The 112256-nt window shown below is 60.3% G+C and carries 111 protein-coding genes, 1 tRNA gene and 1 pseudogene (1 of these 113 running past the window's edge); 49 read left to right on the top strand and 64 right to left on the bottom strand.

Going from position 1 to position 112256, the window contains the following annotated elements; genetic code table 11:
• Window positions 1-120 carry the start of a CaiB/BaiF CoA transferase family protein gene (locus K1W69_RS19560; RefSeq protein WP_220230135.1) on the bottom strand. The gene continues 1065 nt to the left of window position 1, outside the view, so the window shows 120 of its 1185 coding nt (coding positions 1-120); its start codon is at window positions 118-120; its stop codon lies off the left edge, out of view.
• Between the two features lie 95 nt (window positions 121-215).
• On the opposite strand from K1W69_RS19560, the gene K1W69_RS19555 reads away from it, so the two are divergent.
• Entirely contained in the window at window positions 216-1148 is a 933-nt protein-coding gene (locus K1W69_RS19555) for a LysR family transcriptional regulator (RefSeq protein ID WP_220230134.1), read from the top strand.
• 14 nt (window positions 1149-1162) lie between these two features.
• Here K1W69_RS19555 and K1W69_RS19550 read toward each other — a convergent pair whose 3' ends face one another.
• The 5 genes from K1W69_RS19550 to K1W69_RS19530 all read right to left on the bottom strand — a co-directional run bounded on the left by K1W69_RS19550 (window position 1163) and on the right by K1W69_RS19530 (window position 4621).
• Window positions 1163-1744: a Fic/DOC family protein gene (locus tag K1W69_RS19550; protein WP_220230133.1), complete on the bottom strand. Its 582-nt coding sequence runs from the start codon at window positions 1742-1744 to the stop codon at window positions 1163-1165.
• 3 nt (window positions 1745-1747) lie between these two features.
• Window positions 1748-1942, bottom strand: coding sequence for a hypothetical protein (locus K1W69_RS19545; protein ID WP_220230132.1), 195 nt, complete (start codon window positions 1940-1942; stop codon window positions 1748-1750).
• Between the two features lie 184 nt (window positions 1943-2126).
• Complete coding sequence (locus K1W69_RS19540; RefSeq protein WP_220230131.1) at window positions 2127-3431, bottom strand: YopA family protein; 1305 nt, start codon at window positions 3429-3431, stop codon at window positions 2127-2129.
• Window positions 3432-3641: 210 nt separating this feature from the next.
• Window positions 3642-3884 carry a hypothetical protein gene (locus tag K1W69_RS19535; RefSeq protein WP_220230130.1) on the bottom strand — a complete coding sequence of 81 codons (243 nt, stop codon included), beginning with the start codon at window positions 3882-3884 and terminating at the stop codon, window positions 3642-3644.
• Window positions 3885-3895: 11 nt separating this feature from the next.
• The gene (locus tag K1W69_RS19530) at window positions 3896-4621 is read right to left on the bottom strand and encodes a DUF1428 domain-containing protein (protein WP_220230129.1); all 726 of its coding nucleotides are present in this window, start codon (window positions 4619-4621) and stop codon (window positions 3896-3898) included.
• A gap of 97 nt (window positions 4622-4718) precedes the next feature.
• Here K1W69_RS19530 and K1W69_RS19525 point away from each other — a divergent pair, with 97 nt between their 5' ends.
• Window positions 4719-5375, top strand: coding sequence for a winged helix-turn-helix transcriptional regulator (locus K1W69_RS19525; protein ID WP_220230128.1), 657 nt, complete (start codon window positions 4719-4721; stop codon window positions 5373-5375).
• 114 nt (window positions 5376-5489) lie between these two features.
• Here K1W69_RS19525 and K1W69_RS19520 read toward each other — a convergent pair whose 3' ends face one another.
• The 3 genes from K1W69_RS19520 to K1W69_RS19510 form a co-directional block, all read right to left on the bottom strand.
• On the bottom strand, window positions 5490-7421 hold the full coding sequence (locus K1W69_RS19520; protein WP_220230127.1) for a DUF3604 domain-containing protein: 1932 nt from the start codon (window positions 7419-7421) through the stop codon (window positions 5490-5492).
• Between the two features lie 215 nt (window positions 7422-7636).
• On the bottom strand, window positions 7637-8239 hold the full coding sequence (locus K1W69_RS19515; protein WP_220230126.1) for a superoxide dismutase: 603 nt from the start codon (window positions 8237-8239) through the stop codon (window positions 7637-7639).
• Window positions 8240-8358: 119 nt separating this feature from the next.
• Window positions 8359-9237: a branched-chain amino acid aminotransferase gene (locus K1W69_RS19510; RefSeq protein WP_220230125.1), complete on the bottom strand. Its 879-nt coding sequence runs from the start codon at window positions 9235-9237 to the stop codon at window positions 8359-8361.
• Window positions 9238-9387: 150 nt separating this feature from the next.
• On the opposite strand from K1W69_RS19510, the gene K1W69_RS19505 reads away from it, so the two are divergent.
• A complete protein-coding gene (locus K1W69_RS19505) occupies window positions 9388-10050 on the top strand; it encodes a haloacid dehalogenase type II (protein ID WP_220230124.1) in 663 nt (220 codons plus the stop codon).
• A gap of 13 nt (window positions 10051-10063) precedes the next feature.
• A complete protein-coding gene (locus K1W69_RS19500) occupies window positions 10064-10879 on the top strand; it encodes a class I SAM-dependent methyltransferase (protein ID WP_220230123.1) in 816 nt (271 codons plus the stop codon).
• Window positions 10880-10913: 34 nt separating this feature from the next.
• Here K1W69_RS19500 and K1W69_RS19495 read toward each other — a convergent pair whose 3' ends face one another.
• The 5 genes from K1W69_RS19495 to K1W69_RS19475 form a co-directional block, all read right to left on the bottom strand.
• Entirely contained in the window at window positions 10914-11771 is an 858-nt protein-coding gene (locus K1W69_RS19495) for a 2-keto-4-pentenoate hydratase (protein ID WP_220230122.1), read from the bottom strand.
• Between the two features lie 577 nt (window positions 11772-12348).
• Window positions 12349-13932 carry a helicase HerA-like C-terminal domain-containing protein gene (locus tag K1W69_RS19490; protein ID WP_220230121.1) on the bottom strand — a complete coding sequence of 528 codons (1584 nt, stop codon included), beginning with the start codon at window positions 13930-13932 and terminating at the stop codon, window positions 12349-12351.
• A gap of 135 nt (window positions 13933-14067) precedes the next feature.
• A complete protein-coding gene (locus K1W69_RS19485) occupies window positions 14068-14667 on the bottom strand; it encodes a hypothetical protein (RefSeq protein WP_220230120.1) in 600 nt (199 codons plus the stop codon).
• A 113-nt stretch (window positions 14668-14780) separates the two neighbouring features.
• Window positions 14781-15458, bottom strand: a complete 678-nt coding sequence (locus K1W69_RS19480) for a zinc metallopeptidase (RefSeq protein WP_220230119.1) — start codon at window positions 15456-15458, stop codon at window positions 14781-14783.
• A gap of 174 nt (window positions 15459-15632) precedes the next feature.
• On the bottom strand, window positions 15633-16004 hold the full coding sequence (locus K1W69_RS19475) for a VOC family protein (protein WP_220230118.1): 372 nt from the start codon (window positions 16002-16004) through the stop codon (window positions 15633-15635).
• Window positions 16005-16254: 250 nt separating this feature from the next.
• Between K1W69_RS19475 and K1W69_RS19470 the strand changes: the two genes are divergently transcribed.
• The 4 genes from K1W69_RS19470 (at window position 16255) to K1W69_RS19455 (ending at window position 23079) form a co-directional block, all read left to right on the top strand.
• Window positions 16255-17553: a SulP family inorganic anion transporter gene (locus K1W69_RS19470; RefSeq protein ID WP_258571221.1), complete on the top strand. Its 1299-nt coding sequence runs from the start codon at window positions 16255-16257 to the stop codon at window positions 17551-17553.
• 105 nt (window positions 17554-17658) lie between these two features.
• Window positions 17659-19026 carry a methylmalonyl-CoA mutase family protein gene (locus K1W69_RS19465; protein WP_220230117.1) on the top strand — a complete coding sequence of 456 codons (1368 nt, stop codon included), beginning with the start codon at window positions 17659-17661 and terminating at the stop codon, window positions 19024-19026.
• The gene (gene scpA, locus K1W69_RS19460) at window positions 19023-21170 is read left to right on the top strand and encodes a methylmalonyl-CoA mutase (protein WP_220230116.1); all 2148 of its coding nucleotides are present in this window, start codon (window positions 19023-19025) and stop codon (window positions 21168-21170) included. The genes K1W69_RS19465 and scpA overlap by 4 nt, the downstream gene beginning before the upstream one ends.
• 631 nt (window positions 21171-21801) lie before the next feature.
• Complete coding sequence (locus K1W69_RS19455; protein ID WP_220230115.1) at window positions 21802-23079, top strand: MFS transporter; 1278 nt, start codon at window positions 21802-21804, stop codon at window positions 23077-23079.
• A gap of 102 nt (window positions 23080-23181) precedes the next feature.
• Here the strand turns inward: K1W69_RS19455 and K1W69_RS19450 are convergent, their stop codons facing one another.
• The gene (locus K1W69_RS19450; RefSeq protein ID WP_220230114.1) at window positions 23182-23703 is read right to left on the bottom strand and encodes a hypothetical protein; all 522 of its coding nucleotides are present in this window, start codon (window positions 23701-23703) and stop codon (window positions 23182-23184) included.
• Between the two features lie 152 nt (window positions 23704-23855).
• Here K1W69_RS19450 and K1W69_RS19445 point away from each other — a divergent pair, with 152 nt between their 5' ends.
• From K1W69_RS19445 to K1W69_RS19425, 5 genes are all read left to right on the top strand, one after another.
• The gene (locus K1W69_RS19445; protein ID WP_220230113.1) at window positions 23856-25103 is read left to right on the top strand and encodes a branched-chain amino acid ABC transporter substrate-binding protein; all 1248 of its coding nucleotides are present in this window, start codon (window positions 23856-23858) and stop codon (window positions 25101-25103) included.
• A gap of 123 nt (window positions 25104-25226) precedes the next feature.
• Complete coding sequence (locus tag K1W69_RS19440) at window positions 25227-26183, top strand: branched-chain amino acid ABC transporter permease (RefSeq protein ID WP_370688277.1); 957 nt, start codon at window positions 25227-25229, stop codon at window positions 26181-26183.
• A complete protein-coding gene (locus tag K1W69_RS19435) occupies window positions 26180-27478 on the top strand; it encodes a branched-chain amino acid ABC transporter permease (protein WP_220230112.1) in 1299 nt (432 codons plus the stop codon). Before K1W69_RS19440 ends, K1W69_RS19435 begins: the two co-directional genes overlap by 4 nt.
• Window positions 27475-28236 (top strand): ABC transporter ATP-binding protein, encoded by a 762-nt coding sequence (locus K1W69_RS19430; protein WP_220230111.1) that lies wholly within the window; start codon window positions 27475-27477, stop codon window positions 28234-28236. Before K1W69_RS19435 ends, K1W69_RS19430 begins: the two co-directional genes overlap by 4 nt.
• A complete protein-coding gene (locus tag K1W69_RS19425; protein ID WP_220230110.1) occupies window positions 28236-28937 on the top strand; it encodes an ABC transporter ATP-binding protein in 702 nt (233 codons plus the stop codon). Before K1W69_RS19430 ends, K1W69_RS19425 begins: the two co-directional genes overlap by 1 nt.
• A gap of 151 nt (window positions 28938-29088) precedes the next feature.
• Here the strand turns inward: K1W69_RS19425 and K1W69_RS19420 are convergent, their stop codons facing one another.
• From K1W69_RS19420 to K1W69_RS27130, 6 genes and pseudogenes are all read right to left on the bottom strand, one after another.
• A complete protein-coding gene (locus K1W69_RS19420) occupies window positions 29089-30225 on the bottom strand; it encodes an MFS transporter (protein WP_220230109.1) in 1137 nt (378 codons plus the stop codon).
• Complete coding sequence (locus K1W69_RS19415; protein ID WP_258571220.1) at window positions 30222-30740, bottom strand: TetR/AcrR family transcriptional regulator; 519 nt, start codon at window positions 30738-30740, stop codon at window positions 30222-30224. The genes K1W69_RS19420 and K1W69_RS19415 overlap by 4 nt, the downstream gene beginning before the upstream one ends.
• A 161-nt stretch (window positions 30741-30901) precedes the next feature.
• Complete coding sequence (locus K1W69_RS19410) at window positions 30902-31732, bottom strand: NHL repeat-containing protein (protein WP_220230107.1); 831 nt, start codon at window positions 31730-31732, stop codon at window positions 30902-30904.
• Entirely contained in the window at window positions 31729-32148 is a 420-nt protein-coding gene (locus K1W69_RS19405; RefSeq protein WP_220230106.1) for a carboxymuconolactone decarboxylase family protein, read from the bottom strand. Before K1W69_RS19405 ends, K1W69_RS19410 begins: the two co-directional genes overlap by 4 nt.
• On the bottom strand, window positions 32084-32512 hold the full coding sequence (locus K1W69_RS19400; protein ID WP_220230105.1) for a MerR family transcriptional regulator: 429 nt from the start codon (window positions 32510-32512) through the stop codon (window positions 32084-32086). Before K1W69_RS19400 ends, K1W69_RS19405 begins: the two co-directional genes overlap by 65 nt.
• Window positions 32513-32612: 100 nt before the next feature.
• A pseudogene (locus K1W69_RS27130) lies at window positions 32613-32888 on the bottom strand (IS3 family transposase); the annotation flags it as partial.
• A 242-nt stretch (window positions 32889-33130) separates the two neighbouring features.
• On the opposite strand from K1W69_RS27130, the gene K1W69_RS19390 reads away from it, so the two are divergent.
• Window positions 33131-34360, top strand: coding sequence for an OmpA family protein (locus K1W69_RS19390; RefSeq protein WP_220230103.1), 1230 nt, complete (start codon window positions 33131-33133; stop codon window positions 34358-34360).
• A 107-nt stretch (window positions 34361-34467) separates the two neighbouring features.
• On the opposite strand, the gene K1W69_RS19385 is transcribed toward K1W69_RS19390, so the two are convergent.
• Window positions 34468-34866 carry a hypothetical protein gene (locus tag K1W69_RS19385; RefSeq protein WP_220230102.1) on the bottom strand — a complete coding sequence of 133 codons (399 nt, stop codon included), beginning with the start codon at window positions 34864-34866 and terminating at the stop codon, window positions 34468-34470.
• Window positions 34867-34903: 37 nt separating this feature from the next.
• Here K1W69_RS19385 and K1W69_RS19380 point away from each other — a divergent pair, with 37 nt between their 5' ends.
• On the top strand, window positions 34904-35263 hold the full coding sequence (locus K1W69_RS19380) for a hypothetical protein (protein ID WP_220230101.1): 360 nt from the start codon (window positions 34904-34906) through the stop codon (window positions 35261-35263).
• Window positions 35264-35495: 232 nt separating this feature from the next.
• Window positions 35496-36107 (top strand): LysE family translocator, encoded by a 612-nt coding sequence (locus K1W69_RS19375; RefSeq protein ID WP_220230100.1) that lies wholly within the window; start codon window positions 35496-35498, stop codon window positions 36105-36107.
• A 304-nt stretch (window positions 36108-36411) separates the two neighbouring features.
• Here the strand turns inward: K1W69_RS19375 and K1W69_RS19370 are convergent, their stop codons facing one another.
• From K1W69_RS19370 to K1W69_RS19350, 5 genes are all read right to left on the bottom strand, one after another.
• On the bottom strand, window positions 36412-36879 hold the full coding sequence (locus tag K1W69_RS19370; RefSeq protein ID WP_220230099.1) for a hypothetical protein: 468 nt from the start codon (window positions 36877-36879) through the stop codon (window positions 36412-36414).
• A gap of 189 nt (window positions 36880-37068) precedes the next feature.
• Window positions 37069-38709 carry a hypothetical protein gene (locus K1W69_RS19365; RefSeq protein ID WP_220230098.1) on the bottom strand — a complete coding sequence of 547 codons (1641 nt, stop codon included), beginning with the start codon at window positions 38707-38709 and terminating at the stop codon, window positions 37069-37071.
• Between the two features lie 239 nt (window positions 38710-38948).
• The gene (locus K1W69_RS19360; protein WP_220230097.1) at window positions 38949-39227 is read right to left on the bottom strand and encodes a hypothetical protein; all 279 of its coding nucleotides are present in this window, start codon (window positions 39225-39227) and stop codon (window positions 38949-38951) included.
• 46 nt (window positions 39228-39273) lie between these two features.
• Entirely contained in the window at window positions 39274-39684 is a 411-nt protein-coding gene (locus K1W69_RS19355) for a hypothetical protein (protein WP_220230096.1), read from the bottom strand.
• A 174-nt stretch (window positions 39685-39858) separates the two neighbouring features.
• A complete protein-coding gene (locus tag K1W69_RS19350; RefSeq protein WP_220230095.1) occupies window positions 39859-41673 on the bottom strand; it encodes a sensor histidine kinase in 1815 nt (604 codons plus the stop codon).
• Window positions 41674-42017: 344 nt separating this feature from the next.
• Between K1W69_RS19350 and K1W69_RS19345 the strand changes: the two genes are divergently transcribed.
• Entirely contained in the window at window positions 42018-42707 is a 690-nt protein-coding gene (locus K1W69_RS19345; protein ID WP_220230094.1) for a hypothetical protein, read from the top strand.
• Between the two features lie 20 nt (window positions 42708-42727).
• Window positions 42728-43171: a hypothetical protein gene (locus tag K1W69_RS19340; RefSeq protein ID WP_220230093.1), complete on the top strand. Its 444-nt coding sequence runs from the start codon at window positions 42728-42730 to the stop codon at window positions 43169-43171.
• 52 nt (window positions 43172-43223) lie between these two features.
• Here K1W69_RS19340 and K1W69_RS19335 read toward each other — a convergent pair whose 3' ends face one another.
• Window positions 43224-43727, bottom strand: coding sequence for a hypothetical protein (locus tag K1W69_RS19335; protein ID WP_220230092.1), 504 nt, complete (start codon window positions 43725-43727; stop codon window positions 43224-43226).
• 219 nt (window positions 43728-43946) lie between these two features.
• Here K1W69_RS19335 and K1W69_RS19330 point away from each other — a divergent pair, with 219 nt between their 5' ends.
• Window positions 43947-44516 carry a hypothetical protein gene (locus K1W69_RS19330; protein WP_220230091.1) on the top strand — a complete coding sequence of 190 codons (570 nt, stop codon included), beginning with the start codon at window positions 43947-43949 and terminating at the stop codon, window positions 44514-44516.
• An 8-nt stretch (window positions 44517-44524) separates the two neighbouring features.
• Here K1W69_RS19330 and K1W69_RS19325 read toward each other — a convergent pair whose 3' ends face one another.
• Both K1W69_RS19325 and K1W69_RS27125 read right to left on the bottom strand, forming a co-directional pair.
• Window positions 44525-45184, bottom strand: a complete 660-nt coding sequence (locus tag K1W69_RS19325; protein ID WP_220230090.1) for a response regulator transcription factor — start codon at window positions 45182-45184, stop codon at window positions 44525-44527.
• Between the two features lie 774 nt (window positions 45185-45958).
• Window positions 45959-46084: a hypothetical protein gene (locus K1W69_RS27125; RefSeq protein ID WP_258571219.1), complete on the bottom strand. Its 126-nt coding sequence runs from the start codon at window positions 46082-46084 to the stop codon at window positions 45959-45961.
• 580 nt (window positions 46085-46664) lie between these two features.
• Here K1W69_RS27125 and K1W69_RS19320 point away from each other — a divergent pair.
• Window positions 46665-47087 carry a RidA family protein gene (locus K1W69_RS19320; protein WP_220230089.1) on the top strand — a complete coding sequence of 141 codons (423 nt, stop codon included), beginning with the start codon at window positions 46665-46667 and terminating at the stop codon, window positions 47085-47087.
• Window positions 47084-47479 carry an ACT domain-containing protein gene (locus tag K1W69_RS19315; RefSeq protein ID WP_220230088.1) on the top strand — a complete coding sequence of 132 codons (396 nt, stop codon included), beginning with the start codon at window positions 47084-47086 and terminating at the stop codon, window positions 47477-47479. The genes K1W69_RS19320 and K1W69_RS19315 overlap by 4 nt, the downstream gene beginning before the upstream one ends.
• 107 nt (window positions 47480-47586) lie before the next feature.
• Here the strand turns inward: K1W69_RS19315 and K1W69_RS19310 are convergent, their stop codons facing one another.
• Entirely contained in the window at window positions 47587-48843 is a 1257-nt protein-coding gene (locus tag K1W69_RS19310; protein WP_220230087.1) for an MFS transporter, read from the bottom strand.
• 172 nt (window positions 48844-49015) lie between these two features.
• Here K1W69_RS19310 and K1W69_RS19305 point away from each other — a divergent pair, with 172 nt between their 5' ends.
• Both K1W69_RS19305 and K1W69_RS19300 read left to right on the top strand, forming a co-directional pair.
• Window positions 49016-50551, top strand: a complete 1536-nt coding sequence (locus K1W69_RS19305) for a catalase (RefSeq protein WP_220230086.1) — start codon at window positions 49016-49018, stop codon at window positions 50549-50551.
• A gap of 79 nt (window positions 50552-50630) precedes the next feature.
• On the top strand, window positions 50631-51206 hold the full coding sequence (locus K1W69_RS19300; protein ID WP_220230085.1) for a cysteine hydrolase family protein: 576 nt from the start codon (window positions 50631-50633) through the stop codon (window positions 51204-51206).
• A gap of 83 nt (window positions 51207-51289) precedes the next feature.
• Here the strand turns inward: K1W69_RS19300 and K1W69_RS19295 are convergent, their stop codons facing one another.
• From K1W69_RS19295 to K1W69_RS19285, 3 genes are all read right to left on the bottom strand, one after another.
• On the bottom strand, window positions 51290-52432 hold the full coding sequence (locus tag K1W69_RS19295; RefSeq protein WP_220230084.1) for a glycine cleavage T C-terminal barrel domain-containing protein: 1143 nt from the start codon (window positions 52430-52432) through the stop codon (window positions 51290-51292).
• 157 nt (window positions 52433-52589) lie between these two features.
• On the bottom strand, window positions 52590-53033 hold the full coding sequence (locus K1W69_RS19290) for a VOC family protein (RefSeq protein WP_220230083.1): 444 nt from the start codon (window positions 53031-53033) through the stop codon (window positions 52590-52592).
• Window positions 53034-53349: 316 nt separating this feature from the next.
• A complete protein-coding gene (locus K1W69_RS19285) occupies window positions 53350-54000 on the bottom strand; it encodes a hypothetical protein (RefSeq protein ID WP_220230082.1) in 651 nt (216 codons plus the stop codon).
• 78 nt (window positions 54001-54078) lie between these two features.
• On the opposite strand from K1W69_RS19285, the gene K1W69_RS19280 reads away from it, so the two are divergent.
• Complete coding sequence (locus K1W69_RS19280; protein ID WP_220230081.1) at window positions 54079-54633, top strand: hypothetical protein; 555 nt, start codon at window positions 54079-54081, stop codon at window positions 54631-54633.
• A gap of 367 nt (window positions 54634-55000) precedes the next feature.
• Here the strand turns inward: K1W69_RS19280 and K1W69_RS19275 are convergent, their stop codons facing one another.
• Window positions 55001-55675: a transposase gene (locus K1W69_RS19275; RefSeq protein ID WP_258571218.1), complete on the bottom strand. Its 675-nt coding sequence runs from the start codon at window positions 55673-55675 to the stop codon at window positions 55001-55003.
• Window positions 55676-56377: 702 nt separating this feature from the next.
• On the opposite strand from K1W69_RS19275, the gene K1W69_RS19270 reads away from it, so the two are divergent.
• Window positions 56378-57100: a hypothetical protein gene (locus K1W69_RS19270; RefSeq protein WP_220230080.1), complete on the top strand. Its 723-nt coding sequence runs from the start codon at window positions 56378-56380 to the stop codon at window positions 57098-57100.
• On the opposite strand, the gene K1W69_RS19265 is transcribed toward K1W69_RS19270, so the two are convergent.
• Both K1W69_RS19265 and K1W69_RS19260 read right to left on the bottom strand, forming a co-directional pair.
• Window positions 57079-57690, bottom strand: a complete 612-nt coding sequence (locus K1W69_RS19265) for a hypothetical protein (protein ID WP_220230079.1) — start codon at window positions 57688-57690, stop codon at window positions 57079-57081. The genes K1W69_RS19270 and K1W69_RS19265 overlap by 22 nt on opposite strands.
• A gap of 67 nt (window positions 57691-57757) precedes the next feature.
• Entirely contained in the window at window positions 57758-59935 is a 2178-nt protein-coding gene (locus K1W69_RS19260; protein ID WP_220230078.1) for a cation:dicarboxylate symporter family transporter, read from the bottom strand.
• Window positions 59936-60297: 362 nt separating this feature from the next.
• Between K1W69_RS19260 and K1W69_RS19255 the strand changes: the two genes are divergently transcribed.
• Entirely contained in the window at window positions 60298-60861 is a 564-nt protein-coding gene (locus K1W69_RS19255) for a cytochrome P460 family protein (RefSeq protein ID WP_220230077.1), read from the top strand.
• On the opposite strand, the gene phnX is transcribed toward K1W69_RS19255, so the two are convergent.
• Complete coding sequence (gene phnX, locus K1W69_RS19250) at window positions 60858-61634, bottom strand: phosphonoacetaldehyde hydrolase (RefSeq protein WP_220230076.1); 777 nt, start codon at window positions 61632-61634, stop codon at window positions 60858-60860. The two genes, K1W69_RS19255 and phnX, sit on opposite strands and share 4 nt — an antisense overlap.
• Before the next feature lie 48 nt (window positions 61635-61682).
• Here phnX and K1W69_RS19245 point away from each other — a divergent pair, with 48 nt between their 5' ends.
• A complete protein-coding gene (locus K1W69_RS19245; RefSeq protein WP_258571217.1) occupies window positions 61683-63134 on the top strand; it encodes a TIGR03808 family TAT-translocated repetitive protein in 1452 nt (483 codons plus the stop codon).
• On the opposite strand, the gene K1W69_RS19240 is transcribed toward K1W69_RS19245, so the two are convergent.
• The gene (locus K1W69_RS19240; RefSeq protein WP_220230075.1) at window positions 63129-64130 is read right to left on the bottom strand and encodes an asparaginase; all 1002 of its coding nucleotides are present in this window, start codon (window positions 64128-64130) and stop codon (window positions 63129-63131) included. The genes K1W69_RS19245 and K1W69_RS19240 overlap by 6 nt on opposite strands.
• A 215-nt stretch (window positions 64131-64345) precedes the next feature.
• On the opposite strand from K1W69_RS19240, the gene K1W69_RS19235 reads away from it, so the two are divergent.
• Window positions 64346-65233, top strand: coding sequence for a hypothetical protein (locus K1W69_RS19235; RefSeq protein ID WP_220230074.1), 888 nt, complete (start codon window positions 64346-64348; stop codon window positions 65231-65233).
• 56 nt (window positions 65234-65289) lie between these two features.
• Here K1W69_RS19235 and galE read toward each other — a convergent pair whose 3' ends face one another.
• From galE to K1W69_RS19220, 3 genes are all read right to left on the bottom strand, one after another.
• Entirely contained in the window at window positions 65290-66282 is a 993-nt protein-coding gene (gene galE / locus K1W69_RS19230; RefSeq protein WP_220230073.1) for a UDP-glucose 4-epimerase GalE, read from the bottom strand.
• Between the two features lie 87 nt (window positions 66283-66369).
• Complete coding sequence (locus K1W69_RS19225) at window positions 66370-67536, bottom strand: acetyl-CoA acetyltransferase (RefSeq protein WP_220230072.1); 1167 nt, start codon at window positions 67534-67536, stop codon at window positions 66370-66372.
• A 97-nt stretch (window positions 67537-67633) separates the two neighbouring features.
• Complete coding sequence (locus tag K1W69_RS19220; protein ID WP_220230071.1) at window positions 67634-69061, bottom strand: aldehyde dehydrogenase family protein; 1428 nt, start codon at window positions 69059-69061, stop codon at window positions 67634-67636.
• A 209-nt stretch (window positions 69062-69270) separates the two neighbouring features.
• On the opposite strand from K1W69_RS19220, the gene betB reads away from it, so the two are divergent.
• The 7 genes from betB to sigJ all read left to right on the top strand — a co-directional run bounded on the left by betB (window position 69271) and on the right by sigJ (window position 75937).
• Window positions 69271-70734, top strand: coding sequence for a betaine-aldehyde dehydrogenase (gene betB / locus K1W69_RS19215; RefSeq protein ID WP_220230070.1), 1464 nt, complete (start codon window positions 69271-69273; stop codon window positions 70732-70734).
• A gap of 30 nt (window positions 70735-70764) precedes the next feature.
• Window positions 70765-72414, top strand: a complete 1650-nt coding sequence (gene betA, locus K1W69_RS19210) for a choline dehydrogenase (RefSeq protein ID WP_220230069.1) — start codon at window positions 70765-70767, stop codon at window positions 72412-72414.
• Window positions 72415-72505: 91 nt separating this feature from the next.
• Window positions 72506-73825, top strand: coding sequence for an O-antigen ligase family protein (locus K1W69_RS19205; protein ID WP_220230068.1), 1320 nt, complete (start codon window positions 72506-72508; stop codon window positions 73823-73825).
• Between the two features lie 76 nt (window positions 73826-73901).
• Window positions 73902-73976, top strand: a tRNA-Gln gene (locus tag K1W69_RS19200).
• Between the two features lie 152 nt (window positions 73977-74128).
• Entirely contained in the window at window positions 74129-74512 is a 384-nt protein-coding gene (locus K1W69_RS19195) for a hypothetical protein (protein WP_220230067.1), read from the top strand.
• The gene (locus K1W69_RS19190) at window positions 74509-75060 is read left to right on the top strand and encodes a hypothetical protein (RefSeq protein ID WP_220230066.1); all 552 of its coding nucleotides are present in this window, start codon (window positions 74509-74511) and stop codon (window positions 75058-75060) included. Before K1W69_RS19195 ends, K1W69_RS19190 begins: the two co-directional genes overlap by 4 nt.
• The gene (gene sigJ, locus K1W69_RS19185; RefSeq protein WP_220230065.1) at window positions 75047-75937 is read left to right on the top strand and encodes an RNA polymerase sigma factor SigJ; all 891 of its coding nucleotides are present in this window, start codon (window positions 75047-75049) and stop codon (window positions 75935-75937) included. The genes K1W69_RS19190 and sigJ overlap by 14 nt, the downstream gene beginning before the upstream one ends.
• A gap of 3 nt (window positions 75938-75940) precedes the next feature.
• Here the strand turns inward: sigJ and K1W69_RS19180 are convergent, their stop codons facing one another.
• From K1W69_RS19180 to K1W69_RS19165, 4 genes are all read right to left on the bottom strand, one after another.
• Window positions 75941-76588, bottom strand: coding sequence for a nuclear transport factor 2 family protein (locus K1W69_RS19180; RefSeq protein WP_220230064.1), 648 nt, complete (start codon window positions 76586-76588; stop codon window positions 75941-75943).
• Window positions 76589-76639: 51 nt separating this feature from the next.
• A complete protein-coding gene (locus tag K1W69_RS19175; protein WP_220230063.1) occupies window positions 76640-77449 on the bottom strand; it encodes an IclR family transcriptional regulator in 810 nt (269 codons plus the stop codon).
• A gap of 43 nt (window positions 77450-77492) precedes the next feature.
• Complete coding sequence (locus K1W69_RS19170; RefSeq protein WP_220230062.1) at window positions 77493-78038, bottom strand: NADPH-dependent FMN reductase; 546 nt, start codon at window positions 78036-78038, stop codon at window positions 77493-77495.
• Window positions 78039-78101: 63 nt separating this feature from the next.
• Window positions 78102-79076: a Bug family tripartite tricarboxylate transporter substrate binding protein gene (locus K1W69_RS19165; RefSeq protein WP_258571215.1), complete on the bottom strand. Its 975-nt coding sequence runs from the start codon at window positions 79074-79076 to the stop codon at window positions 78102-78104.
• 181 nt (window positions 79077-79257) lie between these two features.
• Here K1W69_RS19165 and K1W69_RS19160 point away from each other — a divergent pair, with 181 nt between their 5' ends.
• Window positions 79258-79722, top strand: coding sequence for a tripartite tricarboxylate transporter TctB family protein (locus tag K1W69_RS19160; protein WP_220230061.1), 465 nt, complete (start codon window positions 79258-79260; stop codon window positions 79720-79722).
• Window positions 79723-79726: 4 nt separating this feature from the next.
• On the top strand, window positions 79727-81226 hold the full coding sequence (locus K1W69_RS19155; protein ID WP_220230060.1) for a tripartite tricarboxylate transporter permease: 1500 nt from the start codon (window positions 79727-79729) through the stop codon (window positions 81224-81226).
• A 10-nt stretch (window positions 81227-81236) separates the two neighbouring features.
• Here the strand turns inward: K1W69_RS19155 and K1W69_RS19150 are convergent, their stop codons facing one another.
• From K1W69_RS19150 to K1W69_RS19140, 3 genes are all read right to left on the bottom strand, one after another.
• On the bottom strand, window positions 81237-82247 hold the full coding sequence (locus K1W69_RS19150) for a hypothetical protein (RefSeq protein WP_220230059.1): 1011 nt from the start codon (window positions 82245-82247) through the stop codon (window positions 81237-81239).
• A gap of 184 nt (window positions 82248-82431) precedes the next feature.
• Window positions 82432-83766 carry a FecR family protein gene (locus tag K1W69_RS19145; protein ID WP_220230058.1) on the bottom strand — a complete coding sequence of 445 codons (1335 nt, stop codon included), beginning with the start codon at window positions 83764-83766 and terminating at the stop codon, window positions 82432-82434.
• Window positions 83767-83794: 28 nt separating this feature from the next.
• A complete protein-coding gene (locus K1W69_RS19140; protein WP_220230057.1) occupies window positions 83795-85099 on the bottom strand; it encodes a hypothetical protein in 1305 nt (434 codons plus the stop codon).
• Window positions 85100-85271: 172 nt separating this feature from the next.
• Between K1W69_RS19140 and K1W69_RS19135 the strand changes: the two genes are divergently transcribed.
• The 4 genes from K1W69_RS19135 (at window position 85272) to K1W69_RS19120 (ending at window position 90346) form a co-directional block, all read left to right on the top strand.
• On the top strand, window positions 85272-87470 hold the full coding sequence (locus K1W69_RS19135; RefSeq protein ID WP_220230056.1) for a CHASE2 domain-containing protein: 2199 nt from the start codon (window positions 85272-85274) through the stop codon (window positions 87468-87470).
• A 140-nt stretch (window positions 87471-87610) separates the two neighbouring features.
• Window positions 87611-88393, top strand: a complete 783-nt coding sequence (locus K1W69_RS19130) for a crotonase/enoyl-CoA hydratase family protein (protein ID WP_220230055.1) — start codon at window positions 87611-87613, stop codon at window positions 88391-88393.
• 127 nt (window positions 88394-88520) lie between these two features.
• The gene (locus K1W69_RS19125; RefSeq protein ID WP_220230054.1) at window positions 88521-89027 is read left to right on the top strand and encodes a TRAP transporter small permease; all 507 of its coding nucleotides are present in this window, start codon (window positions 88521-88523) and stop codon (window positions 89025-89027) included.
• Entirely contained in the window at window positions 89024-90346 is a 1323-nt protein-coding gene (locus K1W69_RS19120; protein WP_220230053.1) for a TRAP transporter large permease, read from the top strand. Before K1W69_RS19125 ends, K1W69_RS19120 begins: the two co-directional genes overlap by 4 nt.
• A 16-nt stretch (window positions 90347-90362) precedes the next feature.
• Here the strand turns inward: K1W69_RS19120 and K1W69_RS19115 are convergent, their stop codons facing one another.
• The 3 genes from K1W69_RS19115 to K1W69_RS19105 form a co-directional block, all read right to left on the bottom strand.
• Window positions 90363-92204 carry a feruloyl-CoA synthase gene (locus K1W69_RS19115; RefSeq protein WP_258571214.1) on the bottom strand — a complete coding sequence of 614 codons (1842 nt, stop codon included), beginning with the start codon at window positions 92202-92204 and terminating at the stop codon, window positions 90363-90365.
• Between the two features lie 212 nt (window positions 92205-92416).
• On the bottom strand, window positions 92417-93184 hold the full coding sequence (locus tag K1W69_RS19110) for an SDR family NAD(P)-dependent oxidoreductase (RefSeq protein WP_220230051.1): 768 nt from the start codon (window positions 93182-93184) through the stop codon (window positions 92417-92419).
• Window positions 93174-93671, bottom strand: a complete 498-nt coding sequence (locus K1W69_RS19105; protein ID WP_220230050.1) for a MarR family winged helix-turn-helix transcriptional regulator — start codon at window positions 93669-93671, stop codon at window positions 93174-93176. Before K1W69_RS19105 ends, K1W69_RS19110 begins: the two co-directional genes overlap by 11 nt.
• A gap of 153 nt (window positions 93672-93824) precedes the next feature.
• On the opposite strand from K1W69_RS19105, the gene K1W69_RS19100 reads away from it, so the two are divergent.
• Together K1W69_RS19100 and K1W69_RS19095 are read left to right on the top strand one after the other, a co-directional pair.
• Window positions 93825-94817, top strand: coding sequence for an isopenicillin N synthase family dioxygenase (locus K1W69_RS19100; protein WP_220230049.1), 993 nt, complete (start codon window positions 93825-93827; stop codon window positions 94815-94817).
• A 149-nt stretch (window positions 94818-94966) separates the two neighbouring features.
• A complete protein-coding gene (locus tag K1W69_RS19095; protein WP_220230048.1) occupies window positions 94967-96151 on the top strand; it encodes an alpha-hydroxy acid oxidase in 1185 nt (394 codons plus the stop codon).
• A 6-nt stretch (window positions 96152-96157) separates the two neighbouring features.
• Here K1W69_RS19095 and K1W69_RS19090 read toward each other — a convergent pair whose 3' ends face one another.
• A complete protein-coding gene (locus K1W69_RS19090) occupies window positions 96158-97621 on the bottom strand; it encodes an ArnT family glycosyltransferase (RefSeq protein WP_220230047.1) in 1464 nt (487 codons plus the stop codon).
• Between the two features lie 291 nt (window positions 97622-97912).
• Here K1W69_RS19090 and K1W69_RS19085 point away from each other — a divergent pair, with 291 nt between their 5' ends.
• Window positions 97913-99181, top strand: a complete 1269-nt coding sequence (locus K1W69_RS19085; RefSeq protein ID WP_220230046.1) for an outer membrane protein — start codon at window positions 97913-97915, stop codon at window positions 99179-99181.
• Window positions 99182-99255: 74 nt separating this feature from the next.
• Here the strand turns inward: K1W69_RS19085 and bfr are convergent, their stop codons facing one another.
• From bfr to K1W69_RS19030, 11 genes are all read right to left on the bottom strand, one after another.
• Complete coding sequence (gene bfr / locus K1W69_RS19080; protein ID WP_220230045.1) at window positions 99256-99741, bottom strand: bacterioferritin; 486 nt, start codon at window positions 99739-99741, stop codon at window positions 99256-99258.
• On the bottom strand, window positions 99707-100018 hold the full coding sequence (locus tag K1W69_RS27120) for a (2Fe-2S)-binding protein (RefSeq protein ID WP_258571260.1): 312 nt from the start codon (window positions 100016-100018) through the stop codon (window positions 99707-99709). The genes bfr and K1W69_RS27120 overlap by 35 nt, the downstream gene beginning before the upstream one ends.
• 529 nt (window positions 100019-100547) lie before the next feature.
• Window positions 100548-100955 (bottom strand): adenylate/guanylate cyclase domain-containing protein, encoded by a 408-nt coding sequence (locus K1W69_RS19070; protein WP_220230043.1) that lies wholly within the window; start codon window positions 100953-100955, stop codon window positions 100548-100550.
• 36 nt (window positions 100956-100991) lie between these two features.
• Window positions 100992-101459: a hypothetical protein gene (locus tag K1W69_RS19065; RefSeq protein WP_220230042.1), complete on the bottom strand. Its 468-nt coding sequence runs from the start codon at window positions 101457-101459 to the stop codon at window positions 100992-100994.
• A gap of 90 nt (window positions 101460-101549) precedes the next feature.
• Window positions 101550-101897, bottom strand: a complete 348-nt coding sequence (gene hmuQ / locus K1W69_RS19060; protein WP_220230041.1) for a heme-degrading protein HmuQ — start codon at window positions 101895-101897, stop codon at window positions 101550-101552.
• Between the two features lie 23 nt (window positions 101898-101920).
• Complete coding sequence (locus tag K1W69_RS19055; protein WP_220230040.1) at window positions 101921-103300, bottom strand: TonB family protein; 1380 nt, start codon at window positions 103298-103300, stop codon at window positions 101921-101923.
• A complete protein-coding gene (locus tag K1W69_RS19050) occupies window positions 103297-103704 on the bottom strand; it encodes an ExbD/TolR family protein (protein WP_220230039.1) in 408 nt (135 codons plus the stop codon). The genes K1W69_RS19055 and K1W69_RS19050 overlap by 4 nt, the downstream gene beginning before the upstream one ends.
• Before the next feature lie 4 nt (window positions 103705-103708).
• Window positions 103709-104098, bottom strand: coding sequence for an ExbD/TolR family protein (locus K1W69_RS19045; RefSeq protein ID WP_220230038.1), 390 nt, complete (start codon window positions 104096-104098; stop codon window positions 103709-103711).
• Window positions 104088-104804, bottom strand: coding sequence for a MotA/TolQ/ExbB proton channel family protein (locus tag K1W69_RS19040; RefSeq protein ID WP_220230037.1), 717 nt, complete (start codon window positions 104802-104804; stop codon window positions 104088-104090). Before K1W69_RS19040 ends, K1W69_RS19045 begins: the two co-directional genes overlap by 11 nt.
• 85 nt (window positions 104805-104889) lie before the next feature.
• The gene (locus K1W69_RS19035; protein WP_220230036.1) at window positions 104890-105339 is read right to left on the bottom strand and encodes a hypothetical protein; all 450 of its coding nucleotides are present in this window, start codon (window positions 105337-105339) and stop codon (window positions 104890-104892) included.
• 206 nt (window positions 105340-105545) lie between these two features.
• On the bottom strand, window positions 105546-107660 hold the full coding sequence (locus K1W69_RS19030) for a TonB-dependent receptor domain-containing protein (RefSeq protein WP_258571213.1): 2115 nt from the start codon (window positions 107658-107660) through the stop codon (window positions 105546-105548).
• A gap of 244 nt (window positions 107661-107904) precedes the next feature.
• Here K1W69_RS19030 and hemP point away from each other — a divergent pair, with 244 nt between their 5' ends.
• The 5 genes from hemP to K1W69_RS19005 are packed head-to-tail and all read left to right on the top strand — an operon-like array spanning window position 107905 to window position 111967.
• Entirely contained in the window at window positions 107905-108081 is a 177-nt protein-coding gene (gene hemP, locus K1W69_RS19025; RefSeq protein ID WP_258571212.1) for a hemin uptake protein HemP, read from the top strand.
• A 10-nt stretch (window positions 108082-108091) separates the two neighbouring features.
• Window positions 108092-109156 carry a hemin-degrading factor gene (locus K1W69_RS19020; RefSeq protein WP_220230034.1) on the top strand — a complete coding sequence of 355 codons (1065 nt, stop codon included), beginning with the start codon at window positions 108092-108094 and terminating at the stop codon, window positions 109154-109156.
• 42 nt (window positions 109157-109198) lie between these two features.
• Entirely contained in the window at window positions 109199-110062 is an 864-nt protein-coding gene (locus tag K1W69_RS19015; protein WP_220230033.1) for a heme/hemin ABC transporter substrate-binding protein, read from the top strand.
• Entirely contained in the window at window positions 110062-111165 is a 1104-nt protein-coding gene (locus K1W69_RS19010) for a FecCD family ABC transporter permease (protein WP_220230032.1), read from the top strand. The genes K1W69_RS19015 and K1W69_RS19010 overlap by 1 nt, the downstream gene beginning before the upstream one ends.
• 13 nt (window positions 111166-111178) lie before the next feature.
• On the top strand, window positions 111179-111967 hold the full coding sequence (locus tag K1W69_RS19005) for a heme ABC transporter ATP-binding protein (RefSeq protein ID WP_220230031.1): 789 nt from the start codon (window positions 111179-111181) through the stop codon (window positions 111965-111967).
• The last annotated feature ends 289 nt before the right edge of the window (window positions 111968-112256 follow it).

Genomic DNA, 112256 nt, shown 5'->3' with positions numbered 1-112256 from the left:
CTCGACCTTGATCACCTCGGCGCCGAGAAACGCCAGGAACATGCCGCAGGACGGACCCATGATCATGTGGCTCATCTCGACGACGCGGATGCCTTCAAGCGGTTCTTCCGATCGGTCCATTGTCCTGCTCCCGGGGCTCGCTCAAGGGCGTAGCATTGATCGCCGGTTTCTAAAATTATAAAGAATTCAAGTTTGCTTTCGAAAATCTGGAAATCATGAACTCGAAACAGCTGCACTACTTCGCGACCATATACGAATCGGGAACCCTCTCGAAAGCCTCGATTCAACTCAATGTTGCGGTTTCGGCGTTAAGCCATCACCTTTCCAATCTCGAGGCGGAGCTGGACACGCGTCTGTTCGATCGCAAGTCGCGCGGCCTGCGTCCAACGGCGTCCGGAGAACGGCTGTATGACCATGCGCGCAGTATTCTGCGCGCGATCGACGCTGCGCGGGAAGACCTGCGGATCAGCGGCCGGGAAGTCTCCGGCGACGTCGCCATCGGCATGGCGCATTCAGGCGTCAAGGCGATCGGCGTGCCGCTGATCGAGCGGATGCTGTCCGAACATCCGAAGTTGAGATTGTCGATCTCGGAAAGTCTGTCAGGGGCGACGCTGAAACACCTCCTGTCGACGGAGGTGGATCTGGCGCTCATTTACAATCCGCCCTCCGATACGCGGCTGCGAACCTGGCCGGTGCTGGAGGAAAGCATGGTCTGCGTCGGCAAGCGCGCGATCATCGGCGACACGGAGGCGCCGATCCGCTTTCGCGAAATGCTGGAGCTGCCGGTCATCATGCTGCGGCATGGCGTTTTCGCGCGGGCGCAGCTCGACGACGCGGTCCTGCTGAAGCAGCTCGAGGCGCGCGCGCGTCTGCAGATGAATTCGGTCTACGCCATAGCGGGCGCGATCCGCGCCGGCCTCGGCTGCGTCATCGGCACCCGCCTCTTCATGGGCGACCTGATCGCCGAAGCCGACATTCACGCCCGCCCGATCATCGAACCGGAGCTCAAACGCACCCTCTATGTCTGCGAGCTCACCCAACGCCGCGCCAGCTTCGCCATCGAAACAGTCCGCGACACGGTCATCGAGATGATCCACGAGTCCATCCGAAGCGGCGTATGGGACGCCGAGGCGATCGGGGAAAAATGAGCGGAGTAAATCCGCTAAAGCAGACCTTCGATTTGGTCAGTGAGCGGACCGCAATCGCCCGTGAAGCTGAGGATCATTGCGGTGAGGAATGGTCCCGGTTTGACCATTTCCTCTATTAGATCGTATCCAGCGTTGCGCGCCAGCATCGTCAAGAAAACCATTTGAATACGACCGTTGCCTTCACGAAACGGATGGATGGCGTTGACTTCGGACAAAAACCAGGCTGCTTCTACAGCGAATTTTCTTTTGGTCCCCGTGTCGGCTGTGAGATGCTTCTTGTCGGCAAGCTGAGCGAACAGGTCGCTGGCCTGCCTATTGATATGCTCTGGATAGCAGAACCAATTGTTTCCTTTGCCAGTTCTGATCGTTCGGATTTCGCCCGCCCAATCATACACGTCCTGAAAAAAGTGATGGTGAATGGCGCAGTAATGTTCGAAATCGAGTTTTCCGCTGGGCAACTCTTCTTCAGCCCGGGAACCAAACATCAATTGCTCGAATTGCTCCAGCTCATCCTGAGTCCTGATTCCGGACTTGTTTCGCAGAACTTGCGTGCCAGGATAACAGAGTGGATCTTCTGTCGCGTTGTACCGCACCACATGCTAGCTTTTGGTGAAGGCCTTTTTGATCTCTGCGCGGTAAGCATCGCCGCGCAGACCAGCAGAAGCAGCTTTCTGCGATATCTCGTAAGAGCGCTGGTTGACAGTGACGCCCTCAATTGCAGCAAACTTTGCGGCTTTGCTCCGGCCAATCGGCTTCGTGATCGCGGAACGCTGAATTTTCGGGTTTGTTGTCATAGTTGCACTATACCACTTTATCCGAACGGTTGCCTATATCTTTAACCGAATTTGCATCGGAAGCGCGTGAAGAGAATATGCAGATTAGAGGACACTGCATTGCCAAATTCCATCTCAACAGGAAACTTTCACTAAGTTCTGACAGCAGTCATTTGCCGAAAAAGGCGTGTAATGTAGTGAGGTACTACGGAAACCGCTGCACCTCACCAACCCACTTGGCCCTCAAACGGTGAGAATAGCTTCCTTTGTACTCACAAAGCCTAAGCAAAATGACCTCAATGTACCACTGTGCAAGCTGCCACGCTTCAGGGAATGCCGATGGTAGTTTCCCAGCAAGCCGTCGTTCCGGATGAACAAGCTCGTTGCGCAGTTTCGTTACTGCTTCCGGTCCATCCGAAAACGCACCTTGCCGCTGCCATTTTCCTAATCTCTTACTGGAACTCGGGATGGCCGTCTTAATCTTTAAATTGTTGCAGGCAGCTCGAATTTTTCCAGCCGCTTTTGATTTTTTAGGAAGAATAATGCCTGCGTTACTTAAAACAGAGGCAGATAAACCTTCGAGCGCTGCTTGGGAAAGTATTAGTCCACCGTCAACTCCAACACCGTCACCCGCTCGATTGCTTCGGAGGTACCAGTAAAGAGCAGCATGGCAGGCATTCGAAAGTTTTGGATGGCGCATAAGCCTTACGAAACCGGGAAATGCCACTGCAAGCGTTTCTCCGTGATGGACATCGAACCAACTTTGACACGATGTCCAAGGAGATGAAATGCGTTGACTCCAGTCCAAGTAGGTCTCCGTGCCGTTTCGATCATAACCAATCACACCGAAAACCGGCGTCCAAGCGCCTCGTGCAAACGACAAAAACCTATATAAATCATGAACTATCGTATCGAGCTCTTTGCAGCTAAATGTACTATTGTCAGCCCGTGTCACACTGGCTATGTGGGTAATCGCATTACCGCCACTCTCTTTAAGTTCTTTAATGACTGTGTTCGTCGAAGGAAGCGCCTGTAGTTCGACAACCCACTGCAAGCTTTTCAAAAAAACTCGTCCTAGTCGCCGTCCTTGATGGCGAAGATCGCTGCTTGTTTCACCGACGCAAAAAAACTCTGGAAAATTGAGGACGTGAAGAGTTGCTGATGTTAAACGCTTACGGCCGTCACGACCCAGTGTGAAAGTCGTTCCCTTCGCCATCACACGAAGCGACACACCATTGTTGTTAATTTTTGTTTCAAAACATATTACTGGGATGAACTGGCCATGTAATCCAAACTTCAATTGAAGCTTTGGATTATTACTCATTATGAGACCTTCTACACTGGTCTCCACTTCGACAACGACGCGCTCCTTGTCAGTCATTTCGAGGCGGGCCCTGCCTGAACCGAAAACAATCTTGGAAGCAACTCGAAGTTCTACTGCAGCTGATCCCAAATCGATCGTCGTATTCGCTGCTTCTGTGGCGTATTTGGGTGTGATGGATCTAATCATCGGCTGTCCGATATCATAGTCTATATTTGCTTCTGCTTTGAGTAATTTACTCGCGACGATCCTTCAAGAATGCGTACATGCGTTCGCATCCAATATGGAATTCAACGGACAGCCGACCTCCGCAAGCTGGCAGGCGCAGCATTAGGAATCCATCAGACGCACCCTCAACACCAACAATCACAATTGCAAGAAACGTTGCCGCCTCCGACCCTAACAGCGCTTCACCCGCTGCAACTGCTTGAGTTGGTCGACTTCACGCTGATTCTTGTCGATCTGCGCCTTCCGATCCTCGTCGATTTCAATCGCAACGACCGGAGCCACGTAGAGTGCGCCGAGATATCCGCCGACCTGGTTCCGCGTCCTGTTCGAATTGATGACCTCTTCGGCCTTCCGGTTGCGCGCCTCCAGGTCGGCTTCCCGTTTGGTTATCTGCACACAGTTAAGATTGCGCATCAGCGCCTGTCTCAGCCAGCCGTCGCTGAATCGAACAGAGGCTCGAATCCCGCCCACATCATCCGCATGCCGTCGAAGGGCATCCGGGACATGTCCATATCGCCCATTTCGGCTTCCATCGCTTTGGAGGCCTTGTCGCAGGTGGCGCGATCGGGCCAGGCCACCCAACTGAACATCGCGACCTCGCCCGGTTCGGCTCTGGTCGCGCGGTAGAAGTCCGTGACCTTTCCGCGGGGCACGTCTTCTCCCCAGCCTTCGACCATGCCGGTGGCGCCGTATTTTTCAAACATTTTCCAGCCCTCGTCGGCCATTTCGGTATAAAGCGCCTTGTTGCTTTCCGGAACAGCCAGCAGAAACCCCTGATAGTATCCCGCAGCAGCGCGCGTTCCGCCCTCGTAGACCGGAGCGAACCCGCCAAATATCATGCGACTGCCGTCAAAGGGCATCTCTGGCAATTCTTTCATTGCCGGATCATCCTGCATCTTTTGCCAGGAGGCGTCGGCCGTCGCCTTGTCCGGCCATTCGATCCAGGAGAAAACGATCGTTTCTCCGTCCTCGGCGTCCACAGCGCCATAGAAATCCGTAACCTTGCCCTTGGGCACATCCGCGCCCCAGGTCTCGACCATCCGGCTGGCGCCGTAGGACTGGAACAGCGGCCAGACGGCTGCGACATAGTCCACGTATTTGCCTTTGTTGGCGGTCGGTACGGCCGCAACCGCGCCTGTGATGTAAGTCATGCAATATTCCTTCTCATGGATCTCGGAGCGGGTGATTTCCGCTTGCGATCTCAGCCTGCCAGAGTTAGTATTAAAAAACAACTGACAGTATGTTAATATGATTAAACAGGCAAAAGACACGCGCATCCGGTATGATGAGGGCTGTCTTGCGGCCCATGCGCTCAACCTGATCGGGGACCGCTGGGCGCTGCTGGTGGTCCGCGAACTGATGTTTGCGCCCAAACGCTTCCAGATGATTCGGGCCGGGCTGCCGGGCGTCACCGCGAGTGTGCTTACGGGGCGTCTGGCGCAACTCGTGCAGGCGGGAGTGATCGATCACGACGAACGCCTCGGCGTCTATGCTCTGACCGAGGTCGGGCGCGATCTTCTCCCGGTCCTGGAGGCGCTCTGCCGATGGGCGTTGACCGTGCCGGATCACGATCCCTCGCGTTTCATCAGTCCCTCGGCCTTGATGATTTCGATGGGAGTCACCCTCGTTCGCGACCGCGCACAGGGGCGTGAGTCGCTGGCCGGGTTCGATTTCGGTGACGAGGCGTTCGAGATGCGACTGGGCGGAGACAGGCTGCAAACAACTTCGGTCCGCACACCCGATACACCCTTCGTGCTCCACGGAAACGGAAACGCGTTGGCCAAGGCGGCCTATGGCGCCATTCCCCTGCAGACCTTGGTAAAACAAGGAGTGGTGGATGCCGACGGCGATATCGCCGCCGCCGAAGATTTCCTGTCACTGTTCAGGCTGCAGCCTCAGGCGTAGCCAGGGCTGAGCGGCCCTTTTCCGCGCCATACGGTCATCGAGACGGTTCACACATTAATCCGGAAAGGCTTATGGGAGGCCGAGGCGATCGGGGGGTGATCGGCGGCCCCTCGCTCACCCTCCAGGCGAATACCAGATCGGCGAGGTGTAGGCCCGTTCGGTCACGGTCATCGTGGCGTCCTCGGGAAAGTCCGAATCCGCGAAATAGGCCGCGTCATAGGCGGACCAGCGCGGCGTCGGAATTTCGATGACGCGGGCGTAATAGAACGCCCTGAGCGCCGGATCGAAGTCCGGATCGCTCCACACCGTAATCAGCTCCGGCGCGCCAATCGTGTTGGTCCATGTGGCGTTCTCCAGGTCGACGGTGCTGCCGATCAGCGGCACTTTTCCGTCGTCTCCCGGCTCGCGGTCCCCGGCCCAGGCGACGTCGTGGATCTTCTCGTGCATGGCGCCTTCGCCATCCACCCAGCCCTTGATAATCTGGATCCGGTCGAGATTGCCCGACAGCGGATCCTTCAGCGCCGCAACCAGGAACGTCGGAATTGTCGCGCCGTCGGGCGCCGGCGGCAGATCGCCGCCCATCGGCACGCCCTTGCCGTAGCCCACGGATCCGGGATTGCGTCCGAGCGCGTCCTCAGGCGTGAACTCCCATCCGCCGAAGAAACGGACGAACATGCGCGATCCAGTCGTGCCGTATACTTCCTTGCGCTTCATCGCGTCCCAGATCGAGGCGCGGGTGTTCTCCGGCGCCCAGACGGCGGTCAGGCCCGAGGCGCCGAGCTTCCAGTCCTTCACCGTGCGTCCCTCGAAGTCGAAAGCGTTTCCGGTCGAGCGTTCCGGCCCTGGCTCGCTCGCCGGGAACTTGCCGAAGAAATTGTTCTCCTCCGCCGAGGAAATGCCGGTGTGATCGTCGGTCGAGCCGAGCATGCCGAACTTGAACGGATTGGTTCCAAACTCGTCTTCGAGCTTCAATCCGCGCTTCAAGGCTTCTCGTGCGTATTCGAACTCGATCATGCCGGGTTGCTTGGGCACGACGTTCAGGTTGCCCTTGTCCCATATCTCGAAGTTTGCAAACTCGTCGCTCGGCGCCAGGCTCGGATGCTGTTCCGAGGTGCCCTTGCTCTGGGTCACTTCCACCAGCGGCTCCCAGCGGGCCCGCGCCTCGACCCAGTCCTGGTCGATCGGCTTGCCGTCAGGGGTCTCGAGGGCGAACATCAGACCGTTCGACAGGTTGCCGTTGTGCGGCACGGCCAGCACCCTGCCGCCTGTCTTTTCCTCGTACGTCTCCATCCAGTCCCAGAACTTGTTGGGAATGTCGCTGTCGTAGGTCGTCATCGGCCGCACCATATCGGCCTTGTCCTTGCCGTCGCGATAGACGACGTTGCGGTGCAGGTTGTTGCCGCCGCCGTAATTGGAGGTCCATTCATAGCCGATGAGGGCGGTGAAACTGCCCGGATCGTTGTGACCTTCCACGATCTCGGTCATCTTGCGCCACATATCGAACTGGACGTCGTTGTCGGTAACGGCTTCCGGCAGGGTCCCCTCGCCCTGCATCGTGATCATTTCCATGACCACGGTGGTCGCCGCTGCGCCGCCGGCGTTCATGCCGTTGCTCCATTTCTTCAGGGTCGGATCGGCCAGCAGGTTCGGATCGCCCGCGAGCACATTGCTCATGACGCCGAGCGAATCCGAATGGTCCGCGACCATCATGAAATCGTAGGGACGCGACAGCCTAACCTTCTGGCCGGTGCTGGAGGTGATCTCCCGGCCCTTGGCGTATTGCAGCGCCTCGTCCGGCCCCACGCGAGTGCCGGCGGCAATCGCATCGGCCGACCAGGACGTATGCAGGTGGATCTCGCCCCAGAGCGGGCGTTGAGGATAGTTCCGTCCGGCGTAGGGCGAATAGCCGGGTTGGTTGAAGAATCGTTCGACCGCCGATGCGTTTATGGTTCCGCCGTCGGTCGTCACGCTGTCCTGCGCCTCAGCCGACGGATTTGCGGTCATGAGCGCGCAGACGCTGGCGGCAAGCATAATTCGGACCTGCATTGCATTTCCTCCCGTTGGAATAGGTAGGCGCGCCTGGTGGTCTGCAGAAGAGCATACCATACTTTCGCGCAACCAGCGCTCTAAAGTATTTGCCAACGTGATCACAATTTATGCGAGAATGCCCCGGCGCCGTAACCATTCCTTCCCCGCAAAGCAAAAGAACCCCGGCGTCGCCGCCGGGGTTCGGATCGTCTCTGAAGAAGCGTCTCTGCCGGTCAGGCGGTCGCTTTTTCGTAGCACTCCAGCACGTAATCCCAGTTAATGAGATTGTCGATGAAGGCTTCGAGATACTTCGGACGCGCGTTGCGGTAATCGATGTAGTAGGAATGCTCCCAGACGTCGACGCCCAGGATCGGGGTCGCGTCATGAACCAGCGGATTTTCGCCGTTCGGCGTCTTCATGATTTCGAGCTTGCCGTTCTTCACGGCGATCCAGGCCCAGCCGGAGCCGAACTGCGTTGCGCCGGCGCTGGCGAAATCCGCCTTGAACTTGTCGTAGCCGCCGAGGTCGGAATCGACCGCCGAGGCAAGCTTGCCCGGAAGGGAGGATCCGCCGCCGCCCTTCTTCATCCATTTCCAGAAATGGACGTGATTGTAGTGCTGCGCCGCATTGTTGAAGAGGCCCTGGTTGGTGCCGTAGGATTTCTTGACGATCTCCTCGACCGAAAGGTCGCTCATTCCGGCTTCATCGGCAAGCTTGTTGCCATTGTCGACATAGGCCTTGTGGTGCTTGTCGTGATGATATTCCAGCGTCTCGCGCGACATGAACGGGGCGAGAGCCTCGTAGTCGTAGGGAAGGTCCGGAAGTTCAAAAGCCATTGTGCTCTCCTTTGCGGGTTGTTTCGTATGATTTGGTCTGGAACATATGCGCGAGGGGGTCGAACGGCAAGCGCCCCCGAAGGATTAATCGACCGCCCGCCTAATAGTTCCGACCGGTTTCAGATTTTCTCGCCGCTGTGGGCCCAGTCCCAGTAAAGCTCGCGCGCCTTGCGGGCCACGGGTCCGGCCTGCATTTCACGGTCCTCGAGCTTGATCACCGGCACGACCTTGGAATGGTTGCCGGTCGAAAACACCTCGTCCGCGTCCATGAAGTCACTGACCTTCAGGGATTTCTCCACCACTTTCAGGCCGGCGTCGGCAAGCAGTGCGATGGTCCGCGCGCGGGTGATGCCGGAAAGAAACGTGCCGTTCGGCACTGGCGTCATGACGACGCCGTCCTTGACCATGAAGACATTGGAGCTCGCGGTCTCCGCGACATTGCCGAGCATGTCCATGACCAGCGCGTTGTCGTAGCCGCGCCGGCGCGCATCCATGATCGCGCGGCCGTTGTTGGGATAGAGGCAGCCGCTCTTGGCGTTGGTCGGCATGGTCTCCAGCGACGGCCGCCGGAAGGGCGACACCGTGAGGGTGAAGCCGTGAGAAGGAATCATCGGCGATTCGTAGAGGCACAGGCAGAAGCGCGTCGAATCCGGATCGGCCGGCACCGACATATAAGCGCCGTGCTCGGCCCAGTACATCGGCCGCACGTAGACGGCGGTCTCGCCGTCGAATTTCTTCAAGCCCTCCCGGGCCAGTTCCAGTATGGCGTCGACGCTCATCGTCGGCTTCAGGCCCAGCGCCTCGGCAGACGCGTTCACCCGTGCGCAGTGCAGATCGAGATCAGGCGCGACGCGTTCGAACCAGCGCGCGCCGTCAAACACCGAACTGCCCAGCCACATGGCGTGCGAGCGCGGCCCGATCAGCGGCACGTTGCCCTCGTGCCAGTCCCCGTCGACATAGGTCCAGGTCTGGGTTTGCGCCTCGGTTAACACGGTCATCAGTTGTTTCCTCCAATTGCCCGTTTTTTCTTCTCTTTGCACCAGATTGAAGCGGCGGGGCAAGGTTTATCCGCTGCGCCTCTCCGGCGCCGGCCCTTGACCTTAACTGCGCGACGGCACAATGTGCCGCCGAAAAAGGTCACGACAGCCATGCCCGCAACGCAACCCTACGCCGCATTTGTATTCGACGCCTACGGAACGCTGTTCGACGTGCACGCCGCGGTGCGCCGGCACGCTTCCGATATCGGACCGGACGGCCCGCGCCTTTCGGAAATCTGGCGCAACAAGCAGCTCGAATATTCCTGGGTGCGCTCGCTGATGGGCGCCTACCAGGATTTCTGGGCGCTGACGGAACAGGCGCTCGACTATGCGCTCGCCGCCACGCCGTCCGTCGACAAGGCGCATCGGCAAAGCCTGCTCGACGCCTACTGGAAGCTCGATTGCTACGCGGAGGTTCCGCAGGTGCTGAAGGGCCTGAAGGCCCGCGGCGCGAAACTCGCCATCCTGTCCAACGGCTCGAAGGCGATGCTTGAATCCGCGGTGAACAACGCCGCGCTTGACGAGATTCTTGACGACGTCTTCTCGGTCGAGGACGTCGAAATCTTCAAAACCGCGCCCCCGGTCTACGATCTCGTGGCCACAGGCTATCGTCTCTATCCGGACGCGATCTCCTTCCAGTCATCGAACAGGTGGGACATCGCGGGCGCCCGTAAATTCGGCTTCCGCACGGTCTGGATCAACCGCGCCGGCAATCCGGACGAATATCTCGACTTCACGCCCCACGCCGTGCTGCCGGACCTCACCAAACTCTAGGCGGGACACGACCATGGACAGATCGGACATCGAACGCGCCGTCGCCTCGCATTACGGCCGCAGCGGTCTCGCCGACAATATTCTCAAGACACTCGGCTTGCACGACGCAGCCCCCGGCTCTGTTCCGATCGAAGCGCTTTTTCCCGTCGATCAGCTGCATCACGGCGGCGTCGGCCTGACGGAGAAAATGGCCGCAACCGCTGGCGTGCGCGCCGGTATGAAGGTGCTTGACGCCGGCAGCGGCATCGGCGGCTCAGCGCGCTTCCTGGCTGGCCGTTTCGATTGCGACGTGGACGCGCTGGATCTCAGCGAAGATTATGTCCGGACGGCCGAGGATCTGGATCGGATCGTCGGTCTGTCGAAGAAGATCCGCAATCGCGCCGGCTCGGTGCTCGATCTGCCGTTCGAGGCCGGATCGTTCGATGTGGTCTGGAGCCAGAACGTGACGATGAATGTCGCCGACAAGCAAAGGATGTTCGCAGAAGCCTTTCGGGTTCTGCGGTCGGGCGGCGTCTACGTTCTCACCCACATCGGAAGAAAATCGGACGGCGCGATCGACTATCCCCTTCCCTGGGCCATAACCGAAGCGACCAGCTTCGTCACGTCCCCGTCCGATTTCGTCCGGGCGCTGTCGGACGCCGGGTTCATGGACGTTCAGGATCACGCGAAAGACGCGCCGCCCCCGCCGCCGCCGTCGCCGGCCGCGGAAGGCGAACCGGACGACTCGCTCGCAATGGGTGATCAGATGTTGCTGAGGCGCGCCAATTTGCGCCGCGCGGCTTCGGCCGGGCTCCTTGTTCCCATGCTGGTGACGGCCGTCAAACCCTGAGCCTGTGCCTGAGCCAAGGCTGCGCCTGCCCGGACTAATCGAACGTCACGGAAACTTCCGGATTCCCCGTCAGCCCTTCATAGGTCACGGTCGCCGTCAAACCGGCTTTCGGAACCAGCAGCGGCCCGATGGAGCCGACACTGATCAGGTCGCCCTTCTCGAAGATCGCCCCGCTCTTGCGCAGCCAGAGCACGGCGTTCAGCGGATGGCCGAGCACGGCTGCGCCCGGCGCGCGCGACAGCTCCTCGCCGTCCTGATTTTCGACCGACACTGTCATGTCGGCAAGCGATGCGAAGAATTCCTGCGTCTGCTCGACATCGATCGGATCACCCAGCACGCCCAGCCGCGCGCCCACATTGATCGCGGTGATCACGGCGCCGTTCAGCGCTTTCGGATTGTCGACCACGAGGTCCGGCAGTTCGATGAAGGGATAGACGGCGGCGAGGTGTTTCATCACGTCTTCGGCGGTCGCGGCCTTGTTGATCTCGTCGTCGGCGACCGAGACGATCAGATCCGCCTCGAAACGCGGCAGCGCGCCGAAATCGGCTGGCACGGTCGCGCCGTTTTCCAGCATCATGTCCTTCATCAGCGTGCCGCGCACCGGCTCGTCGATGTTAAACGCCTCCTGAGCCGGCTTGCTCGTCAGGCCCGCCTTGTAGCCAAGCGGAGCGCCCCAGCTTTCCGACAATATGGCGACCAGCTTTTCCTGGGTGCAGATCCCGTCATTGACGGTAGCGACATCCGGCGCCGGCGCCGGTTCCTTCGCCAGAATTTTTGCCGCCAGCGCCTTCACGGCCTCGTCCGTCGCGCAGGCCGCATACGCCTGGGGCGTCCAAAGCGCCGCAGCGATCGCCGCTGCGCTGAACCACATCCGGTTTGTGTTTCTCACCATGCCCGTTTTCCTCCTCAGGCGTTCTGGAGTCTCCGTTCGATCAGGCCGTCGATATCGTCGACGCCGCCATTGTCGAGACGCGCCGGCATAATAGCATAATCCTGATGATGCGGCTCTTAAATGACGATGTCGGGCGCAACTTCCGACAGCATCTCCCATTCTTCAATGGGCAGGTCCGGCAGCACGACGCTGTTGTCCTTCTCACGCGGCCGCGCCAGCATCGTTTTGCCCACTTTCAGAGACGGCCGCCATAGGAGGTCGACGTCGCGACTTCGGAAAACGTCAACGCAAATGCGACGACGTCGTCCAAGGTCATCGACGCTTCCTCCCCTGCGGGCTTGAACTGATCCGACGGCCCCGCATCCTCGGCGCCAATTCGTACTCTCTATCCTGCCGGAATGTCGCTCTGGATGCCGGATCAAGTCCGGCATGAGGGATGTAGGATGGCCATTCCATAAAGCATTTGCCCCATAAGGCACGCTCCCATTTCCCCTCATCCCGGGCTTGTCCCGGCATCCAGTCAGCGCCGCGTCTGCTGCGTGAGAAATGCAATGTCGCAGTTTCCCGTACGCCGGCTTTACCGCCCTTTCTTCAAACTCCCGAGAATGCCGCGCGCAAGCGCCCGCCCGAGGCTCGTGGCAGCCGACCGCGCCACGGATTTTATCATGGCTTCCGTCACCGTCTGGCGCTGGTAGCGCGAGCGGGTGGAGCGGCTGCGCGTCGGGGACTGCTTGCGTCCGCGATCGTCGTAGTCGTCCTCGTCGCCGAAGCCCGGCAGCGTCCAGCGCCGGCTTTCCTCGATCTTTCGGTTTTCCTCCTCCTCGCGACGGCGCTGCTCCTCTTCCTTGCGGGCGGCGCTTTCGGCGCGTTTCGCCAGGATCTCGTAGGCCGATTCCCGGTCGACGTCCTTGTCGTACTGGCCGGCGACGGGACTGACCGCCATCACGTCGCGGCGCTCGGCCTCGGTGATCGGCCCGAGCCGGGACGACGGCGGCCGGATCAGCGTGCGCTCGACCATCGAGGGAATACCCTTCTCGGCCAGCGTCGAGACCAGCGCCTCGCCGACGCCCAGCTGCGTGATCGCCTCGAAGCAGTCGAATTCCGGATTGGGGCGGAAGGTTTCGGCCGCCACCTTCACGGCCTTCTGCTCGCGCGGCGTATAGGCGCGCAGCGCGTGCTGAATACGGTTGCCAAGCTGGGAGAGCACGGTTTCCGGCACGTCCAGCGGATTCTGCGTCACAAAATAGACGCCCACGCCCTTCGACCGGATCAGCCGCACCACCTGCTCCACACGGTCGACCAGCACCTTCGGCGCCTCGTCGAAGAGCAGATGCGCCTCGTCGAAGAAGAAGACCAGGCGCGGCTTGTCGGGATCGCCCACTTCAGGCAGTTCCTCGAACAGTTCCGAAAGCAGCCAGAGCAGGAAGGTCGCGTAGAGACGCGGGTTCATCATCAGCCGGTCGGCGGCCAGAACGCTGATCGCGCCGCGGCCGTCCGGGGTCGTGCGCATGATGTCGCTGATTTCCAGCGCCGGTTCGCCGAAGAAATGTTCAGCCCCCTGCTGCTCCAGCACCAGGAGATCGCGCTGGATCGCGCCGATCGACTGTTTCGACACGTTGCCGAACATGCCGCTGAGCTCGGAAGCGTGCTCCGACATGTAGTTGAGCAGCGCCTGCAGGTCCTTGAGATCAAGCAGCGCCATGCCGTTCTCGTCGGCGATCTTGAAGGCGATGTTGAGCACGCCCTCCTGCGCATCGGTCGAGTCCATCAGCCGCGCCAGGAGCAGCGGCCCCATTTCGGCCAGCGTCGTGCGCACCCGGTGGCCCTTTTCGCCGAACAGGTCCCAGAAGATCACCGGGAATTCCTGGAATTCGTACGGATCGAGGCCGATCGTCTTGGCGCGTTTCTCCAGGAAATCCTTCGGTTCGCCCGCAGCCGCGATACCGGAAAGGTCGCCCTTCACGTCGGCGCAGAACACCGGCACCCCGGCGTTGGAAAAGCTCTCGGCCAGGATCTGCAGCGTCACCGTTTTGCCGGTTCCGGTCGCCCCGGTCACCAGCCCGTGCCGGTTGGCGTATCCGAGATCAAGATATTCGCCCTTGTTGATGGAATCGTCCGGCTTTCTGCTCGTGCCGATGAAAAGCTTTCCGTCCTGAAGCATTGCGCGCTCGCACCCCCGTATTGTTCGTCGTTTTTCTTATAGGGATACTGGCGGCGCGGAACAATCGCTCAGTGGACGCGCGGAGCGTGCGGGGTGTCCAGACCGCCAGACACCGGGCCTTGCAGGAACGCCGGTTCAGCCACACCCGTTGTGACGGCGCCACATTTCCGGATCGTGACCTTCCGGCGCATTGGCGCACGGGTCATCGGAATACCCGCGCAAGACATTGTATTTTCTGATCTGGGCGTCGCTCAGAAGTCCGGGCGTCGACAGATGCCGCGAAAGGTGAACGAACCGCAGTTCATCGCGCGCGGCGGCTGACTCGGCAAGCAGGCCGCGAAGCGTCTCTTCGGAAAGGTCGGAACCGGAAAATGCGTCGCTCAACGCCGCCTCTGCGGCAATGAAGCGCTCGCCTGCGGCGATGGCGGCTGCGCGCATCTCCTCATAGATCGCGGAGATCGCTTCCACTTGATCTGCTGAAAGGGCCAGTTCGTCCCGCAACTCGAGAAGATGCGCTGGACCGGGCCGCCCGTTCAGTTCAGCAGGCAGGGCCAAGCCCCAGCCGCCGCCGCGGCGCAATTCTTCAATATCCTCTTGCGACAGGCTCTTGATCTCGCGAGTCTCGAAACCTGCATAGGGGGCGTCGTGCTGCCCGTGTGCATGTTCCTCCGCCAAAGCCGCAAACGGCGCCAGCGAGAGCGCCAGGGCCAGAGACAACGTACACCGCACTGACATGTTCATTCCTTCCGCAGACACGGGTTGGACTATCGAAATCAACCGACACCTTCACCCCGTTTGGCGGCGACTGCAAGCCGACATTGCATAGACCCTGCGGCAATGACCCGTGGCTACCGCAAAAACCTCAGTATCCGAAACAGATTGAGGATCTGCATCAATGAGGCGGCGACGTAGGTGAAGGCGGCGGCTTTCAGCACCGACCGCGCCGCCGGCATGTCGGGCTCGCCCAGATAGCCGCCCTGTTCGAGGATCGGCAGGCCGCGTTTGAAGCTGGCGTCGAATTCGACAGGCAGCGTCACCAGGTGCGCCAACACCCTGACCAGCCCCATCAGGACAACGGCGGCCGCGCCGAACAACAGGAGCCGGGGCGTGGCGACGGCGCTGCCCAGCACGGAAAGCGCCACCATGCCCAGTGAACCGAGCTGATCCGTAAACGCTGCGGTCCTGACGGTGGTCTCGCGCCATTTCAGCGGACCATAACTGTCGCGATCCTGGATGGCGTGGCCGACCTCATGCGCCGCGACAGCCACCGCCGTGATGGACCGCCCGTCGAAATTCTGCTGTGTCAGCCGAACCGTTTTCGCAGCCGGATCGTAATGATCCCCAGCGTCGGTCTGTTCGACCGGGACCTCCTTGAGATCGTGAAGATCAAGCAGATGCCGGGCAAGCTCACCGCCGGTTCCCGCAAAATCGTCGCGGTCGCCGCGGTGCCGGGCCATCACGATGTGAACCCACACCATGGGCCCGAATATCAGCAGCAGGATTGCGGCGACGCCGATCAGTAACATGCTGCCCTCTCCGCCCGGTTGTTCGTCTTGCTTTATATAGGTCTTGTTTGCGCGGAATCAGCCTCTGCAGTCGCGAAACCACCCAAAACAGGCGCCGCACTGGAAATAACCAAATCGAAAATGAAACTCAAACCGGCCGTATTACGGAATGGTGCGCACCTCGGATTCGGGATGCTAGCGATGCTGGTCGATCAGGATCTGGTTTCCGTCGGGATCCGTGAGCATCAGGCTTGCTGGTCCGCTTGATGTTTCGTCCGCCTCGCTCGACAACGCGACGCCTTGCCGTTTCAGTTGACGCTGAATGTCACGCACATCGTCATACGATGCGGTTTCGGCGCCGTCCTGGTCCCATCCCGGATTGAACGTGAGAATATTGCGCTCGAACATGCCTTGGAACAAACCGATGACATGAGGGCCATTCCTCAAGATCAGCCAGTTTTCCTGCTCGACCCCGCCAGCGACTTCAAAGCCAAGCTTCTCGTAGAATGCCTTGGATTTGGAAATGTCTTTCACCGCAAGACTAACCGAAAACGACCCGAGATCCATGCTTCACCACCACTATTCCGCTGCACCTTACTCAGCCGCAACCTAAAAGAATCGCCATGCTTTTACAAACCGCGACGATTAACTATGCGGGATTTGTGAATGGCGAGCGGTCGTCTGAAATGCAGTCTTGGCGCACTCCCAACCATGCGGCGATTTGGGCCGTTTCGTATCGGCCGCATTCCGTAGTACAGTGCAACCCCGCATTCAAAATCCAATTCGCGCCCCGTGCGCAGCGTCACCGAACGAGCCCATGTCCCATTCCGCGGAAGCGCAGCCGCGCCGACCCATTCTCCAGCCGAAGATCCTGACCACGATCAGGGAATACAGCTGGACGCTCTTCTGGGGCGATCTCGTCGCCGGCGTCACGGTCGCAATGGTGGCGCTGCCGCTAAGCCTCGCGATCGCAATCGCCTCCGGCGCCGATCCGGTCAAGGGGCTGGTCACGGCCGTCGTCGGCGGCTTCTTCATCTCGTTGCTCGGCGGCAGCCGCGTGCAGATCGGCGGGCCGACAGGCGCCTTCATCGTCGTCGTTTTCGGAGTGATCGCCGAACACGGATATGACGGGCTGGTGATCGCAACAGCGATGGCCGGCGCGTTGCTTGTCGTCGCGGGTTACCTGCGGATCGGCAATCTCATCGCCTTCGTGCCGGACGCCGTCGTCAACGGTTTCACCATCGGCATCGCGCTGATCATCGCGACCAGTCAGCTGCAGGATTTCTTCGGCCTGAGGGTTGAAGACGTTCCGGCCGATTTTCTCGAAAAGCTGCCCGTGCTTTGGCAGGCGCGCGACACCGCCAATCTGGCGGCGATCCTTGTCGCGGTTCTCACCATGGCGCTGATCGTGATCCTGCGGAAACGCTATCCGAAGTTCCCGGGCATTCTGCTCGCCGTCGCCATCGGTTCCGGGCTTGCCGCCGCCCTGCCTCTGCCGGTGGACACCATCGCTTCTCGTTTCGGCGCGCTGCCGAGCCAGTTCCCTGTGCCGACCCTGCCGGACCTGTCGCCGGAGCGAATCGTCGAGTTGCTGCCATCGGCCATCATCATCGCCTTCCTGGCCGGCGTGGAATCGCTTCTGTCGGCCATGGTGGCCGATCGGATGATCGACGGCCGGCACAGGCCGAACGCCGAAATCATCGCGCAAGGCATCGCCAATATCGCCTCTTCGCTGTTCGGCGGCATGCCGGCGACGGGCGCCATCGCGCGCACCGCCACCAATGTGAAAGCCGGCGGCAAGACGCCGGTCGCAGGGCTGTCGCACGCCGTCTTCATCCTGCTGTTCATGGTCTTCGCGGCGCCGCTCGCCGGCTATCTGGCGTTGCCGGCGCTCGCCGCCCTTCTGATGCTGACAGCCTGGAACATGAGCGAACCGCACCACTGGCCGGCCTACCTGAAACTCCGACTTTCGGATCGTGTCCTTCTGATCCTTACTCTGGTATTGACCGTCGTGATCGATCTGACGGTGGCGATCGGCGTTGGCGTCTCGATCGGCCTTGCGCTCAGACTCGCCAGACGCAGGCCTCCGCAAGACTGGCACTTGCCTGACAGGTGAGCATGACAGGAGAATGTTGCATCGGCCGATCCGCGTTTTTATGATCGGTCCACAGGGAGCGTAGAGACGCGCCGCCTTCGACGCGTCGGCATTCGGTGAGGATTTATGGACTATCGGGAAATTGAAAACACGGCGTTTGCCCCAGCCGATGAAGCGACATGGCGCAAGCTCGCCGAAAAGGCCCTGAAGGGCGCGGATTTCGACGCTGCGCTCGTCTCCCGCAGCGATGACGATATCGCCTACGGTCCGATCTACACACGATCTGCCTCGCCGGCGTTCCTGCACAGGATCGATGCTGACAATCCCTGGTCGGTCTGCCAGCGTGTCGATGATCCGGACGCCTCGCGCGCCTCAGTTCAAATCGCCGAAGATCTGCAAAACGGCGCCGACAGCCTGATGGTCTGCCTCGAAGGCGCGCCGTCGGCCCTTGGCTTCGGCGCCTCCGCCGATATCGCCGATCGGCTTGCCTATAACAAACCCCGCGCGATCTGGCTCGATCCCGGCGCCGATTTTGGCGCCGCGTCGAAGTTTTCCAGCATCGAAGGCGCAACCCTTTACGGCGGGCTGGACCCGTGGTGCGTCGCCGCGCGTTTCGGCGTCGATCAGGTCGATCCGGCGGCCCTCGCCCCTGCGGCGCGCGCCCTTGGCGGCGTTGCGCTGAAGGCGGACGGCCGCGTCGTGCACAACGCCGGCGGCACGGAAGGCCAGGAACTCGCCTTCATTCTGGCGAGCATGGCCGAAAATCTCCGATTGTTCGAAGCAGCCGACATCGCACCAGGCGACGTCTTCGCCATGACCGCGCTCTACGCGTCGGTGGATCAGGACCAGTTCCTGTCGACCGCCAGGCTGCGGGCGCTGCGTCAGCTTGCCGCCGCCATGCAGAAGGCCTGCGCCGTCGCGCCGGTCTCCATGCCGATCCATGCGGAAACCTCGCTGCGCATGCTTACCCGCCAGGACGCCGAAACCGGCGTCCTGCGCAACACCATTGCGGCCTTCGCCGCAGGCATCGGCGGCGCCGACGCGGTCACAGTTCTGCCTCACAGCTGGTCGGCTGGCCTGCCGGAGGCGGCCGCGCGGCGGCTTGCCCGCAACACCCAGATCGTTCTGATCGAGGAAAGCCGCCTCGACCATGTGCTCGATCCGATGGCGGGCGCCGGCGGCGTCGAATATCTGACGTCCGAAATCGCAGCGGTCGCCTGGCGCCTGTTCCAGGAGATCGAGGCGGAAGGCGGCCTGCTGGCAAGCCTGACAAGCGGCGCCTTCCAGAGCCGCGTGCATGAAGCGCGCGCCGCCCGGTTCCAGCGGATCGAAAAGGGCGAACGGCCGATCATCGGCACGACGCTCTATCCTCCGGCCGCAGAACGGCCTCTCGACGTGTACGAAAAGACCGCAGCCCCCGAAACGCCGGCCATGGATGCGAAATCGCTTGCGCCCGCGCCGCTCTACCTCGCCGCAGAAGGAGAAGCAGCATGAGCAAGCTTCCCGATTTCCGCACAATCGACTGGGCGCCCGAAGCCGGCCAGCCCTCGCCCGCCGGCGAAGGCGCAGACTGGGAGACGCCGGAAGGCATCGACGTCAAGCAGCACTACAAGGCCGATGACCTGTCAGGCCTCAAGCACCTGGACACATGGCCGGGCCTTGCGCCCTATATCCGCGGCCCCTACCCCACCATGTATGTCCAGAAGCCGTGGACGATCCGGCAATATGCGGGCTTTTCGACAGCCGAGGAATCCAACGCCTTCTATCGCCGCAACCTCGCGGCCGGCCAGAAGGGCCTCTCCGTCGCCTTCGACCTCGCCACCCATCGCGGCTACGATTCCGATCATCCGCGCGTAGCCGGCGACGTCGGCATGGCGGGCGTGGCGATCGACTCCATACTCGACATGCGCCAGCTCTTCGACGGCATTCCGCTCGACGAGATGAGCGTGTCGATGACCATGAACGGCGCAGTTTTGCCGGTGCTCGCGCTTTATATCGTGGCGGCCGAGGAACAGGGCGTTCCCCAGGAAAAGCTGTCCGGGACCATCCAGAACGACATCCTCAAGGAGTTCATGGTCCGCAACACCTATATCTATCCTCCTTGGCCCTCCATGCGCATCATTTCGGACATCTTCGCCTACACGTCGAAGCACATGCCGAAATACAATTCAATCTCGATTTCCGGCTATCACATCCAGGAAGCCGGCGCGACGGCCGATCTGGAACTCGCATACACCATCGCCGACGGTATCGAATACGCCCGCGCGGGGGTGGCCGCCGGCCTCGACATCGATACGTTCGCGCCACGGCTTTCCTTCTTCTGGGCCAACGGCATGAACTTCTTCATGGAAGTCGCCAAGATGCGCGCAGGCCGGCTGATCTGGGCCTCCCTGATGAAGAAGAACTTCGATCCGAAGGACGTCCGCTCGCTGTCGCTGCGCACCCATTGCCAGACGTCCGGCTGGTCGCTCACGGCGCAGGATCCGATGAACAACGTCATGCGCACCATGATCGAGGCGATGGCGGCGACGCAGGGCCACACGCAGTCACTCCACACCAACGCCTTCGACGAAGCGCTGGCGCTGCCGACGGACCATTCCGCCCGCATCGCCCGCAACACCCAGCTCGTCCTGCAGCACGAATCCGGGACCACGCGCATCATCGATCCGTGGGGCGGCTCGCATTATGTCGAGCGCCTCACCCATGATCTCGCGGCGCGTGCGCTCTCCCACATCGAGGAAGTGGAATCGCTCGGCGGCATGGCCCGCGCCATCGAGGAAGGCATTCCGAAGCTGCGCATCGAGGAAGCCGCCGCCCGCACGCAGGCGCGCATCGACAGCGGCCAGCAGACGGTCGTCGGCGTCAACCAGTTCCGTCCGGCGGAGGACGGCGAGGTCGACGTGCTCAAGGTCGACAACGCCCAGGTCCGCGCACGGCAGCTCTCCAAGCTGCAGGAGCTCAAAGGCACCCGCGACGTCGGCGCCGTGGAATCCGCGCTCGCCAGTCTCACGAACGCCGCCGAAAGCGGCGAAGGCAACCTGCTCGCCTTCGCGATCGAAGCCGCCCGCCACAAGGCGACCGTCGGCGAGATTTCGCTGGCGCTTGAAAAAGCCTATGGCCGCCACACCGCCGACATCCGCACGATTTCCGGCGTCTACCGCAAGGAGATCGGCGCTTCCGACGCGGCCTTCAACCGCGCCGTCGCCAAGGTCGAGCACTTCGCGAAGATCCACGGCCGCAAGCCGCGCATTCTCGTCGCCAAGATGGGCCAGGACGGCCACGACCGCGGCCAGAAGGTCATCGCCACCGCTTTCGCCGATCTCGGCTTCGACGTCATCGTCGGCGCCATGTTCCAGACGCCGGAAGAAGTCGCCAAACTGGCGATCGACGAGGACGCCGACATCGTCGGCGCCTCCTCACTCGCCGCCGGTCACCTGACCCTGGTTCCGGAACTGCGCGAGGCGCTGGACCGCGGCGGCGTCAAGACGCTGATTGCGGTCGGCGGCGTCATTCCGCCGCAGGATTTCGATGCGCTGAGACGCGCCGGCGCGTCAGCCATCTTCCCGCCCGGCACGGTGATCGCGGAAGCCGCCGTCGAACTGATCGACAGCCTGGAGGCTGAAGACAAGGCGGCGTGATATCGCAGCGCCGCATCAACGACCCGGAAAATTTTGGCAAGGCATCTCTCACCGCGCAGACGCGCGGTGGCTGGATGCCGGCTCGCAGGCCGGCATGAGGGTGATTAAGAAGGTCGACGCAATGCAGCGACTGCACTGTGCGCTGCATCGAAGATGTGCATCGCCACCCCCCCCCGCTCCTCATCCCGGGCTCAGACCCGTAATCCAGCAGCGCCGCTTCGACGGCGCGATAGATGGGCGGTGTTGAAATGAATCCAAAGGATATGCTTCAGCAAACCCCTGGAAGCTCATCCGGCAAGACAACAAGCCCGCTCCGTGAAAAAAAGGCGTAAAGCGACAGCGCCACATCCGCAGATCGAAAGGCATATGGGTATGGAATCTCTCACCGCGGAGACGCGGTGAATGGATTCCGGCTCGCAGGCCGGCATGAGGGTGGCACAAAGGTCGACCCAATGCAGCGACCGCACAGTGTGCTGCATGAGAGATGCGCCACACCGCCTCCCCCGCTCCTCATCCCGGGCTCCGACCCGGGACCCAGCAGCGCCGCGTCGGCGGCGCGAGAAATGGATGACGCGGCAAAACAGCCAATACGGATAATTGCGACGGAAACAGTTTCCTGTAAGGTCGCGCCATGATTGCTTCCGCCGTCGCCGCACCTGCGAGCAAACGCACTCCGATCATCGCCGGCGCCGTCGGCAGTGTCGTGGAATGGTACGATTTCGCCATTTACGGCTTCTTCGCGGCGTCGATCGGCAAGCTGTTCTTCCCCTCCGATGTTCCGCTCGCTTCGCTTCTCAGCGCTTTTGCCGTGTTTGCGGTCGGATACGCGGCGCGCCCGATCGGTAGCCTGCTTTTCGGCTATCTCGGAGACAGGTTCGGCCGGCGCCGGGCGCTGATGATTTCGATTGTAGCCATGGGCGCGAGCACCACCGCCGTCGCCATATTGCCGACCTACGCCCAGATCGGCGTGGCGGCGCCTGTCATCCTGATTGCGCTCAGAATTTTACAGGGACTGTCGGTCGGCGGCGAATACACCGGCGCCAGCGTCTATGTCGCCGAGCACGCGCCGCCGAAGCGCCGCGGCTTTCTTGCCTCCTTCGTCGAGTTCGGAGTGGTCGGCGGCTTCATGCTGGGTTCGGCGATCGGCGCCATGACCGCAGCGGCGCTCGGCGACGCCGGCGTTTCCGCCTGGGGATGGCGCATCCCGTTCGCCTTCGGCGGCGTGCTCACGCTGATCGTGCTGGCGCTGCGTCGGAACATGCCGGAAAGTTTCGCCGGCTCGACCGCGGAGGACCTGTCCGTCTCGCCGCTTATGGAGGTTTTCCGCGATCACTGGCGCGAGATGCTGCACATCACCGCGCTTGTCGCTTACGCCGGACCGATGTTCTACATCGTGTGGGTCTACGCCGCATCCTATCTTGAGCAGACGCTGCATTTCTCCACCGTCGTGACAATGGACATCTATCTTGTTTCGCTGGGGATAATCGGCGTGGTGGTGCCAATCTCCGGCCATCTGAGCGACCGGTTCGGCCGTCGGCCCTTCTTCCTGGCCGTCGGCATCGCCGGCCTCGTGCTGACATGGCCGCTTTTCTACCTGCTCCACCAGCCTTCGGTCGCCCAGGTGCTCGTCGCCCAGTTGGGCTTCGCCATACTTTTCGGGACCATCTACGGAATGGTGCCCGCGACCATCGCGGAGCTCCTGCCGACTCGAGTACGCTGCTCCGGCGCCGCGATCGGCTACAACGCCTGCCTTGGTCTCATAGCCGGGACCGCGCCGCTGCTTTCAACCTGGCTGGTCGCGCGCACCGGCGACGTCCTCGCGCCTGCCTGGTATCTGATCCTGCTGGCCGGCGTCCATCTGATCGGCTGGGCGTTCCTGAAGGAAAAGGCGGGCCAGCCGCTGTCCTGACGGCAGCGCCGGACCAGGCCGGATTCGACCCGATGCAGCGGGACATTTTCGGTATTTTCGGCGAGCGCATTCCGCGGAGAACGAGAAGGCGGCGCGATCCGACTACGGCGCGTCTACGCCCCAAGGAAATTCAGCAAGGCATCTCTTACCGCGCAGACGCGCGGCGGCTGGATGCCGGCTCGCAGGCCGACATGAGGGTGATTTTGAAGGTCGACACAATGCAGCGACTGCACAGTGCGCTGCATCGAAGATGCGCATCGCCACCTCACCCCGCTCCTCATCCCGGGCTCCGACCCGTAATCCAGCAGCGCCGCGTCGGCGGCGCGAAAGATGGGCGGTGTTGAAATGAATCCAAAGGATATGCTTCAGCGAATCCTTTGAATCCCATCCGGCAATACGAAAAGTACGCTTCGTGAATAACCACGATATCGTCAGCGTATCATCACTGAGAATTTCCGAAAGAACATAGAATAACGCGCTGATTTTCTTTTTCTTTCTTATCCATCCCGGCAAATGGAAGATGAACCCAGTCAGACGAAACCCTTTACCTTGCGCGCCTTGCGGAGAGGCGGTCGACAGCCGCGTCCGCTCACCCCTCATGACGTCCTGGCGCGGTTCAATCACCGGTTTATACGCCTCCCAAAGCACAGCAGGCTTGACAAGCCGGCTTCATGTGCAACTGTTGCACCACCTTCGATGGCGGCTTCGGCTTCGATCCGTAGCGACTGCCTGATGAAGGATCTTTGGGAGGAGAGACTCTTTGGGAGGAGTGACTTATGCGAACATCGCTTAGACTCGGCGCAGCCACTGCGCTGACGCTGTTGATTACTGCATCCGCCGCGTATGCGGAAAACATCAAGATCGCCTATATAGATCCGCTTTCCGGACCGTTCGCGGCAACCGGAACCAATGGCCTGCATCAATACGAATTCGCCGCCGAGAAACTTGTCAACGAAGAGGGCGGCGTACTCGGAGGAATGAACTTCGAGATTGTCGCCTTCGACAACAAGATCAGTCCGAAGGAGTCGCTGATTCAGCTGCAGGTCGCCATCGACCAGGGCATCCGCTACATCGTCCAGGGCAATTCGTCCGGCGTCGCCAACGCGCTGACAGACGCCATCGAAAAGCACAACCGGCGCAATCCGGACAACCGCGTGCTTTTCCTGAATTATTCGGCTGTCGATCCGGCGCTGACCAATGACAAATGCAATTTCTGGCACTTCCGCTTCGACGCCCACGCCGACATCAAGATGGATGCGCTAACCGATGTGATCGCGGAAAACGAGGACATCAAGAAGGTCTATATCATCGGTCAGGACTATTCGTTCGGCAAGGCGGTGGCTGCCGCCGCGGTGTCGTTCCTGGGCGAAAAGCGTCCCGATATCGAAATCGTCGGCAACGAGCTGCACCCGATCGGCAAGGTGAAGGACTTCACCCCGTACGCCCGCAAGGTTACGGCGTCGGAAGCCGACGCAGTCATCACCGGAAACTGGGGCGCCGACATGCTCGGGCTTGGAAAGTCGATCATCGAAAACGGTTTCGACGGCCCGATCTACACCTACTACGCAGCGGCCGACGGCATCACTGCAGCCTTCGGTGAAAGCGGCAAGGGCACCCTCAAGCTGGTCGCCGAGGGCGGAGACAACCCGCCGGACAAGGAAAAGGCGCAGGAATACATCCGCGCCTTCAAGGAGAAATATCCGGACGGAAACCTGAGCCAGTCCCGGATCACCAATGTCGTCGAGATGCTCGCACAGGCGATCAACGAGGCGGGAACGGCCGATGACGTCGTGGCCGTCGCGAACAAGCTCGAAGGCATGACCTTCTCCGACGGGCTGTGGAGCGGCGAACTCTACATGCGTCCGCAGGATCACCAGCTCATCCAGGATGTGCATATCTACGGGCACACGGACGTGGAAGCTCCCTTCGATTTCGATAATTCGGGTTACGGCCTGAAAATCGAGGACACCATCACCAACGCGTCCGCCGACATCGACACGACCTGCGAGATGGAGCGTCCGTAGCAATTCCGGCAAAAGGTGGTTGACCGGGCGGGCCTCGCGCCGCGCCCGGCCAATCTGAGGACTTGCCGTCCGGCTTCCCTTGCGACGCCGGGCGGCTGAGCCAACCACCGGAAGGGAGGCCTCGTGGAACTCATCTTCGTCAACCTCATCGACGGGTTGGTGACAGGGCTGCTGCTGTTCATGCTGTCAGCCGGCCTGACACTGATCTTTTCGATGATGGGCGTGCTCAACTTCGCCCATGCGAGCTTTTACATGCTCGGCGCCTATTTCGGCTACCAGATAAGCCTGTATACGGGATTCTGGGGCGGCCTCGTGCTTGCGCCCATCATCGTCGGCGTCGCCGGCGCAGGCGTGGAGCGCTACGGCCTAAGGCGCGTTCACCAGTACGGCCACGTGCCCGAGCTTATCTTCACCTTCGGGCTCGCCCTGCTGATCGAGGAGATCGTCCAGTTCATCTGGGGCAAGAACCAGGTGTCCTACGGAATACCGGAAGTCCTCCAGTTCACCGCCTTCTCGATCGCCGGCAATTCCATCCCCGCCTACAAGGTCTTCATGATCTTCATTTCCGTCGCGATCTTTCTCGGCCTGCTGTATGTGCTGACGCGGACGCGGATCGGAATGATCATCCAGGCGGCGCTCAGCTATCCCAAGACCGTCGAGGCGCTCGGCCACAATGTGCCGCTGGTCTTCATGGGCGTCTTCGGCGCGGGAACCGCTCTTGCCGGCGTCGCAGGCGTGATCGCGGGCCCCGTTCTCGGCACGTTTCCAGGCATGGCGTTCGTGCTCGGATCGATCATTTTCGTGACGATCGTCATCGGCGGCCTCGGCAGCCTGTGGGGCGCGCTCATCGCATCGCTCCTGATCGGCTGGATAACGACGTTCGCGAAATCCTACAATCTGGAGATGGCCGACCTTTTGACGGCGCTCGGTTTCGAAAAGCCGGAGCCGATCTGGGACAGCGCCTGGCGCGACCTGTGGACGGTGACGTCGCCGCAGATCGCCGACATCCTTCCCTATATGCTGATGGTCCTGATCCTGATTTTCAGACCGCGCGGCCTGTTCGGAAAGCGTGACGTATGACGGACGATATCACAACGGATCCTACCCGGCCCAGCCAGCGCATGCGCGCGGGAAGCATGGTGATCGGCAAGCTGCCCTGGATCCTGGCGGCGCTGTTTCTCATCATCCTGCCGGTGATCTTTCCTTCAAACTCCGCAATCACCATCATGAACCAGATGTCAATCACGATGGTGTTTGCGCTCGCCTACAACATGCTCCTCGGGCAAGGCGGAATGCTCAGCTTCGGACATGCGGTCTATATGGGCGTCGGCGGGTTCGCCTGCGTGCATCTCATGAACGTTGCGGGTTTCTTCGACTATCTGCCCCTGCCCTTCCTTCCGCTGTTCGGCGGACTTGGCGGCATGGCGCTGGCCATCATCGTGGGCAGCTTCTCGACCCGCAGCGCCGGAACGATCTTCGCCATGATCTCGCTTGGCATCGGCGAGCTTGTCGCGGCCTGCTCGGTGATCATCGTCGTCTTCTTCGGCGGCGAGGAAGGCGTGTCGGCGGACCGCACCCTGGGCATGCCGTTCTTCGGCATCGAGTTTCTGTACCAGCGGGAGGTCTACTACCTGATCGCCTTCTGGCTGCTGCTTTCCGCGATCCTCATGTACCTGTTCTCGCGCACGCCCATGGGGCGCATGGCCAACGCCGTGCGCGACAATCCCGAGCGGGCCGAGTTCCTGGGCTATTCGTCGCGCTGGGTGCGCTTCTACAGCTTCGTGGTGTCGGGCTTCTTCGCCGGCGTCGCGGGCGGACTGTTCGCGATCAACTACGAGATCCTGACGGAGGAAAATCTCAATCTCACCACGTCGGGAACCATCCTTCTGGTCACCTTCCTCGGCGGCGTCGGACATTTCTTCGGACCGATCATCGGCACGGTCGTCTTCACCCTTGTCCAGACGGTGCTGAGCCTGGAGACCGAATTGTGGGGCTTTTACGCCGGGTTGCTGTTCCTGGCGACGGTGATGTTCTTCCCCGGCGGCATCGCCGGCCTCATCATGATGCACGCGCCGGCGATACGGCTCGGCAAGGCGGGCCGGCTGATCATGCCCTATCTGATCTGCTTCGTCCCGGCCTTCTTCGCCGTGCTGGGCGTCGCGGCCCTCATCGAGATGGTCTTCCACGTGCGCCACGCATCCGTGGGCGACGAGGAAATGAGCCTCTACTGGATGACGTTCGACAGCCACGCCCTGTTGCCCTGGGTCGTCGCGGTCGCGGTCACGGCTGTGGCGCTGGCGCTGACCAGGCGGGCGGCGCCGGCGTTGCGGGCGGCCTGGAACGACGCCAACACACCGGAAGGAGGATCGGCATGACGGCGCCAGCGCTCGAACTGGAAGGCGTGACGAAGAGTTTCGGCAGGATCGAGATCATTCGCGGCGTGGATCTGCGTATCGCGGCCGGCGAGCGGCACGCCATCATCGGGCCGAACGGCGCCGGCAAGTCCACCCTTTTCAATCTGATCACCGGCCGCTTCGACATCACTTCCGGCCGCATCCGGCTGCACGGAGCGGATCTGAGAGGCAAGGCGCCCTACCAGATCAATCGCATGGGTCTCAGCCGGTCGTTCCAGATCACCAACATTTTCGCGAAGATGACGGTGTTCGAGAATATCCGCTGCGCGCTCCTGTGGCCGCAGGGCTACGGATACTCGTTCTGGAACCTCGTTCACAACCAGCCTTCGCTGACCGAGGGCGCCGAGGAGATCCTCGAACAGATCAACCTGACCGGCCGTCGCGACACCATGGCCGGCCTCCTGTCCTATGCGGAGCAGCGCGCGCTCGAGATCGGCATCACCATCGCCGGCGGCGCGGACGTGATCATGCTCGACGAGCCCACGGCCGGCATGAGCCATTCGGAAACCGACTATATCGTCGACCTGATCCGCAAGGTGACCGAGGGCCGCACGCTGGTGGTGGTCGAACACGACATGGGCGTCGTCTTCGGTCTCGCCGACAGGATCAGCGTGCTCGTCTACGGCGAGATCATCGCGACAGACGTTCCGGAAGAAGTCCGCCGCAGTCCGAGGGTCCAGGAAGCCTATCTCGGAACCGCCCTGGAGGCCGAACACTGATGCTCACGGTTACAGACATGCACGCCTATTACGGCAAGTCGCATATCCTGCAGGGCATCAACATGGAGATCGCGCAAGGCGAGATCGTCGCCCTGCTCGGGCGCAACGGCGTCGGCCGCTCCACGACCTGCAAGGCGATCATGGGCGAGGTCGAGCCGCACGGCTCGGTCAAGTTCAAGGGCGTCGAGATCGCCGGCTCCAAGGCCTATGAAGTGGCGAATATGGGCATCGGCTACGTGCCGGAAAACCGGGACATCTTTCCGGGCCTCACCACCCGCCAGAACCTCAGCCTGGGGCTGAAGTTCCGCCAGAAGGACGGCGCCGGGCGCTGGTCCATGGAAAACATGTTCGACATGTTCGAAAACCTGAAAACCCGGGCGGACGTCGAGGCGAGCGTGCTGTCGGGCGGCGAGCAGCAGATGCTCACGATCTGCCGCACCCTGATGGGCGATCCCGATCTGATCATGATCGACGAACCGACCGAAGGCCTGTCGCCGCAGATGGTCCAGCGCGTCGCCGAACTCGTCAAGGAGATCGCACGGCGCGACGTGGCGATCCTCCTCGTCGAACAGAAACTCGCCATTGCGCTCGACATCGCCCACCGGGTCTATGTCATGGGCCACGGCGAAGTGGTGTTCGAAGGCACGCCCGCCGACCTCCGCCAGCGCGAGGACATCCGCAACGAATGGCTCGCCGTCTGAGGCGCGCTTTGGGAGTTTGAATTACGACGGCGTGTCAAACTTCAATGCCTGCTTTGTTTCCCGCGAGGGTAATCTGTCCTGCGGGGTCAGCCGGCCGCGTTGAGCCCTTCCACGATTTGCGAGCGAAGCGCTCCCCGGCGCCTTTCGAAGGCTACGCAGCAGCGCTCTTGGTCGCGCTTCCTGCACGAAAGGCCCCGGCAAGGAGCGCGACGACGGAAAAACAGGTCACAGCCGATCCCGCGCCCGGACCTGCCATCAGAAACCCGAAGAGAGGCGCGCCGGCGGTCTGGCCGAAGGCGATGGTCAGGAACCCGATCATAAGCCCGGTCGCGGGACGGTCCGGCAACGCGTGGATGCCCCAGACAAGGTATACCCCGGTCAACATCACATACGCCGCGCCGAAGAGAGCGCCTCCGATCAAAGCAAGTGCGGGAGTGGCGATGCCCAGTCCGACCGCAAGAATGCTCGCGGCCATCAGTCCCAGGAAAATCCAGTGAACCGGGTCGAGACCGAACCGGCCGATGAGCGTGCCGGCCCAGGCGCCGGCAATGCCGCCAGCGCCGATGCAGGTCCAAAGGATGCCGGTTCCGGTTGGCCCCCATCCCAATTGCTGCGACACGAGATGGCCTCCGAAGGACCACAGGGCGGTGCTTGCGGCCCCCATCAGGAACGACGCGGAGATCAGGCGGATGACCTGGCCATTCATCGGAGGCAAACCGCCAGCGCCCTTGCCGCCCCGTGAGGCCGGAAGAGAGGCTGCGGCCGCGGCCGCGAGCACCACCGCCACGGCGGCGAACGCGCCGAAGGCCAGCCGCCACTGCCCGGCAATGGCGAGGGCGATCGGTCCCGAAAAGGCCACCCCGGCGCTCGTCCCCGCATTGATTACGGTGTTCGTAATATCTTGACGGCTCTTGTGTACCGCAGCGGCCACGGCGGCGGCCATGGGCGGCGAGGCAAGGCCGGTGCTCGATCCCGCCACCACCACGGCAACGGCAAGGACCAGTGGCGACGGAGCGAGCGCGATCCCTGTCATGCCGGCGGCGGCGACGAGGGCCGCACCGACGGCGACCTGGCGTGCGCCGATCCGTTCGGTCAGCACCGCTGATGCGACGATGGCGATGCAGTAGCCGGCGAAGGCGCCGCCGGAGATGATGCCGCTGAGCGAGGAGCCGAGGCTCAGATCACCGTCGATCTGCGGCAGGAACAGTCCGAAGGCGAAGCGGGCGAAACCGTAGCAGACCGCGATCAGGCCGAAACCTGTCGCGCCGACACGAAGGGCGGGGCTCATGTTTGCGCCCTCTCGATCAGAATGGCCGCCGCCGCCCGCGCTGCGGACACGGCTTCCGCGCCCCGGTAGACCGCCGCGTGGGTTGCCCCCTCAAGGAGAACCAGCACCTGCTCGGCCAGTTCCGGGTCCTCGCGTCCGAGGTTTACTGCGACAACCTCTTCGATCCGTCGGTGAAACGCCGCTTTGTGTATCGCAACCGCCTCCGCGATCTCGGGCGTCTCACCGCCGGTTTCCGCACGGGATCGCAGAAACAGGCAGCCCCGCGCGCCTTCTACCCGCACCCAGTCCTCGAGGGCTGCGAACAGCGCGTCCACGCTTTGCACCTCGAGCCGAGCCATGAAGCGCCGGTCCCGCTCGTTCAGCACGCGCGCCATGAGCTGCGCCTTGCTACCCGCATGCTTGTAGAGCGTCCGGCTCGACATCCCCGCAACAGCGATCAGCCGGTCCATCCCGGTGGCCATGTAGCCGTGCCGGTCGAAGAGCCGCTCGGCAGCGGCAGTGAGCCTGGTGCTCATTTCCACAAAGAGCCTCCTTCGGTGTCCATGGGCATCAATGTAAAACGTTCGTTTTACTTTTCAAGCTGGCAAGGACCAAGGTCAACTGTTCCGCTTTTACGACTTTCAAGAGAATGCGTGGTGCTGTCGGAGGTCTCGGGAATTTCGCGACAGTTGCTCTCTCAATCTGGAACCGGAATCCGATAGATTGTTCCATCGCCCCACGTGGCAGTGAGCAGCGAGGCCCCGTCGGGTGTGACAACCAGGCCGACCGGGCTGCGCAATCCCTCTGCAACAATGCGGGACTGGCCATCCGACAGAATTTTCCGCACGGTCGTTCCGCCATAATCGACCACGAATACACGGCCGTCCTTCGTCATCGCCACGCCGGGACCAGGCGTACCGAATTCCTCGCCGGCCTCGATGCGAGCGCCGTCCGGGCGCAGTATCGTGACTCCGCCGCCGATGTTGGAGACGACATAGCCATTGTCCGGTGTCTGCACCACACCGACTGGCGTTCGTAGACCGCCGATGACGGGCTCCAGGCCGCCGCTCCGGGAAACAGAGAGAATCTGGTTGGTCCGGCGATTGGCGACAAGCAGTCGGCCGGATCTGTCGAAGCTCAATCCAGCGGGTGTCGCCAGGCCGGTCACATGCACGCGGCGCTCACCGGACGGGGTGAAGCGATAGACTTCATCACGCGAATAGGATGCGACGTAGATCGTACCATTTGGGCCGATGGTCAGGCCGGAAGGACCGGAAAGTACATCCGCGAAAGTGGTGCGTTTCCCGGCAGGGTCGATGCGCGAGACACGGCCCGCCCCCCATTCAGCCACGAACAGATTGCCCTTGGCGTCGAAAGCCATGCCGACCGGCGAACTGAAGCCGTCCCATAGCTTTTCCGGTGTCGCCGGGTTCTCGAATGCGGCAGTCGGCCCAACGAATGGGGAAGCAGAAACCACGGCGAGAGCCAGTGCCCTGGCCGCAAGCGAGGAGCGCAGCGCATTCATCATTCCGATAGCCCCTGCTCGACTGGAATGCGGGCTGCGAACACTTCCTTGGCCGCGAATAGCCCGTTGAGCGCCGCAGGAAAGCCGGCATAGACCGCCATCTGCATGATGATCTCGATGACTTCTTCCTTGCTCACCCCGACATTCAGGCCCGCTTCGATATGGACCTTCAATTGCGGGGTCGCCGTCCCCATCGCTGTCAGCGCCGCGATGGTCGCGATCTCGCGGGCGCGCAAGTCGAGGCCTGGGCGGCTGTAGATGTCGCCAAACGGGAACTCGAACAGATAATTCGCAAAGTCGGGGGAAATGTCTGCCAGGGCGGCCACGACATTGTATCCGGCCTCGCCGTCGATTTCAGCGAGCGCCCGCTTGCCGCGTTCCAGCCGGCTTTCGCCGACGTTCGGGGATTGATGCGTCATAGTCTTTCATCCTCTTTTTGCTGCCGGCATATCCGGCAATCTTGGTGTCGAGGACGAGAAGGCAGGCTTGCAGTTCGGTCAGATGCGCGCGAACACGATCGCGATGCTGTTCGAGCAACGCGCTGCGCTCCGCTTCCGTGCCGACGCCGCGCTCCCGCAAGGCTGCGTATTGCAGCATTTCCCGGATAGGCATCCCGGTCGTTTTGAGACGGTCGAGAAATTCGATCCAGATCAGGATTGATGCGTCGTAGTCACGTTGACCCGATTGGTCCCTGTCGGCATAGGGAAGCAGCCCGATCCGCTCGTAGTAGCGGATAGTGTGGGCCGATAATCCCGAACGCTTCGACAGTTCACCAATTCTCATGATCGCCTTCTTTCGTCACGACGCACAGGAAGCTACAGGTTAGAGTGCGCTCTAAGTCAAGGGGGCATTTTGAGCTGCTGCCGGTTTGATGGACGGGTAGTTAGGCTTTCATCGTTCGTTTTTCGTATCCCATCGGGCTCAGGGTATCCAGCTTCGAATGACGGCGCCGGGGATTATGGAAGCGCTCGATGCAGTGGAACAAATCGGCCGTGGCCTGGTCCCGGGTACGATAGACTTTGAGGGCTGTCCGTTCAGTCTTCAGCGATAAGAAGAAGCTCTCCATGGCTGCATTATCCCGGACATTGCCTGATCGGCTCATCGAACAAGTGACGCCGTGATCCGCCATCAGGCGCCGGAACTGCTCGCTGGTGCATTGGGCAGATTCAAACGGTCGTCGCAACACCGACTGTGTGTCCTCATGGCGGCAACTCGTCAGGCGTCTCCGCCGGCGTCCTCCAGCCCAGGGCTTTCCTCGATCGAGCATTGAGGGCTGCTGCCACAGCGGCGATTTCGTCGGCACTGGCTGGGATGTGCATCAGCTGGAACGTTTGTGGGCGTTTGAGAAATGTGCTTTCATCGCCGCCAATGATTGAAGTGAGTTTTGCAAGGCGGACCACAATGCAGCATATTCCCTTTTTGGCGCCGGTGGGCGCGGCAGCCTTTTTTGTCACAATTGCAATCGGCCCGGTGATGGCCGAAACGCCTTCAGGCACAGATTTGCTGAGCTTCGCGCAAGGCGCGCTGCCGTTGGAACTGGGTCAAGACGCGGAAGTTCTGCGTGTCGGACCAGAGCACGCCATCGCAATGATTGATGGCAACCCTGTCAAATTTGTAGCGATGCGCAAACCAGCGACGGCGGAACAAAGTGTTGCTTTCCACTATGCTCTGCCCGCGCCAACAAAATTCTCGGGATTTTTCGTTCCAGGTATCCAGGAGACGCCAAGCCCTTCACAAACGTTCTTCAGGAATGTCACAGTTTCCGGATCATCCGAAGGACCGGAAGGTCCATTCGTGCCACTGGCGTCCGGTGTGCTTGAGACACATACCGAGGACGACCAGGTGACTCCGCTGACACTGGAGGCCAACCAGCCCAAGGTGCAATGGATCCGTGTCGTGTTACAGGGCGGAGTCGACGTTCAGGCAGACAAGAGCTTTCTGGAGTTCTCTGAACTCATTGGCACGGGTGTTCAGGACGAAGCACCTGTATCTGAAGGTTTCCAGGGCGTCTGGACAGGCCGCGGAGTGAAACTGGAGTTGGAGCAAAACGGTGCGACGGTGACCGGTTGCTATGACGGCGAGTCGATGTTGACCGGCACGGTGTCTGGCAATGTTCTTCGTGCACTTGGTGAGAATGCGGCCGGAATTCCCTCGCAATTTATTTTGCTGGCGAGGGACGATGGCTCGATTCAAGGGTTGCGATCAACGAACGGCGCTCCGTTCAGCTCATATAATGGCGGGTCATCGGACAATGCGGCATCCTGTCTTGCACCCGAGCCGCCCAAATTGGGCTGTGGATCAATCGTGCACGGCATTCAGTTTGACTTTGACAGCGATGTCATCCGGCCATCGTCCAGCGTTGTTCTTGCCGATCTTTATGAAGGTCTGCGGGCAGATGGCGCAGATGCGGTCACAATTGTCGGCCATTCCTCCAGCGAAGGCGCTGAAGACTATAACCGCGACCTTTCCGAACGCCGGGCGGCATCGGTTGCCAAAGCGCTTGTCGCTTTGGGGTTGAACGCGGCAACGGTCACCGCGGCCGGGCGCGGCGAGGACGAGCCTATTGCAAGCAACGCCGATGAGGCCGGGCGATCATTGAATCGACGGGTTGAGGTGCAATGCACAGGCTGAATGCGTTTGGGCCGGGAGCATGCGCCATGGCGTTGTTACCCGCTTCGGCCGGCGCCACCCAAACCTCCGGGGGCGCGCCAGGGTGGGACAGCCTTGACGCTGCGGCGTCAATCCGCCACCCCGATGCCTTCCGAAAAGAAGGCGATGGAATTGCTCTTCTGTTGGTTCCCACTGACCACGGCAAGCGCATCGCTGTGGAAAGCGCCGATGGCCGCGCGCTTCCCGTCTTTGCACCACTTGAGTTCCCGGCTGAGACCAATCCAGTCAACATTGCCGGTTGGCATATCCGGAATTTGGATAATACCGGTGAGGTCAACGCCCCACAGCACGCGCGGCGTTTTATGTTTTCGTTGATGCAGGAGTCGGATGACAAAGCCGACTTGAGCGATCCACCGGGGATCGGTCGCACAAGGTGTTAGCGAAGGTCCGCCGCCTGAACTCCGGGGCGATGCAGTTTTTCTGGCAAAGCAGGAGAAATCCAGCGTGATTGTGTATGTGTCGAACAATGGCAAGCGCGACAGCGACTGGCAAGGAGATTGACCGATGTCGGGACTGCGCGTTGTCCTGGTTTTGCTGGCGCTTTGGATCGCACTCCAGACAGGCTCCTATGTTACGACTTCTGACATTGAGGGACCAAGAAACATCGACACCGGATTCAAACGGCTGGATGTTTTCTTCAAATGGCAGATCGCCGCGCTTGCGGTGGCGCTGGTTGCCGCTGCGGCAGGGTTCGTTGGGCCAGACAAACGCTGGCGCAAGCGATTGATCGGGCTCGCACCGTTGGGATTAACGCTGGCCGCGGTCGGCGGTCTGGCCTTGGTGGGACTGATCATCCAAAATGCCCAGACACCTGACACCTCATTTCGGCCAACGACAGCGCCCGCGGCAACGGCGACTGAGTAATTGAGGCCACAGGCAAAGGAGACGGGGAAACGCTCGGCAAAGCAGCCATTTGCGCGGCCGCAACGAAAGCTCATTTTGTCCGCACAGCCGTCAATCGTCGCAGGTTCAGCGACTGACGGCTTCGAGCCCTTTCTGACGGATGCTGCGCGACGCATGAATGTCGGCTTTGGCAAAACGATGCCTTTCGGGCGAAATGCCCTATACTAACCTTGGAAACAGAAAGGGGGCGGCAATGACGCTAGAACAGCTACTGATCTTCCTTCCGGCGGCGCTGCTTCTAGGCGCCTCACCGGGAGCCAATAACCTTCTGGCCTTCATTTCTGCAACCAAAGCCGGCTGGTTGCAGACCGCTAAGGGTATTTTCGGTCGTCTGGCCGCATGGGCTGTCCTTGTTGTGTTGGTCTCTCTGGGCCTCGATGTCTTGCTCCGCACTTCCGAACTCGCTTTTGTCGCGCTGAAGTGGGTCGGCGTTGCGTATCTTTTCTATCTCGCGTGGCAATTCTGGACTGCGGATGTCTCGACCGAGATCGAAGCTCCCGAGGTTTCGATGCTGATACGTCGGGAATTTTTCACGCTGATGGGTAATCCCAAGGCTTACCTCCTGCTCACCGCTTTCATTCCGCAATTTGTGAATGATGGCGCTGCGTTAATGCCGCAGCTCTTTGTACTCGGCGCCCTCTATTTGCTGGTCGAAGGCATGGCCGCGCTTCTGTGGGTGTCGGCAGGAACTCTGGTCGGAGCGCGTGCCCTTACCCCTCTACGGCGCAGAATCGTCAACCGCGCCTCGGCTGGTCTGATGGGGACCGCCGCGCTTCTTCTTGCGCGAACGGAAAAGGCCGCTTAGCGCCGCGAGCAGAACCGGCGCGCCGCTTCGTCTCGCCAACAGTGCTGCACACGACGAACGTCGCCTTCGGCGGCGAGAACCGCGAAACACTTTCCATCACAGAGGCCGAGACAGGAACCGTGTTGAGCGCACCGACGGAGACGCGCGGCCCTCCCCTCTTCGGAGGATACCGAGCGGGACGCCCGGCGCCCGGCGATGTGGCTTTCGAAGGCGCGCCCGCCGACCTCCGGCAACGCAAGGACATCCGCAACGAATGGCTCGCCGTCCGAGGCGCGTTTTGGGAAACCTGGATCACGCCGGAGTATCAAACATCAGGGTCTGCTTTATTGCCCGAGATGGTAATCTGCCCTGCGGGGTCAGCCGGCCGCATTGAACCGATAGTAGTCATTCGTTTCGACAACGCGATCGACAGCTTTGCGCGCCCATTTCGGCCAGTCACGATAGAACTGGGAGCCCTGTAACCGGTCGTTCGGTCGAGCGAAGCGAATGTCCAGTGATGGCGGAATCTGTCATTCGAACGAATACTATCTTGGGAAGATGGTGAAGGTGAATTGGCCGCACCAACCCCCAAATTGTCTGAACATCCGGCCTGTGTAAATGGCTGTGCAGATGCCAACAACAGAAAGTCGGGACGCGAAGCGACAATATCAGGAACAACACCTGCAGCTTTCTCTGCAGGTGTTGCAACCTGCATTCCAAGGCCGTCGTCAAACGGCCAGTTTTGGGCTGTCTCAGCAGTCTTCCATGGAAGGATCGCAGCCTTGCTGGCCACGGTTCTGGTTGCCCTAATTGCGGCCCATCGCGGCAACATTCCGTTGACTGTACTCGTCAAAGTCGCGCCCTGGAAAAGCCGTACTGAAAATGCGGTTTCGCGCTACAAATTTGCAGTCCTATCCTGACGGGACCGCATCATGACCAATGCCAACTTGCAAAACGGGCCGATGGTCACCGACGTCCGATGTCAATCCGAAACCATATTCTCGTCGAACTGGGCAATCGCTTCATACTGGGACTGTAAACGGGATGCGAATTTGGCGCCCGGCTGGAAGCCGTTGCCAAGCTGTACGATACTGCGCTCGGGGTTGCCTCCCAAAAGTTTCTGCAAATACTCGTAAATCGAAGCGCCGACCACACCCGCCAGGCCTCCGCCCTGCAAAGTGCTGTGGTTGCCGAGCCAATGGCCCAGTGCGCCAGTCCAATAATAGTAGTGAATACCGCCGTTCCAATGTTCGGGTCCAAAACCGTCATTCGCAGCACGTGCAGCTTCGTGAAAAACAAACACTCCGTCAGGCCCAAAAAAAGGATCGTCAATCGCTGTTACATCGAAACTTCGGATTCCGATGTACCGTGCGAAAGACGGATATCGATCGACCGACTGTATGCCGAGGATATCTTCAAGCATCGGTTTTGCGAGATCTGCCTTGCGTCGATCCTGACCGGCATAGGTCCTGGGATATTCACCAGCCCATTGTTCTGGTCGAGCAAGAAGGCGTGTGACATTCAGCGCGGTGAGTTGGGCCTCGAACAGATTGACTGTCACGCGCTTTTCCTGATCGCGCCCGCGATCCTTTTTCAGCATAGCATTGATGGTTGTATAGAAAAGTCCCACAGGTGATATCGGGTTTGCAGTTTCCCGGTTCACCAGAGAGCGCTTGATTCTCTTGTACAGTTCAACTTCATACCCGGTCCGCAACACAGGTACATTGCCATCTTCGTCCTTCAGATAAAGAGCAAGATCAACGTATGGAAAGGTGATGGTTCGGGAAAGCCGGAAATTCTTGGCGCACGCCGTAATATACAGCTGAACAGCGCTTCGTTCGATTTTTTTGAGCTCCGCTAAATCCCGGTTTTTGCATGGCTGATCGCCGCCTTGTTCGTTAACGAGGTCGTTGATGATCAATCTCGCAATCGAATAGGCTACCTCTGGCGCGGCCGGTTTGACGGAGTCGATGTCATTGTGGTTGAATTTGACCTCGATATGCACGCGAACGGCCTGGGGATCGCTCAGACGCCTGTTGTCGCTTTGATATCCAAGGAATTTCTTTTTTGCTTCGGCAGTCACCCAAGCGGCTGAATAATCACTCCTGGTTTGCAAGTTCGACCGGATCCAGCGCTGCTTGATTTGAGCGACAAAAGTATCTTCCTCGCGCCAGTCGGTCCTCCGCCAATCGGTGCTTTTCCGCTTGTCAAGAGAACGAATTTTGAAATCATCCCAGTTTTTCATGGCAATGGTGGGGTGATCATAAGTGAAGGCGTTCATCTTGGCAGTGACAGTCACACTGTGAGACTTGCGTCCCTCGTCACGGGAGCAGCGATAGATGACGAACCAGTTAACTCGGCCCTTTGAACGTTCGGTCGCCCTGCTAAAAGAGGGATTACATATTGGATGTTGCGCACCAAAAGTCGCCGACATTGCTGCTCGAGCAGCCTTTTCGAATTTGGCGTTCAATTCGTTGGCGCGCTCGCTTGAGGCTTTTGCAGAAGACGCGATCGCGACACAAACAAGAAGACCTAGCAACAGTCCGAACCGGCCGGGAAGCGAATGCCAAATCCCGGCGTTGCGAGCTGGCGACAAACGTAATGACAGGTGGCTATTCGACATGCACTCATCCCATCTTGTTTGATCTTTCAACAATTCTTCGGCGATTTGCCGCGCAAGGCAGGCGCGTTTCCAAAGTCAGCCTACCGCGCCAATGGGGAAGACCGGAATCGGCAAGAGTGCCTATAGAAGAGAATGCCGGTTCTGGCCGGCAGCGATCGGCCCCAGGGCCGACGGCGCCGGTAAAGATGAATGCTGCAGAACCGGGTCCTGGCGATAGGCAGGTCGGGGTGGCGCGGTTCTCAAACCGGTTTTCCGACAAGCAGGATCGCAACCATCAGGACAAAGCAACTGGCGATGAAAAGGAACAACGCTCGCGAGCGAAGGGCATGATAACGCATTCCTTTTTCCGTGAGATGTTCAGCGGCGAGCTTGTGGCGCCAATGCACACCCGGATCGAACCAGAAACGCCAGTTTGAAGTGGGCCGGCGATTCCGGGCGGTCAGAAATCCTGCGACCGCCACCACGATCCATGATGCGACCGCCAGGCCGAACAGGGTAAATATGATGACATCCGTCATCCCCGGGTTCGCATCATTTTCCGATTGGCGGGGCGTGCACCGCATCTCATCTCCATATGGTCGCGCGCCAGTTATATGGCCCTGGGGCCCAGGCACAGCCAAAGGTGCCGCCTGCGGTTCGCCTCGGATAGTTCAGCGACCCCTTGTATGTGCACTTGCGACCTGCCTGGGGGCCGTTGATGTCCCAGCGCTCGATGATCAAACCATCGCGCACATCGATATGGATACGAAGTTCTGATCGAATACTGCCGTGGGTGGGATGGTGCCAGGCAGCATCGTAAATATTGGAAATTCCCCCGGATATGTCCCGGCGGGTCCATATTCCCTTCCAGCCACCTGGAACCGTCACATCCCAACGGTGACCAAGGCGATGGATACCGTTTTGGGAATTCGCCAAAGAAACGAATTGAGCCGACAAAACCATACATGCAAGCAAGACTGCAAGAATCCGAAGCATCATTCTCTCCTTTAGCCGTGGGCCTGTTCAGCTGGTCCGCTGTATGAGCATGAGAATGGAAAGCGCCGCGTCTCGCCACAATCGGCAAAGCTACCTAGAAATGTAAGCAGATTGCGGGACGCAGTGATTGTTCGGCAGAAGAAGGATGCTGCTCCAGGTCAAGCCCGTTCGGTTCTATCGGAGCCGGTCTCTGACGGAAGCGCGCTCTTTCCCAACGGGAACGGAAATCCGGACAATGGTGCCGTTTGGTTCGTTCTTTGCGGTGTTCCAGGTCCCGCCGAGGGTTTTGATCCTCTGGTCGATCGAGGTAAAGCCAAGGCCGAAATCGACGTCATCAGGGTTGGGCAGACCGGCCCCGTCATCGTCTACGCGTATGTCGAATGAGACGTCTGACTGTGTTAATTGCAGGCTTACATTCGAGGCGCCGGAGTGCTTGCTGATATTGCTGCCCAATTCCTGCAATACGCGATAGAGATGCAGTTGCGAGGCGCGATCGATGCGGGGTTCTCCCGCGTCGTCTTTGATATTGACCTGAATGCCGAAGGAGCGCTGCAGATTGGCAAACAGGGACTTGATCGATCTGCTCCAGCCCAGTTGCGAAACCGTATCGGGATGGAGATCGTGGGAAAGCTCCCGAACGCGGGCAAGGGTTCGTTTTGCCAATCCGGATGCCGCGCGAATATCCTCCTGGGAGGCTCTCCCTGACTCTGCCGCATCGATCAGGGCCTTCATCATGACCATGTCGTGCCCAACGGAATCGTGCAGTTCCAAAGCGATACGGGCCCTCTCCTTTTCCTGGATGGAAACGAATCCGCGAGCGTTTTCGAGTTCGATTTCGGCAAGTTGCATCCGCGCGCGTTCGGCGATGCTCCGGTGGTAACGAATACGCGCCGCAAGCGCCAGAGAGAAGGCGAGCGCCTCAACCGCGAGTGTGATCTCGAGTACATGTGCCTGGAAGATCCCGAGCTGGAGCGTCGTCAGCGACCTCAGAAGCACGAGAGTTCCGCCCGGGACCATCACCATGGCCAGTGGAAAGATCAGGATCCTGGCATTCTTGTTGCCCTTGAGCAATTCCACAACGGTAATAACCGTCGCCGCCACCGGCATCGCCAGAACGAGTATGAGCAGCAAGGATTGCGGTAGGTAATAGGGCAGGACGACACCGCTTACGGCCACAAAAATTGCAAGGGCCGCCAAGGCATAAAGGACTTTGGTGCTTGTTGGCTTGACATGATCGAAGGCAAGAAAACTCGATATGAACAGCGCGCCAACAACGATCGTGGTTGCAAGCGCGATGTTCAGGATCTGATTTGAGAGGATGACCGTCCAGATATAATAGGCGCCCAGTCCGGTCAGGTAGAGATCGATGAAGACGAGGGAGGTGATCGTCATGGCATTGAGCGCGAAAACCAACTCCCGCGAAAATGCGGACACCGCCAGATTGTAGAGGGCAATGGCAGCCACGAAGCCCAGCAAGAGAATCGTGACCAGCCATTGCTGTTCGTAGGTTTGCTGAAAGGCCTGCGGATCCCAGGCCTGCAATCCGAATGCAACCAGATTGGGCTGGCTGACGCGAAGATATCTCTGGGCTACCGGTTCAACATCTTCAGACAGGATAAAGGCGACCTGCGGAACCGGAATTGCGTTGCCGCTCCGTTTGACGCTGTCACCGGAAACCGAAATGTTCCATCCCCTGTCGTCAGGGCGTTGTTCGTACAACACTGCTTCGTCGACCATCTTGGTGATTGACAGAACGGCTCCAGGGCGAAGCACCGGAAGCTTGATCCACAGTGGCGCCCCGCCAATTCCGGCAGTTGTGTTCGAGACCTGCGGCCCATTGAAATAACCGGGCTCTTCACAACAAACGTCTTCAATCGCGACGCTCTCACCCGATTGTTCGACCTGGAAACTCAAATCGATGCGAGCCGTTTCCGCCCGGCTTGAACCAGTGGTGACAAGGACGATCAGAGCGAAGAAAACGAAGCGCAATACACAGTCTCCGAAGCGCCAAAACCGGCACCGGCCAGCAGACTGCTTCCCGACACACCTTAATATCAATAGGCCAATGTGCCTATCGCGCTACGCACGCTGGCGAATGGCGAGATGCTTCCAGCTGTGTGAGGATCGGGAGTATCTGAAAAAGCTGGATATAATGCATGGCGAAAGATGTGGAGGAATACTCATAGCCGGCAGTCTTTCTTCGGAGCGTCTTGCTTGCATCCGCCTGGAAATAAAGATGATCAGACTTTGCGCAGTCGGCGCAGCCTTCGTATTGCTATCGAACCTTTCAGCGGGAGGCGCCTCTGCACAGGGTTGGGCCTGGGCTGTCTACCATGATGGTTCCCGAACGATCTGGGTTGCGCCGATGTCCGAAATGCAGGGCGATACCCGTTGGTCGGTTTTGGAACCCTACACACATCAAAACAGGGCAAAGGCGCAAACAACGGCCTGCCAGTTGGTCTATAACGGCGATCTTCGAAACCGGCGATACAGATCCCCTCAGATTGAACGTGGTGATTGGTCCTGCTGAAAAACAAGTGATCACAATGTTCGATTTTGAAAAATTCGAAAGCCCCAAAGGGTGGCATTGGAGGTGGGGAGAATGGATATCACCAGCCTTTCCCTATCTTGAGGCAAGACCGTGGACGCCTCTCCTGATCGGAGGGAGGCTTTGCTTTTCGGCGTCGACGAATGCCAGTCACAATCTGCCTGACGAGGAATTCGTATCAGACCCTGAGGAAAAATGGTGCGTCGTTTGGGGCGATGAAGCAGGTCCAATGTTCAAGGACGTCCTTGACACCACGGAGCTTGACGGCCGCCCTTTGTACATCGCCGTACGATCAACAGCCACTGGATACCAATATCACATCGTATGGCATGACAAGATAAGCCAGGGCTTTGACCGGCAGATCACTTTCCGCGTCGAGGAAGGCAGACCGCTGATCTATCTGTTCCATTCTGCAAGCGGTGGCGCCGGCACACCCATCGAACCCGAGTGGTCGAATATCGATCACATCGTCTGACGCATTCCGGGAGGAAAGAAATGGGGGATTTCCGGCTTTCCATGTTCTGTGCACTGACACGCATCGCCGTGATATCGCTTGCGCATCTGATTGTTCCCACGGGATTTGCCGTGGCAGCGACGCTCCAGATACAAAACGAAACCGGCTTTGCCATGCGGGTCGAACTCGTCACGATGACCAGTGACGATCTGCCTGATGTCAAAGACAGCCTGAAGGCGCTCCATCTGAGCAACAGGCAGGGCGGGATAATCGATGTCGAGGCGGGGCGTTACTTCCTGTTGCCGAGCAATCCGACCGGGGCACGGGTTCCCTGTCACGCTCAATATTCCCCTAAAACAGTCTCAGGATCAGAGTGTCCGCCTGGTTATCGGCTGCACTACCAGGGCGAATGCATCAATCTGGAAGACGAGCAGCGCAACGAAGGGCAAGGACCCGTTAGAATGGTGGCGCCGCGTCCGAACTAGCTAGTCTAGACAGGTTCAATGACCGGTTTTGACGCGTTGGAACTTCCGTATTCTAAGCCCCTTCAATTGCCTCGATGATCTGGTTCTCCACCAGATAGTCGTAGTTCCGGCGGCCGAAAACAGTAAAACCTGCTGTCTCGACACGATGCGGCAGCTCCACGAGAAGAGCGGCGCTGTTCTTCTTGAGAACCCGGAGCATCGTATCTTCCCGTCGGAATCCCCGCGGGTGTAAATTCCCGGGCAGCGGCCGATGGCTTTGAACCAGGGTAAGACCGCTTCCTATCATGCTTTTCTCAAGTTCACCGAGAACGTCCCGGAACTCCGTCAGCTTGAGATCAACGGTCATGCGAAGCCCCGAGACATCGACTTGCCGATTGGGTCCCGTTTCGCTCAAAGGTACGGACACACGCCACCAGTCCATGCTTGCGATGGGATAATGATCGTAGAGCCTTATGTAACTGGCACTCGGTAGCAGCAATGCGCGGACGTGTTGGTAATCAGCGTTGTCGATCAGGAAATCGAATATTTCCTCCTGGAACAGGTCGCTCGCGTTCATGCTGTTTTACCCGAGATCCAACGTTGCGATTCCGGCAATCCTACCGCGGCATTGGCGTTCCGCGCATCGGCAACGGCAGCAAACCACTAAGCATTCTTGCCTATTGAAGCATGCTGTTTCCTCGGCAATCCTCTCAAAATGGAAACGACAGGGGCCGTCTTCCGTTGAATCCGGCACTTCAAGCCAACCGTCCAGAGGGTGTCGATAAGTTCTGTCGACATGAACGAATTGATTTTCTCAAGGATTGCAGCATTGTCGAGAGCCCTGCTTGCGTCGTTTTCCATCAAACGACTTCGCTTCGCGAGATTGGAGGCAAAGCTTCTCAAGAACTGCGAAGAGGCCATGTCCGGAAGCGGGCTTCAATGGGATATCGCTCCTCATCTGGTCTTTGCAGATCACAGGAGAAATATGTTTTCAGCGCTGCTGGTGCGATTTGCCGGCGAATATGGACCTGGATCTCACGGCAGACCTGACGCCCGGTTGATTGAGGCGGTTCTATTGATGGGGGTTGCGTTGACGGGCACTCAAGCAGCCATTCTGGATTTCAGGCAAATGGAATATGTCTGGGGGGACGACATGAGCGCGTTTCTGCGTATCTACCGCTTTTACCCTTTTGAGGTGCCCGTTGTACTGATCGTTTCCGACCTGAATTCCTATGCGCTCGGAACGCTCGCCCAGGCGCTGGGATACGATCCGAATGAAATTTTCTTTCAGGATATGGAAAGTGCCGTTCAGGGCCTGCGGGCTCTGGTCGAGCGAACGGATTCGAAAACACCAGGCAAGACTTAGAGCACAGATTACTTGATGCCGATAAGCGTGGTTCTGTGACTGATCGCTATTTCCAGAAGCCGGTTCGTACCGTGAACATCGAGCTTGTCAGCGATATTTCGCCGATGCGCCTGAACGGTCCGCGGTGAGATGTTGAGTTCCAGCGCGATCTCCTTACTGGTCTTTCCGAAAGAAAGCAGAACCAGCACGTTGCGCTCGGCATTGGTGAGTGTGGAAAAATCATGCCGGTCTTCGGTTTCTCCAACCGCTGGTGCGAACCGGGGGTCGGGATTGCCGACGGATTGGCTCATGTAGAATTCGCCATTGGAATTCTGCAAGACGCTGACGATCTCCGATGGCGCATCTTCCTTGGCAATGAAGCCGATTGCTCCCAACTCGTAGGCCCGTTTCGCATAACTCTCTGCGGCATGCATGGAAACGATCACCACCTTCGCGGGATTACCGATCGCCTTGATGCGTTTCAAAACGCTGAAGCCATCTATCTCCGGCATGTTCAGATCAAGGACAACGAAGTGCGGTTTGAGAATATCGATTTGCGAGAGCGCGGCCCGGCCATCGCCAACTTCCGCGACGATAGAGAAAGTCCCGTTCGCTTCCAGAACATGCCTGACACCCGTACGGAAGATCGGATGATCATCGGCTAGGAGGACTTTCTGCAACCCGTTCATTCACCGCCTCGTGACTGGGGGATATGCGACAGCAAGTTGAGGGACATGGAGTTTGCCGGTTCGATGCACAGCAAAAGGCCGGCTTGTCGAAAATGTAGTTGAAGCCAGACTATCACGCAAATCCGCACGAGCAGAAACGAAGCGAGGGCAATATGCCCGCGCTCCCGTTATTTTCCGGTATGTGATGCATATGTTTTTTCTGGCATGCCTTGCTCGAACATGTTGGTCTAACCGCCGCAAAGCTCCGGATTTGTGGATTGGTACCTGCCTGTTGCAACGGCGGCGCATGCATTGGCCCAGGCAGCTGATTCTGAATAGTAGGGACCGTTTTGGAGTATATATCCCCGGGAAGACCAATTGAGCCTGTCTACATGTACCGTGGGCGGCGTATCGTAGAGGTTGATGTAAATGTTGTAGAGCGTTTGCTGAGCACGGGCTTCCTTGACGGGAGGTGTCAATAATCCTGTTGCGCCGAATGCAACCGCAGCGAGGGTCAGCACAGCTGCATGTCTGATGTACTTCATTGTGCCTGTCACTTTCCATCTCCTTGACTTGGAGGCTGCGACTTTCCCGTCGCATCTCACGACCAGAACGGCTTGATGGGGTGAGGAATTTTCCACAGGCCGCCTTTGTCGAATTTGGCAGTGCAGGCAGTTTTTCACCATACTTGCGGTTGCGTAGCGATCTAGGCACATCGGCCTACAGGATGGCGCCCAACAACAGGTGCGTCAGTGATTTGAATGACTAATTCGCCCGGAATGCTCCTCGAAGCCGTCAATCCGCTTCCGGCCCCACTCTAGACATCCGCACCCGAACCTTGACGGTATAAATATCCGCTTTGCTGACCTGCGCGGTCGGTTGATATATCCCGGCGGCTCTGCCGAAGTCGATCATCGGCATTCGCCCGCCACTCCCGGAAGCGGTCGGAACCCGGAAACAGCGCCGTGAGCAGACCCGGCGCGCCGCTTCGTCTCGTCAACAGGGCTGCACACGACGAACGTCGCCTTCGGGGGCGAGAACCGCGAAACACTTTCCATCACGGAGGCCGAGACAGGAACCGTGTTGAGCGCACAGACGGAGACGCGCGGCCTTCCCCTCTTCGGAGGATACCGAGCGAGACGCCCGGCGCCCGGGCGCCCGGCGAAGTGGCTTTCGAAGGCGCGCCCGCCGACATCCGGCAACGCAAGGACATCCGCAACGAATGGCTCGCCGTCCGAGGCTTCTCTTCGGGAGTTTAAGTCACGCCGGCATGTCAAACTGCAGTCTCTGCTTTATTTCCCGGGAGGGTGATCTGGCCAGCGGGGTCAGCCGGCCGCATTGAGCCAGAGTGACAGATTCTGCATGACGCGCAATTGTCTGCTGTCGACCCTTGAAAACGGTAATTCGTGTGATAACGTCAGGCATCATCGCTGAAGATGAAGCTTCCGCTGGCAGAGTAAGCGGGAATGTCCTTCTTCTAAAACCATAGAAGGAGAACGCCATGCCAGCGTCTATTGAACCAGTCAATCCGAATACAGTCTGGGCAGTTCCAGACAATTTCACGACGATCTACAGCCATGCGACCGCCGTTGAGGGCGCAGAGAAATGGATGTTCGTCTCAGGTCAATTCGGCGTAGCGCCCTGCGGCGTCTTGCGGACATCTTTTCGCGAGCAGGCCGAACAGGCGCTCGACAATATCGAGGCCCTGCTCTCGCATGCAGGCATGGGTATGGGAGACCTGGTGAAGCTTACATATTTCCTCACGAATACCGAAGACGCCGTGGCGCTGGCGGAGGTGCGAATGCACCGCTGGAAAGAGCATCAACCGCCCGCGGTGACAGTTTTGACCGTTTCGGCGCTGGCGCGTCCCGAATACCTGATCGAGATCGAGGCTGTCGCCGCAATCGGCGGAACTGACGCGTGAGCGCCGGGATCCGCTTGCGACGCGTGCCGGGTCGCTACGGCGTCTCCCGTTTGGCATCGGACGCACCGATACCTGACTGGTTGAGCGGGGCAGGTTTCACAGCGCTAATCCGTGCGGATGACGAACTGACGGTTGTCTGCCAAATGGACCGCATTCCTGAAGGAATAGAAGCAGATGCGCCGTGGGCATGCTTGCGCAGCATGGGACCGTTTGACTTTCACACCACCGGGATTGTGAAATCACTGGTAACACCTCTCAGTGACAAAGGTATCGGCGTATTCGTTCTCTGCACGTTTGACGGGGAGCACATTCTGGTCGCCGATCGGGATATGAACGCCGCTGTTGCCGCTCTCACTGAGGCTGGGCATGAATTCGAAGTCGACATTCGTTAGGAAGCCCTGAACGGCAGATTTGTCCGTCCGCTTTGCTGACCGGCGCGGTCGGTAGATTTGTCCCGGTGGCTCTGCCGAACATTTGTCGACATTCGCCACCGCCCCGCTCACGGCAGGGGCCAGAACCGGGTTTCGGGGATCAGGAACAGCGCGGTGAACAGACCCACCGCGCCGCCGCCCGCAATCCACCAGGCCGGCGCGATCGGGTTTCCTGTCTCAACATAGAGCCAGGTCGCGATCAGCGGCGTCGCGCCGCCGAAACAGGCGAGCGAAATATTGTAGGCGAGCGCCAGCCCCGTGCAGCGCACGGCCGTCGGGATCATTTCGGCCATGCAGGCGGTCGCGCCGGCGAACAGCAGGCCCAGCGCCGTCACGTAGCCGAGCTTGCGCAGGAAGATCAGCGACAGCGGCGGACCGTGGATCAGTTCCAGAAACGGAATGGCGCCGGCGGCGAACAGCGCGCAGCCCACGATGATCAGCGGCTTGCGGCCGATCCGGTCCGACAACCGCGCCGCAAGCGGCGTGATCAGCAGCACGAAGCCCATGGCGGCGGTGTTGAGGCCGAAGGCCGCCCGTGAGCCGATCTGGTCGATCTTTTCCATGTAGGAGACGGAATAGACGAGCGTTGAATAGGTCCCCACGCCCACGGCGACGTTCAGCAGCGCCACTTTCGCCACGACGCCGCGATAGCGGCCGATGGCGTCGCGAAACGGCTGGTCGGAGCCGCCGGCGGCCTGGCCCGCGTGCAGTCCGTTGCGCAGCAGGTAGCCGACGCCGGCGATCAGCACGCTGCCGAGAAACGGCAGCCGCCAGCCCCAGGCGTCGATCTGGCTGTCGGTTAGCGCCGAGGACAGCAGGAAGCCCGTAGCCGAGCCGAGCATGATGCCGAACACCGAGCCCCAGGGCGCCCACACCGCGTTGAACGCGCGGCCGTTTTCAGGCGCCTGCTCGACGAGAAAAGCAACCGAACTCGTATATTCTCCGCCAGCCGATAGGCCCTGCGCCATGCGCAGCGCCACGATCAGCACGGGCGCGGCAAAGCCGATCGTCTCGAAAGTCGGCAGGCATCCGATGAGAAACGTCGGAACCGCCATCAGCAGGATCGACAGCATCAGCGCCCGCTTGCGTCCGAGCCGGTCGCCGATGCGCCCGAACGCCACGCCGCCCAGCGGCCGCGCCAGAAAACCCGCCGCAAACGCCCCGAAGGCCGCCAGCAGAGACGTCTGCGGATTGTCCGCCGGAAAGAACTGCCGGCCGATCACGGTCGCGAAATAGCCGTAGAGCGAGAAGTCGTACCACTCGGTCGTGTTGCCGATCAGGCCGGAAAGAATGACGCGTCGCCGCGATGCAGGCAGCATGTTCATCGGTCGCGCGGTCCCCTCGCAAACAAATCTCCGGTTGACGCTAACCCAAAGCGCAACCGATGGCGACTGCCCGCCTGACCCGCCACGCCTCTAAAAAGCCCGTGCATGGAACCTTGCGCCCGCCTGGCTGTTTCATGCACTCACGCAAGGAACAAGGCCGAGGTTACCGATCATGAGCAAGAACAAGACGACCGTCCCCCCGACAACCAACGACGCCGGTATCCGCGTGCAGAGCGACGAGCATTCGCTGACCGTCGGCCGCGACGGTCCGATCGTGCTGAACGACCATTACCTGCTCGAGCAGATGGCGAACTTCAACCGCGAGCGCATTCCCGAGCGCCAGCCCCACGCCAAGGGCGGCGGCGCCTTCGGCCATTTCGAGGTCACGCAGGATGTCAGCCAATACACGAAGGCGAAGGTCTTCCAGCCAGGCGCCAAGACGGACGTGCTGATCCGCTTTTCCACCGTCGCCGGCGAGCGCGGCAGCCCCGACACCTGGCGCGATCCGCGCGGCTTTTCGGTGAAGATGTACACCGAAGACGGCAATTTCGACATGGTCGGCAACAACACGCCGATCTTCTTCATCCGCGACCCGATCAAGTTCCAGCAGTTCATTCGCAGCCAGAAGCGGCGCGCCGACAACGACATGCGCGACCACGACATGCAGTGGGATTTCTGGACGCTGTCGCCGGAAAGCGCCCATCAGGTCACCTACCTCATGGGCGACCGCGGCATTCCGAAGTCATGGCGCGAGATGAACGGCTATTCGAGCCACACCTATTCGCTGGTCAACGCCGACGGCGAGAAATTCTGGGTGAAATTCCACTTCCACACCGACCAGGGCGACGGCAACGCCTATCTCAGCCAGGACGAGGCCGACAAGCTCGCCGGCAGCGACGGCGACTACCATCGCCGGGACCTCTTCAACGCGATCCGCGACGGCGACTACCCGAGCTGGACGCTGAAATGGCAGATCATGCCGTTCGAGGACGCGAAAACCTACCGCATCAACCCGTTCGACCTCACCAAGGTCTGGCCGCACGCCGACTATCCGCTGATGGAAGTCGGCCGCATGACGCTCACCCGCAACCCGACCGATTTCCACACGGAGATCGAGCAGGCCGCGTTCGAGCCGAACAACATGGTGCCCGGCGTTGGTCTTTCGCCCGACAAGATGCTGCTTGCCCGCGGCTTTTCCTACGCCGACGCCCATCGCGCGCGGCTCGGCGTCAACTACAAGCAGATCCCCGTCAACAAGCCGCGCTGCCCGGTCTACAGCTATTCAAAGGACGGCGCGATGCGCACGGAAAACGCCTCCGATCCGGTTTATGCGCCGAACTCATACGGCGGCCCGGCCGCCCAGCCGGACATGACCGGCGAAGCCGGTATCTGGCAGGCCGACGGCGAGATGGTGCGCGAGGCCTATAAGCTGCGCGAGGACGACGACGATTTCAGCCAGGCGCGGGCGCTGATCAACGACGTCATGGACGAACCGGCGCGCAAGCGGCTCGTCTCCAACGTCGTCGGCCACCTTTGCGACGGCGTCAGCGAAAAGGTGCTTCAGCGCGCCTTCGACTACTGGCGCAACATCGACAAGGAGACCGGCGACCGGATCGAAAAAGGCGTGCGCGACAAGCTCGGCGGCAAGTCGTCCGCCCCCGGCATGGCCTCGGCCGAAAGCATCGACGGGAAACAGGCGGCCGAATAGGCCGCCATCTGGCGGACACCGCGTCCGCCCTCCTGGCGCTTTGTCATAAATCCTATGCAAATACTGGCCATCAAGACGCATGGCCAAATCCGCTCTCGTCATCATCGACCTGATCAACGACTACCTCGACCAGTTTGACGACGCGACAGTCGCGCGCCTGGTCTCCGGCGCCAACAGACTGGCGGGCGCGTTCAGAAAACGCGCGCTCCCCGTCATCTGGGTGAGACAGGAATTCAAGCCCGATCTCAGCGACGCATTTCTTGAAATGCGCGACAGAGCGGTCAAGATCGCCATCGAGGGAACAAGGGGCGCGGAACTCCACGCCGGCCTCGACTGGAGCCCCGACGACGCGACCATCGTCAAGAAGCGATACAGCGCATTCTTCAGGACAGATCTCGACGCGCTTCTGGAAAGACACGGCGTGGACCAACTGGTTCTCTGCGGGGTCAATACGCACGCCTGCATCCGCATGGCCGCCATCGACGCCTACCAGCGCGACCTTCGCGTGGTGCTGGCGGGAGACTGCATCAGCTCATACGATGAAGAGCACGCGCGCGTTTCCCTGGCCTACATGAACGGAAAGATCGCCAAGGCGGCGACAGTCGAAGAGATCATCACTGCGCTCGGCCCGCGGGCCAAGGCGCCAGTAGGCTAACGCCCGATTGACAGTCTTCTTCACGGGTGTCCGGCGTCAGGCTCCTGAGCCCGAGCCGGAATCCACTCGCCGCCGCGTTGCGCTCATCCGGAAGCGATTTTCTTTTCCGGGTCGTAGAACGGGCGCTGGGCGATCGTCGCCGGAACCGCGCCGGCCCTGGTGACCACCTCGACCTCGACGCCCACGCTCGCATGCTCCACTAAGACCATCGCCAGCGCGATGTTCTGCTTCAGCCGCGGCGAATGCACAGCCGACGTCACCTTGCCGATCGTCGCCCCGTCCTTGCGCACCGGCCAGAACGTGGTGTTCGGCCCTTTCAGCGGTTCGCCGCCGATGATCAGCCCCACCTGCCTGCGGCGCACGCCTTCGTCGCGAATGCGGCGCAGCGCCGCCTTGCCGATGAAATCGGCTTCCATGTCGAGGTTCACCAGCCGGTCGAGGCCGAGTTCATAAGGGTTCGTGTCGATGTCGGCGTCGGCGTGATAGGACAGCATGCCGCCCTCGATGCGGCGGATCGTCGAGGTGTGGCCGGGCTTGAGGCCAAAGGGCTCGCCCGCCGCCATGATCCGCTCCCACAATTCGTCGCCGCGCGACCCGTCCTGCAAATAGAGCTCGTAGCCGAGTTCGCTCGACCACCCGGTGCGCGACACGACCAGCGGAATGCCGTCCAGTTCCATCTCGCGCAGCCGGTAATAGCGCAGGCTTGCGATCTCCGCGCCGAACAGCGCCTCCATGATCATGCCCGATTTCGGGCCCTGCAGCTGCAGCGGCGAGACATCCGGCTCGCGAATCGCCACGTCCATGCCCGCATGCACGGCCACGCCCTGCGCCCACAGCAGAACGTCGCTGTCGGCCAGCGAAATCCAGAAGCGGTTGTCGGCGAGCCTGAGCAGCACCGGATCGTTCAGGATCCCGCCGTCCTGGTTGGTGATCAGAATGTACTTGCACTGCCCGACCTGCATTGTCGAAAGATCCCGCGGCGTCAGCATCTGGGTGAAGCGCGCCGCGTCCGGTCCGGTAATCTCGACCTGCCGCTCCACGGCCACGTCGCACAGGATCGCGTCATTGACGAGGTTCCGGAAATTCTGTTCCGGATCGCCGAAATCGCGCGGAATATACATGTGATTGTAGACGGAAAATCCCGTCGCGCCCCAGCGCACGGTCGCGTCGAAATACGGCGACTTGCGAATCTGGGTGCCGAACCCGAAATCGTCAAAAGCTCCCATGGTCTCCACCTCCCTCATGTCCCCCCGCGCCATTGGCGGGCGTAAGCAAAACATAGCCTTCCCGTTCGGGAAGGCAAACGGGCGGACACGAATGCGCGCCTGGCGCCGGCGCGCAGACATCGACGCCGCAGCGCGACCGCGACATTCCTTGCAGGCGTCAGGCGGACATGGAGCGCTCCTCGAACCGTCGTGGTTCGCCGTCCTTCGGCAGACTCACTTCCGCGTCCATTCCGTCGGGATCGCGAAAGTTCACCTGCTCCAGCATGCCCCAGTCGGTGATCGTTCCGTCGCAGGCGCCGGCTTCCACGAGCCGCTGTCGCACAAGGTCGAAAGTCTGGCGATTGGCAACGGCGATGGAAATGTGGTCGAGATGACCCCTTTCGAAGAAAGCCGGTTGTCCCGCAGCTTGCGGACTTCCGCCGGCAAACTCGAACGGATGAAGGCAAAAGCCCCCGCCGAGGTCGAGGAAAGCGTGCCTGGCCTGCCCTTCATCCAGCACCCACAGCGTATCGGCGTCGAATATGCGTTCATAAAATGCGATCAAACGGTCCAGGTCTTCGGTGACCAGCGCAACATGCTGGCATCCGGATGCAAGCGGCATTGGTTCCTCCCGGGTTGCCGTTCGATCCTACACCAGGCGCTGGTTCAACTCCACGTTCACCCGCCGCGCGCAGTCGCATTTTTTTCAGAAACCGACGGAACCAAATCGCCGCGTTGACGTTTTGTTAACATCTCCCGACCCGCTCCCCCAAGCGACGGGATTGAGCCCGGCGGTCACGAACATCCGGGATTTAAAGCCAGCCGGAGCCGCCCCCAAACCCCCAGTCAAAGCTCCGGCTGGCGCCCCCTCCCGGACACATCCGCCCTGCCAACGCTTCACCCGCCCATGCCCGGTCCCGCCAAAGGGCGTCAGCGTCCTACCGGAACCTGACGATTTCCGGCGGCGCGTCGCCGGACCGCATCGGTTCCTGCACGATGATCTGCGGATTGATCTTGGGGAATTTCTTCGTGAACAGCGGAATGTCCCGCCCCGGATTGCTGGAGATGGTGAATACGCCGCCTGCGAGCACCGGCAGGCCGAAAAGGCTTCGCCCAATCACCGGAGACATCGTGATCTCGCCGATATAGGTCGCCCTGCCCGGCCTCACGGTAAACGGAATGGAGAACTCTTCCTTGGGCTCCCAGTCATGGTAGCCGCCATATTGCCCCTGAATGATCGAGAACTTGTAAAAATGATACTGTCCGGCCGGCAGCGTGTAGGATTTCACGGTGCCCTTTTCGTTGGCGGCCTTGTTTCTGATTGTCTTCTCGTTGCCCAGCAGACCGGGCGTGTAGGTGATTTTGCCGATCCCGCCGTCGGCTTCGTTTCTGAAATAGAAACTGTAAATCGCGTTGACGTTCCAGTGCTGCCCCTGGACAAGCGACATGAACACAAATCCCTCGTTCGGCTTCAGGCTGTTGCTGCTGAAATCGACAGGCGTGCCGGAATAGAGATAGTTGACGCACCCCGTCAGCGGCGTGGTCAGGACAATCAATAACAACAGACGCGACAAGATCCTTTGCGCCATCTTTTACCCCCGTATGAGATGGTTCGCTTCATTGATAGCCGGTTGTATTCTTCAGTTCCACCACCTGAAGCCAGGTTCTTGCCGCAGCACACACATTTCCGCGCGCGCATTCCGGCTTTGAGCCACAGCACAGGCCGAAAGCGCGTCAACGCGCCGCCGCCGCCGCTCGGCCCAGCCGCCAATACTGAAACTGCTGATCGCCAACGAACCTTCCACCTCGCCCTCATACCGGCGGTGAGCCGCAGCAAAGGCTGCAAGCGCGTCAACGCATCGCCGCCGCCGCTCGGCCCAGCCGCCAATACTGAAACTGCTGATCGCCAACGAACCTTCCACCTCGCCCTCCTGCCAGCGGTGAGCCGCAGCACAGGCCTAAAGCGCGTCAACGCATCGCCGCCGCCGCTCGGCCCAACCGCCAATACTGAAACTGCTGACCGCCAACGAACCTTCCACCTCGCCCTCATGCCAGCGGTGAGCCGCAGCAAAGGCTGCAAGCGCGTCAACGCATCGCCGCCGCCGCTCGGCCCAGCCGCCAATACTGAAACTGCTGACCGCCAACAAACCATCCCCCTCATGGCGGACCTGATCCGCCATCCAGCCGGCGCCGCGTCCGCGGCGCGGAAGATGTGTCCGTGAACTCTGTCAAACGCCGATCGGCAGTATGGATACCGCATCAAGTGCGGTATGAGGTGGAGAGGGGCTGTTCAACACAACACCCGCCTCCCATGGTGCGCCCACTGTTTACGACGGACCTTCCCCCTCGCTCCTCATTCCGGCCTTGAGCCGGAATCCATACGGCGCCTGCCTCACGGCGGAGGTTCAAAGATGGTTGTGGCGGCCCGTCAACCATGCAACTCTTCACTGCCGAACGGGGAAAGAAAAGCATGACAAGAAGCAGAGTATTTTTTGCGGCGCTGTTTCTGGCCAGTGCGTTCAGCGTCGGTATTTGCAGCGCCAAGCCCATTGATGGTTGCCTGCTATTCCTATTCCGGTGACAGTTTACTCAATCCCTGATTGCGGGCTTCCTTCCGGGTCTGCCAGGCGTCAGGTTGCGCCCCGTCCGCCGCTCCAGCGCCGCTACCCAGTCCGCATTGCCGATCGGCCGCCCGATCGTCTCCGCCCGCCGAAGCGCGGCAAAAGCGCTCGTCTCGTCAAATCGCTCGCCGAGAAATTCGGAAAAGTCCCCGGTCCTCTCAAGCACCGGAGCAACCCTGACCACCTTGTCGTCGCGGCCCGCCAGATGCGCTCTGGCGCTCGACCACGGCCAGTCCCCTGCCCGCGTCGCCAGTTTCGCCCTGACCGGATTGAGCGTGACGTAGCGCAAGGCGTTAGCAAGGTGATCCTCGTCCATGACCACCGATCCATAGCGCCCCTGCCACAGATGACCCGTGGTGCGGGCGCGGGCGTTGACATAACCGGTATAGCGTCGGTGAAGGTCCGCAAAGGTGCGTCGCAAGCCATCCTCGTCCGAGGGGACAAGGATAATGTGAACGTGGTTGGGCATCAGGCAATAGGCCCATACTTCCGTACGGGCGCGGGCGCTCGCCTCCGCAAGCAGGTCGAGATAGAGCGCGTAGTCGCCCTCCTCGAAAAAGGTCATGCCCCGCCGGTTGCCACGCTGGGTAACATGATGGGGGAGATCGGGAATGACGATGCGCGCCAGACGTGCCATGACCATACATGACACTAATCTGGAGTTGAGTAAACTGTCACCGTAAAAGCCAGCTCTCCGGAACACGCATGTCGTTTGATTTTGAGTACCCGGACCACGATTGGCCGGCGTTCCGATTTCGTCTCTCTGGTCTCCATACGCTGCTCATTAAAGACCTCCGATCCTGACCGGTATTATCTCAGGTTATCTCTGCATGCAAAATGGGCTCGAACCTTCCATGATCTGCAGCTCCGCGTTCTCCCGGAGTGAGCATTGTGCGAGGTAAGGACAGCTGAACGCGCATCATGACATGGGCAACGCCTCGCGCGGTGCCAATTCTGAAGCTGCCGATCGCCAACAAACCACCCCCCTTTCCTCATGGCGGCCTTGAGCCGCCATCCAGCCGGCGCCGCGTCCGCGGCGCGAAAGATGTGTCCGCGCACGCTGTCATCCGCCGAACTGCCGTATGGATACCGCATCAAGTGCGGTATGAGGTGGAGATAGGCTGTCCGGCACAACACCTGCCTCCCATAGCGCGCACGCTGCTTCCGACGGACCTTCCCACTCGTATTCCGGTGACAGAGTTTACTAAATCCCCGATTGTTGCCTGCGACCGTGGCAACCTCCCCCTTACTGTAACTCACACCGCAGTCGAGCCTCTCCCGTGTCCTTCAGGCCCTATCCTCGTCCAACGCACTTCCTCATCCAGAACAAACCACGAACAATCTCTTGCAATTTCGCGCTATCCGTGCTATGAAGCCCGCCCCCAACCACGATGAGGCATCGCTCATGGCTTCCAGCCTGCACACCCTGTCGCCCGCGTCCTTCGCGCTCGACAGTTTCCTCGCCATCCTGCCCGAACGCGCGCCGATGACCGGCGAGGATCCGGGTTCCTACAGCGCCTTCCACGCCGCCATGGCGGCGGCCCTCGCCCCCGCCTCGCCTTACGAGCAGGTGATCGCGGAAAACCTGATCGGCGTCGAATGGGAGCTTCTCCAGCAGCGCCGCATGCGCGAGGCGGGCCTGCGCCGCATTACCCGCCAGGCGATCTGCAAGGCGGTCGTGACAAGCCGCCGCGCGGCCCATATCGCGAAACTGGCGAAGGACGTGAAGGCGCACAAGGAGGCCGGCGGCGACAGCGAAACATTCGAGGCCGAGCTCTTCGACGAGGAGGCGGCGAAGGCGGCCGGCGAGCATCTGGCGGCGCGCGCGGCCTCGGCCAATCCGGACAAGCAGGCCGGCGCGCATGAGGAGATCGCCGCGCTCGGAATGGACCCGGTCGACCTGATGGGCGAGGCCTATCGCAGCTGGGAGCGCGCAGTCACCGTCCACAACGAGGCGATCGTCGCGCTGGAGCGGCGCCGCCGCGAGGTCCGGCGCTATTTCAACGCCCTGCAAAGGAAACGCCCGGCCGCGCCCCGGGAAATCGATCACGACCCGACGGAACAGTGACCGACCACATCGCCCGCCGCAACCGGGCGAATTCCGCCAAGAGCACAGGCCCCATAACGCCGGACGGCAAGGCCGTTGTCGCCGGCAACGCCCGCCGGCACGGCGCTACAGCGCGGCCCGATCCGGCGCGCGTGGGCCTGTGGCTCCGCATCATCCTTGCCCAACCCGACCTCACGCTCACTGATTTTATCCCCTGCGACGAGCGCCGCTTCCGCGCCCTGGCGCTGGCGGAAGCCGAGGCGCGGCTTGAATCCTGCGAACGCGCGCTCGCCGATTTCGAGGCAGGCAGGAACCTGGACGCCCCCTACCCGGACCATTGCGACGACGCCGAACTGATGAAGCGGGCGCTCGCGGGCGAGACCCTCACGCGCATGGAAGATCGCCGGGTGATGCGCCTCATCACCGCGCTCGTTGATCCGCGCACCGCACGCCGCATGGAAGATCCCGGCCGCCTGCTGAGGCGCTACCGCAACGAAGCCCGCGCCCGGCGGAAAAAAGCGTTCAAGGCCTGGATCGATTGCCCCGTGGAGGCAGAAACCCCGCCGCCGGACACGCCGGAAGAACCGCGAAATCCCGAATTCCCGAAACAAAGCCAGATTCCATCCGCTGAAACGGCGACATCCGCCGCCGCGCCGCCCGCATCGGACCCGAATGGCGTCAGTCGCCGCCTTTCCCGATTACGTTGTTCAGGATGCTCCAGCGCGGGGCGTCGCTCTTGCGCGGCTGGCCCTCGAACCAGTAGCGCTTCAGCCCCTCCTCGAAGCCGTTGCCGCGCTGAAGCGACAGCCAGTCGTCGACAAAGCGGGCGAATTTCGAGGAATCGGGCGGCATCGGTATGGCGATGGCGAGCGGGCTGCCCAGATTGTCCGGCACGACCGCCGAATAGCCCGGATTGGCCTCCGCCCAGGCTTCGGCCTGAAGCTGCGTCCACAGCGCGACGTCGAAACCGGGGTTGGTCGACAGCGTCCTGTAGTCTTCGACCACCTCTATGGTCGCGTCGGGAAACAGTTTGCGCGCCAGGTCTTCGAGGATCGTGTCCCTGAAGACGGTGACGCGCAGGCCTTTCGTGTCCACGTCGGCGAGGTCGAGATAGGTCTTCGCCTTGTCCGCATGCGCGATCAGCGCCAGCGGCGTATAGAGATAGGTGTCGGACACGCGCACCTGCTGTAGGCGTTTGTCGGAAACATAGATGCCGCCGATCGCAAGGTCGAAGCGGTTTTCCGTCAGCGCCGTTCCGAGCCCCGCCCAGTCGGTGATCGGGTAGAATTCCAGGTCGACGCCGAGACCGTCCGCCAGCCGGTAGGCGAGCGCCACGTCGTAGCCGACCAGATCGCCCGCGCCGTTGAAATAGCTGAACGGAATGAGCGCCTGTCCGTAGCCGACGCGCAGCACGCCGTTCTCGCGCACGCGCTGCATGGCGTCGCCGCTTCGCGCCGGCGCCGTGGCCGCGTCGCCGTCCGCGACCTTGTGAACCGTCGCCTTGACCCGGCCCTTCAGGTCCGCGTCCAGCGTGAAGCTCACATAGGGGTCGGGCTCCTTGGTCGTCACGTAGGGCGCGGCGGCGCGGCCGCCGATCGCCAGCGCAGCCATCAGCAGCGCGCTCGATCCGAGCGAAAAGAGGAGCCGTCTTTTATGCAGCCGGGCGAGCCCGTAATAGGAAAATGCGGCGATGATGGTGATGAAGGCGAGGCTCATTGCGGAGACGAGAACCTGCGGATAGCGCGTCAGCGTCATCAGCTCCACATAGAGCAGCTTCACCTCTTCCGGCAGGTTCAGCCAGTGCGCCATGAAGGAGACGGCGTCAACGGTCGAAACCGGCGTGCCGACGGTGGAAAGGATCGTGACGGCCGGAAGACTGAACCAGACCGTCGCCGGCAGGGCCGAATGCGCGTAATAGGCGGCGAAGACGATGAAGAAGGCGACGAACAGATTGCCGAGCTGTCCGATCGGATAGCTGACGGCAAGCGAGGTCGAAATGATCTCGCCGCTCTCCGGATCGTCGATCTTCCGCTCCTCGAGCATCTTGCGCGTCACCTTGATGATCAGCGGCACGGCGGTGATCGGCAGCGAGGTGACAACGGCGACGACCAGCGCCTCCTGCAGGTCGCGCATCAGTTCGGGATAGCGCATCGGGGCGATCGCGCACAGGAGCGACGGCAGCACCCACAGTGCCATCGCCAGCGCGCCGAGCACGAACAGCACCGCGTAAAGCACAAGGCCGCCGAGCAATTGTATTTCCACCGTTCCGGCGAGGTCGGCGAACAGCGCGAAAACGCCGAAAGGCGCAATGCGCACCACCCAGCCCCACACGGTCACGCTCGCCTGTCGAAACGTCTCGAGCGCGGACAAAAGACTTTCCTTCTGCCTGGAGCGCTGGATGGCGATCCCGTAGAAGACCGAAAAGACGACGATCGCCGGCACGTAGTTCCGGGTAAGGTCCGTGAAAGGATTGGAGGGGATGACGAGCGACAGGAGTTCGCCCAGTCCGCCGCCTTCGGAGGGCTGGACGAGAACCGGCGGACGCGCCTCCGGAATGCCCTGGGAGAGGATCCACAGGCCGGCGAACACCACCGCCCAGCCAAGCAGGAAGACCGGCCACCCGGAGCGCAACAGGCGAAGCGCCATTTGCGGGGTCAGGCTGCCGAGGCCGTGCAGAAGCGACGAGACGACGAAGGGAAAGACGCACATCTGCAAAAGCATGACGTAGATCGAGCCGAGCGGCTCCAGGTTGGCCGCATACTCGCCGATAAAGACGCCGCAGAAGATCCCCGACAACGCGCCAATGATGACCCAGATCGACAGATTGACGGAGGAAAGTCGCGCCAGCAGTCCCATGAATGCCTCCGGAAGGGAATCGGTCAGGGCGAGTATAGGCAGGGGCCACACGTTTTTGGAGCGGAAAGATGGCGGCCCGGCAGACCATTGCAAGAGAGAGAACAAAGCAGGAACTTTTACGTGCAATTTTCTGCGGCATGTGGTATAGGGGTTCACCAGGATGAATCTGGAGCGGCGCCTTGGGTCGTCCCAACGCAACTTCGAATGTTTGAAACGCCGGAATCCCGAAACAAAGCCAAAGCGCGACCATACCGCACCGCCTTCACTTGTCTCTTCGCTAACCCTGTTTGCGTCGTCCGGCTTGACCCGGCGGGCCGCAGGCCGCAAGGATCAGGCGTTCAACCGTCCATGGAGCAGATAGCATGAAAACGGCCTTGTACCTGTCGGGAACGGCGATGCTGGCGGCGGCCGCCGTCATCTTCGCGCACGCGACGCCCGTCGCCGCCGAAGGGGCGGCCAACGCGATGGTCCGGCCCGACGGCTCGATCGTCATGACGAAAGAGAATTACGCGCGCGACTGGAGCGTGCTCGGCGTGTTCGCGCATCTCGACGACGCCGGCGTCAGGCAGTTCAACGTCGTCTACACCCAGCCGGAAACAGTGACGGCGTATCAGCAGACCGGAGAATTTCCCGAAGGCGCCGTGCTCATCAAGGAACTGCGCGACGGGGTCACCAAGGCCGACGGCGACGACAGGACATCGTCGCTCGGCGCGCTGAAGGGCTGGTTCGCGATGATCAAGCCGCCGAAGGAAAACGGTCCGCAGGGACCGTTGTGGGGCGACGGCTGGGGATGGGCGAAGTTCAACGCCGATGCGCCGAACGCCACCATCACCACCAACTACGAGCAGGACTGTCTCGGCTGCCACATGCCGGTCAAAGCGACCGACTGGGTGCACATCGAGGCCTATCCGATGCTGCGCGATTAAAGCGTCTCGAGCAGCGCCGGCAGGTCGGCGACCGTGTCGATCAGGTAATCGGCGCCCGCCGCGTTGAGCGTCGCGCCGGCCTCGTCTCGAATATGGTCGAGCGCCGCCTCGTCGAGCGATCGCCATTCGTCGACCGTCAGGCCGGCGTGGTTGCCGGAGAGCAGCACGCCCACCGTCAGGCAGCCGGCGGCTTCGCCCTCGGCGATGCCCGGCTCCGTGTCGTCCACCTTGATCAGCTGGCGCGCGTCGGCGATCCCGAGGTCAAGGCAGCACTTGTACATGCCCATCGGGGTCGGGCGGCCATAGGGCAGATCGTCGGCGCAGACGATCGTATCCGGCGCAAAGCCCTGGTTTGCAGCGATTGGCGCGACCCGCTCGATGATCGAGCGCGTGTAGCCCGTCGTCGAGCCGATGCGGTAGCCCCTGTCGCGCAGGAGCGCGATCGCCTCGGCCGCGCCCGGCACAAGGTCGGCGTGGTCGGCCACCACGTCCTCGTTCATCGGCACGAAGACGCGGTAGAGTTCATCGACGTCGTCCTCCGTCGCCGGCTTGCCGTAGACGCGCTGCCATTCCGAAGCGATGCGCGAGGCGTTGAGCATCGCGCGGATATGGTCGCGCTTCGGCATGCCCATCGGCCGGCGCGCCTCCTCGATCGTCACCTCGATGTCGTGGCCGGCGAAGAGCTTCACGAACACGCCCATCGGCGCAAAGGAACCGAAATCGATCACGGTCCCGGCCCAGTCGAAAATCACGCCCTTGTGGTCGTCGCTCATCGTAACCCCGTCTTGTCTTTGTCTTGGCCCTTGTGGATAGTGAACTTCATGCAGACTGACAAGCAAGGCGACAGGGAGCAGACAAGCCGGTTCAACCGAAAGGGAGGCAGGATGAGACAGATCACGCCGACGTCGCTACATTGTCCAGCGCCAACACGACGCAGGTTCCTGGCGGGCGTGGGCTCGGCGCTCGCCGCCGGCGTCGCGCCGGTTCGAGCCGCCCCGCCGGCGACCCCGGACGCGCTCAACGCCGTCGAACTTGGTCTTGCGCCGGACTCTCTCGAAAACCAGGGGCCGGCGCTTGAGAGAATTCTCAACGCGGCGTCGGATTCCGGCGTGCCGGTGTTCATCCCGCCGGGCGATTTCGTCGTCTCCGACGTGACGCTCCCGGCGCTTGTCCATCTGCGCGGCGTGCCAGGCCTCAGCCGGCTGATCTATGGCGGCGGCAATCATTTCCTGCGCGCGGAAAACGCCTCCGACATTCGCCTTGCCGGCCTGACTCTCGACGCGTCCGGCTACCGGCTGGCGGATTACTGCCGCGGCGCTGTGGAGGCGGTCCACACCGTCAACGTCGATATTTCCGGCTGCAACATCTTCGACAGTCGCAAGCACGGCGTGGCGCTCGAAGCCTGCGGCGGGTCGATCGCGGAAACGTCGGTCTCAGCCGCCGCCTTGGCCGGGATCTACTGCGTCGATGGTTCTGCCATGCGGATCGCCGACAACCGGATCCAGAATTGCGGCAATGGCGGCGTCCTCGTCCATCGCCGGCGGCCGGGGCCGGACGGCGCGATCGTCTCCGGCAACCGCGTCACGGGCATTCGCGCCGACGACGGCGGCACGGGTCAGCACGGCAACGGGATCAACGTCTACCAGGCCAACAATGTCATGATCACCGGCAATCATGTCGCCGACTGCGCCTTTTCCGCCATCCGCTCCAACAGCGGATCTGGCGTGCAGATCGTCTCCAACCAGTGTCTCGCGAGCGGCGAAACCGCCATCTATTCCGAGTTCGCCTTCGAGGGCGCGATCGTCGCCAACAATCTGGTCGACGGCGCGGCGAACGGCGTCTCGATCGCCAATTTCAACGAGGGCGGCCGCCTAGCCGTCGTCAGCGGCAACATCATCCGCAATATCGTCAACGAGGGTCCCTACGATCCGGTCGGGCCGGGCTTCGGCTGGGGGATTGCGGCGGAAGCCGACACGAGCGTCAACGGCAACGTCCTCGACAACATCGCCCGCTTCGGCATGCTCATCGGCTGGGGTCCGTATCTGCGCGGCGTCTCGGTCACGGACAACATCGTGCGCAACAGCCTCATCGGCGTCGCCGTCACCGTGGTTGACGGGGCGCAAGGCGCGCAGATCGCCAACAACATCTTCCAGAACACGCTGCGCGGCGCGATCGTCGGCTATCGCTGGCAGGAGCGGATAACGCGCGACATGATCGCCGGCGGGGCGCAAGACTATCCGCACCTCACCGTCTTCGGCAACACGCAGCTATAGAAGCGCTTCGGTTACCCGCAAATGCCCTGTTTCAATGCCGTTCCAGTTGCTGATCGAGTGGCCGGCTATAGCCCGCAAGCCGTCGCGCAGCGCTTCGTCTTCCACCAGCAGCGCGAGAACCGCGGCGACCATCGCCTCGGCGGCCCGAGTCGCGCCGTCGTCGCATTTGACCGCCACGCCAACGCCCTGTTCGGGCAGCGCCGCGCAGAACACGCCCTCGGCGCCGGTCTTGGCGAAGACCTTGCCCGGGGCAAGCTCCATCAGCCGGGTGCAGGCCCGTTTGGAGCCGGCGACGTAAAAGGGTTCCGCCATGCAGGCCTCGATGATGCGCCGCGCCGCCTTAGCCCGCGCCGGCGCCAGGCCCTCGCCGGTCGTCATCTTCGCAAAACCGTGGGCGACAGCGGGCAGCGGCACGGCGTAGGTCGGGATCGAACAGCCGTCCGTTCCGCAAGTGTCGACCCCGTAATGCGCGCCGGTCAGGTCGCCCAGCGCGTCCCGCACCAGCCCCTGCACCGGGTGGTCGTAATTGATGTAGCCGGCGGGCGAGTGGCCGAGATGGCAGGCGACGCAAACGAAGCCCGCATGCTTGCCGGAGCAGTTGTTGTGAAGCGTTGTCAGCTTGCCGCCGGACGCGGCCATCCTGGTCGAAACCTTCATGTTGAACGGCCAGTGGCAGCCGCATTCCAGCGCGTCCGCGTCGCGCCCCGCCGCCTTCAGCATGGCGGCCGCCAGCGCGACATGCTCCGGCTGGCCGGAATGCGACGAACAGGCGAGCGCGATCTCGCGATCGCCGAACCCGTAGGCGTCGGCTGCGCCGGACTCCACCAGCGGCAGGGCTTGCATCGCCTTGACCGCCGAACGCGGAAATATCGGCGCCGACGTATCGCCCTTCGAGAATATGATCTGTCCCGCAGCGTCCACTGCAACCGCGGCGCCGCGGTGGCGGCTTTCAACGCGTCCGCCCCTCGTCACCTCGACCAGCACAGGATTGGCCATGGCGCGCCCCCCATTTTTATCCATTATAAACCCAGCCCTAACGCCGCGCCGCCGGCAATGCAAGCAGCGCCGGGGGTTCAAGGCGCCGATAAGAAATCAAAAACCAAGCGCGCAAATTACAGTTGTTCGAGCCGCGATTTGAAATAAACTGGCAACACTCGACACGTATATTTCGAGAATAAAACATCAACTTAATGCAATCAGGAGACATGTCTATGTACAAGATACTCGCCATGCTTGGCGTTGTAGCCTTGGCGGCGTCACCCGGCCTTGCTTCGGCCCAGGACGCCACGACTGCCGCCGAGCCAGCCGCCAGCTCAGCTCCGACGCAGCAATACGCCCTGCCGGCGCCGGTGTTCGAATATGTCCAGCAGGCCACCTCCATGACGTTCGACGGCGAGACGATGACGCTGGGCGGCATGGCGCCGGCCACAATCTATTTCAGCGACCGTCCCTATCGTATGGTCGGCCATGTCGACAACGTGACCTTCGCCGGTCTGTGGGAAAAATCCGGCGGCACATTCGCCGCCGACCCGCCGAACGCCGCAGTCTCCGTGCTCGGCGAGATCGAAGAGCCGCCGGCGATCGTTGAACTCACCTCGGTCGAGATGGACGGCGGATCGGTCAAATACGGCGTGCGCATGGTCTCCGGCAAGCTGCCGGAATCGGCGGACAACGTGGCGCTCTTCATCGACCATGGTCACGGCTTCGGCGGTCATGGCGGAGCCGGCGGTTTCCATGGCGGTTATCATGGCGGCGGCTATCCACCTCCCCATTATGGCGGCTATCACCCCTATCCGCCTCCCCCGCCGCATCACGGTGGCTACTACCCGCCTCATCATCCCTATGGCCCCTATCCGCCGTACCACCCGTATCCCTATCACCCGTATCCCTATCACCCGTATCCGTACTATCCGGGGGCGGCGATCGGCGCGGCGGCGGTCACGGGAGCGGCGATCGGCGCGGCGGCTGCGTCCGCGAGCAATCCCCAGCAGGTCTATGTCTATCCGGTGCCCGGCGGTCCGCTGCCGTCGCATTGCTGGCTGAATTCCGCCCATACGCGGATGATCTGCTCGGTGCAGCTGGCGAACCCGCCCCAATAACGGACCCGTCACAGACTCAATCAGGAAAGGCCCGCTCCGCGCGGGCCTTTTCATTGCTATTGCTGTGTATTGCGTCTCTCGAGCGAGCGTTCCCAGTCGAGCGCATCCCGGACGATTTCGGAAAGATCGTCATGGCGCGGCGTCCAGCCGAGTTGCGCCTTTATCTTCGCCGGATCGGCGACGATCGTTGCGGGATCGCCCGGGCGGCGATCGGCCTCGCGAACAGCAAAATCCACGCCGCTTACCTTCTTCACCGCGTCGATCACCTCCAGCACCGAGTACCCCTGCCCGTAACCGCAATTGGCGACGAGGTTACCGCCGCCCGCGCGCAAATGCTCCAGCGCCAGGTAATGCGCCTCGACCAGATCGGAGACGTGGATGTAGTCGCGGATGCAGGTGCCGTCCGGCGTCGGGTAGTCCTGCCCGTAGACCTCCATCCCGTCGCGTTTTCCGAGCGCCGCCTGCGTCGCGACCTTGATCAAGTGAGTAGCGTTGCGGGTCGATTGTCCGGCCCGTCCCTTCGAATCGGCGCCCGCAACGTTGAAGTAGCGAAGCACCGCGTAACTGAAACCGTGCGCGGCCGAGGCGTCGCGCAACATCAGTTCCGTCATCAGCTTGGAATTGCCATACGGCGACTCGGGATGCAGATCGGCGTCTTCTGAAACCGGGGCGCGTTCCGGCGTTCCGTAGACGGCGGCCGTGGACGAAAAGATGAAGTGCTTCACGCCGCAATTCACGCAGGCCTCCAGCAGCGCGCGCGACTTCACGGTGTTGTTCAGGTAATAGCCCAGCGGATCGCTAACGGATTCCGGAACGATGATCGATCCGGCGAAGTGGATCACGGCGTCGACGCCGCGCTCCTTCAGCACCGGCTGGACGCTTTCCTGATCTCCAATGTCGGCGACGACAAGATTGGCTTCCGGCGGGACGGCCCAGTCATGTCCGGTTGACAGACAGTCGATGACCGTCACCTCTTCTCCGGCGTCAAGCAGCCGCCAGACCATGTGACTGCCGATATAACCGGCTCCACCCGTCACAAGTACGCTCATGCCTTTACTCCGCAATTACAACGCGCCGGCTTGCCCGCTGCAACCGGCGTCCACTTGCGCCTGCATACTTCAAGGACGCCGTCTTGGCTACCGCACGCGCTCCATGATGGAGACGTAGTTGGCGACGGCCGCTCCGCCCATATTGAAGACGCCGCCGAGCTCTGCGCCCGCGACCTGTATGTCGCCGGCCTCGCCGCAGAGCTGCATGGCGGTCAAGGCATGCATTGAGACGCCGGTCGCGCCGATTGGATGTCCCTTGGCCTTCAGTCCGCCTGACGGGTTGACTGGCAGCCGGCCATCCTTCGCCGTCTCGCCGGACATCGCCACGGCCGCGCCGTCGCCCGGTTTCGCCAGTCCCATCGCCTCATATTCGATCAGTTCGGCGATCGTGAAGCAATCATGGGTCTCGACGAACGAGAGATCGTCAAGCGCCACGCCGGCCTGCGCCAGCGCCTTTCGCCAGCCGAGTTGACAGCCTTCGAAGGCCAGAATATCGCGCTTCGACATGGGCAGGAAATCCTGAACATGTTCGGCGGCGCGGAACATCACTGCCCGCGGCGCTTTCATGGCGCTTTCGAGATCCGTCAGCACGATGGCCGCGGCCCCGTCGGAGACGAGCGAACAGTCCGTCCGCTTCAGCGGTCCCGCGACGAAGGGATTTTTTTCGCTTTCCGTTCGGCAGAACTCGTAGCCGAGATCCTTGCGCATCTGTGCGAAGGGGTTGCCCACCCCATTCTTGTGGTTCTTGGCGGCCAGCATGGCCAGCGCATCGGACTGATCGCCATATTTCTGGAAATAGGCGGCGGCGATCTGGCCGAACACGCCGGCGAAGCCGCCCGGAATATCGCCATCCTCAGGCAGGTAGGACGCTTTCAGCAGGTTCTCGCCGATCTGGGGGCCCGGCGTCGTGGTCATCTGTTCAACGCCGACCACCAGAACATTGCGCGCGCGGCCGGCCTCGATCGTCTTCAGCCCCTGATGGATCGCCGCCGAGCCGGTTGCGCAGGCGTTCTCCACCCGCGTCGCCGGCTTGAAGCGAAGCCTGTCGTCAGCTTGCAGGACCAGGCTCGCGGTGAAATCCTGTTTGGAAAAGCCCGCATTGAAATGTCCGAGCACAATCTCGTCGATATCGGTGGCTTCCAGCCCCGCATGCGCGATCGCCCGCTCCGCGACGTCGACGACCAGGCTCTCGACCGTTTCGCCTTCAAGCTTGCCGAACTTCGAATGGGCCCAACCCGTGATACATGCCGTCATGGTCTCGTCTCCTCACCGTCCGTTTCTCGCGGAATATATGGCGTCGCGCAGAATTGTTCAACCTTTAACAAACAAGCAGCCGCGACGCCATTGGCAGTCAGTATCCGCTGATCGACTTGACCTCCAGAAATTCCTCTAGGCCCCAGGTTCCGCCCTCGCGACCATTGCCGGACTGCTTGTAGCCGCCGAACGGACTGCCGGCGGGCCGCTGCGCGCCGTTGATCATCACCATGCCCGCGCGCAATTGCCGCGCGACCCGACGCGCGCGCTCCTGGTCGGCGCTCTGGACGTATGCGGCCAGTCCGTATGGCGTGTCATTGGCGATGGCGACTGCGTCATCCTCCTCGTCGAACGGAATGATGGACAACACCGGGCCAAACACTTCCTCGCGGGCTATCGTCATGTCGTTCGAGACATCGGCGAATATGGTCGGCCGCACGAAATATCCCCGGTTCATGCCGGCCGGACGGCCGGGGCCGCCTGCGACAAGCCGCGCGCCTTCGTCGATCGCTGTCTGGATCAGGCCCTGCACCTTGTTGAACTGCATTTCACTGACCAGCGGTCCGATGTGGTTGCCTTCCTTCGCCGGATCGCCGACTTCGATGTGCGACGCCGCCTCGGCCGCGATTTCCACGGCGTTGTCATAGATCTCGCGCTGAACGAGCATGCGCGTCGGCGCATTGCAGGACTGGCCGGTATTGTTGAAACACGACTTCACGCCTCGGGTGATCGTTTCGGAAAGATCAACATCGTTGAATACGATGTTGGGCGACTTGCCGCCAAGTTCCAGCGAAACGCGCTTGACCGTATCCGCCGCAGCCTTCGTAACCGCTGTCCCGGCTCGGGTCGACCCGGTAAACGACATCATGTCAATATCCGGATGCCGCGACATCGCCTCGCCTACCACCGGCCCTTCGCCGTTGATCAGATTGAACGTTCCCTTCGGAAACCCGGCCTCATCGATCATTTCCGCAAACAGCATGGCTGAAAGCGGCGAGATTTCGCTCGGCTTCAAAATACATGTGCAGCCGACCGCCAGCGCCGGGACGACCTTGAGGGTCATCTGGTTCACCGGCCAGTTCCATGGCGTGATCATACCGCAAACGCCAATCGGCTCACGAACGATCCGTTCGCCCGATCCGTTGAAATCCTTCTCGTATTCGAAATCCGACAAGGCCTTCAGGAAGCCATCCACGTGGAACGGCCCGGACCCGGCCTGCGAACTGCGCGCCAGCGTAATCGGCGCGCCCATTTCCCTGGAGACGATGTCTCCCATTTCGTCCTGGCGACGCACCATGATCTCGAGCAATTTTTCAATCAGCGACCGGCGAAAGGCGGAATCGGTCTGGCGATACTCCTCGAATGCTGCGCGCGCGGCTATGACCGCGGTGTCCACGTCCGCTGCGGACCCGAGAGAAATGACGGCGAACGGCTCCTCTGTCGCCGGATTGATGACTTCCAGCTCCGCGGCCCCGGCCGGGGTCACCCACTTACCGTCAATATAGAAACCGGTTTTCCTGATCATCGCGCAATTCCTCTTCGATTGTGTTTTTCGCCCAAGACTTAAGCGCATTGCCGGCGGAATCAACCGAAGAAATTTGATGGTTTGATCATTGCTCTCGATGGCCGGTATCGAATGCCGCGAGCGGGCTTGTCGCGTTGCGCAAAAGGCGCTAGGTTTTTATTGAATGAATAACCAATAAAAATCAATCACACATCGAAAGCGGCTATGAAATGAAGGCGCAACCAACGGCTTCCCACTTCATCGACGGAGAATTTGTCGAGGACGTCGCGGGACGCGCGATCGATAGCGTCTATCCGGCGACGGGCGCAATTGTCGCACGTCTACACGCGGCCACCCCACAGATTATCGAATCCGCCATCGCGTCCGCCGAAGCGGGCCAGAAGGTCTGGGCGGCCATGACCGGCGCCGAGCGCGGTCGCATCCTTCGCCGCGCCGCGGACATCATCCGCGCGCGCAATCGCGAACTTTCCGAACTCGAAACCCTCGATACGGGCAAGCCGCTGCAGGAAACACTGGTCGCAGACGCGTCCTCCGGCGCAGATGCGCTGGAATTCTTCGGCGCGCAGGCGACCGCGATCAACGGCGAATACATCGATCTCGGTGGTGATTTCGTCTACACGCGCCGCGAGCCTCTGGGCGTCTGCGTTGGCATCGGGGCCTGGAACTATCCGACCCAGATCGCCTGCTGGAAGGCCGCTCCGGCGCTGGCCTGCGGCAACGCCATGATCTTCAAACCATCGGAAGTCACGCCGCTCTGCGCACTTCAAGTCGCCTCGATCCTGCACGAAGCGGGACTGCCTAAAGGGGTCTTCAACGTGGTGCAGGGATACGGCGACGTCGGCGCCGCGCTTGCCACCCACGCCATGGTCGACAAGGTTTCGCTCACCGGATCGGTGCCCACCGGACGCAAGGTGATGGCCACAGCCGCCGCCGATATCAGGCATGTCACGATGGAGCTTGGCGGCAAATCTCCGCTGATCGTTTTCGACGACGCGAGTATCGAGGACGCGGTCGGCGGCGCGATGCTGGGCAATTTCTATTCCTCCGGTCAGGTCTGCTCCAACGGCACGCGTGTCTTTGTCCAGAAACCGCTTCTCGACCGCTTCCTGGAGCGCCTTGCCGAACGCACGCGCGCCATCCGGATCGGCGATCCGATGGACGAACTCGTGCAGATGGGGCCGCTTGTCAGCAAGACCCAACTCGAAAAGGTCGCGGGCTATGTCGAAATCGGCAAGGCGGAAGGCGCGCGTCTCGTCACCGGCGGCGACACGCTGAGCCTGCAGGGCATGGAAGGCGGATATTTTATCGAACCGACAGTGTTTGCGGATGTCACCGACGACATGCGCATTGCCCGCGAAGAGATCTTCGGGCCGGTGATGAGCGTGCTTTCTTTCGACGATGAGGAGGAAGCGATCGCCCGCGCAAATAACACAGAGTTCGGCCTGTCCGCCGGCGTCTTCACGCGCGATCTGCCCCGCGCGCACCGGGTAATCGCGCAATTGCAGGCGGGAAGCTGCTGGATCAACACCTACAATCTGGCGCCGGTGGAAGCCCCGTTCGGCGGCGTCAAACGATCCGGCGTCGGGCGCGAGAATTCGCGCGCGGCGATTGAGCACTACACCCAGATCAAGAGCGTCTACGTGGCGACCGGTCCGGTCGACAGTCCCTATTGATGCGAGGAAGCAACGGTGGAAGACCAGGCATTGAAAGCTGACTTTGTCATCATCGGATCCGGATCCGCGGGGTCAGCAATGGCCAACCGCCTGTCGGAGGATCCGCGGAACCGGGTCATTGTGCTGGAGTTTGGAGGGAGCGACGCCGGCCCGTTCATCCAAATGCCCGCCGCCCTGTCCTATCCGATGAATATGGGGCTTTACGACTGGGGCTACCAGACGGAGCCTGAGCCCAATCTCGGCGGCCGACGCCTGGTCGCGCCGCGCGGCAAGGTTCTCGGCGGGTCGTCCTCGATCAACGGAATGGTGTATGTCCGCGGACACGCGGAAGACTACAATTTCTGGGAGGAAGACGGCGCGCAGGGCTGGGGGTACGCCGACGTGCTGCCCTATTTCCAGCGCATGGAAACATCCCGTGGCGGGCAGGAAGGCTGGCGCGGGGCCTCCGGACCGCTGCACGTGCGTCGCGGCGTGGCCGACAATCCGCTTTTCGGAAGCTTCATCGAAGCCGGACGGCAAGCGGGCTTCGAGACCACGCCTGACTATAATGGCGAAAAACAGGAAGGCTTCGGCCTGATGGAGCAGACGATCCACGCTGGCCGTCGGTGGTCCGCCGCCAACGCCTATCTGAAGCCGGCGTTGAAGCGACCCAATGTCGAACTGATCAAGTGTTTCGCGCGCCGTATCATCTTCAGGGACGGCCGCGCCGTCGGCGTGGAAATCGAACGCGGCGGAAAGATCGAGAGCGTCGCCGCCGATCGCGAGGTCATTGTGGCGGCCTCCGCCTTCAATTCCCCGAAGCTTCTCATGCTGTCAGGCGTCGGCCCGGCCGACCAGTTACGGGATCAGGGCATAGAGGTCGTCCGGCACCGGCCGGGCGTTGGCGCCAATCTGCAGGACCACCTCGAACTCTATGTGCAGCAGGAGTGCCTCGAGCCAATCACGCTCTACTCCAAACTGAATCTGGTCTCCAAAGCGCTGATCGGCGCGCAGTGGCTCTTTTTCAAGACTGGCCTCGGCGCGTCGAACCACTTTGAGGCCAGCGCCTTCGTGCGCTCCAGGGCCGGCGTGAAATACCCGGATATCCAGTTCCATTTCCTGCCGGTCGCCATTCGTTACGACGGCACGTCACCCGCCAGGGCACACGGGTTCCAGGCGCATGTTGGCCCCATGCGATCGAAATCGAGGGGGAATGTCACTCTGCGGTCACCCGATCCGCGCGAAGCGCCGGTGATCCGGTTCAATTATATGAGCCACCCCTCCGACTGGGAGGATTTCAGATACTGCATCCGGCTCACCCGGGAGATTTTCGACCAGGAGGCGTTCGACGCCTATCGCGGCCCCGAACTGGCCCCCGGCCGGGACATTACAAGCGACGAAGGGCTGGACGCTTTCATTCGCGACCACGCGGAAAGCGCCTTTCATCCCTGCGGAACCTGCCGTATGGGTCGCGCCGACGATCCGCGCTCCGTAGTGGATCCCGAATGCCGTGTGATTGGCGTCGACGGATTGCGCGTCGCCGATTCCTCGATCTTTCCGCAGATTACCAACGGCAATCTCAACGGTCCGTCGATCATGGTCGGCGAAAAGGCGTCCGACCATATTCTCGGCCGTCCAATGCTGCCGCGCTCGAACCTTGAGCCATGGATCAATCCGCGCTGGCAGGCTTCGGACCGCTGATGCGCTTTCGGCGTGACAGAAAGACCTCGTTAACCATATAAGGCGATGATTTTCCTGCTCTGCAGGAACGAGGCCTTTAGCGGGCGGACAAATGTCAACGACCTATGACGACACGGGGAAAAGCCGCAGCGCAGCCGGACCCGCCCTGACGCCGGCAAGGATGAAGAACCTTGCCGCGACGGGCCTTGCGTATGTCGCGTTCTGCCTGCTTATGCTGTCGCTCAGACCATTCAGCCCGACCAGCATTCTCGACGTGGAGGCGAACGAGGGCGACAGGCTGAACCAGATCGGCTTTCTCGCAGCCGGCTCTATCGTGTTCATCGGGCTCATCACATTGGTGGACCGGAAGAAACTCGCCGCCTACGTTCAGCCCGCATGGATCGGGATCTACCTTGTGCTCGCACTCTCCATCGTTGTCGCTCCTGATCCTTCAGCCGCAATGCGCTCCGTCATCCTGACTCTGATCGGCATGCTGATCGCTTCCGCGATCATACTGCTTCCTCCGGACGAGGAGAGCTTTGCGCGGATGTTGGCCGCAGCCATGCTGACGCTCCTCTTCATCAATTACGCGGGTTTTGCGCTTCTTCCGAGCCTCGCCATCCACGGGGCGGATGCATTCGAACCACAGCACGCCGGTCTCTGGCGCGGTTCATTCACTCACAAGAACATCGCTGGCCCCGTCATGTCCGTGTTCGTCATGTTCGGCATCTACATCTATCGCCGGGGGATGCGATTGTCCGGGATCGCGGTCGGCCTTCTCGCCTTCATCTTCGTGCTCAAGACCGGCTCCAAGACAACCAACGGATTGTTGCCGATGGCGATCATGGTGGTGCTTGCCGGTCGGATTTTCGGATTGTCGAAACTCACCGTTATTCTGTCCGCCCTCGCGGTGATCCTCGCCGCCATGCTGACCATAGGCACGATCTATTCGGATGCGCTCGCCAGCCTGACGGCGTCGATCCTCGACGATCCGAGCTTCACCGGCCGCTTTACGCTCTGGAAATATGGACTTGAGAACTTCTCGCAAAATTTCTGGCTGGGCACGGGCTATGACAGCTTCTGGGGAAAGCCGGTCGTCACCGGCATTGAAGAACCCTACGAATGGGCCTGGGATTTTCGCGGCATCGTCCACGGCCACAGCAATTATGTCGACATGCTTGTGACGCTTGGCGTCGTCGGCTTCGCAATCATGGTCTGGGCCATCTACATCATGCCCGCCGTCAACTATGTCAAAGCCTGCCGCAACCCTGCGAATGCGGCGCGCGCCGATCTCTTCATGATGGTGATCGTCTTTCTGGCTCTTCTTTCGTTCCTCGAGACATTCTTTCTGCGCCGCGTCGACCCGATCTGGCTGCTGATGGTCATGGCGATCATGCAATTGCAGGTGCTTGCAAGGCAGGAAGAACGGTAAAGTCGAATTCCGACGCTTGAATTTTCATCATCAGATGATAAATGCAGAGCGCTTGAACGAAGACTCGCGAAAATACTGGGGCGTGGCCAAGCGGTAAGGCAGCGGCTTTTGGTGCCGCCATGCGCAGGTTCGAATCCTGCCGCCCCAGCCAGTTTTCAGAAAATCATTATAACCTGTGGACTCCAACCAGACGCCGAGAGCGTCAAACTCAGCGTCTTTGCACCCGACTCAATCAGATAATTCTTATCCCCCGCGTCACGTTTCGTGGTGCTGTGTCGTCATAACAGGCATGGAGGTTTTGCCATGCGTTTTCTTCTTACTCCACTTGCACTCTACCACGGCGCCAACGGCGCGCTGATGCTCGCGGCCCCGGAGCTTTGGTATTCCATCGTGCCGGACGTGGGCCATACCGGTCCGCTGAACGCCCACTTCGTTCGCGATATCGGACTGGCGTTCATCGCTGCAGCGGCGGGACTGGTAATCGCTGCGCTCAACTTCAAAAACAGCATCGCGCTCTGGCCGGCGGCTATCTTCCTTGCCGGCCATGCCGGCCTGCACATGGCGGAACTGGGCGTCCACGGCGCGCCGCCGCTCGCCGGCGCCCGGGACCTGGCGACAATTGTCGTTCCCGGACTCTTGCCGCTGTTTTTACTCACCTTTCCCTGGAAAAAGGAGGTCCGGTCATGATCCGGCGTTTTCTCGACAGATCGATCAGCCGTTTCTCGAACCACTACGACTACGATGCGTCCTATATGCGCGAAATTCTCGACGAGAGCACGGCGGCGGGTCTCCAACTCGCCATGTCGAGCGCTCTCCTTCAAGGAGATTTCGGCGTCTCCAAGGAGGCGTTTTACGCTGCTAAAATTCGCAGCGTGATGCGCGCCGATTGCGGACCTTGCCTGCGCCTCGCCATGACGATGGCGGAAGAAAGCGGCCTTTCGCCTGACGCCGTCCTGCCGGCGCTCGGTCATGGCGAGCCGACTGAAGACGCAGCGCTCGCCATACGCTTCGCCGACGCCGTGCTGGACAATTCCGCCGATCTGGCGGAAACAGTCGAAGAAGCGCGCAAACGCTTCGGCGAGCGGGCGCGCATCGGGCTCGCGGTCGCTGTACTCGCGGGGCAGTTCTATCCGCTGCTAAAGCGCGGCATGGGACACGCCGCCACATGCGAGTCGATCGTGCGAGACTATATCGCATCAAACACGCGGGAAGAGTTCGCCCATGCCGCCGAATGAGGCAACAGACAGGCTCGAGGCCTTCATGGCGCATCGCTCGCGTCTGTTGCGCCTTGCCTACCGGCATCTTGGCTCCGTTTCGGAGGCGGAGGATATCGTGCAGGAGGCGTGGCTGCGTTTCGACGGCGCGTCGCAGGTGGACGACCCCGCCCGGCTGCTGTCCACGATTGTGACGCGTCTCTGCCTCGACCGCTCGAAATCCGCCGACAGCAGACATCTCGACTATGTCGGGCAATGGCTTCCGGAACCGGCGAGCGGGGCCGCGTTCGAGACAGCGGACGATCGCTCGCTCGATATCTCGTTCGCTGTCATGCGAACCCTCGAAAGGCTGTCGGCCGCGGAAAGAGCAGCCTATTTCCTGCACGACCTCTGGGACCTTTCCTTCGAGGAGATCAGCAGCACCTTGTCGCGTTCGCCGGAAGCCTGCAGGAAGCTGGCCTCACGAGCGCGAAACGCAATTCGGCAGTCGCCGCATCGCTTCTCGCCGAGCGAGACCGATCTGAACCGTTTTGTTTCCGTCTTCAGAAAGTCCGTGGAAACGGGCGATCCCGGCCCCTTGAAAGCGCTTCTGGCGGAGGACGCGGAACTCGTCGCCGATGGCGGCGGCAAGAAGATCGCCGCCCTGAACGTTATTTACGGGGCGGACGCGGTCAGCCGCTTTCTGTTCGGCATAGCCAGAAAAAACCCGGATCCAGACTCCCTGAAGGTCGTCAAGACGACCATCAACGACGCTCCTTCGCTGATCGTTTTCCTCTCCGGGCAGGTCGACCAGACATTCGCTTTCGATCTCGACAGCGCGGGAAGGATCGCTGCAATCTACATCGTCAGGAACCCCGACAAACTCGCGAAGCTCACGAGGGAACTCGACCTCCGATAAGTTCTACATTCCCCAGCGATGGGTCTCCCATTCGATGCCGCGTCCTGCGAGCCATTCCTCTCCGGTAGCGTACAGGGAAGCCACCTTGTCGCCTTTCAGTCCTGGCATATCGGACTTTACGGGATATCCGATTGAAGACTGCAGATAGGCGAGATGCCGGTACCCTTCGGGAAAACGCGCAAGAATCTCAGGATCGAGTTCGACGCGCGCGGCCGGATCGACGGGATCCATCCGGTCCTTTTCGTAGATCGGCTGGCGAAGGCAGAGGCCCCACGCTCCGGCGCGACGCTCCCAGAAATCGTAGAACCTGCCGGTGCACACCACATCGACCAGCACATCATGAACTTTCGCGCGCTGGGAGATGGTCATTTTCGTCTGCGACACGGCGCGATCGCCCGATACCTCGACGCTGCAGGCGCCGAGAAAATGCAGGATGCTGACGCCCTTGTCCCATCCTTGCCTGTTCATGGCGATAAACTCGTCCGCGGTCCCTTGCGTCCAGGTCGCCATCATTCTCCCGTCATCCTGCCAGACCGTGCGGAACTTTTCCCAGAAACCGGCGTCCCTCCAGATCACCCAGTTGTCCACCAGTTCGCGAATGCGGAGCTTGTCGTCCTTCAGGCTGGCCATATCGGCGATTTCACTGGTCATGGCGTTCTCCTCGATAACTGTGGAAATGAGCGTTGGCTGGCGGCGTCGACGTCAACTCAGTTCCGCCCTGTGCCTGAGCGAAGCGATCGCCTTTCCAAGAGCTGAGAGAGACTTGCTGCTGAGTTCATCGGTGAAGCGACCGACAGGCACGGTGACGCTCAGCGACGCGATCGGTCTTTGACGCGAATCGAAGATTGGCAGCGCGATGCCGCCGATGCCCGGCGTAAACTCCTCGACGACCTTCGCGAACCCGTTTTCGCGTATCCGATCCAGCTTCGACCGCACGTCATCGGCAGATAAAAGGGAATTTTTCGCATAGCTTTCGAAGCGCGCGCGAGAGAGGTATTCCTCGCGCAAGGTTTGCGACAAATGCGCGAGAATGACCTGGCCGCCGGAAGTTGCATGAAGCGGCGCGCGATCATTGAGCCTGAGATGCGCCACAATCCTGTGAGGACCGAGCACCGTTGCGACCACGCGGTGATCATCGCCTTCGCGAAAGTTCAGCGCAGAACTCTCGCCAGTGAATTCAGTCAGCCATTCCAGAACGGGCGCGACGACCTCGGACAGCTTTCGCGTCGTGCGCGATCGGGCGCCGAGATTCTCAATGGCGGGCCCCAGCGAATAGCCGCGCGTCTCCTGGTCGAAAGAAAGATATCCATGCCGGGTCAGCGTTCTCAGCACCTGGGTCAGGCTGCTTTTCGGAATGTTCAGTTCTTCGGAGATTTGCACGTGTGTGCGCGCGCCGCCCCATCGTCCCAGGAGATCGAGAACGTTGATCACGCGCAAGGCGGATTTGACGTCTCCGGAGCCAGCCGGATGGCGAAGGACATTGTCGACATCTTTGAAACGCGGTTCCGACATCTCGAATCTTGTCAGCTTGCTCCTTGCGCGGAAATCTGTTCGGCTAGCTGGTAATCTCAGCCGTAAACGCCGTCAATTGCGCGCGCATCATTTCCCTCGTGGTCTCGTCGGCAATCTTCTCGCCGCTCCCGTCAACCTTCGATTTGGCGAAGCTCACGAAGACCTCGGGCTTGGTGAAGACGCGCGCCTCCAGGAACACCATCACCTGCCGCATGTGGTATTGCATGCGCGAACCGCCCAGCATGCCAGCCGCCGCGGACTGAAGCGCAACCGGCTTGTTCTTGAAGGGCTGGTCGGGCAGACGGGATATCCAGTCGATGGCGTTCTTCAGACCGCCCGGAACCGAGAAATTATACTCAGGGCTGACGATCACAACACCGTCCGCCGCGCGAATATGCTCGGCGATTTCCGCCACGCGATCGGGAAAGCCGTGGGCACTGTAATCGTCCGCATTGTAGAGCGGCAGATCGCCGAATCCCGGCGCATCCTCGATCTCCCAGCCGTCCGGCGCGAGTTCAGGCAGCGTGTTGCAAATGGCGCGATTGAAAGAGCCGCTGCGAAGACTTCCACATATGGTGAGGAGTTTCATAAATCTATTTCCCTGTCGATCGGCGCAGGCCGAGGAGCCTGCGCCGCAGTCGATTGCCGATCTCTATCTTTGCTCGATGCCCGCGTCTTCGCGCACCTTCTGCCAGACGCCGATCGCATTGCGAAACTTGTCCGTGAAGGCGTCAGGCGAAGAGGGAGCCAGGATGAATCCCCGGTCCTGAAGAGACTTTGCAAACGCCTCGGACTGAATGGCTTCCTTTACCGCCTCACTGGCGCCCGCCAGGATCGCCGCATCGACGCCGTTCGGCGCCGCAACGCCGTACCAGGTGGATACGTCGAGGTCATGACCGGCTTCGGCGAAGGATTGCACATCGGGAATGGCCGGATGCCGCTCGGGCGTCGTCACACCAATGCCTTTGAGGTCTCCGGCGCCAATCTGACCAATGACCGTCGCAGCGACTTCGACCATCATGTCGACCTCGCCGGACAGCACTGCGGCAAGGCCTTCCGGCGTCTTCGCATAGGGAATTTCGAGAAGCTCGATGCCGAGTTCCGAAGCAATCAGCGAGGCAGTCAGATGCTGCGTTGATCCAACGCCGACAGACGCGATGGTGAGCCCGCCGGGATCGGCCTTGGCCTTGGCTACGAGGTCTTCAATGGAGTTGATCTCGTGATCAGGCCGCGTGACGAGCACCAGCGGCATCGTCGCAATTCCCGAAACGCCTACGAAATCCTGCGCCGGATCGTAGGGAAGCGACTTGTACATGGCGGCCGCAACGGTGTGCCCCGCCGCCATCATGTAAAGCGTGTATCCGTCGGGATCCGCCGAAGCGACCGCAGCAGCTCCGATAGTTCCGCCGGCCCCGGCCTGGTTTTTCACCACAACGGGCTGGCCAAGAATTTCGGACAGAGGCTCGGCAAGTTGACGGGCGACGGTGTCGGTGCCGCCTCCTGCCCCATACGCGACGACCATGTCGACCGGATGCGCCGGCCAGTCCTGTGCTGAGGCCGGTCCGGCGGTGACGGCCGCTACAGCCGCAGCGGTGAAAGCAAGCATGCCCTGCAGTATGCGTTTCATGAATTCATCCTCCTCCCTGGAACAATGACAGACAGATTGTTAACCCGTCCGACAGGTCTATGTAAACACATAAGTGAATTGTTCATATATGTGAACATTTTTCCAGTTGACAGGCGTGGCATGAACGTAGAGCATTTCCGACATTCGGATGGTGGGTTCGATCTGTCCGGGGGGAGGAACAATGTTCAGTTTGGCGCGATCGCTGGGACAGGATTCGGTTGCCGCACTGGCCGTGATTGCGCTCGGCGCATACGGCGTCGTCGAGTCCCTCGGTTATCCTCTTGGCGGGCTCCGCAATATCGGCCCAGGCGCCTTTCCGCTGATCGTCAGCGTCTTGCTCGTGCTGTCAGGCGCGTTGATCCTTGCCGAGGGCGTCGCCGCGCTCGGGCGGGAGCGCGAGGCGCCGCCCGACCTCGCCTCGGCTCGTGTGATGATCTTCATCGTGGCCGGCCTCCTCGCCTTTGCATTTCTGATGCCGCGCTTTGGCCTCGCGCCCGCCATCGCGGCGTGCGTCGCGCTGTCCGCTCTGGCGGATGGCAGCCTCAAACCCTGGCAGGTAGCGGTTCTTGCGGCGGCGATCGCATGCTTCTGCGCAGTGGTCTTCGTCGTATTGCTGAACCTGCCGCTTGATCTCGTGACCTGGTAACGGCGTGTCCTTTTTCGAAAACATTTCCCTTGGCCTGTCCGTCGCCCTCAGCTTTTCGACGCTCGGCTATTGCATCATCGGCGTCACCGTCGGAATGTTCATCGGGGTGCTGCCGGGGCTAGGTCCACTGGCGACCGTAGGAATGCTGCTGCCGCTGACCTTCTACGTACCGCAGACCGACGCCATCGTGATGCTCGCGGGCATCTACTACGGCTCGATGTATGGCGGCTCCACGGCGGCGATCCTTTTAAACCTTCCCGGCACTGCCGGCGCTGCAGTGACATGCCTCGACGGCAATCCGCTCGCCAAATCCGGACGCGCCGGCGTCGCCCTGTTTACGGCGACGCTCTCGTCCTTCTTTGGCGGCATGTTCGGCCTCATCATTGTCGCTTCCTTCACGCCGATTCTCGCCAGAATCGCGCTCAGTTTCGGATCGCAGGAATATGCGGCGCTCATCGTGCTCGGACTGCTCTCGGCGGCGATGGTCGGCAACGCCTCAAAGGGGCGATCGCTCGCCATGGCGCTCGTCGGCCTGTTGATCTCCATGGTGGGCATCGACCCGAATTCCGGCGCCAACCGGATGACGTTCGGGATGCTCTCGCTGGCGGACGGCCTCAATCTGGTCGTCGTGACCACAGGTTTGTTCGGCATCGCCGAAGTTCTGTCAAACGCCGGACGCATCGGCAGTCGGGACGCCCTGAGCACCCGAATTCGCTTCCGCGACATGCTGCCGACGGCGAGGGAAGCGCGAACGGCGATTGCGCCGGCGCTGCGCGGCAGTTCGATCGGAGCGGTTCTGGGCATTCTTCCGGGCACCGGGGCGGCTCTGTCGACCTTCGTCGCCTATGCGGTTGAAAAGCGCGTTTCCAGGACGCCGGAACGCTTTGGCCAGGGCGCTATCGAAGGCGTCGTCGCACCGGAATCGGCGAACAATTCCGCGGCGCAGACGGCCTTCGTTCCAACACTGAGCCTGGGAATTCCGGGCGACGCAATCGTGGCGATCATGCTCGGCGCATTGATCATCCACGGCATCGTGCCAGGGCCGCAGCTTCTGCGCGACCACCCGGACCTGTTTTGGGGGCTCGTCGCGAGCTTCCTCATCGGAAACGTGATCCTGCTGTTTCTGAATCTGCCGCTTATCAGCATTTGGGTGCGGATTCTTCGCATCCCCTACTCTGTGCTCTATCCGGCAATCCTGGCCTTCATCTGCGTCGGCGTCTATTCCATCCGAAACTCGGTGTTCGACGTGGTTGCGGCGACGATGTTCGGCGTTGTCGGACATTTCATGCGTCGTCTCGGCTTTCCGCCGGCGCCGCTGCTGCTGGGCCTGGTGCTTGGCCCCTTTCTGGAGCAAAACTTCCGCCGGTCGCTGATGCTGTCGCGCGGCGACATCATGACGTTTGTCGAGCGCCCCATTAGCGGCGGCATTGTCGCCGTGACGGTTCTCGTCGTCGTCTACATGTTCTGGAGCGATTTTCGCAGATCCCGCCGCAGCAAGGTTTGAACGCGCCGGATCACTGCTCCGCGCCGAGGCGAAACTGAAAATCGTCAAGCACGATGCGCTCGTAATTGCCTGAGCTGAATTCCAGTCTTGTAATGCCCCGGTAGTCGGCGCTGAAAAACACAGGCCCGTTGTCGCTGAGGCGCAACCGGTCGGAATAGGCGAGATCGGCGCCGCGCCACGCCTTGACAAAAACATAGTCCTCTTCGCCTCTCGGCCAGGCGACGCCGATATAGGTTCCGATGAAATCGAACGGTTCCTCGCTCGCCATCCAGGCGGGGACGCCGGAACTGTTGTAGGCGACATATTCCGAACTCGTGGTCAGGTTCACGTAACCGGAACCGGAGTAGAAACGGTTGTGCACGGCGATCCAGTTTCGCCATTCCAGCCCGCCATAGCCCGATGGAATTTCGAACAGGCTGTCGGAGATGACAAGATCGTCGAAACCGAGCTTACGCGCGCCCGAACCTTCCGGCGGCGCCATCTGCTGATCGAGAATAGTTTCCGACATCACGACAGCGCCGTATTCCACGGCGACCGGTCGTAGCGAAACCGTGGCGCCGTCCGCGTCCCTGATCTCGACGACCCAATTGCCCGGTTCAGCGACAAACCGGTAATTCCCCTTGGTGTCCGTGGAAACCTTGTGGTAGGCGCCATCCGGGCCCAGAGCGAGCACCTCGTAATTACCCGCGTCAGCGTCGTCCCTGGCGACAAAACGACCACGCACCGACAAAATCGGCGCGACGCCGATCGGCGCGCAGGTTTCCACCGGCGTCAATCCTCCGCCGGCGTTCGCCCGTTCGACGAATTCGTATTGCTGCTGGTCTGCGTCCGACAGCGATTGCCAGCCCTTGGGATAGACAGCCCGCAAGCTGTAGACGCCCGCTTCGTAGATCTCCGCGTCCTTGTTTCCGATCGACGTGACGAAGTTGGCGAATCCGTCGATATTGGACCGCGCGCCCGTAAAGCTGCCGTCGGGCCGCTCAAGCTTGATTGGCAGGCGACCGTATGGACGGTCGCCCATGTCGAACTTTCCGTTCCGGTTCATGTCGCGATAGACATAGCAGGAATGTTTCCAGGAATCCCGCGTCCCAGCTTCGGCCGCTGTTTGGAGCGCACCGGAACACAGTAAAACTGCGAGCGCTGCGCTGTGTAAGAGCTTCATGGCGAACCTTGGTACAGGCAGGACCGCGAAAACGCGGTCGAAATCAGTCGGAGGAACGATTTCGATTGCGACCGAACCCGCCTTCAAACCGGCCGCCGCCGCCGCTGAACCCGTCGAAGCCGCCGAAACCTTCTCCGAAGGCGCCGCGACGTCTAAAGCCGCCTCTCCGACCGAAACCTTCACCGGTTGCTTCAAAACCGCCTTCCTGGCTTTGGAAGGTGTTGGGAGCGTCATTCGAGGAGAAACTCGGCACGTTGCTGATGATCACACCGCCATTGCCCTCGTTCCCCTCATTGCCATAGTTACCGTAATTCCCGTAATTCCCGTAATTTCCTTCGTTTCCGAAGTTCCCCTCGTTGCCGAAATTGCCCTCGTTTCCGAAGTTCCCCTCGTTGCCGAAATTCCCTTCGTTGCCGAAATTGCCTTCGTTGCCGAAGTTCCCCTCGTTGCCGAAGTTCCCCTCGTTGCCGAAGTTCCCTCCGTTACCGCCGCCATCGTCTTCATTGACGGCCTGGGTATCGAAAAACTCGTCGGCAAACTGATCGTTCAACGGAGATCCGATATCGTCAGGCGTATTAAAATAATCCTGGCCGGAGGCTCTTTCGCCGGATGTCTCGTTTCCGCCATAGGACGGCCCGTCGCCCGGTCGCGTGCGCAGATACAGGTTGAGATATGACAGGATGTCGCCATTGATCTTGAAGGGACCGATCGGACGCATGCCCGGGCCCGGTACGAACACGCCATAATTCGGCGTTGAAATCGTCTTTCGACCCGCGCTGTTGCCAACTGTGATGATGCCGGTGCGGGTCAGCACGTTGGTTCCGTGGCCGGGCCCGCGAAGAACCGCCAGAAAAGCTTTCTCCGGATCGGCGTTTCCAACCGAAAGGCCGGAAAGCTGCGCAAGGTTGATCGCATCCTTGCCCACGATGCCTTCCATCATTGTGCCGCGGATTCCGATCGTGCCGGACGGAGTGGCTATGTTCGCATTGCTTGGATTCGCCTTACCGATCTTTCCGCTCATGAAGCGGAACGCGCCCTTGAGAACCCGACCGCTCATTTCGCCCGCATCAGTGTCCGGATCGAAAACAAATCGGTCGATGACCATTTCGCAGTTTTCACCCACCGTGAAAACGGACTGATCGAGCAGCAATATCTGCAGCGCGCTCTGCTGTTTCGTCAGCACCTCGTCCTGCAGAAATATGCTCTCCTCGACCGTCGCCCGGCGCTCGGCGCCGCCGCTGCGGACAAATGCCCTGCCTGTAACGGCCGCGCTCACGCCAACCTTCGCTTCGGCGAAAGCGCTGGTCGCGAGATCGGGGAGGCACAATACTGCGCCCGCCAGCAAACCCAACAAAGCCGTTTTATACATCCGAAGCATTCGTTTTCCGCTTTCTCCCCGGGCCGCTCTAGTATTCAAACCGTTTGGTCAGCAGAACATCAGCCGAGAGACTGTTTGCGATGTAGTTCGGAATATTGGAGTCCTGGTCCAGGTAATTCACGCCGATCTGGAAATTGATGTCGGCGATCGCTTCCGGGGATTCCAAATTGACAAATTCAAGCAGGGTGCCTACCGGCGCCCCATAGGCGAGACGGGCTTTGAACAGTTCGTCCTGCTGGGCCATGAAGGGCGAATAAATCGGGTTCGCCTGCCGGTAGTCGAGCCAGCGATAGGACACGATTCCCTTGATATACTGCCCGCGTCCGAGAAGCCATGTGTCGCTCAGCACGAGTTCGAGGGCGTCGTAGGAATAGCTTTCGAAAGCGGCGTCCTTGAAGTAGCCATTCACCCTTGCGACGACCTTGTTGGTTTCGCTTGTCAAATAGCTGAAACCAGTCGACGCGCGCGTCAGCCAACCGTCGCGGGCGCTGCCGGCTGAATCCTCGGAAACCCGGTAATAATCTTCGTAGCCCAGCCCGCCGCTTACGAACACGTCCAGCCGCGGATTGATTGCGTAGCTGAACTGCAAGTTTCCGCCGTAGGACGCGCGATAAAGCTGCCCTTCCAGAGAAAGAACGTCGGCAAAGCCGTTCGCGGTCACTTCAAGATCACCGAAGAACAGCGTGGCGCCGAGCTTGGCCCCTCCATCGGCGTAATCGGCTTCAGAGACCTGAAACTGCTCGTTCAGATCGCCGGCTGCTTCAATGAATATGAAATTTCCGGCCCCGCCGGGGATGGTGTGCTCCATGCGAACGCCCGCATTGGCGACGAAGGCGACGTCGGTCTGCGGATTGTTTCCAAGCTGGTTGCCGTTCAGGTCGACGACCGATTCCGTCGTCAGGTCAGGATTGCTGTCCACGCGAAAACCGGTGGTCACATAGCCGAAGACGCGGGTTGTCTTGGATCTGGAAACGGCTTGCGCCAGATATTTCCTGACTTCCGACTGCTGACTTGGACTAAGCGGACGATCCTGAAGCAGTTCGAGTTCGCGCTTCGATCCTTCCATGTCGTCCAGCCGGAACAACACGATTGCGTAAAACAGCCTCGCGTTATCGTAGTTCGGCTGCAACAGCAGAATACGCTCGAGCGCGGCGGACGCCTGCTCGAGATCGCCCTTTACAGCCTGCTGCTGCGCATACTGATAGTTAAGATCGATATTGTCCGGATCGTTCAATATCTGATCGTAGGTCACATCTTCAGCGAGCGCCACATTGACGGTTCCCGCCAACAATGCCGCGCAAATCAGGACGCATTTCGGAAAATCCAGACTCATCCGTACTCGCCAAGGAAGAATTAAGGTCCGGGGAAAGTTACTGAAGCGGGTAAGGCAAGTAAAGTTTCTGCAATTATAAGAAACTTGGAATTTCTTGAATCTTGGACTTATTCATGCAGATTCAGATGACCTGTGACGGAATTGCCTCAGTTCAAACGGCCCTGAATCGACATTGACCCTATCGAACTTCCGATTTTCCCGGCTGAACGCCGTATATGCGGGTTTGTTTTCCGTTGTCCTGCTGGGTCTGCTCGCCATGTTTGGCACAGAGCGTCTGTCATCTCTCGTATTTGACGAATACCAACGCCTGAAGCCGCGTGAATATGCACAGGCGCCGGTCCTCGTCGTCGACATTGACGAAGCGTCCCTGGAAGCGTTGGGACAGTGGCCCTGGCCGCGGTCGCAGCTCGCCGAAATCGTCAACGTCCTCGCATCGAACGGCGCAGCCGCCATCAGTTTCGATGTCGCCTTTCCCGAAGACGATCGGAGCTCTCCGTCGAGATCCCTGGAAACCCTGCGTGAGCTCGGAGCTGAAATCTCATTTCCGGACGGCGCGCCCGAACTCGACAATGACGTGCTTTTTGCGGAAGCACTGCAGCAGGCGCCAGCTGTCATCGGCTTCGCCCTTGACCGGCAGTTCGTATCAAAGTTACCGGAACCGAAAGCCGGATGGGCCTATGGCGGCCCGGATCCCAAGGCTATACTGCAAAAATACTATGGCAGCATGGATGTGTTGCCACTGATTGAACAAGCGGCGCAGGGCCTGGGCTTCTTCAGCTTCATTCATGCATTCGACGGAGTGGTTCGCAAGGTGCCGATCATCGCTGTGTCGGAAGAGCACACTTACCCTAGTCTGGCACTGGAAACGTTACGGGTCGCACAACAAGCTTCCAATTTTATTGTCATGAGCACCGGCGCCAGCGGCGAAGCCGATACCGGGCTGCCTGCGGTCGTCAGCGTGCGAGTGGGCGGTTTTACTGCAGAAACGAATGCAGACGGCAGTCTCTGGATCTACTATAGCGGCCGCGCAGGCGACAACACTCTGCCGGTCAAAAGCCTTCTCGATGGGTCCCTTGGTTCGCAGCAACTTCAAGAGCGTATCGCCGGTCATATCGTACTCATCGGCACCAGCGCTATTAGCTTGCGGGATCTGGTGGTAACACCTCTGTCCCAGGTTTATCCCGGCGTCAACGTACACGCCGAGATCATCGATCAAATCATGTCCGGAACATTCCTGCACCGGCCGGATTACATGGCCGGCTTGGAATATGCCCTGGCGCTGATAGCGATTATTTTTATGGTCGTCGCCGTCAGGCCCGGGCGTTTTACCATCAGCGCCATTCTGGCGATGCTCATGCTCGCTGGCGCCATTGGCCTGTCCTGGTACATGTTCGCCGAGCGACACCTTCTTCTCGATCCTATTCCGCTGCTATTCGCGATCCTGGTAAGCTATTTCTCGATCACGTTGCTGCAATATCTCGGCAGCGAGCAGGAAAAACGGTTTATCCGCAACGCCTTTGGCCGCTATCTTGCGCCATCGCTTGTCGAGCGGCTGACGGAAAATCCGAGCGCGCTCAATCTTGGCGGAGAAACCCGGGAACTGACTCTGCTGTTCTGTGATATCCGCGGCTTCACGACGATCTCCGAGGAGCTGAGCCCGCAGGAACTGACCCAGCTTCTGAACAATTTCCTGACGCCGATGACCGACGAACTGCTGAAATCCCAAGCGACGATCGACAAATATATGGGCGATGCGATCCTGGCTTTCTGGAACGCGCCGTTGACCGTCGAAAACCATCGCACAGCGGCGCTGGGAGCAACCGTGCATATGGCGAACCGCCTTGACGCCCTCAATGCGGAAAAGGGTTACGGCATCCGGATGGGCGTTGGCTTGCACACAGGCGAATGTCTCGTCGGCAATCTGGGTTCGACACAGCGCTTCAGCTATTCGGTCATTGGTGACGCCGCCAATGTGGCGTCGCGGATCGAAGGCATAACCAAATATTACGGCCTGACGCTCCTGTTCGAACAATCGCTGCTCGAAGGAGGAACGACCATTCCGGAAGGCTATCGGGCGCTTGAGGTTGATCGGGTGCGCGTGGTCGGTCGCGACAGCCCGCTTGTCCTCCATACGTTGATCGAAAAGAGCGCGCTGAACAACGAGGCCGCATTTTACGAGACGCATGATGCTTTCCTCGCAGCCTACCGCGGGGGACGTTTCGAAGAAGCTCAGGAAATCATTTCCCGCCTGACCGGGATGGCGCCGGATCGCATAAGACCAATGTATGAAACATTCGCCAACCGTCTTTCCGGCTTTGTGGCGTCACCACCGCCAGGCTGGGACGGCGTCTTCGATTTCACCGAAAAATAGCGAAGCGCGCGGGCTGGACCTTGGCGTCCATATTGTTGTAGGGGAGAACTGTTATTGGGAGTAACAAATTGGCCGTTTCCAAACAGTCAGCGGCTTGATTGCTTTTCTCCGAAAAGCAGCGTGGGATGGAATACCGAAAAATGCAGAAAGCAAGCAAAGCTCAAAATATCCTGTCCATAGAACAGGACGGCCCGATCGCCATACTGACAATGTGTCGTCCGGAGCGGCGAAACGCCATGAATGACGGTTTGCTTGAAAGGCTGGACGATTTCTTCTCCAACCCTCCCGAAGGCGTGCGCGCCGTCGTTCTTACCGGCAGCCATGGCCATTACTGCTCGGGCCTCGATCTTTCGGAGCACGTGCAGCGCAATGCAGAAGACACGCTCCACCACTCGCGAAACTGGCATCGGGTCATGGATGTCATCCAGTCAGGAGGTCTCCCGGTCGTTTCGGCCATGTTCGGCGCCGTAATTGGCGGTGGTCTGGAGCTCGCCACGTCCACCCATGTGCGCATCGCCGAACCATCGACGATCTACCAGTTGCCGGAAGGTCGGCGCGGCATCTTTGTGGGCGGCGGCGCAACCGTGCGCGTCGGCCGGATACTTGGCGCCGACCGGATGACCGAAATGATGCTCACCGGCCGCAAGTATAATGCAGAAGAAGGGCTCTCGCTCGGCCTCAGCCACTACCTCGCCGAAGAAGGCAAGGCGCTGGAAAAAGCCGTGAAACTCGCCGGCAAGATCGCGAAAAACGCATCGCTGTCCAACTATTTCATGATCAACGCCATCAGCCGCATTAGCGACATGAGCAGGACTGACGGCCTGTTCGTTGAAAGTTTGAGCGCCGCGCTGTCCCAGACAGGATCGGACGCGGAGGAAGGTCTGAAAGCGTTTCTGGAAAAACGCGCGCCGGTATTCCGGTAGCCGACGGCGTCAGTTGCGTGTTTCCCCGGATTCGCCGCAATCAGCGCTTGCTACGGTCCTTAACCTCTGGTCATAGTCCGCCACAATCCTCTTCCCTGAAGTTGATGAACAGGATCACGACGAAAGCATGCACCGCACCTTGAACACTGTCGTCGACTTTCTCGCCAGATACACGGCGCTCGCGGGCGGTCTGGTGCTGATCGCCGTCGTCTTGATGGCGTGTGTCAGCATCGCCGGTCGCGCCATGATCGGCCTTGGCCTCGGACCGGTTCCCGGTGATTTCGAACTGGTTGAGATCGGCGTCGGCTTTGCGGTGTTCTGTTTCCTGCCCTGGTGTCAGTTCAAGAGCGGCCACGCCCGCGTCGATCTGTTCAAGCCGGTCTTCGGCGATGCATTCAACCGGTTCATCGACTTCGTCGCCAATCTGCTGATGCTGATCGTCGCGTTCCTGATCGCCTGGCGACTTTGGCTCGGGATGCTCGACAAGAAGAGCTATCTTGAAACCACTTTCATCCTGCAGTTTCCGGTATGGATCGCCTACGCCGCCGGACTTTTGGGGGCCGTGGTCTTCGTTATCGTCTCCGCCTATTGCCTGCTCAGAACGCTGTACGACCCCGCGGAGCGCCTGCCATGACGAATTTCGAAATCGGGCTCTGGTCGTTCCCCGTACTGCTAGCACTGATATTTTTGCGTATCCCGATCGCCATCGCGATGCTCGTCGTCGGTTTCGGGGGCAACTATCTGGTGACAGGCTCCACAGGCATGGTGTTTTCGCAGCTCAAGCACACCACCTACGGCACATTCTCCAGCTATTCGTTTTCCATCATTCCGCTGTTTTTGCTTATGGGGCAGTTCGCGACCCTCGGCGGGATGTCGGCTGCGCTCTTCAAGGCCGCTGAAAACTGGCTGGGCCACAAACGGGGCGGCGTCGCCATGGCCGCTGTCGGAGCCTGCGCCGGTTTTGGCGCTATCTGCGGGTCATCGCTTGCAACAGCCGCCACCATGGGACAGGTCGCCTTGCCGGAACTGCGCAAATATGGCTATTCCGGACCTCTGGCGACCGGAGCGCTGGCGGCAGGCGGCACGCTTGGCATCCTCATCCCGCCCTCTGTCATTCTGGTCATCTACGCCATTCTGACGGAACAGAATATCGCGAAACTATTCGCCGCTGCCTTCATACCGGGCATTCTGGCGGCGATCAGCTACATGATCGCGATTTCGATCTACGCGCATTTAAGCAAGGATTCCGGACAGCTCCGGGAAAGACTGTCCTACGGCGACCGTTTGAAGTCGCTGCTCCCGGTCTGGCCGGTCATGCTGATCTTCGTTCTGGTGGTCGGCGGCATCTACGCCGGCATATTCACCCCTACCGAAGCCGCCGCGGTTGGCGCCGCAGGCACCGGCGTCGTCGCCGTCTTGTCCGGAGGCATGACCTTCGGCAAGCTCAAGGAAGCAATTCTGTCGACGGCCAACACAACGGCCATGATCTTCCTGATCATATTGGGCGCGGGCTTCTTCAACAGTTTCCTGGCGCTCACGCAACTGCCTCAGGAGATGGCCGCCTTCGTCGCCGAGCAGAGCTTAAGCCCCTGGCTGGTGCTGTTTCTTGTGCTTGTGCTCTATCTCGTCTTCGGCTGCGTCATGGACAGCCTGTCCATGGTTCTGCTGACCGTGCCGATCTTCTTCCCGATCATGGTCGCGCTCGATTTCGGCCTTTCGCCGGACGATTTCGGCCTCTGGTTCGGCATTCTTGTGCTGATCGTCGTCGAGGTCGGGCTGATCACGCCCCCGGTGGGCATGAACCTGTTCGTCATCAACGGCATGGCGCCGGAGATCCCGATCGGTCAGACCTTCCGGGGCGTTCTTCCCTTCGTCATTACCGATATCGTTCGGGTGGCCATCCTCGCGGCCTTTCCGGCTATCACACTGGGTCTCGTCTGGCTCATGTATTGACAGCCGGCGAGCACGCTCAGGCTTCGATCACGTCCGGCCGTCCATTATAAAGCGCGTCGACAAGCTCCGGGCGGTTGCGGAGAACCGCGCGCTGGTTGATCGATCCCTTGTCCGTCACTTCGCCCTTGTCGAGATCAGGCGGCTCGGCCATCGCGATCATGCTCATGATACGCGTTGAGGAGCCTGTCGCGGATTTCGCAAAGTCGGTCAGCTTCTCCTGAAACGCTGCGCGCGCAATGTCGCTGTCGAGAACTTCCGCAAGGCTTTTGCCCTCGAAGTGGTCTGAGGCCAGTTCCCGCACATGTTGCTCATGAGGAATTGCGAGAGCCGCAAGGTAATGGCGGTTTTCGCCGACGATGACCACGTCCTTCACCAGACCGGAGAAGTGATCGATAAAACCCGCCCGGAGCGCGCCGACAGCCACCCAGGTTCCGGTCGACAGCTTGAAGTTTTCCGCAATCCGTCCGTCGAAGAAGAAGCCCTTGGTGAAATCTTCGGGGTCGGCTGGACGCAACGCGTCGCCAAGACGATAGAAGCCTTCCTCGTCGAAGGCCTTCTTCGTCTGTTCCGCGTCATTGAGATAACCCGGCGTGATGGACGGCCCTTTGAGGCGCGCTTCCAGCTTGTCTTCGTTGGGCACGAGCTTCAGCACAAGTCCGCGGGAAGGAACGCCAATATTGCCGGCGGATTCCTGTGGCTCCATGCACATGAGCGCGAAAGGCGCGGTCTCGGTTGCGCCCAGTCCGGCGGCCAGCAACACGTCGTGGCCGGTGGTCTTTCTCGCAAGTTGCTTCAGCTTGTCCCAGGTGTGCTGGGCCATGCCGGCGCCTGCATACATCATCATGCTCAGATTGCGAAAGAAACTGGCGCAAAGCTCGGCGTCCGCTTCGAAAGCCTTGGCGAGCATGTCGTAGCCGACCGGAACATTGAAGTACCATGACGGCGAGATCTCTTTCAGGTTCCGGATCGTCTCCTGAATGCCGACCGGCGTGGGCTTGCCGTCGTCGATGTAGAAGGTGCCGCCATGATACAGGATCATGTTGAAAACCTTGTTGCCGCTGGCGGTATGGTTCCAAGGCGCCCAGTCGACGACAACCGGCGGCCCTTCCCGCAGAAACGTATAGCAATCGGCGACCATTGCCTGGTTCGAGGTCATCATCCGTTGCGTGTTGATGACGCCCTTGGGGCTGCCGGTGGAGCCGGAGGTGAAAAGATATTTGGCGACGGTGTCCGCATTTACGGCGCGACAGGCGTCTTCCGCCTCCTGCGTCGCCTCCGTCGCCAGAACGTCGTCAAAATGCACGCCACCGCCGCCAGACGGTTCCTTTTCGCAGACAACAAGATGCATTCCGGGTTTGAGGATCGCCTTGATGGCGGCTGCGAATTTCTCGCCGTCGTCGGCAAACACAAGCCCGGGCTGAAGATTGGCGACAAGATCGGATAGCTTGCCGTGGTCACTGGAGATCAGGGAATAGGCCGGCGATACAGCCGCCGAGGGAATGCCGACATATTGCGCGCCCAGCGCCATCAGCGCGTGTTCTATGCTGTTTTCAGAAAGAATGAGAACCGGCCGTGATGGGTCAAGGCCAATCGACAGCAGATAGCTGCCGATCGACCGGACAGCTGCCAGCGCATCGCGGTAATTGATTTCCCGCCAGTCGCCGCCTTTCACGCGCCGCGCAAGGTATGTCCTTTCCGGTTGCTCTGCAGCCCATCGCAGCAGACAATCCGTCATCTTCTCGGGATATGCGTCGAGCGGCTCCGTCTGCTCCATCAGTATGGAGCCGTCGCTTCGTTCCTCGATCCTGAATTCGGGCTTCCACGGCGCGAAAGACGGACGCGGCGTATCCGGTTGCAACTTTATCCTCCCACAATGGTCTGTGACCACAACTCCTCCCCGATATTGCCACGGGAAGTCCCGCATTGTCTACAATGAAACAGTTAGGTGATAGAACTAATAATCCGGCACAGGCGGAAACCGGGCGTTCGACCTCGACAGCTTGAAAGCTTCAGTTTTGGCGCCATTTACGAGTGCTGAAAAACGCACGAAAGACGCTGTCCCGGACCGTCTCAGCGCGGCGCCATGCGAATGGCGCCGTCCAGCCGGATAACCTCGCCGTTCAGCATCGGATTCTCGATGATCGATCGCGTAAGCATCGCATATTCTCCCGGCAAGCCCAGGCGCGAAGGAAACGGAACCTGCGCGCCGAGCGACGCCTGAACCTCGTCCGACAGGCCGGCCAGAAGCGGGGTCAGGAAGATGCCGGGCGCAATGGTCATTACCCGGACGCCAGAGGCCGCAAGATCGCGCGCCATCGGCAGCGTCATGCCGACAATGCCGCCCTTGGACGAGGAATAGGCGACCTGCCCAATCTGTCCGTCATAGGCGGCGACGGAAGCAGTGTTGATGATGACGCCACGTTCTCCATCCTCGTTCAACGGCTCGGCTTCGGCCATGCCGGCGGCCGCCCGCGAGGCGCAAAGAAACGTGCCCATCAGGTTTACGCGTATGACCTTCTCGTACAGCGAGAAATCATGGGGTTGCCCCTTGGAGACAGTCTTCATAGCACCGCCGATCCCGGCGCAATTGACGAATATGTTTTCCTGTCCCTGGGCGGCCCGCGCCGCCTTGAACCCGTCTTCGACGCTTTCAACGTCGCTGACGTCGACCTTGATATATTGACCGTCAATTTCCGCGCTCAGCGCCTTCCCTTTCTCCTCGTTGAGGTCGAAAAGGCAGACCTTGGCTCCGCTGCCTGCGAGATTGCGCGCAACCGCCTCGCCCAGCCCCGAAGCACCGCCCGAGACGATCGCTGTGGTGCCTGAATCAATCTTCACTCTGTTTTCCTCCCTTATCCACCATGTGAATCCGGCGCAGCAGCGCCATCAAATCCTTCCTGTCGCTCTGGCTCAGGTCCGACAGGATCCGGTCTTCATGATCGGCGATCCTCTTGATGGCCTTCCGGTAGAGCGCCTTTCCCGCATCCGTCACCGCCAACGCATAGGCGCGGCGGTCGCCAGGCGCCCTCTCCCGCACCACGAGACCGCGCTCCTCCAGCTCATCCACAATGACGACCGTTCCCGAGCGTTCGATGCCAAGCGTGCGCGCCACCTCGATCTGGCTGATATTCGGGTTCTCGATGACCAGAGACAGAACGGAAAATGTCCGCTGGCGCAAATCGAATTCGGCGAGGTTCTGCTTCAGATCCTGATAGAACAACATGTAGGCGCGCTTCATGTTGTAACCGATCAGACCAAGGAGATCGGCCTGGCCGATTTCGCCATCGGACTTTTCGTCGCCCGCTTTTGCGTCCGTTTGTTTCACGACTACCCCCGCGCATCGTTGCCAATTGTTCTATATGGTAACAATCCGGTTATGTAAATCTTGCCCGACCCGTCCGACGGTCGGCCCGTCTATTGACAGGCACTGGACCGTATGGTCACGCTTTTCAGCGAATTTTCCAGACAGGAGCGCTCGATGTCCAAACCCTTTCCCGTGTTCGATCTTGCAGCCTTCGAGACAGCGGATCCGCAGACGATAAAGACGCTTGGCGAGGATGTGGACCGGATTTGCCGCGAGACAGGATTTCTGGCCATCGGCAATCATGGCGTCCCGCAGGAAATCATCGACGCGGCGTGGGGCAAGGCCCACGAATTCTTCGACCTTCCCGCTGATGTGAAGCAACAGGCGCGCGCGCCGTATGACGGCTACCCCTATGGCTATCTGGGACCGGAAAAGGAGGCGCTCGCCAAATCGCGCGGAGAAGATACGCCGCCGGACCTGAAAGAAAGCTTCAATGGCGGACCGCTTGCGACGCCTGCTGATGTTTCCGATCCCGACGCCCTGTCTTTCTGCTACGCCGACACCATTTGGCCCGGCGACCCTGACGGCTTCGTGGACGCCTGGAAGACCTATTACCGGTCGATGGAGGATTTGGCCTCTCGCATCATGAAGGTTTTCGCCGTAGCGTTGAATTTGCCGGACGACTACTTTGAATCCTTTATCGATGAACCGATAAGCGCCCTGCGCGCGCTCAATTACCCGGAACAGACCCTCGCTCCCAAAGCCGGCCAGCTTCGCGCCGGCGCCCATACCGACTACGGCAGTCTGACAATATTGCTGCCACAGGCAGGATCGCGGGGTCTCGAGATTCTGTCTCCGGAGGGCGACTGGATCGCCGTGCCGCCCGTGCCGGGCGCCTTTGTCATCAATATCGGCGACCTCATGGCGCGGTGGACAAACGACCGCTGGGTCTCGACGCTGCACCGCGTCGTCAATCCGCCGCCGGACGAAGGCGGCATGGATCGCAGGCAATCCTTTGCGTTCTTCCACCAGCCAAACTGGTCGGCGTCGATCGAGTGCCTGGAATCCTGCCGCGCCGAGGACGGTGGAGCGAAATACCCGCCGGTGCTGTCCGGCCCCTATCTCATGTCAAAATTCCAGGCGACGACAGTGCCGAAAGCGTCGTGATACGTTAACAATAAGCGCAATCGAATCATTGCGTTCGCAGCATTCGTTGCGCATTTGATTCAGCGGCCGCTTCCGCTTGTAACAACGCTCAGCGTGACTATGATGGCGCGACCTGCCGACGCCATCGCCACCCTGTCTGGAGACCCGAAATGAGCCCTGTCCTCGAAATCGCCGATCTCAAGCGAATCGCGCGGCGGCGCGTGCCCAAGCTGTTCTTCGACTATGCGGATTCCGGATCCTGGACAGAAAGCACCTACGCGGCGAATGAAGCCGACTTCCGTGACATCAAGCTACGGCAGCGCGTCGCCGTCGACATGACGAACCGCTCGGTAGCGACGAAGATGATCGGCCGCGACGTTTCGCTCCCGATCGCCTTGGCGCCAACGGGCCTGTGCGGCATGCAGCGGGCCGATGGCGAAATCCTGGCGGCCCAGGCTGCGGAAGAATTGGTTATTCCTTTCACGCTGTCCACCATGAGCATCTGTTCAATCGAGGATGTCGCCGAACACACCAAGGCACCATTCTGGTTCCAGCTCTATGTCATGCGCGACAAGGACTTCGTGCGCAGTCTGATCGACCGGGCGCGGACCGCCGGCTGTTCCGCCCTGGTGCTGACGCTCGACCTGCAGATTCTGGGACAGCGCCACAAGGACCTGCGCAACGGATTGACCGCTCCGCCGCGACTGACGCCCAAGCACCTGTGGCAAATGGCGACCTCGCCTGTCTGGGTGGCGGCCATGGCGAAAACGCAGAGACGCACTTTTCGCAATATTGTCGGCCATGCAAAGGGCGTCTCCGATATGTCCGCCCTGCACAGCTGGACCGCCGAGCAGTTCGACCCGCAACTCTCATGGAGCGATGTCGAATGGATCAAGGACTATTGGGGCGGACCGCTTATCCTCAAGGGAATTCTCGACCCGGAAGACGCAAGGATGGCGATCAACACCGGCGCGGACGCAATCATCGTCTCCAATCACGGCGGACGCCAGCTCGATGGCGCCGCGTCGTCGATCCGGGTCCTTCCGGAAATCGTCGAGGCCGTCGGCGACAAGATCGAGATTCATTTCGATGGCGGAATACGTTCCGGCCAGGACATATTGAAGGCGAAATGTCTCGGCGCGAAAGGCGCCTATGTCGGACGCCCGTATCTTTACGGTCTCGGCGCGTTCGGAAAGGATGGCGTCCACAAGATGTACGACATTCTCAAGACGGAGCTGGATATCACGATGGCCCTGTGCGGCGAACGTGACATTGAGAATATGGGCAGGCACAACCTTTATTCCGTTTTCGGAGAGAAGGTCGAACATGGGCCGGCAGCAAGTTCAGCAGCCTAGGGAAGGCTATTGCTGCTTTGATAGCTCAGCCGGGATAAACGCCGCGGTGAACGGACGCGTGTCGCCGCGAAAGCGGTAAGCGGCCGCAAAGGACGTCTTGTCGCCAAGCGCATATGCCTCTTCGAACTGTTCCTGGAAAGCCCTCGCAGTCGCATTCGCAAAGGGACTGTTTTCCGGGCTCCAGACCAGAACGAAGTCGTCGGGCAGTTTGAAATCGCGTGGAACGCGGCCGGGCGTCAGAACCGTCCAACCGGGCTGCGCATAGGCGATGTTTCCGGCAAGCCAGCCATTGTAGGAATAGACGAAACGGGCCTGCGGATATTCTCCTGCAATCCGCTCCGTCAGAGCCGCGATCGGAGCGGCGCTGTAGGACGGCTTGCGCGGCGTTCCGTAAAGCATGTTCACCGGCAGCACCGCCAGCACCACAAGAGCCAGCACGGCGACGACCTGCGCCAGGCGGATGTGTCCAACGGCTTTCAATCTGGGCAGCGTCCACAACACAAGGGCTGGCGCCGCAAGCACAAGGACCGGCTGGAGCCAGCGGTCCTTCACGTTGGTCACACCTGAAAACAGCACAAGGGCGAGCGTCAGCGCCGCAGCAATGATGACCGTTCTGACGAGAAGCTTCAACAGAAGCGTCGGCTCAGCCGAATCGCCTTCAGGCCGAACCCCGTATCGCAGACGCAGCAAACCAAGAATGACCAAGGCCAGGACCAGGAACAGCGCCGTCGCCAGAAAATATTCAGATACTCCGGAAAGAGCGGTCGAAAGCACCCCGTGATCCTGCTGAAGCTCGAATTTCCGGGTGGACGACAGCGCCAGATCGCGGTTCGCAAGCATCCATGTAGCCGGTTTGAATAGAACAAGCGCGGCGACGAGACCGCTGACGGCCAGACGCCAGTTGGCGACGGTCGCGCGAATTTCCGGCAAAGAGAGGCCGGCGAACAGCAACGCCACCGGAATCATCGCATAGTTGAACTTCGACAGGCACCCCAGCCCAACGGCAAGCCCGAACAGAACGTACCAAAGAAGACTGCGCCGCTCATTGAGAAACCAGAATATGAGCGCCGTCACCATCACCGATGTCGTCGCCATGACGGAATGGGTCAGCGCGCGCTGGCTCTCCCAGGCGATTTGAGGCAGTAGCATGAGCGAAATCGTTGCAAGGCCCGCCTGGGTCCGGTCGAAGGTCGTGCGCAACAGCGCATAGAGGCTGAGATAGGTCAGGCACAAAAGGGCGTTCTTGAGAAGGGACAGCGAAAAGACGCTTTCCCCGATGACAAGAAAGACCGTGTGCTGCAGCCAATTGAACAGAGGCGGCTGCGGCCCGTAACCCCAGGCGTATTCCCGTGAATCAAGGATAGCCTGCGCCTCGTCCAGACCCAGGGCGCCGCCTATCAGAGTGCGCAGCAGAATTTGCACTGCGAAATAGCCAATAATGATGATCGGCCATGAACGATCGAGCCGCATATCGTGTCCGCTTGTTTCCCGTCCCTGGCGCCTACCTATCTTGCGGCCAGGCCTCTGGCAAGCGCCGGATCAAGTCTTGGAGAGCCGAAACGCGGCAAGCGGCGTCGGCGTGGCTTCAGTCGGGAAATCGCATTTGATAATTTGTTAACCACGAGTAATTGCAGACAGATTCGAGATTGATGCAGCTTTGCTCGACTCTGTTGCAAAGCAGCAACAAATGGTTGTTCCAACGTTAATCGTTTGGGAGTAATGAGGGAGACAGGTTTTTATTCCTTTGAAGGAGTGGGATAGATGAAAAGAACTCTGGCAGGTTTCGCCGCAGCGCTCGCACTAACAAGTTCGGCCTATGCAGCAGACCTCGTCGTTCCGGTTGTCGAGCCGGCGCCTGTCGGCGTCAACATGTACAATTGGACAGGGTTCTACGTCGGTCTCGGCGGCGGCACCTCCAACAGCGTTGCGGAACTCGGCAGCCCGGTGCTCGGCAACGCCAGCCTGAACGGCATCGGCGGCTGGGGCGTTTTCGGTGAAGCGACCGTCGGTTACGACTACATGTTCCAGAACCGAATGGTTCTCGGCGTTTACGGCACGGCTCGCTACGGCTACTCCGGTCCCAAGCTCGACGTTCCCGCTCTCGGCTTTAGCGCCGAGGCAACCGCCGATTACGGTTTTGATGCGCTGGCGCGTCTCGGATACGCGGTCACGCCGGGCACGCTCGCCTATGTCCTCGGCGGATACAGCTGGCAGCATTTCGACCTGTCTACCAGCCCCAACGTCCTGTCATCCGATTGGGACAGCAACGGCTGGGTCGTCGGCGTCGGTGTCGAAACCGTCCTGAACAACAAGTTCACGATCAAGTCGGAGTACCGCTACAACCAGTATGGCACGTACAGCCCCATGGGGCCGTTGCTCAACGTCGATACGTCCATGCACTCGTTCCATACCTCCCTCGTCTACCGCTTCAACGGAGGCTATACAGGCCCCGCAATGACGCCGGTCGAATTCGACTGGAGCGGCGTGAAGATCGGCGCGGCCTTCGGCGGCGGCGTTCTCAATCACGACACGTCGGTTCTGGGTGGAGCCGCTTCGCTTGACAGTCTTGCCGGCCAGGGCGTGCTGGGCGATGTGACGCTCGGATATGACTACCAGTTTGCAAACAATGTCGTCGCCGGTGTGGTTCTCGGCGCGCGCTATACAAGCATTTCCTCTGACGCCGGCGTCGCGGGCTTCAGCGGCTCGGTGGACGCCGACTACGGCTTCGACGCAATGCTGCGCCTCGGCTACACGTTTGGCTCGCCTTCGACCCTCGCCTATGTGATTGGCGGATACAGCTACCAGCACTTCGATCTCAGCAGCACGCCGAACGTGCTGTCCTATGACTGGGGCGCAAGCGGCGCAACGCTCGGAACCGGTCTGGAAGCTGCATTCAATGATCGCCTGACCGGGTTTCTCGAATACCGTTACACCTGGTACGAATCCGAAGATTTTGGAAGCGGCGGACTGGTTGAGGTCAATCCCTCCGATCACACGTTCCGCGTCGGTCTGAAATACAAGCTTTTCTAGGGTGCTGAAATATAGACACTAAAAAACCGGCTTCCCTGGGAGCCGGTTTTTTGTTTCGGTTTGTTCCCGTGGGATCAGTCCGCGTCGTCTGCGGACTCCGCGTTCAGCAACCCGTAGTTCTTTTCTCCGATGGTTTTGTAGAGATCGAGCTGGGTTTCCAGAAAATCGATGTGCCCTTCTTCGTCTGTCAGCAACTCCTCGAAAAGAGCCATTGAAACGTAGTCGCCAAGTTCCCTGCAGATCTCGCGAGATTCCTTGTAGGCTGCGCGGGCGTCGTATTCGCCGGCCAGATCCGCTTCCAGAACTTCCTTGACGTTCTGACCGATGCGCAATGGCGCAACGTTCTGAAGATTCGGATGTCCTTCCAGGAAGATGATGCGATCGATCAATCGATCAGCGTGATTCATCTCTTCAATGGATTCTTCACGCTCTTTCTTTGCGAGCTTTTTGAAGCCCCAGTCGTCGCAGAGTCGATAATGCAGCCAATACTGATTGACGGCGCCGAGTTCGAGGAACAGCGCCTCGTTAAGCCGCTCGATTACCTTTTCGTGGCCCTGCATTGAATTCTCCCAAATAGTGATTGCGCAATCTGATCAGTTTCTCCCGGAAGACGATCAGGTCAGCGCCGCTGTTCTGGGCGTGCGCGTGATACTGCTCGGTCGTCCGGATGATGATATCAACCACATTGGGAAAGCACCGGCAACACTTACCGCGCTTCTCGAGAGCATGGTAGACCTTGATCGGAACGATCAATTGCCAGCAATCTTCATCGAGAAGTCGCCAAACCGTCTCTTCGATTTCACGTTCGGTAATGATGTTGCAGTGACAGGTAATCATGCTTTTCGATTGTCTTCCGCTGGTCCGGCGTTTGTCCGCCGAGCCTCGCCAACGCAAGGAAAAATGATAATCACGCAACGATTTGTCAATGGAAAAACAGAATTTAAGCAACAAAAACAATTGATTAGAATTATTCTAATTTAAATTTAGCGCCATCTTCCCCGGAAGCAGACCTTCCAGATCCAGCAAGCTCTTGAATCTTTACCGGAAAATGAAAGTTTCCCACCTGATCAGCGATTTGCAGCGTCCGTCAGAATTTCCATAGGCGATGTCTGCCTTCAAAACCTTTCAGTTCGGACTCCCCTGCGGGGCCGCAAAAACCTGTTGAAATTTTCTTTGCAAGGCCTCCGAAAGAATCCTGTCGCACTTCAGTCCGGCTGCAGCCGCCAGCAGTCTTGCAGTATAGTTGACGGGCGGGCCGATCACGGTGAAATCAAGTCGGTCAGCACCGCCAATATTACCGAAATGGAACGCGCCGTGGTGGAGAGCGCAGCGAAACCCTGTGACCAGCTCAGGCCGGCTTCGTCCATCACGGCTTCCGCTTTCCACATGGAGCGCAAGGCGGCCTCCCCGATGTCGCCGATTTCCGTTTCATCACGATATGGAAAGATGGCCAGAAAGCTGCGCCCATGAATTTCAGGATCTCTCCTCCGGCTTGCGCTACCTGGGGCGCCAGAATGTCAATGGCTTCATGGAGCAGTTCAACCAGGTCGCGGCCCGGTATCCTGTTCGACATCGAGGTAAAATCCTTCAGATCCACGAACAGAATGACGGCGCTGATTTCTTCGCCGTCACCACGATGGACCTGTCCTTCGAGAACACGCTGGCCACTGTCGCGTCCGATATAGGATGAAAGCAAGGTGATCGCGTTGAGGCGCAGCATGTAGATTTCAGTCAGCCTTCCCAGCGGCGCAGCGACTTTCTCCAGCAGATCCAAATCAGCAGCGTCAAAGCCACCAGGTCGTGACGTCGATCAGGCGCCGACATGCGTTTCTCCGGTCGTGAAGACCAGGGGAACAGCGAGATAGTCGGTCAGCCCCTGTTCGCGAAGCTCCCCAACGATGAGATAGTCCTCGGGACAGTCGGGATCTTCCAGATGCCTGCGTATGCTTTCGCCGCATTCTATGACGTGCGGAATCGGATTGGCCCGATAGATCTCGGTCGAGAACATGCCCATCGGCGCTTCGGCGATATCGACGTCGCCGTCCCTGAACCACCGGAACCTCCGGCCCTGGAGATTCGGGTGCAGCGTAAAGATGAACAGCGCAAAGCGATCGATCGGCACGCCGATTTCCAACAGTCGCTCGCATATGCAGCGGATGATCGCCTTGGCGCTGGCGCTCGGTCGCGCGCCATTGACCATCCAGTCGATCAGTTCATCGACCAGGGGCTCCCGCCCGTCGCGGGGCGTCGTTTGCAAAGGCCTGTCTGCCTCAACCATCGTATGCACCATACCCGGTCAAGCCGGGTCGGCGCGGTTATGCCGCAAGAACGGGAACACAGGCAAACAGCCTGGATGTGAAAGGCCTGCCTAGACTGTGGCGGACTGTTTTTGCGACTTCAGCCGCGTGCCCTCGACCGTTTCGAAGGTCTCCAGTTGAGGGTGCCCGAGATAAGACACCTTCGTCTGACCTGCATTGGCGTGCGACCGACGGAACTGCTCCGATTTGGTCCAGGCGACAAAGTTTTCCCTGCTCTCCCAGATCGTGTGCGAGGCGAACAGAGTATATCCCTCCTCCTCGTTCAGTGGCCCTCGCAGGAGCTGAAATTCTATAAATCCGTCAAGCTCATCGAGCCTGCTTTCACGGTTTCGCCAAACCTCTTCAAATGCTTCCTCGGAACCCGACTTCACCTTGAACCGATTCATTACGACATACATCAAACTACTCCTTGGATATGTACTCAACGTGGTCTGAACTCAAGCGGAACCGTAAACTGCCAACTGTTGCGATTGGTCCCACGCGGGAATTTCGGAAACGGCGCAGCCCGCCTGACCGTATCCAGCGCCCGTGCGTCGATTTCACTGGATCCCGATCCGCGGACGACCCTGACGGACGCCAGCCCGCCGCTGGATGTGACGCTGAAGCGCACCGTCACGACGGATCGGCGAGAGAGATTGCGGGGCATTCTGACGCTTCGCAGGATCTTCCTGCGCACCTTACCCGCATAATTGGCGATCGCCGCATTGCCTGACGGTCCCAGATTCTTGCCGGCGCGATCTTCGCCCGTCACGTTTTGCCCCTTGCGGGCGTTCGCGCTGTTCTGTCCGCTTTTCCCGCTCTTCTTGCGAGTTGGCTTCGTCACCTTCTTCGGGGGATCCGGACGCGCCGCGGCAGCGGCAGCGATTTCCTGACGGCGCTGCTTGATTTCTTCTGGCATCTCCTTCGGCACCGGAATCTCGGTGACGTTTTCATGCGTCTTGCTGCGCTCCGGCTGCAGCACTTCCGGCGCTGCGCGCTCAACAGGATCGACGCTGGCGACCTCGACCGGCTTCACGGAATTATGCTGCTGCACAATTTTCGACTGGAGCGACTTGACTGCTTCATCAGGCGACTTTTGCTCTGGTTGCTCGGCAGTCTGTTTTTGTTCCTGTTCAACCGAAGTTTTCTGTTCAACCGGTTTTTCTAGCGCCGTTGGCTCGACAGCCTCGGTGTCAGCGCGTTCCTGCTGACGTCCCGTCGTCTCGGCTTCCACTTTCCGGGTCTCGGGCGGCGGGCTCATTTCCTCGGCGGGCTTTGCGGTCACTTCCGACGGTTTTTCCGGTTCTTGCAGGTTGCTGGCGTCATCCGGTTGCAGTCGAGCAACTTCCACCGCATCGGGGCGCTGGGCCTCGGTTTGGGTTATCTGCTCGGCGAGATCGGCCGGCGCTGTCTCATTGTCCACCTCGCTCGCAGCAAGAAGCGGCGACGCGGTTTCGCTCTGTGGTATCGCTATGGTGCGCGCCTGGACCGGAGAAGGCGCTGTTGGCGTCGGATTGACAGGGCTGATGCTCTCGACAGGCCGCGCAGTATTGGCCATCGCGACGGCCGCCACCCTGGTGGACTGCACAGGCTGCGGGTTCTGCTGGACTGCTGGCGCCGCCGTCTCCTCGACGACCTCCTCAACCTCCTCGCCTTCAGCAAGGGCGTCGAACTGGACATCGCTGACAAAAACTATGGCGGCGTTGCTCACACCGGCCTCGAGAATCGGTTCGTCGTTGCTTTGCATGGCGACGTCCACCATGCCGTGAATCGACAGCGACGCCACGAGAGCCAGAGCAAAATGCCACCAGCGCAACGTCACTTCATCTTCCTTTCCGTAATCACGGTTATCCTGCCGACGCCGGCGGCGCGAAGCCGGTCGATTACATCGATGAGCTGGATGGCCGGCAACGTGCTGTCGGCGGCGATGCGAGCATGTGGGCCCGTCTCGTCCGCGGCCGCGCCCGTATCTTTCAGCCCGGCCACGTAATTTTCCACGGTGATCGTCTTGCCCTCGTAGACGAGTTCCGCCTCTGCGGTGATGAAAAGGGCGCGCGGCGGCTCCACGGGTCGAGAATCGGTCCTCTCGATCAGGTCGATGTCTTCCATCGGCGGCGCAAGGGAGCCCGCAATCAGGAAAAAGACAAGCATCAGAAACACGATGTTGATCAGCGCAATCGTGTTTTCCTTCGGGGGCTTTTCGGCCGGTCGCGGCAACGTCAGCATTGGATCACCCCGCCACCGAGATATTCAGTTTCGAATTATTGGCCAGGAGCTCCAGCGCGTCGACCAGCGCCTGGGAGGTGACGTCCTCCCGCACGACGATGACGGCGGTCTTGGCGCCCGCCTGTTCAAGACGCTGCAGTTCCGTCACCGCCGCCTCCTGCGGAAGCTCGGCCCCGTTCACCTTCCAGGAATTGTCCTTGCCAAGCCTGATGAAAACATCCGGCATTTTGGAGACTGACGCCTGCTTGCCGGCCCGCCCCGCTACGATGTCGACCTCGGAAAAGCGCGTAAAGGTCGATGACAGCATAAAAAAAAGCAACAGGAGGAAGATAACATCGATCAGCGATGTCAGGGACAGTCTGCGTCTCTTGACTGCTACCCGGCTAAACCGCATGGCTGGCCCGCCCGGCGAACTTGACGATGGATTCATCTTCCAGACTGGCTACCCTGATCTGCTGTTCCGCCATCAGTTGGGTCGCCATCGTCTCGATTGCCACGCGCTCGTTTTCCACCCGGCTTTCGAACCAGGTCAGGATGAGCGAAACAGGCATTGCGACGGCAAGACCGGCCGCCGTGGTCAAAAGCGCCACCCAGATGCCGCCCGCCAGAATAGAAGGATCGACGGCGTTGCCTGCGCTCTGCAAGGTCTGGAAAGCCTCAATCATGCCGAGAACCGTGCCGAAGAGCCCGAGTAAAGGCGCGATCTGGGCAATCGCGTCAAGCGCGCGAAATCCGCGCTGCAAGTCATAGAGGCGAGAGAGCGCGATGCGTCCAACCTCTTCCTCGATCACGGATTTCGAAATGCGCCGATCCGCGCCCAGCCGCATCGCTGTCAGCATCACAGCCGCGACAGCCGATTTGTCATTTCCGAGAAGGGAAAGTGCTTCTTCGGACTTACCGTGTGTCCAAAGATGCATGGCAGTACGGGCGTTCTTCCGTGATCCGACCCCGGAATAGAAAAACTGGACGAATTTGAGGATAATCAGAGCCAAAGCGATTACCGAAAGCCCCAGCAATATCGCGACCACAGGACCGCCCAGTTCGACCAGCGACGAGGCCGTCGCGAAGAACTCATTAAACAAGCCGGAGAAATCAATCATCGCTTGATGCGGGCGCCACGCTTTGGTGAGCCGCCCGCCCTTTCAAATCTATATGGTCATTCTGCGAGGCGTCGACGCCCCGGCGTCAGCTGCCGAATTCTATCTCGGTCCGGGTCGTCGTCTCGAGCGCCCGGATACAGGTTCCATCGGCGACGTCCTGGCCAGCGCAGGACGCGGCGTCGTTGATCAGCACCCGCGACACGTCAGGGCAGGAAATCCCGTCCAGATCGAATTGTCGAACCCTCGTCTTGTCCTTGACCAGCGGGCTGAAATCAAGCACGATCATGCGGTCCACAAGGCCTTTCCCGTCGAAAAGAACCACCTCATAAGCCAGTTGATCCAGCGCGGCATCGAGGCTGTTTCTTACCATGAAGGTGACGAGGCATCCCGCTTCGCTCGGCGAAAGGTTATTGAGTTCAAGGGTGATGTTGGTGTCGTCCGCCGCTTCTTGCGCACCGGCGGGCAGAGCCGCTGTCGCCAAAATGACAACCGAGGCGAGAGGCGCCAGGAATTTCCGGACAATATGGTTTCTCATGATGAATTCAGACCGCGCAACTGTTGATGCAACCTTTTGCTTGCCACGATAAAACATGACTATTTTCGTCCATTATTCATCACGTTTGTTTTTTCGGGTCAAGAAACAATCCTGATTATTGTCCCCAACATTCCGCTCGTCATGAGAACTTCACACGCCGAACGGTATCCGTGGCCGGAAAGGCCACGGACACGCTGTTTAGCGACCTACCAGCCGAACTGTTTGACGAGTGAAACCCTGAAGGTTCGTCCCTTGCTCGGGAAGCCTTCCAGATATTCCTGGTACTGCTCGTTGAAAATGTTGTCGATCCTGAAGCGGGCTTCCCAACCCAGCATCGGCCCGTCCTGGGGTATCCAGTTCAGATAGATGTCGTGGACGTTGAACGCTTCGGACGGATCACGGGTGTCAACTTCGTCCTGGGCGGCCACAAAGCGGCTCGTCCAGCCGAAGTCGATACCGTATTCCGGCATGCTCTTGCCAATCGTGAAGAAGAATTCATCCGGCGCAACGTCATTGAGATAACCGCCCGTCGTCAGATTGTTGCCGCGAACGAGTGAATAGCCGGCGTTCGAATAGAAGAGATCCGAGGTGTAGGAGAGTTCAACTTCCACACCATAGATTTCTGCGTCGTCGATATTTTCGTACCGAGGAAATGCCTCACGTCCATTGTCCGTGATCAGGTCCTGAATATCGTTGTAGAAACCGGTCGTCTTGAGCTGGAAGGAATCGCCAGCCTGCAGCAGATCGTATTTCGAAATGGCGAAACCGGCTTCGTAGTTGAGCGAATTTTCGACATCTAGCCCATAGTGCTGCGGGTTGTACGGATCCGAACCAATCGTATCGTATACTTCGTCCAGCGTCGGAATTCGCTGCGTCTGGGCAACCGAACCGAAAATGCCGAAATTGTCGTTGAACTTGTACAGCGCTGCAATCTTCGGAGAGAAGGCCCAGTTGTCATAGTCGGGTACGCCGAAGGGTTGCACGTCGTTGATCGCCGGCGTCAACTCGCGATAGTCGACGCGGGCGCCAGTGATCACTGTCAGCTTTTCGTTCCAAATGAATTCGTTCTGGGCGTAGAAGCCGGTGGTAAAATCGGTTCCTTCCGCATGAGTGGGGGAATCCGAGCCGTCGCGGGTGCGCTCCTGTTTGATCGTCTGGGAGCCGATCGTCAGGTAGTTCTCAAAATTCTCGCCGACATATTCAAATGTGTTGTCGATATTGAACTGGTACGACTCATACCCGAATGTCGAGTTGAAGAGATCGCTGCCGCCGTCCTGTGTTTGTTCGTTGGTGATGTCCGAATAGGACAACTGGATATTCAGATCGAGCCAGGGATTATCGCTCGCGACGTTCTCGTAGGCGATGATAGCGGTCTTGTCGGTGATGACGCGTTCGTCTATATCGCCAAAAGCTGGCTGATCGAATGTCTGCGAATAGGCCTGGTCGGTCGCACCGCCGGTATATTGCTGATACGAGATCCGCAGCCTCTGCTCCATGTTCTCGCCGAATGTGAACGTGCCCTTGGCGAGCCCGTTGGGCGCCGCGACCTCCAGACCCTCGACTTCCGTCCCGTCGCCGGTCTCGTAATCGCCGGTATTGCGGTAGTTGCCCATGACAAGGATTTCGGCGTGTTCGTTGAAACGGTGGGCAAGGATCGCCTGCCCCAGATAATCGCCGCCATTCGTCTCGTATGAGCCTTTCAGACGAAGAACCGTATTCTGGTCCTCGCCGATGAAATCCGAGGCGTCTTTCGTAACGAAGTTGATGACGCCGCCCAAGGCGCCGGCGCCGTACAGGGTCGACGATGCGGGTCCGCGCAGGACTTCGACCTGCTTGTAGAGTTCCGGGTCGGTGAACAGACCGCCCATGCGGTACTGCTCGAAATATTTGCTTACGCCATCGACATTGATGATGACGCGCCCTTCTTCGCCGCCCGATTCGGGCGCGCCGATACCACGAATGTTGAAAGCCTGACCGAGCGCGCCGGTGCCGCCGGTGGCGTTGAGGCCGACAACGTTGTCGGCGATGTCGGTAATCTCCGTCGCCTGCAGATTGTCGAGATCCTGCTGATCGACCACCGTCACGGATTGCGGCGTGTCGATGGCGACTTTTTCGACGCCGGCGCCGACGACGATGCGCTGCAAGGCCGTCATGCCGCCGGTCGTTTCCTCGACGATGACCTGTTGATTGTCATCGACCGTCTCTTCTTCGATTGTCGCCGTGGCGTCCTGCGCCCACGCAAAACCCGAGCCCGAGAGAACCGCCAACGCAGCACTGCCTAATACTATCTTTTTGAAATGTTCCAGAGTCCCCAAACCCATTTACCTCTCCATACTGATTACATGCTGGCTGGCTGGAGAGCTTGCTTGCGGACTGCCTTCAATCGAAGGCCCGACTGGATAACGAGGCGCACACTAGGCGCGCCGATATAACTTGACAATGATTTTCCACTATTGCATTCACAGTTAAGTTGATTTTTATAATCAAGTTACCGAAATGCAACACCTCAGCCCAAGGGCGCCGGTTTGCTTTGACATGAAGGCGAGAAGAGACCGGACCGACATTATGACATCCGAAGATACGGAAAACTGCCAGGAACGCGAAACGACGGAAGAAGGCAGAATGCGGATTCTCAACAGCCGCGATCTGTTCAAGGGCGCCAGTGAGCTTTGCATCGAACACGGCGAATCTGTGTACCGACTGCGCATCACGCGCCAGGGCAAACTGATTCTCAATAAGTAGGTTAAACAAGATGACAAGCAGCGCTGTTTCCAGCCTGGTTGCGCCGGGCAAGCCTACGCCCTCGCAAATCCGCAAGGCTCGGGAAGACAATCCCAAAATGCGCGAACGTGAACTTGCGACGACGCTCGGCATTTCCGAAGCAGAGTATGTTGCAGCGTGGTGCGGCATTTCCGCAACCCGGATCGAACCGCGCGTCACCGACCTGCTGACCGGGCTGGAAGCGCTTGGCGAGGTCATGGCGCTGACCCGCAACGACAGCGCAGTGCACGAAAAGATCGGAATTTATGACGGGGTCGAGGTTCGCGAGCGCGGGGTTATCGTCGTTGGCGACATGATCGATCTGAGGATCAGGCAGCAAGGCTGGGTTCATGGCTTCGCCGTGGAAAAGCAAAACGACGAGAAGGTTTCGCGCAGCCTGCAGATTTTCGACGCCAGCGGCGATGCGGTGCACAAGATCCATCTGCGGCCGGGCTCCAATGCCGAAGCCTACACAAAGCTGGTGGAAAAGCTGACCAGCGAAGACCAGTCGCCGTCCATCGAGACTGCGCCGCGACCTGCCGCCGTTCCGCCGTCGACATTGAGCGACGCCGACGCCGTGCGGTTTCGAGAGGGCTGGGCCGCCCTGTCGAACGTTCATCAATTCAGCGGGTTGCTGCGCGCGTTTGGATTGAACCGGCACGACGCCCTCCTGCATGCGACGGGCGACTTCGCATGGCGCCTGGATAAATACGCCCTGGCCGCCATGATGAAGCTTGCCGCAAGCAAGCAGGTTCCAGTCATGTGTTTCGTCGCCAGTTCCGGCGTCACCCAGATTCATTCAGGCGTGATTTCGGAGATCAAGGAGATGGGGCCGTGGATCAATGTCCTCGATGCGACCTTCCATCTCCATTTGAGACTCGACCACGTGAACGAGGTCTGGGCGGTGCGCAAGCCGACGGGCGACGGCCACGTCACTTCGATCGAGGCCTACGACGCGCACAAAAATCCGATCATCCAGTTCTTCGGTCTGCGGCGTCGCGGAGAAACCGAACGCGACGACTGGCGGTTCCTGATTGAGAACCTGCCACAACTTTGAAGCCCTTCACGCAAGCCAATCACCGACGGTTTGGAGACAATCATGACTTACCAGACATTCACGCGCAGGACGGTTCTGACGATCGGACTGGCGGCTTCGCTGTCCTTTCCGGCCGGCGCCGAAGACACCAAAGGCGGCGTCGTCGCGATCGGCGGCTCGGTGACCGAAATCATCTACGCGCTCGGCGAGCAGGATCAGCTGGTCGCCCGCGACACGACCAGCATGTTCCCGCCGGAAGCCAATGCTCTGCCTGACGTGGGATACATACGGGCGTTGTCGCCGGAAGGCGTGCTCTCGGTCAATCCGAGAAAGATCGTTGCGCTTGAAGGGTCCGGGCCTCCCGAATCGCTCGACGTATTGAAAAAGGCGAGCGTTCCCATCGTGATAATCCCGGAAAGCTACAGCCGTGAGGGGATCGTCAACAAGATCAATGCTGTCGGCGAGGCCATCGGGGCGGAAGACAAAGCCGCCGATCTCGCAAAGGCCGTTGAGGCGGATATCGCGGCGGCTGAAAGCAGAGCGGCGGATCAGAGCGAACGCAAACGTGTTCTCTTCATTCTCAGCATGCAGGGCGGCCGTATCATGGCGGCTGGCGACGGCACAGGGGCGGCCGCCATCATAGAGATGGCCGGCGGCGTCAACGCCCTGTCCGGCGTGGCCGGCTACAAACAGGTCAGCGACGAAGCCGTGATCGAGGCCGTTCCCGATGTCATCCTGATGATGGATCGCACCGGAAATCACGCCGCCGACGATGGCCAGCTGCTTTCGCATCCGGCGCTTGCCGGTTCTCCGGCCGCAGAAAGTCACAAGGTCGTTCGCATGAGCGGAGGCTACCTGCTTGGCTTCGGGCCACGCACCGCCTCGGCCATCGAGGAACTTTCCGCCGCTCTGCAGACAACCGATTGATGCTGCAACAGGTTTCGCGGACAATGCGCCTGCAGGCGGGGGGAAGAGCGGAAGGCGACCGCGCCGTCAGGGCGCGGCTGGCCATTCTGTTCCTCGTCCTGCTTCTTGTCGTCACCGCTGCCTTCAGTCTGGCGACGGGCGCATCGGACGCGTCGGTTCTGTCGGTTATCGGAGGCTGGTTTGGCGTCTTCACCGGAGTTGAATCGGCGCTCAGCGCCCGCGACGCGATCATCATCTACGACATCCGCCTGCCACGCACGGTTCTCGGCATACTGATCGGAGCGAGCCTCGCCGTCAGCGGCGCCACGATGCAGGGGCTTTTCCGCAATCCGCTGGCGGATCCGGGCATCGTTGGGGTTTCCTCCGGCGCCGGCCTCGGCGCGATCTGCATGATTGTGCTCGGCGGCACCGTATTTGCGCCGGTGGTCGGTCTTTTCGGTATTTACGCGCTGCCCGTAGCAGCGTTTGGCGGCGGTCTGGCGACAACATTTCTGCTTTACCATATTTCGACGCGGCAGGGACGCACGTCCGTAGCGACGATGTTGCTCGCGGGTATTGCGCTGGGCGCGCTCGCCGGCGCGCTTACGGGCATTCTCGTCTTCATGGCCGATGATCAGCAACTGCGCGACCTGACCTTCTGGGGTCTCGGTTCGCTGGCTGGCGCAACCTGGACCAAAATCCTTTCGGCCGGGCCGATCATCGCCGCCGCGCTGATCGCAAGCCCGTTTCTTGCTCGCGCGCTGAACGCCCTGACGCTCGGAGAAGCGACGGCGCATCACATCGGCATATCGGTGCAGAAATTCAAACGTCTGGCCATCGTGCTCGTCGCCGCCGCCACGGGCGCCTCGGTGGCCGTCAGCGGCGGCATTGGTTTCGTCGGTATTGTTGTGCCGCATCTGCTGCGCCTGTCCATTGGCCCGGATCATCGCTACCTGCTGCCTGCCTCTGCGCTGTTGGGCGCAAGCCTGCTGCTTTTGGCGGACGCTGTCGCGCGCGTCATCGTCGCGCCGGCGGAACTGCCGATCGGCATCGTCACCTCCGTGGTCGGCGCACCCTTCTTCCTGTGGATCCTGCTCAGCCGTCGCGGCGTGCTGGACATGTAGCGCGGGGGTACTGATGATTGAAACAGACAATCTCGGCGTCAAAATCGGCCCCAGGGAAATCGTTGCGGGCGTCTCGTTCCATGCCGAACCCGGCCGCGTGACAACGATCATCGGTCCGAACGGCAGCGGCAAGACGACAGCGCTCAAGGCGTTGTCCGGCGATCTCGCCTATTCCGGCGCAGCGCGTATTGCAGGGCGCGACATCAATCGCATGAAGGCGTGGGAAATGGCCTCCGTCCGCGCCGTTCTGCCACAGATTTCCTATTTATCGTTTCCTTTCACGGTGCGAGAGGTTGTCCGAATAGGCCTGACCTCCGGCTATTCCGGCGCCTCCGACCGTGATGCAGACGATTTGGCGGAAGAAGCCTTGCGGCGGGTCGACCTCGACGGATTCGCAGGGCGTTTCTACCAGGAACTGTCAGGCGGCGAGCAGCAGCGCGTCCAGCTCGCGCGCGTCTTGTGCCAGGTCTGGAAACCGGTGGCGGACGGCGAGCCGCGCTACCTGTTTCTGGACGAGCCGATTTCCAGCCTCGATATCCGCCACCAGCTGGCGATCATGGATATCGCCGTCGACTTCGCCAGCAAAGGCGGCGGCGTGCTGGCGATACTCCATGATCTCAATCTCACCGCCATGTATTCCGACCGGGTCATGATCATGCATCAGGGACGGTGCAAGGGCTTCGGAACACCGGAAGATGTCTTGCAAGACGACCTTCTTCAAGAGGTTTTCGGATGTCGTTTGCAGGTTGGCGTTATACCGCCGACGGGGACGCGATTCGTGCTCCCGCAATCCGCCCGGTAGGCGTCTCCTCGCGGCCATTCGCAATCAGCCGGTCTCTCAACGCCTGCGATCGGTCAAGCCCTTCTTCAAGCGCGAACACGTAGGCCTGGGTCAGAAAGAAACAGGCTGCGTCCACATCGCCCTGTTCTTCCTTGACGGCCCCGGCTGCTTCGTAGAGCCAGGCTAGAGCGGGTCAGTTTTTCATTGAATCGCGACGGGATTCCCTTTTGTGCTGATTTGTGATTCACACTGCATGCTGGGACGAGGAGGCCAGCATGCATGGTCAAGGCTTATTCAAATGATCTTCGCG

It is taken from the genome of Flavimaribacter sediminis (assembly GCF_019492055.1).
Classification (GTDB): Bacteria; Pseudomonadota; Alphaproteobacteria; order Rhizobiales; family Rhizobiaceae; genus Flavimaribacter; species Flavimaribacter sediminis.
Note: the sequence above shows the minus strand (reverse complement) of the source record. Positions and strands in the feature narration are given on the sequence as shown.

Bases quoted from the DNA above. Each gene is read 5' to 3' on its own strand.
- K1W69_RS19045 (WP_220230038.1), bottom strand. From the start codon at position 104,098: ATGCGGTTTAGCCGGGTAGCAGTCAAGAGACGCAGACTGTCCCTGACA.
- K1W69_RS19520 (WP_220230127.1), bottom strand. From the start codon at position 7,421: ATGCAGGTCCGAATTATGCTTGCCGCCAGCGTCTGCGCGCTCATGACC.
- K1W69_RS19445 (WP_220230113.1), top strand. From the start codon at position 23,856: ATGCGAACATCGCTTAGACTCGGCGCAGCCACTGCGCTGACGCTGTTG.
- K1W69_RS19160 (WP_220230061.1), top strand. From the start codon at position 79,258: ATGTTCAGTTTGGCGCGATCGCTGGGACAGGATTCGGTTGCCGCACTG.
- K1W69_RS19130 (WP_220230055.1), top strand. From the start codon at position 87,611: ATGCAGAAAGCAAGCAAAGCTCAAAATATCCTGTCCATAGAACAGGAC.
- K1W69_RS19510 (WP_220230125.1), bottom strand. From the start codon at position 9,237: ATGACCGTGTTAACCGAGGCGCAAACCCAGACCTGGACCTATGTCGAC.
- K1W69_RS19365 (WP_220230098.1), bottom strand. From the start codon at position 38,709: ATGTCGAATAGCCACCTGTCATTACGTTTGTCGCCAGCTCGCAACGCC.
- K1W69_RS19305 (WP_220230086.1), top strand. From the start codon at position 49,016: ATGAGCAAGAACAAGACGACCGTCCCCCCGACAACCAACGACGCCGGT.
- K1W69_RS19090 (WP_220230047.1), bottom strand. From the start codon at position 97,621: ATGCGGCTCGATCGTTCATGGCCGATCATCATTATTGGCTATTTCGCA.
- K1W69_RS19100 (WP_220230049.1), top strand. From the start codon at position 93,825: ATGTCCAAACCCTTTCCCGTGTTCGATCTTGCAGCCTTCGAGACAGCG.
- K1W69_RS19555 (WP_220230134.1), top strand. From the start codon at position 216: ATGAACTCGAAACAGCTGCACTACTTCGCGACCATATACGAATCGGGA.
- K1W69_RS19240 (WP_220230075.1), bottom strand. From the start codon at position 64,130: ATGGCCAATCCTGTGCTGGTCGAGGTGACGAGGGGCGGACGCGTTGAA.
- K1W69_RS19175 (WP_220230063.1), bottom strand. From the start codon at position 77,449: ATGTCGGAACCGCGTTTCAAAGATGTCGACAATGTCCTTCGCCATCCG.
- K1W69_RS19485 (WP_220230120.1), bottom strand. From the start codon at position 14,667: ATGTCAGTGCGGTGTACGTTGTCTCTGGCCCTGGCGCTCTCGCTGGCG.
- K1W69_RS19340 (WP_220230093.1), top strand. From the start codon at position 42,728: ATGGGGGATTTCCGGCTTTCCATGTTCTGTGCACTGACACGCATCGCC.
- K1W69_RS19425 (WP_220230110.1), top strand. From the start codon at position 28,236: ATGCTCACGGTTACAGACATGCACGCCTATTACGGCAAGTCGCATATC.
- K1W69_RS19525 (WP_220230128.1), top strand. From the start codon at position 4,719: ATGATTAAACAGGCAAAAGACACGCGCATCCGGTATGATGAGGGCTGT.
- K1W69_RS19205 (WP_220230068.1), top strand. From the start codon at position 72,506: ATGTCAACGACCTATGACGACACGGGGAAAAGCCGCAGCGCAGCCGGA.
- K1W69_RS19010 (WP_220230032.1), top strand. From the start codon at position 110,062: ATGCTGCAACAGGTTTCGCGGACAATGCGCCTGCAGGCGGGGGGAAGA.
- K1W69_RS19050 (WP_220230039.1), bottom strand. From the start codon at position 103,704: ATGCTGACGTTGCCGCGACCGGCCGAAAAGCCCCCGAAGGAAAACACG.
- K1W69_RS19490 (WP_220230121.1), bottom strand. From the start codon at position 13,932: ATGCTTCAGGACGGAAAGCTTTTCATCGGCACGAGCAGAAAGCCGGAC.
- K1W69_RS19400 (WP_220230105.1), bottom strand. From the start codon at position 32,512: ATGAGAATTGGTGAACTGTCGAAGCGTTCGGGATTATCGGCCCACACT.
- K1W69_RS19320 (WP_220230089.1), top strand. From the start codon at position 46,665: ATGCCAGCGTCTATTGAACCAGTCAATCCGAATACAGTCTGGGCAGTT.
- K1W69_RS19125 (WP_220230054.1), top strand. From the start codon at position 88,521: ATGCACCGCACCTTGAACACTGTCGTCGACTTTCTCGCCAGATACACG.
- K1W69_RS19455 (WP_220230115.1), top strand. From the start codon at position 21,802: ATGATTGCTTCCGCCGTCGCCGCACCTGCGAGCAAACGCACTCCGATC.
- K1W69_RS19220 (WP_220230071.1), bottom strand. From the start codon at position 69,061: ATGATCAGGAAAACCGGTTTCTATATTGACGGTAAGTGGGTGACCCCG.
- K1W69_RS19420 (WP_220230109.1), bottom strand. From the start codon at position 30,225: ATGAGCCCCGCCCTTCGTGTCGGCGCGACAGGTTTCGGCCTGATCGCG.
- K1W69_RS19505 (WP_220230124.1), top strand. From the start codon at position 9,388: ATGCCCGCAACGCAACCCTACGCCGCATTTGTATTCGACGCCTACGGA.
- K1W69_RS19470 (WP_258571221.1), top strand. From the start codon at position 16,255: ATGTCCCATTCCGCGGAAGCGCAGCCGCGCCGACCCATTCTCCAGCCG.
- K1W69_RS19120 (WP_220230053.1), top strand. From the start codon at position 89,024: ATGACGAATTTCGAAATCGGGCTCTGGTCGTTCCCCGTACTGCTAGCA.
- K1W69_RS19030 (WP_258571213.1), bottom strand. From the start codon at position 107,660: ATGGGTTTGGGGACTCTGGAACATTTCAAAAAGATAGTATTAGGCAGT.
- phnX (WP_220230076.1), bottom strand. From the start codon at position 61,634: ATGAGCGACGACCACAAGGGCGTGATTTTCGACTGGGCCGGGACCGTG.
- K1W69_RS19295 (WP_220230084.1), bottom strand. From the start codon at position 52,432: ATGGGAGCTTTTGACGATTTCGGGTTCGGCACCCAGATTCGCAAGTCG.
- K1W69_RS19180 (WP_220230064.1), bottom strand. From the start codon at position 76,588: ATGACCAGTGAAATCGCCGATATGGCCAGCCTGAAGGACGACAAGCTC.
- K1W69_RS19245 (WP_258571217.1), top strand. From the start codon at position 61,683: ATGCAGACTGACAAGCAAGGCGACAGGGAGCAGACAAGCCGGTTCAAC.
- K1W69_RS19415 (WP_258571220.1), bottom strand. From the start codon at position 30,740: ATGAGCACCAGGCTCACTGCCGCTGCCGAGCGGCTCTTCGACCGGCAC.
- K1W69_RS19005 (WP_220230031.1), top strand. From the start codon at position 111,179: ATGATTGAAACAGACAATCTCGGCGTCAAAATCGGCCCCAGGGAAATC.
- K1W69_RS19335 (WP_220230092.1), bottom strand. From the start codon at position 43,727: ATGAACGCGAGCGACCTGTTCCAGGAGGAAATATTCGATTTCCTGATC.
- K1W69_RS19190 (WP_220230066.1), top strand. From the start codon at position 74,509: ATGATCCGGCGTTTTCTCGACAGATCGATCAGCCGTTTCTCGAACCAC.
- K1W69_RS19380 (WP_220230101.1), top strand. From the start codon at position 34,904: ATGTCGGGACTGCGCGTTGTCCTGGTTTTGCTGGCGCTTTGGATCGCA.
- K1W69_RS19285 (WP_220230082.1), bottom strand. From the start codon at position 54,000: ATGGCGCAAAGGATCTTGTCGCGTCTGTTGTTATTGATTGTCCTGACC.
- K1W69_RS19360 (WP_220230097.1), bottom strand. From the start codon at position 39,227: ATGACGGATGTCATCATATTTACCCTGTTCGGCCTGGCGGTCGCATCA.
- K1W69_RS19405 (WP_220230106.1), bottom strand. From the start codon at position 32,148: ATGACGCATCAATCCCCGAACGTCGGCGAAAGCCGGCTGGAACGCGGC.
- K1W69_RS19530 (WP_220230129.1), bottom strand. From the start codon at position 4,621: ATGACTTACATCACAGGCGCGGTTGCGGCCGTACCGACCGCCAACAAA.
- K1W69_RS27125 (WP_258571219.1), bottom strand. From the start codon at position 46,084: ATGCCGATGATCGACTTCGGCAGAGCCGCCGGGATATATCAACCGACC.
- K1W69_RS19465 (WP_220230117.1), top strand. From the start codon at position 17,659: ATGGACTATCGGGAAATTGAAAACACGGCGTTTGCCCCAGCCGATGAA.
- K1W69_RS19195 (WP_220230067.1), top strand. From the start codon at position 74,129: ATGCGTTTTCTTCTTACTCCACTTGCACTCTACCACGGCGCCAACGGC.
- K1W69_RS19345 (WP_220230094.1), top strand. From the start codon at position 42,018: ATGATGGTTCCCGAACGATCTGGGTTGCGCCGATGTCCGAAATGCAGG.
- K1W69_RS19390 (WP_220230103.1), top strand. From the start codon at position 33,131: ATGCAGCATATTCCCTTTTTGGCGCCGGTGGGCGCGGCAGCCTTTTTT.
- K1W69_RS19500 (WP_220230123.1), top strand. From the start codon at position 10,064: ATGGACAGATCGGACATCGAACGCGCCGTCGCCTCGCATTACGGCCGC.
- betB (WP_220230070.1), top strand. From the start codon at position 69,271: ATGAAGGCGCAACCAACGGCTTCCCACTTCATCGACGGAGAATTTGTC.
- K1W69_RS19260 (WP_220230078.1), bottom strand. From the start codon at position 59,935: ATGGGACTGCTGGCGCGACTTTCCTCCGTCAATCTGTCGATCTGGGTC.
- K1W69_RS27120 (WP_258571260.1), bottom strand. From the start codon at position 100,018: ATGATTACCTGTCACTGCAACATCATTACCGAACGTGAAATCGAAGAG.
- K1W69_RS19065 (WP_220230042.1), bottom strand. From the start codon at position 101,459: ATGGTTGAGGCAGACAGGCCTTTGCAAACGACGCCCCGCGACGGGCGG.
- K1W69_RS19150 (WP_220230059.1), bottom strand. From the start codon at position 82,247: ATGGGCGACCGTCCATACGGTCGCCTGCCAATCAAGCTTGAGCGGCCC.
- K1W69_RS19310 (WP_220230087.1), bottom strand. From the start codon at position 48,843: ATGAACATGCTGCCTGCATCGCGGCGACGCGTCATTCTTTCCGGCCTG.
- K1W69_RS19300 (WP_220230085.1), top strand. From the start codon at position 50,631: ATGGCCAAATCCGCTCTCGTCATCATCGACCTGATCAACGACTACCTC.
- scpA (WP_220230116.1), top strand. From the start codon at position 19,023: ATGAGCAAGCTTCCCGATTTCCGCACAATCGACTGGGCGCCCGAAGCC.
- K1W69_RS19495 (WP_220230122.1), bottom strand. From the start codon at position 11,771: ATGGTGAGAAACACAAACCGGATGTGGTTCAGCGCAGCGGCGATCGCT.
- K1W69_RS19435 (WP_220230112.1), top strand. From the start codon at position 26,180: ATGACGGACGATATCACAACGGATCCTACCCGGCCCAGCCAGCGCATG.
- hemP (WP_258571212.1), top strand. From the start codon at position 107,905: ATGACATCCGAAGATACGGAAAACTGCCAGGAACGCGAAACGACGGAA.
- K1W69_RS19515 (WP_220230126.1), bottom strand. From the start codon at position 8,239: ATGGCTTTTGAACTTCCGGACCTTCCCTACGACTACGAGGCTCTCGCC.
- K1W69_RS19430 (WP_220230111.1), top strand. From the start codon at position 27,475: ATGACGGCGCCAGCGCTCGAACTGGAAGGCGTGACGAAGAGTTTCGGC.
- K1W69_RS19040 (WP_220230037.1), bottom strand. From the start codon at position 104,804: ATGATTGATTTCTCCGGCTTGTTTAATGAGTTCTTCGCGACGGCCTCG.
- sigJ (WP_220230065.1), top strand. From the start codon at position 75,047: ATGCCGCCGAATGAGGCAACAGACAGGCTCGAGGCCTTCATGGCGCAT.
- K1W69_RS19480 (WP_220230119.1), bottom strand. From the start codon at position 15,458: ATGTTACTGATCGGCGTCGCCGCAATCCTGCTGCTGATATTCGGGCCC.
- K1W69_RS19375 (WP_220230100.1), top strand. From the start codon at position 35,496: ATGACGCTAGAACAGCTACTGATCTTCCTTCCGGCGGCGCTGCTTCTA.
- K1W69_RS19255 (WP_220230077.1), top strand. From the start codon at position 60,298: ATGAAAACGGCCTTGTACCTGTCGGGAACGGCGATGCTGGCGGCGGCC.
- K1W69_RS19330 (WP_220230091.1), top strand. From the start codon at position 43,947: ATGAACGAATTGATTTTCTCAAGGATTGCAGCATTGTCGAGAGCCCTG.
- K1W69_RS19545 (WP_220230132.1), bottom strand. From the start codon at position 1,942: ATGACAACAAACCCGAAAATTCAGCGTTCCGCGATCACGAAGCCGATT.
- K1W69_RS19535 (WP_220230130.1), bottom strand. From the start codon at position 3,884: ATGCGCAATCTTAACTGTGTGCAGATAACCAAACGGGAAGCCGACCTG.
- K1W69_RS19020 (WP_220230034.1), top strand. From the start codon at position 108,092: ATGACAAGCAGCGCTGTTTCCAGCCTGGTTGCGCCGGGCAAGCCTACG.
- K1W69_RS19540 (WP_220230131.1), bottom strand. From the start codon at position 3,431: ATGATTAGATCCATCACACCCAAATACGCCACAGAAGCAGCGAATACG.
- K1W69_RS19235 (WP_220230074.1), top strand. From the start codon at position 64,346: ATGTACAAGATACTCGCCATGCTTGGCGTTGTAGCCTTGGCGGCGTCA.
- K1W69_RS19085 (WP_220230046.1), top strand. From the start codon at position 97,913: ATGAAAAGAACTCTGGCAGGTTTCGCCGCAGCGCTCGCACTAACAAGT.
- K1W69_RS19355 (WP_220230096.1), bottom strand. From the start codon at position 39,684: ATGCTTCGGATTCTTGCAGTCTTGCTTGCATGTATGGTTTTGTCGGCT.
- K1W69_RS19325 (WP_220230090.1), bottom strand. From the start codon at position 45,184: ATGAACGGGTTGCAGAAAGTCCTCCTAGCCGATGATCATCCGATCTTC.
- hmuQ (WP_220230041.1), bottom strand. From the start codon at position 101,897: ATGTATGTCGTAATGAATCGGTTCAAGGTGAAGTCGGGTTCCGAGGAA.
- K1W69_RS19140 (WP_220230057.1), bottom strand. From the start codon at position 85,099: ATGAGTCTGGATTTTCCGAAATGCGTCCTGATTTGCGCGGCATTGTTG.
- K1W69_RS19275 (WP_258571218.1), bottom strand. From the start codon at position 55,675: ATGGTCATGGCACGTCTGGCGCGCATCGTCATTCCCGATCTCCCCCAT.
- K1W69_RS19410 (WP_220230107.1), bottom strand. From the start codon at position 31,732: ATGATGAATGCGCTGCGCTCCTCGCTTGCGGCCAGGGCACTGGCTCTC.
- bfr (WP_220230045.1), bottom strand. From the start codon at position 99,741: ATGCAGGGCCACGAAAAGGTAATCGAGCGGCTTAACGAGGCGCTGTTC.
- K1W69_RS19015 (WP_220230033.1), top strand. From the start codon at position 109,199: ATGACTTACCAGACATTCACGCGCAGGACGGTTCTGACGATCGGACTG.
- K1W69_RS19145 (WP_220230058.1), bottom strand. From the start codon at position 83,766: ATGCTTCGGATGTATAAAACGGCTTTGTTGGGTTTGCTGGCGGGCGCA.
- K1W69_RS19290 (WP_220230083.1), bottom strand. From the start codon at position 53,033: ATGCCGCTTGCATCCGGATGCCAGCATGTTGCGCTGGTCACCGAAGAC.
- K1W69_RS19225 (WP_220230072.1), bottom strand. From the start codon at position 67,536: ATGACGGCATGTATCACGGGTTGGGCCCATTCGAAGTTCGGCAAGCTT.
- galE (WP_220230073.1), bottom strand. From the start codon at position 66,282: ATGAGCGTACTTGTGACGGGTGGAGCCGGTTATATCGGCAGTCACATG.
- K1W69_RS19165 (WP_258571215.1), bottom strand. From the start codon at position 79,076: ATGAAACGCATACTGCAGGGCATGCTTGCTTTCACCGCTGCGGCTGTA.
- K1W69_RS19475 (WP_220230118.1), bottom strand. From the start codon at position 16,004: ATGGATCTCGGGTCGTTTTCGGTTAGTCTTGCGGTGAAAGACATTTCC.
- K1W69_RS19035 (WP_220230036.1), bottom strand. From the start codon at position 105,339: ATGAGAAACCATATTGTCCGGAAATTCCTGGCGCCTCTCGCCTCGGTT.
- K1W69_RS19095 (WP_220230048.1), top strand. From the start codon at position 94,967: ATGAGCCCTGTCCTCGAAATCGCCGATCTCAAGCGAATCGCGCGGCGG.
- K1W69_RS19170 (WP_220230062.1), bottom strand. From the start codon at position 78,038: ATGAAACTCCTCACCATATGTGGAAGTCTTCGCAGCGGCTCTTTCAAT.